The following is a 114,231-nucleotide window of genomic DNA, read 5'->3' on the forward strand; positions in this document are numbered from 1 at the left end:
GCCCGGAGCAAGGTTCCCGGGCGAGCTCCGGGTGCCCTTCTTTGGGTCCTTTCTTGGGCAAGCAAGAAAGGACCTCGCGGCGCGCTCGCGAGAGAGCGCAACACCCCCGGCGGCAGCCGAAAACCGCCGACTCCGCAGCGTCAGCTCAAGGCCTGGCGGCAGCGGTCAAGCACGGGCACCAGCAGCCCGATCGCTTGCAAGCAAGCTCCTGCAGCCGCATCCGGGCGCCGGCGCGGATGGCGCCTACGCGCCGTGCCCGGTGCGTTCGCGCAGGGCCGCCACCAGCCCGTCCATCGGCAGGTGTTCGGCCTCGCTGGCGGTGCGGGCCTGGTATTCGAGTTCGCCGGCGTCCAGGCCGCGTTCGCCGATCACGATGCGGTGCGGGATGCCGATCAGCTCCATGTCGGCGAACATCACGCCGGGGCGCTGTTCGCGGTCGTCCAGCAGGACCTGGAAGCCGGCGGCCTCGAGCTCGTCGTGCAGCTGTTCGGCGGCCTCGCGCACGCGCTGCGACTTCTTCGCGCCGATCGGGCACAGGGCGATGTCGAACGGGGCGATGGCGGTGGGCCAGCAGATGCCGCGCTCGTCGGAGTTCTGTTCGATCGCGGCGGCGACCACGCGCGAGACGCCGATGCCGTAGCAGCCCATGGTGACGATCTGTTCGCGCCCGTCCTCGTCCAGCACCCGGGCGCCCAGGGCCTCGGAGTACTTGTCGCCGAGCTGGAAGATATGGCCGACCTCGATGCCGCGGCGGATCTCGATGGGGCCGGAGCCGTCGGGCGCGGGTTCGCCCTCGGTGATGTTGCGCAGGTCGGCACCCTCCGGGCGCGGCAGATCCCGTTCCCAGTTGACGCCGGTCAGGTGGTGGCCGTCCTCGTTGGCGCCGACCACCATGTCGGCCATGCCGAGCACGGCGTCGTCGGCCAGCACCGGGATCGGGCTGTCCACCGGGCCCAGCGAGCCGGGGTCGGTGCCGAACACGGTACGGATCTCGCTCGCTTCTGCCATGCGCAGCGGCTCGGCGATCCAGGGGTGCTTCTCGGCCTTCACGTCGTTGAGTTCGTGGTCGCCGCGCAGCACCAGGGCGACCAGATCGGCGTCGACTGCGTCGCTGGCGGCCACCACCAGGGTCTTGACCGTGCGTTCGGTCGGCACGTCGAGGAAGGCCGCGAGATCGGCGATGGTGTGGACGTCCGGGGTGGCGACCTTCTGCAGCGTCTCGGCGGGGGCGGCCGGCGCGGCGGGGCCGGGGCATGGCGCGAGTTCGACGTTGGCGGCGAAGCCGCCCGGGGAGAAGGCGATCGCGTCCTCGCCGGAGGCGGCCAGCACGTGGAACTCGTGCGAGGCGTTGCCGCCGATCGCGCCGGTGTCGGCCTCCACCGCACGGAAATCCAGGCCGCAGCGCTGGAAGATGCGGCAGTAGGCGTCGTGCATCTGCTGGTAGGTCTGCCCCAGCGAGTCGGCATCCAGATGGAAGGAGTAGGCGTCCTTCATCAGGAATTCGCGCGCACGCATCACGCCGAAGCGCGGGCGGCGCTCGTCGCGGAACTTGGTCTGGATCTGGTAATAGTTCACCGGCAGCTGACGGTAGCTGCGGATCTCGCGGCGCACCAGATCGGTGATGACCTCTTCGTGGGTCGGGCCATAGCAGAAATCGCGTTCGTGGCGGTCCTTGATGCGCAGCAGCTCGGCCCCGTAGAAGTCCCAGCGCCCGGATTCCTGCCACAGCTCGGCCGGCTGGATGGCCGGCATCAGCACCTCCAGGGCCCCGGCGCGGTCCATCTCCTCGCGCACGATGTTCTCCACCCGGCGCAGCACACGCAGCCCCAGCGGCAGCCAGGTGTACAGCCCGGAGGCGAGCCGGCGGATGTAGCCGGCGCGCAGCATCAGCTGGTGGGAGACGATCTCGGCGTCGGCCGGGGTTTCCTTCAGGGTGTTCAGCGGGAATTGCGAGACGCGCATGGGACTCGGGCCTTGTGGTCGGTGGTCGTTGAGCGGACGGGGTTCGGGATCAGAACGTGGTGCCGTTGGTGCCCCAGAAATGGCGCGGGGCATCGGCGAACTCGATGTAGACGCGCGCCGGCTCCACGCCCAGTTCGGCCTGCACGGCGTCGCACAGCTTGCGTGACAGCTCGCGGGTCAGGCCCTCGGGCAGACCGATGCTCTTGAGTTCGCAGTAGGCGAGGGGATCGGTGCTGCCGCCGAAACGCATGTGGGCGTTGTGGCCAAGGGCGATCATCACGTAGCCCTCGGGCTTGTTCAGCCATTCGGCAACCGCGGTCGACAGGCGGGCGGTGACGGCATCCGGATCGGCGGGCAGGGCAACGTTGGTCTCGATACGCAGCAGTGGCATGGCGGTCTCCCGGGAATGAAACGGCGGTCGGGGAACGTCCCCGTGCGGGTGCCGACATGATACGGACAGACGCGGCGCGCTGCAGGGGGTTGCAGGGCTCTGCTGCAAAACCGACGGGGAAAGCTATACTCCGGGCAGTTACCGGGGTTGCGGTCGGGGATTTGCCCGCCCGTGGCCGGCTCCGTTAAATTAGGGAAAACTAATATATTAAAGAACGGCCCCGTGACGGCTGATCGCCCCGCAAGAAGGGTGGCAGGAGAGGGCCGAATATCCGGAAGGGACCACACCATGACACGACTCCCGATCATCGGGGCCGCGCTGCTTGCGCTGGCTCTGCCGCTGGCGACTCAGGCCGATGACCTGCCCTTCGAGACGGTCGAGGCCGAGCGTCTGACCCTGCCGCAGGAGCGTCTGCTGGATGGCCGCGTCGAAGCGGTCCAGCGCTCCACCATCTCGGCCCAGACCTCGGGCCGCATCCGCGAGATCTACGTGGACGTGGATGACTTCGTCGAAGAGGACGAACTTCTGCTGCGCATCAGCGACGTCCAGCAGCAGGCGCGCCTGAGTCAGGCCGAGGGTGACCTCGCCGATGCGCGGGCACGTTTCCGCGAGGCGCGCTCCGAGTTCGAACGCATCCGCGAGGTGTTCGAACAGGACGTGGTGTCGCGCTCCGAGTTCGAGCGCGCCGAGGCGCAGCTGGAATCCGCCCGTGCGCGCCTGCGCTCGGCCGAGGGGCGGGTGGACGAGGCCCGCGAACAGCTCGGCTACACCGAGGTCTACGCGCCGTACTCCGGGATCGTGACCGAGCGCATGGTCGAGGTCGGGGAATCGGTCTCGCCGGGTTCGCCGCTGCTGGCCGGGCTGAGCCTGGATCGCCTGCGGGTCGAGGTCGACGTGCCCCAGCGTCTGATGCCCGGGGTGCGGGATCGGCGCGAGGCCGAGGTCCTGCTGGATTCCGGCGAACGGATCGCTGCCGAGAGCCTGACCCTGTTCCCCTATGCACATCCGCAGACCGCCACCTTTCGTGTGCGCGTGAACCTGCCCGAGGACGAGAACAACCGCGGTCTGTTTCCCGGCATGTTCGTGAAAACGAGCTTCGTGCTGGACGAGGTCGAGCGCCTGATGGTGCCGCAGGAGGCCGTGGCCTATCGCTCCGAGGTGATCGCGGTGTACGTGATCGACGACGAGGGCCGGGTGCGCTTCCGTCAGGTCCGCACCGGGCGCGAGCACGACGGCATGATCGAGATCCTTGGTGGCCTGCGCGAGGGTGAACGCGTGGCGCTGGATCCGGTGCATGCCGCGATCTATCTCAAGGAACACCAGCAGGTGACGCGATGAGCGGCGGCGGCACGGACGCGGCCCCGGAGCGCATGGGGATCTCCGGGCGCATTGCGAAGGCCTTCCTGACCACCCAGATCACCCCTTTGCTGGCCCTGGTGGGGCTGCTGCTGGGGCTGTTCGCCATCCTGGTGACTCCGCGCGAGGAAGAGCCGCAGATCAACGTCACCATGGCGGACGTGTTCATCCCGTTCCCCGGGGCCAGCGCCGAGGAGGTCGCCCATCTGGTGTCGACCCCCGCGGAGCAGGTGCTGTCCGAGATCGAGGGGGTGGACGACATCTATTCCACCTCGCGCCCGGACATGGCGCATATAACCATCCAGTTCGAGGTAGGCGAGGACCGCACCGCGGCGCTGGTGCGGCTGTACAACCAGGTCTTCTCCAACGATGACTGGATGCCGCGGAATCTGGGGGTCGGCGAGCCGATGGTGCGGCCGATGGGCATCGATGACGTGCCCATCGTCAACGTGACCCTGTGGACCGAGGACGAAGAACGTGGCGGACACGACCTGCTGCGCGTGGCCCACGGGCTGGAATCGGAACTCAAGCGGGTGCCCGGCACGCGCGACATCTACACCGTCGGCGGGCCCGACCACGTGGTCCACGTGCGCTTCCAGCCGGAGATGCTGGCGGCGCACAACCTCGCGGTGGACGACCTGCGCGAGGCCCTGGCGGTGTCGAATTTCTCGCGCGATGCCGGGCATCTGTATCAGGACGACGAGGAGATCCTGATCCAGGCCGGCGACTTCATCACCGAGCCCGAGGCGTTCGCGCGGCTGGTGGTGGGGATGCATGACGGACGTCCGGTGCATCTGGAAGACGTGGCCGAGGTCGAACAGGGCCCCGGCTATCCGAGCGAGCACGTACGCTTCGCCCATGGGGCCGCGGCCGAGGGCGGCGGGCACATTGGCCAGAGTCACCCGGCGGTGACCGTCGCGGTGGCCAAGCAGCCGGGCACCAACGCCCCCGATATCGCCGACCAGGTCATCGAGCGCCTGGACCAGCTGCAGGGCACCTACATCCCCGAGGGGGTCGAGGTCTCGATCACCCGCAACTACGGCGAGACGGCCGAGGACAAGGCCTCCACGCTGATCCAGAAGCTGATGCTGGCAACCGCGTCGGTGATCATCCTGGTGTGGATCGCGCTGGGCTGGCGCGAGGCGTTCATCGTCGGCGTGGCGGTCATCATTACCCTCGCGCTGACGCTGTTCGCGTCCTGGGCCTGGGGTTTCACCCTCAACCGGGTGTCGCTGTTCGCGCTGATCTTCGCCATCGGCATCCTGGTGGACGACGCGATCGTGGTGGTGGAGAACATCCACCGACACATGGTCCAGGGCGGGCGCAAGTTCCTCGAATCCATCCCGCTGGCGGTGGACGAGGTGGGCGGCCCGACCATCCTCGCGACCTTTACCGTCATCGCGGCGCTGCTGCCCATGGCCTTCGTGACCGGGCTCATGGGGCCGTACATGAGCCCCATCCCGATCAACGCCTCCATGGGGATGGTCCTGTCGCTGGCGGTGGCCTACGTGGTGACTCCGTGGCTGACCTACAAGGTGCTGCGGCGTCAGGCCGAACAGCACGAGGCCGGGGGCGGACACGGCGGACACGAGGCCGGCGAGGCGGCCTCCGATGGCCTGATGCGCCTGTTCAACTTCCTGCTGCGCCCCTTCCTCGGGACCGGCGGGCGCAAGAAGATCAACCGCATGGCGCTGTGGATCGGCACGCTGGTGCTGATCCTCGGCTCGGTGTCGCTGGCCTATTACCAGCTGGTGGTGCTGAAGATGCTGCCGTTCGACGACAAGTCGGAGTTCCAGGTGGTGCTGGACATGCCCGAGGGCACCAGTCTGGAACGCACCGGCCAGGTGCTGGGCGAGATGGCCGACTACCTCAAGACGGTGCCCGAGGTGCACGACGTGCAGACCTACGCGGGCACGGCCACGCCCATCAACTTCAACGGCCTGGTGCGGCAGTACTACCTGCGCGAGGGGAGCCATGTCGGCGACATCCAGGTGAACCTGACGCATGCCTCCGAGCGCGACCGGCGCAGCCACGACATCGCGCTGTCGGTGCGCGACGAGATCAATGCCATCGCCGGGCGCTATGACGGCGCAGCGGTGAAGGTGGTCGAGGTGCCGCCGGGACCGCCGGTGATGTCGCCGATCGTCGCCGAGATCTACGGGCCGGACTACGACGGCCAGATCGAGGTTGCGAAACAGGTGCGCGAGGTGTTCGAGAACACCGAGGGCCTCACCGACATCGATGACTCGGTGGAACACCCGGGGCCGAAGAAGATCCTGCAGGTGGACCGCGAGCGCGCCGCGCATCTGGGCGTGCCCCAGCGGGCGGTGGTCGAGGCGATCGAGACCGCCCTGTCCGGCGAGGACGTAACCTATCTGTACGGCTCCAATATCAAGTATGCGGTGCCGGTGCGTCTGGAGTTCGATCGCGCGGAGAAGGGCAGCCTGGATCCGGTGCTCGGGCTGCGGGTCCGCTCGCAGAGCGGCGAACTGGTCCCGCTGGCCGAGGTCGTGAACGTGGTGGATTCGAGCCGCGAACACTCCATCCATCACAAGAACCTGTTGCCGGTGGTCTACGTGCAGGGCGATCTGGCGGGCGGTGTGGACAGCCCGCTGTACGGCATGTTCGACATGTTCTTCGGCCTGCGCGACCAGCCCATGGTCCATGGCGAGCCGCTGGAGCAGCGGTTCATCAGCCAGCCGGACAACCCGTACAACTTCAGCCTGAAGTGGGACGGCGAGTGGCAGGTGACCTACGAGACCTTCCGCGACATGGGCATCGCCTACTCGGTGGGACTGATCCTGATCTACCTGCTGGTGGTCGCGCAGTTCCGCTCGTACATGGTGCCGCTGATCATCATGGCGCCGATCCCGTTGACGGTGATCGGGGTGATGCCGGGGCACGCGTTCGTGGACGCGTTCTTCATGGATGCCAAGTTCACGGCGACCTCCATGATCGGGATGATCGCGCTGGCGGGGATCATCGTGCGCAACTCGATCCTGCTGGTGGATTTCATCAACGAGGAGCTGCGCCGCGGGGTGGACACCATCGAGGCGGTGGTGCATGCCGGTGCGGTACGGGCCAAGCCGATCGTGCTGACGGGGCTGGCGGCGATGGTCGGGGCCGGGTTCATCCTCGATGACCCGATCTTCTCCGGGCTGGCGATCTCGCTGATCTTCGGGGTGTTCGTGTCCACGGTGCTGACCCTGGTGATCATCCCGGTGCTGTACTACCTGTACGTACGCAACCGGGTGGACCAGATCCGCGAGCAGGCGGCATAAGCCGGCCCCGTCATTGCGAGGAGCGTAGTGACGAAGCAATCGCCATGGCGGCCCCCGGCCCCGGTGCACTGCGGGCAGCAACCGATTGCCACGTCGCCTTCGGCTCCTCGCAATGACACAGGCGGGGGCGAGTAGCGGCCCCGGCACGTTGTCGCATGGCAATGGCACGACCGGAGTCCGGCGTTTTCGCCGGGCGACGGTACCGGCATACAATCGGGGGACCGAACGAACCGGAGTGGCTCGATGAATGTGGACATGGGAGACGAGGGCCTGGATGTCACCGGGATCAGTCGTGAACAGTGCGCGACCCTGGTGGAGGCCCTGAAGGCCAGCAGCGATCAGAGTTTCATGGAGGATCCGGAGCTGCGCAAGCTGTTCAAGCTGCTCGCCGTGCTGCAAAGCGATCTGTGGGACGAGATGACCGCGGGTCAGTTCGATTTCAGTCAGTACAAGAAGCAGTAAGCCACTGCAGGAGACTGTCATGTCCGATCCGTCCGGCGGCCGCCCCTCGAATTTCGTCATCGGCAATATCCTGCTGGGGCTGGCGGCCCTGATGCTGTTCTTCTTCGTTCCGCTGTGGGAGCGGATCGGCGTGGTGGCCCTGTTCCTGTGGATGGTCCTCGCTGCGGCGGGGGTCTACTTCATCGTGAAGGACAAGGACATAACGCCCGGTGGACCGCCGAACTGATGCCCCCCGGACGGGGGAGCAGGCTGCCGGTATCGGGGGTTCGGACACCGTATCCGACGGGACTTCGCGGTCCGCTTTTCCGGCCTTTCTGAGCGCGCGCCTCGCACGCCTGCGCGACGCCGCGGGCGAGCTCGATCAGGGTGAATGCTCCGGGGACTGCGTGGATCGGCTGTATCGCGAGGTCAGCGCCCTGGCCCGCGTGGCCCGGACTCACGGGGTGCAGGAGATCCTGCGCCTGGCCGAGTCACTACAGGCCACCCTGGCCGGGCTGCGGGCCCGTCCGAATACCGCCGATCGCGAACTGCTGCGTCTGGGCCTTGCGCGCCTGGAGGCCGCCGCGGAGGCCTGGGCGCGTCAGGAACAGGGGGTGCCGGAGACCCGGCTCCAGCCGCAGGTGTCGGCGGATGCGGGTGGCGGCCGGGTGCAGGTGGTCGCGGAGGACCCGGAAGTCGGCGAGGCGGTGGCGGGCATGCTGCGTGATCACGGTTTCGCGGTCGTGCTGAGCGGCGCCGAACCGGACGCGGCGGGCGCCGGCGGGGTCACCGCGCGGGTGGTCTGCGTCGGCGAGGTGGCCCCGGAGTCCGCGGTGCTCGCGCGACTGCAGGATCCGGGGCGCGGGTTTCTGCCGACCCTGGTGGTGGCGCGCTCCTGGAGCCCCGGGGCGCGCCTGCAGGCCGTGCGCGAGGGCGCGGCCCGCTGCCTCGATTACCCGCTGGCGGACGATACCCTGCTGGAACAGCTGGTGCAGATCGGCGGGGTCGTCGCGGAGACGGGGTATCGGGTGCTCCTGGCAAGTGCCCGCCCCGAGGCCGCCGACGACACCCTGGCGGCGGGCCTGCGGGAGGCCGGACTGACGGTGGAGGTCCAGCCGGACCCCGATGCCGCGCTGGTCCGCCTCCACGGCGGCGAGGTCGAGGTCCTGGTGCTGGATCTGGACGAAGGGGGGTGCAGTGCCGAGGAGTTCGCGGCCCTGCTGCGCACCCGCGACAACGGTTCCTCCATCCCCATGCTGGTCCTGACCGCCGACCCCGGGCGGGTGAACGAGCTGATGGCCCTGCACCCCGGGGCGAGCGGGGTGTTCCTCAAACCGGTGGAACCGCGCCGCCTGGCGGATACGGTGGTGGCGCGTGCCCGCCAGCAGCGGCAGATGGACGGGGTGACGCGTGCTTATCGCCAGGCGCTGTACGAGCGCGAGCGGGAACACCTGGCGGTCGACGAGCACGCGCTGGTGAGCATCACCGACGTGGCTGGCGACATCATCTATGCCAACGAGCGGTTCGCGCGGGTCAGCGGCTATAACGTATCCGATCTGCTGGGGCGCAACCATCGCCTGCTGAAATCCGGAATGCACGCCCCGGCTTTCTACGAGGAGCTCTGGGAGACCATTGCCGCGGGTCGCGTCTGGCAGGGCGAACTCTGCAACCGCGCGCGGGACGGCTCGCTGTACTGGGTCGAGACCACCATCGTTCCCTATCTGGACGGCGACGGCCTGCCGTATCAGTACGTGTCGATCCGCACCGACATCACCACGGTGAAGCGCCAGGAGCATCGCCTGCGCAGCAGCCAGCGCTTCGCCAACATGGGGACCTGGGAATGGACCCCGGGGCGCGAGGAACTGCAGTGGTCCGAGCGTATCGCGCCCCTGCTGGGCCACTCTCACGGAGACCTCGAGCCCACGGTGGAGAATTTCCTCGGTGCCGTGCACCCGGAGGATCGCGAGCGGGTGGAAAACGCCATCCGCAGTTCCCTGCGTCGCGGGTCCTATCTCGAACTGGAGCACCGGGTGGTCTGGCCGGATGGCACGGTCCGCTGGCTGCTGCAGCGCGGTGACGTCGAGCGCGACGCCAGTGGCGGCGTGCTGCACATGCTGGGTGTGTCGCAGGACATCACCAAGCGCAAGCAGTCCGAGCTGGCCCTGACCCGACAGACCACGCGACTGCGCGAAGCCCAGCGCCTGGCGCGCGTGGGGCACTGGGAACACGATCCGGTGACCGGAGCGCTGTGGTGGTCCGACGTGGTCTACGAGATCTTCGCCCTGTCCCCGGGCGACGCCCCGGTAAGCATGGAGGGCTTTCGTGCGTTCGTGCACCCCGAAGATCGCGAGCGGCTCGACCGCGAATATGCCGGGGTGCTCACCGAGGGGCGGGGCGAGGTGTTTCTGCGCATCCGGCGCGATGACGGCGAACTGCGGCACCTGCATCTGATTGCTCATGGCGAAAGCACCGGCGGCCGGGAACAGAACGGCCGGCTGACCGGGACCGTTCAGGATGTCACCGAGCTGCAGCAGGCCCAGGAAGAACTGTCGCTATTCCGGCGCATCTTCGAGGCCTCCGAACAGGCGATCTCGGTCGCCGACCGGGAAGGCCGCATGGTGTACAACAACCCTGCGGTGCTGGAGATGACCGGCTTCGAGGAGGCCGAGCTGGCGGGCCGGTCCTATCGCGACCTGATCCCGGAGGAGGCGGAACAGTCGGCGCGCGAGATCGACGAAATCCGCGAGGCCGGCGGGGCCTGGACCGGTCAGCTGCCGATCCGCTGCCGTAACGGCGCGGTATTCATGTCCAGCAGTACGATCGGCGTGGTGCGTGACCGCCGCGGCGAGCCGCAGTACATCTTCAACATCTTCGGGGATTTCACCGCGGAGCTGCAGCGGCGCACCGAGCTGCAGCGGGCCCGCGAGGAGGCCGAGCAGGCGAGCCGGGCGAAGTCCGACTTCCTGTCCAACATGAGCCACGAGCTGCGCACGCCGATGAACGCCATCCTGGGCTTTGCCCAGCTGTTGCAGCGCGACACGTCGCTGGGCGAGCGCCAGCAGAGTCAGCTGGACGAGATCGCCCGCGCCGGCCGGCACCTGCTGGAGCTGATCAACGAGATCCTGGACCTCGCGCGCATCGAATCGGGGCGGCTGCAGGTGACGCCGGAACCGGTGGACGTGGCGGACGTGGTGGACGAGTGCCTGTCGCTGCTGCGGCCGCTGGCACAGGAGCGCGAAGTTCGCCTGGAAGGCGCGCGGGCGGCCACCGCGGATGCCCCCCGCGTGCAGGCCGACCGTACCCGGCTGAAACAGGTCCTGCTGAATCTCTTGTCCAATGCCATCAAGTACAACCGCGAAGGCGGGCGGGTGACGCTGCTGGGCGCCCCGGGGCAACAGGGGCTGCAGCTGGAGGTGCACGACACCGGCCCCGGACTGACTGCCGAGCAGCAGGAACGGCTGTTCCAGCCCTTCGACCGACTGGAGGCGGACGCCAGCGGGGTGGAGGGCAGCGGCGTGGGACTCACCATCACCCGGCACCTGGTGGAGATGATGGACGGTCGGCTGGGCGTGACGAGTACGCCGGGCGAGGGTTCCTGCTTCTGGTTCGAACTGCCGCTGGCCGCGGACAGCGATCCCGGGGCAGCACCCGCGGGCGGGCCCGGTCACCCGGCCGCGACCGGCGCATCGGAACTGCCGGCGTCCGGCACGCCGCGCACGGTGCTGTGCATCGATGATCAGCCGGCCAACCTGCGCCTGATGGAAGAGGTCCTGGGGCCGGAGCCGGACCTGGAAACGGTGGTGGCCGAGACCCCCCTGAAGGGCCTGGAGGAGGCGGCACGGCTGGCGCCGGACCTGATTCTGCTGGATCTGGCGATGCCCGGCATGGACGGTTATCAGGTGCTGCGCGCGTTGCGGGCCGACGATCTGCTGGCCGCCGTCCCGGTGCTGGCGGTGACCGCGGATGCCACCGACCCGACGCGCGAGCGGGCGCTGGCGGCCGGTTTCGCCGAGGTCATCACCAAGCCGGTGGATCCGGCAGGGCTGCGGGAGCGGGTGCGCGCGTTCGCCCGCGACGCGGGTCAGAGGTAGAGCCAGGCGACGATCGCGACCGCGGCGACCACCGCCACCGCGTCGGCGCTCAGCGCGGCCGCCAGGGTGTGGCGGACCCGTTTGACCCCGATCGCGCCGAAATAGACCGCGAGCACGTAGAAGGTGGTCTCGGTGGAACCCTGCAGGGTGGACACCAGCATGCCGACGTGGGTATCCGGCCCGGTGGCGGGGTCCTGCATGATCCCGGCCATGATCCCGTAGGCCCCGGACCCGGACAGTGGCCGCAGCAGCGCCATCGGCAGGGCCTCGGCGGGCAGCCCGAAGGGCGTGGTCCACGGCCCGACCAGCCCGACGAACATCCCCAGCGCGCCGCTCTCGCGCAGCATGCCCACCGCGACCAGGATCGCCACCAGATAGGGGATGATCCGCAGGGCCACGTTGAAGCCCTCCTTTGCCCCCTCGACGAAGACCTCGTATACCGGTACGCCGCGCAGCACGCCATAGGTGAGGAAGCCCACCACCAGTCCCGGGATGATCCACGGGGCGATGGCCTGGCCGTAGATGATGGTCAGCGGGATGATCGCCAGTACCCCCAGCAGGACCAGGATCGAGACCCAGGCGGGATAGCCCTCGGCAGGGACCTCGATGTTCATCGGCTGGGGCTGCTCGGCCGGCTCCGTGTCCCGGTCGGCATTGGAGGGCCGGTCCCCGGCGGGGTTGGCTTCAGCATCGGGGTCGTCAAGACCGCCGGGCGGGATCTCGCGGGTGGCCGCCGGGGGGTGGAACCAGCGTTGCAGGACCAGCGCGCTGGTGATCCCGGCGACCGTGGCGAACAGTGTCGCGAACAGTGTGGTCGGCAGGATGGCGGCCGGATCCTCCGAGCCCAGCGAGGCGCGCAGCGCGATCACCCCGGTGGGCAGCAGGGTGATGCTGGAGGTGTTGATCGCCAGGAACAGCGCCATCGCGTTGGTGGCGGTGCCCGGGTGGGGGTTGAGCTTCTCCAGCTCCTGCATCGCGCGGATGCCGAACGGCGTGGCGGCATTGCCCAGCCCGAGGATGTTGGCGGAGAAGTTCAGGATCATCGCGCCCATCGCCGGGTGTTCCGGCGGGACGTCGGGGAACAGGCGCACCATCAGCGGCCGCAGCAGGCGGGCGAGCACGGTCAGCAGGCCGCCGGCCTCGGCGATCTTCATCAGGCCGAGGAACAGGGCCATCACCCCGACCAGTCCCAGTGCCAGCTCGACCGCGGCCCCGGCTGCCTCCACCGCGCCCTCCGAGAGTTCGGCCATCGGACGCTCGTCGGGATCGGTGGAGCGCAGCTCGCGCAGCGCCGCGGTGGCGAAGGCGATGACGACCAGCGCAAGAAAGATCGCGTTCATGCGCCGGGGACCGCGACGGTCAGCGGTTCTCGCCGCGCGAGACCAGGCGCAGGAAGGCGTCCATCCAGCGCGCCGGCAGGATCGCCTTGAGGAAGGCGAACAGATGCGTGGGGAAGGTCACGCGGTAGCGCAGCTTCGGTCGCCGCGCCTCCAGGGCATGGATCACGCAGCGCGTGACCGCCTCGGGCCCGAGGGTGAACGGGGCGTCGGCCTCGGCGTTGGCCATGCGCGCCTCGGCCGCCTCGTAGGTGCGGGCCCAGGGGCTGTGGGCGCGGTGGATGTGGTGGCGGAAGGCCTTCAGCGCGTTGGCGCGGAATTCCGAGCGGATCGGCCCGGGCTGGATCAGGACCACGCGGATGCCGCTGCCGTGGAGTTCCTGGCGCAGGGTGTCGGACATCCCTTCCAGCGCGAACTTGGAGGTGACGTAGGCCCCGCGCAGGCGCAGCGGGGCGAACCCCAGCACCGAGGAGTTCTGGATGATGCGCCCCTCGCCGGCGCGGCGCATCGCCGGGATGACCAGATTGGTGAGCTCCAGCCAGCCCAGCACGTTGGTCTCCAGCTGGGCGCGCAGGGCGGCGCGCGAGAGGTCTTCCACCGCCCCCGGCTGGCCGTAGGCGCCATTGTTGAACAGGCCGTAGAGCTTCCCGCCGGTGCGGTGCAGCACCTCGTGCGCCGCACTGCGGATGCTGGCGGAGTCGTTGAGGTCCAGCTGCAGGGCCTCGAAGCCCTCCTTCTTCAGGCGCGAGACGTCTTCGGCGGCGCGCGCCGTGGCGAATACCCGGTAGCCGCGGTCGCGCAGGGCGCGGGCGGCGTGGGCCCCGATCCCGGAGGAGCAGCCGGTGATCAGGACGGCGCGGGCATCGTCTTCGGCGGAACTCACGCGGACCTCCGGGGGCCGGTCAGTAGGTCAGGGTGGCGACGCCGTCCTCGACGACCTCGCCGATGAAGGCCCCGCCGCCGCGCATGCCGTCGAGTTCGGGCACCGCGTTGTCCAGCGTCAGGCCGTTTTCGTCCATCGCGCCGGCGCAGGCGTAGAAACGTGCGCCGGCCTCGTGGGCATCCTGCATGAAACTGTAGACCGACTTCTCCTGGCCGTCGCCCGGGTACATGGCTTCGGCGACTCCCTGGCGCAGCAGGCGGGTGGTCTGCGCGGCGAAATAGATCTCGACCTCCAGATCCATTGCGCCGGCGACCGTGGCCTGGAAGAACGGGGCCCCCAGGGTGCCGGGGCGTTCGAGGTCCAGATTCAGCAGCATGATCACGATCTTGTCGGCCATCTCGTCTCTCGTTGTTCGGGGGTGGGTCGGGGAGTTTTCGGGAACGCCGCATGATCGGATCTCGCGGCGCGCGAAGCAATTGCCGCCAGTCCTTTTATTCCGGGCCGGCGGCCGCATAATACGGTCATTCGCTTCGCAACGAGTCACAGTCTTCGGGAGAACACCCTCATGCCGATCTATGAATACGCCTGCCAGCAATGTCACCAGATCTCCGAGATCCTGCAGAAGATCTCGGATCCGCCCGCTACCACCTGCCCGCAGTGCGGTGCCGAAGCGCTGACCAAGCAGGTCTCGGCCGCCGGCTTCCGCCTGGCCGGGGGTGGCTGGTACGAGACCGATTTCAAGCAGGGCGGCCAGCGCAACCTGAAGGAGGGCGGCGGGTCCGCCGGTGACAGTGGCGGCTCCGGGGGTTCCGGCAGTTCCGGCGGCGGTGATGGCGGGGGCAGCGCCGCCACGACCGGAGGCTGAGTCCGATGCTGGCCGCGCTCCGGCGTTACGTGATCGCGGGGCTGCTGGTCTGGCTGCCACTGGTGGTGACCGGCTACATCATCAAGCTGCTGGTGGACCTCCTGGACTACAGCCTTCTGATCCTTCCGGAGGAGTGGCGCCCGGAGGCCTGGCTGGGCTTCGACCTGCCGGGGGCCGGGGTGGTGATCGCGGTGGCGATCGTGCTGCTGACCGGCATGATCGTGGCCAACATCCTCGGGCGGCGACTGGTCCAGCTGGGCGAGGCGGTCGTGCGGCGCATCCCCCTGGTCAGCACCATCTACGGGGCGGTGAAACAGGTCACCGAGACGGTGTTCTCCGACGGTGGGGATTCCTTCCGCAAGGTGGTGCTGGTCGAGTATCCGCGCAGCGACGCATGGTCGGTGGCCTTCCTCACCGGTACCGGCACCCGCGAGACCCGTGAACGCACCGGCGAGGACATGCTGACGGTGTTCGTGCCCACCGCGCCCAATCCCACCTCCGGGTTCGTGCTGCTGGTCCCGCGCGAAGACGTGATCGAACTGGAGATGTCGGTGGAGGACGGGCTCAAGTTCGTGATGTCGCTGGGGGTGGTCACGCCCGCCGCGGACAGCCCCGGCAACGCGCCGCTTCCGGTTGCGCGGGACGGGGGCAGGCCGTAACATTTCCGGCCCTTTGACGGGCGTGACGCGCCCGTTTTCCCCGATCAACCCGCGCGGCCGCCATCACCGGCATGCCGCGCCCGGCAGCTGGAACGGCGCAATGCGAACGCATCTCTGTGGGCAGGTCACCGAACGCGACCTCGATTCCGAAGTGACCCTGTGTGGCTGGGTCAACCGCCGCCGTGACCACGGCGGCGTGATCTTCGTCGATCTGCGTGATCACGCGGGACTGGTGCAGGTGGTGTTCGATCCCGACCGTGCCGAGGTCTTTGCGCGCGCCGAGCAGCTGCGCAGTGAATACGTGATCCGCATGACCGGACGCGTGCGCCGGCGCCCGGAAGGCACCGAAAACCCCGAGCTGACCACCGGCGCGGTGGAGATCCTCGGGCTGGAGCTGGAGGTGCTGAACGCGGCGAAGACGCCGCCGTTCCCGCTGGACGACGAGGACGTGGGCGAGGATACCCGCCTGCGCTATCGCTACATGGATCTGCGCCGGCCGGTGATGCAGGAGCGCCTGCGCCTGCGCGGGCAGGTCACCGCGGCGATGCGCCGGTTCCTCGAGGAGCGCGACTTTCTCGACATCGAGACCCCGATGCTGACCCGCGCGACCCCCGAGGGCGCGCGCGACTATCTGGTGCCGTCGCGCACCCACGCGGGCAGCTTCTTCGCCCTGCCGCAGTCGCCGCAGCTGTTCAAGCAGCTGCTGATGATGTCCGGCATGGACCGCTACTACCAGATCACCCGCTGCTTCCGCGACGAGGACCTGCGTGCCGACCGCCAGCCGGAGTTCACCCAGCTGGACATGGAGATGGCGTTCGTCGACGAGGCCGACGTGATGGGCGTGACCGAGGAGCTGATGCGCCATCTGTACCGCGAGGTCATGGGCATCGAGCTGGACGACCCGTTCCCGCGCATGAGCCACGCCGAGGCGATGACCCGCTTCGGCTCCGACAAGCCGGATCTGCGCATCCCGCTGGAGTTCACCGAGCTGACCGAGGTGATGCAGGCGGTGGAATTCAAGGTCTTCAACGCGCCGGCGAACGACCCCGAAGGGCGGGTGGCCGCCCTGCGCGTGCCGGGCGGCGCGGAGCTGACCCGCAAGGAGATCGACGGCTACACCGAGTTCGTCGGGCGCTACGGGGCGAAGGGTCTTGCGTACATCAAGGTCAACGACCCCGCCGATCCTGCGAACGGGCTGCAGTCGCCGATCCTCAAGTTCCTGCCCGAGGACGTGATCCGCGAGATCCTCGCGCGCACCGACGCGGCCGCCGGCGACCTGATCTTCTTCGGCGCGGACCGCGCCGACGTGGTGAACGAGGCGCTGGGTGCGCTGCGCGTGCAGGTCGGCCATGATCGCGGCCTGGTCGAGCCCGGCTGGCGCCCGCTGTGGGTGGTGGATTTCCCGATGTTCGAGTGGGACCCGGACGACAAGCGCCTGTACGCCCTGCATCACCCGTTCACCGCCCCGGCCACCGACAGCCCCGACGCCCTGCGCGAGAACCCGCGCGAGGCCATGTCGCGGGCCTACGACATGGTGCTCAACGGCACCGAGGTCGGCGGCGGGTCCATCCGTATCCACAACCCGGAGATGCAGCAGGCCGCGTTCGAGGCGCTGGGCATCGGCGAGGAAGAGGCACGCGAGAAGTTCGGCTTCCTGCTGGATGCGCTGAACTTCGGCGCCCCGCCGCATGGCGGCCTGGCCTTCGGTCTGGATCGCCTGGTGATGCTGATGAGCGGCGCCCACTCCATCCGCGACGTGATGGCGTTCCCCAAGACCCAGACCGCGGCCTGTCTGCTGACCGACGCCCCGGCGCCGGTGGGCGAGAAGCCGCTGCGCGAGCTGGGCATCCGCCTGCGGGCCGGGGTTGCCGGCGACGGCGCGCAATAGAGCCGGGGCAGCGCGGCGATGACGGCCATGCGGACCACGGTGGTGACCCTGCATGGCTGGCACATGACCGGGGCGGAGATGGTGCTGCTGCGGCGGCGTCTGCATGCGGCGGGTTACCGGGTGCGGGCGTTTCGCTATCCGTCGCGCAGGGCCAGCCCCGAGGAAGTCGCGCGCGCCCTGGCGGCCTGGCTGGAGACCCTGCCGGACGACATGGTGCACCTGGTCGGCCACAGTCTTGGCGGGGTGATCCTGCGGCATCTGTTCGCGGTGGCGCCGGTGCAACGGCCGGGGCGCGTGGTGATGCTGGGCTCCCCGCTCGCCGGCAGTCGGGTGGCCGCGCGCCTGGCCGCCAACCGGGCCGGGCGCTGGTGGCTGGGGCGCGCGCTGGATCGCGGTCTGCTGGGCGGCAGCCCGGTGCTGCGCGGGCGCCAGGTGGGGATGATCGCCGGGACCCGCGGGCGTTTTCCGGGACCGCTGCTGACCGAACTGCCCGAACCGCATGATGGCCTGGTCGCGGTGGAGGAGACTCGGGGCCCGGAAGTGTCCCGGCATCTCCAGGCACCGGTCACCCACATGGGCCTGATCTTCAGCGATCCGGTCGCGCGGGCCGTCGCGCATTTCCTGGAGCACGGGGAATTCGACCTCTGAACCCCGTTACACTGAGCAGCGTTTCCCTGAGCACAGGCAACGAGGAGGCGGAACACCATGGCCGGTCACAGCAAGTGGGCGAACATCAAGCACCGCAAGAGCGCGCAGGACGCGAAGCGCGGCAAGCTGTTCACCAAGCTGATCCGCGAGATCACCGTGGCCGCGCGTCACGGCGGGCCGGACCCGGAGACCAATCCGCGTCTGCGTCTGGCGTTCGACAATGCCCTGAAGAACAACATGACCCGCGACACCATCGAGCGCGCGGCGAAGCGGGGTGCCGGGGAGACCGAGGGCGAGGCCTACGAGGAGCTGCGCTACGAGGGCTACGGCCCCGGGGGGGCGGCGATCATGGTCGACTGCATGACCGACAACCGCAATCGTACGGTGTCGGAGGTGCGCCATGCCTTCAACAAGATGGGCGGCAATCTCGGCACCGACGGTTCGGTGGCCTATCTGTTCGAGAAGAAGGGCGTGATCAGCTTTGCTCCGGGGCTGGACGAGGAGACGGTGATGGAGCCGGCGCTGGAGGGCGGTGCCGAGGACGTGCTGGTGGACGATGACGGTTCCATCGAGGTCCTCACCGACCCGGACGCCTATCAGGACGTGCGTCAGGCCCTGCTGGATCACGGTCTGGAGCCGGAAAATTCGGAGGTCACCATGCGTCCGGAGACCCTTTCCCCGCTGGACGAGGAAACCGCCGAGACGGTGCTGAAGCTCCTGAACATGCTGGACGATCTGGACGATGTGCAGAACGTCTACACCAACGCCAACTTCCCCGAAGGGGTGGGCGGCGATGGTTGAGCTCCGGATTCGGCGGCGGGGCTGAAGCGGTGCGCATCCTCGGCATTGATCCCGGTTCGCGCCTGACCGGTTTCGCGGTGATCGAAACCGGGTCGCGGCAGTCGCGCTCGCTGGGGCACGGCGTGGTGCGCCCGCGGGCGAAGGCGTTCCCCGAGCGCCTCGGCGAGATCTTTGCGGGGATCGAGGAGGTGATCGCCGAGCTGGCCCCCGACGTGCTCGCGATCGAGAGCGTGTTCGTCGCACGCAATGCGCAGTCCGCGATCAAGCTCGGGCAGGCGCGCGGGGCGGCCATCTGTGCCGCTACCCGGGCGGGGTTGCCCGTCCACGAATACACCCCGCGCGCGATCAAGCTGGCCGTGGTCGGGGTTGGCGGTGCCGGCAAGGAGCAGGTACAGCACATGACGCAGCAGATCCTTTCTCTCGGCGAACCGGCGTCCAGCGACGCCGCCGACGCCCTGGCCGTGGCGCTGTGCCATGCGCATACCGATGCCAGCCAGGCGCGGTTGCAGCCGGCCGCCGCCATCGGCGGGGGGCGCCCATGATCGCGCGTCTGGAGGGAACCCTGATCAGCCGCGAGCCCGGCGGCGTGCTGCTGGACGTCGGCGGGGTCGGCTACGAGGTGGACGTGCCGGTGTCCACGCTGGCCCTGTTGCCGGACCCGGGCGAGACCGTGGTGCTGGCCACCCATCTGGTGGTGCGCGAGGACGCGCATCAGCTGTACGGGTTCCATCATCGCCGCGACCGTGACCTGTTCCGGCGCCTGATCCGGGTCAACGGCATCGGGGCGCGTCTGGCGCTGGCGATGCTGTCGACCTACGCCGGCGACGAACTGGCGGGGCTGATCCGTTCGGGCGACACCACTGGACTGGCGAAGGTCCCGGGCATCGGCAAGCGCACAGCCGAACGCGTGGCCCTGGAGCTGGGCGAGCGTCTGGGCGAACTCGGCTTTGGCGGCGCGGCGCCGGAGAAGGGGGGCGATGCGGCGCCGGCCCCGGCCGGCCCGTCGATGGAGGACGAGGCCCTGGCGGCGCTGGAGGCCCTGGGCTATGCGCGTGCCAGTGCCGAGAAGATGGTGGCCGCGGTGCGCGAACAGGCGGATTCGGTGGAGACCCTGGTGCGCCTCGCCCTGCGTGCCACCGTGCGTTCCTGAGGCTGCAGGCCGGGCCGGCGTGATCCGGCCCGGATTCCGCGAAAACCACAGTCCCGGGCCCCTGTAAATGGTTCCCGGCAGGATGCATACTGCAGCGCATGGAATCCCGCCTGGTTGACATGCAGCATCAGTCCGAGGACGCCGGCGCCGAGGTGAGCCTGCGGCCGAAACGGCTGACGGACTACACCGGCCAGCCGCAGGTCGTGGAACAGCTGGGTCTGTTCATCGATGCCGCCCGCGGCCGGGGCGAGGCCCTGGATCACACCCTGGTGGCCGGTCCGCCGGGGCTGGGCAAGACGACCCTGGCGCACATCGTCGCCCACGAACTGGGGGTGGGGCTGCGCCAGACCTCCGGCCCGGTGCTGGAACGCGCCGGGGATCTGGCCGCGATCCTCACCGCGCTGGAACCGCGCGATGTGCTGTTCGTCGACGAAATCCACCGCCTGCCCACGGTGGTGGAAGAGGTGCTGTACCCCGCGCTGGAGGACTCGCAGCTGGACATCGTGATCGGCGAAGGGCCGGCCGCGCGCTCCATCAAGGTCGATCTGCCCCCATTCACCCTGGTCGGGGCCACCACCCGCGCGGGGCTGCTGTCGGCGCCGCTGCGTGACCGTTTCGGCATCGTGCAACGCCTCAATCATTATTCCGTCACCGACCTGGCGCATATTGTCGAGCGGGCCGCCGGGCTGCTGGGCGTGGGCATCGATGCCGCCGGGGCCGAGGCCATCGCGCGGCGCGGGCGTGGCACCCCGCGGCTGGCCAATCGCCTGCTGCGGCGGGTGCGCGATTATGCCGAGGTGCGCGCCAGCGGGGTGATCACCGCCGAGGTTGCGGAGCACGGTCTGGATCTGCTGGCGATCGACGCCGGCGGCCTGGACGCCCAGGACCGGCGCCTGCTGGAGGTGCTGGTGGACAAGTTCGACGGCGGGCCGGTGGGCGTGGAGAGCCTGGCCACCGCGCTCAACGAGGATCGCGGGACCCTGGAGGACGTGGTCGAGCCGTTCCTGATCCAGCAGGGTTACCTGCAGCGCACCCCGCGCGGCCGCCAGGCGACCCGGCGCACGCTGGCGATGTTCGACCTGCCCGGCGGGGACGGGGACCTGCTGGCCGGCGGAGGGCGTGCATGACCGCAGCCACGGATTTTCACTGGCCGGTGCGCGTCTATTACGAGGATACCGATGCCGGGGGCGTGGTCTATCACGCCAATTATCTGAAATTCATGGAACGTGCGCGCACCGAGTGGCTGCGGGAACTCGGCTTCGAACAGGACCGTCTGAGGGCCGACTGCGGCGTGGTGTTCGCGGTTCGCCGCGCCAGCCTGGACATGCGCCGGCCGGCGCGTTTCAACGAGGCACTGGAAGTGACCTGCGAACCGCGTCGCCTGCGCCGCGCCAGTGTGGAGTTCGACCAGGTCGTGCGCCGCGACGGCGAGGCGCTGGTTGTCGGCGAGATCATGATTGCCTGCGTGGATCCCGAGCGCGGCGTGCCGGCTGCCGTGCCGGAATCCGTCCACCGCGCGATGCACGCGGCGATCGCAACCGATACCGAAGCAACAGGCTGAGGGAGAAGATCCGTGGAAGTCGATTTTTCGATGTACCAGCTCATCATGGAGGCCAGCCTGGTGGTCCAGCTGGTGATGATCATCCTGGTCCTGGCCTCGGTGTTCTCGTGGCTGGCCATCATCGTGAAGGCGCGCACGCTGCGCGGTGTGGACCGGGCGGCCGACGACTTCGAGGAACGTTTCTGGTCGGGCGCGGATCTGTCCCATCTCTACGAGGGATTGCGGCGCAAGACCGTGCTGAACCCGATGGAGCATGTGTTCTCCTCCGGGTTCAAGGAGTTCCTGCGTGCGCGCCAGCACGGCATGCCGCCCGCCGAGCCGGCCCAGGGCGCGATGCGGGTGGCGATCTCGCGCGAGCTGGACGGCATGGAACGCTATCTGCAGTTCCTGGCCACGGTCGGGTCGACCAGCCCGTACATCGGCCTGTTCGGCACCGTCTGGGGCATCATGCACGCGTTTCTCGGGCTTTCCGGGGTGCAGCAGGCGACCCTGGCAATGGTCGCCCCGGGCATTGCCGAAGCCCTGATCGCCACCGCGCTGGGGCTGTTCGCGGCGATCCCGGCGGTGATCGCCTATAACCGTTTCTCCGGGGACGTGGATCGTATTGCCGGGCGGCTGGAGAACTTCAGCGAGGAGTTCGCGGGCCTGCTCAACCGCCAGTCCCATCCGCGCGCAAGCGAGGCGTCGGTCGCCACGACCGGCGAATAAACCATGGCGAAGACCTCGCTCCGCAGTCAGCGTCGCAGCCGGCGGCCGATGTCGCAGATCAACGTCGTGCCGTTCATCGACGTGATGCTGGTGCTGCTGATCATCTTCATGATCACCGCGCCCATGCTGCAGCAGGGGGTGGAAGTGGATCTGCCCGAGGCTCAGGCCGAGGCGCTGGATGACGGGACCGAGGCGGCCGAACCGCTGGTCGTCACGGTGGACGCCGCGGGCGCGCTGAGCCTCAACCAGGGGCCGCGGGTGAATGAACCGCTGGCGCCCGAGGAGATGACCGGGATCGTTATCCAGTTCCTCGAGGACCACCCGGGCACGCAGACCTACGTGCGCGGCGACCGCAACGTGGACTACGGACGGGTGATCGACGCGATGATCGCGCTGCAGCGGGCAGGGGGCGGCCGCGTGGGCCTGATCACCGAACCGCCGCGCGACGACTGAACCGGCCGCCGTGTTCGAACTGCTGCGACAACATCCGTTTGCCCTGCTGCTGGTGCTGGCGCTGCATGGCGTGCTGTTCGCGGCGCTGTTGCTGAACGTCAACCTTGCGCCGGACAGCCGTTCCGGGGAACCCCTGGAGATTACGACCGGCGACGAGGTGGAAGTGGTTCAGGCCGAGGCGGTGGACGCCGAGACCTTCGACCGCATCCAGCATGAACGCGAAGTCGCGGAGCAGGAGGCGATCGCCGAGGCCCTGCGCGAGGAAGAGGAACGCCGCCGCGCCGAGGAACAGCGCAGGCTGGAAGAACAGCGCCGGCGCGAGGCCGAGGAGCAGGCCCGGCGCGAGGCACTGGAAGAGGCGGAGCGGGCACGCCGGCAGGCACAGGAAGAAGCCGAACGTCTGGAGCGTGAGCGCGAGGCCGCCGAGCAGGCGCGGCGCGAGGCGGAAGCGGAACGCGAGCGCGCGGAACAGGAACGGCGCGAACGCGAGGAAGCGGAGCGTCGGGCACGGGAAGAGCAGGAGCGCCGCGAGCAGGAGGAGGCCGAACGCAGGGCACGCGAGGAAGCCGAGCGGCGCGCCGAAGCCGAGCGGGAACTCGAGGAGCAGCGCCGGCGCGAACGCATGGAAGAGGACATGCAGCGCATGGCCGAGGCCGCGGAACGCCGCGAGGCGGCGCAGGCGGCCGCTGAACGCCGCGAGGCGATCGAGGAGTGGCAGGCACAGGCCAGCGCGGTGGTCCAGCGCCGCTGGCGCGAACCCGCGGACGTCAGCGCGTCGGACCGGGCGACGGTGCACGTGCGGGTCAACGAGACCGGGCGTATCATCAGTTTCGAGGTGGAGCGCTGCGCCGGGGGGCCGGCCTTCTGCGCGTCCGTGGAGGAGGCGATCGAGCGCCTGCGTGCCCTGCCGGAGCCGCCGGATGCCGACGCCGCGGCGCGCGGGGTCCGGATCCAGTTCGAACCGCAGTGACGGTGAGGTTTCAATGGCATTGCAGGCACCAATGATGAAAAAGATGTTGCGGCCCCTGACAGGCCTGCTCGGGATTGCCCTGATGCTGGGGGCCTCCCAGGCGCACGCGGTGCTGGAGGTCACGGTGACCGAGGGCGTGTCGGGGGCGATCCCGGTAGCCGTGGCGCCGTTCGAGTGGCGCGGCGAAGGTGAGCCGGAGACCCGCATGAGCGGGATCCTGGGGGACAATCTGCACCGCAGCGGGTTGTTCGAGGTACTGCGCGAAGACCTGCCTTCGGGGGCCACCGGGCCTGCGGATTTCATTCCGGAGCCCTGGGGTGCGGCCGGGGCCGAGTACGTGGTGGTCGGCAGCAAGCGCCCGGACGGCGATCGCGTGGTGGTGGATTTCCATGTATTCGACGTGCTTGCCGAGGAACGCCTCGGCGGCTGGCGCATCCCGGTGCCGGCCGACATGCTGCGGCGCGGCGGGCACCGGGTGTCGGATCTCGTGTTCGAGGCCATCACCGGCGATCCGGGGGCGTTCAGTGCGCGCATCGCCTTCGTCCAGGTGCAGCGCGACGGCGACGGCCGCGAGTTCCGCCTGCAGGTCGCCGACTCCGACGGCGCGAATCCGCGCACCCTGTACCGCTCGTCGGATCCGGTGATGTCGCCGGCCTGGTCGCCGGATGGCAACGAACTGGTGTATGTGTCGTTCGAGAACCGCCAGTCCGAGGTCTTCCGCCACGACGTGCGCAGCGGCGAACGGGTGAGCCTGGCCCGGTTCCGGGGAATCAACAGTGCGCCGGCCTGGTCGCCGGACGGAAGCTACCTGGCGCTGAGCCTGTCGCGCGACGGCAGTCCCAATATCTATCGGCTGGATCTGCAGAGCGGGGACCTGGAGCAGCTGACGCGGTCCTCCGCGATCGAGACCGAGCCGGCGTGGTCGCCGGACGGCGGGACCATCTATTTCACCTCCGACCGTGCCGGGGCACCGCAGATCTACCGCATGGACGCCGACGGCGGGGATGTCCGGCGCCTGACCTTCGAGAGCGGATATGCGGCGGGTGTCACGGTGTCCCCGGATGGTGATTCGGTAGTGTATGTGGAGGGGGGCGATGGCGGCTTCCGTCTGGCCCGCCTGGATCTCGGCGACCGTCGTGTCACGCGACTGACCGATTCCGGTAATGCCGAATCCCCAAGCTTTGCTCCCAACGGCAGCATGATTCTGTACGCCATCAGCGAAGGCACTCGTGGCGTCCTGGGTTCGGTGAGCCGGGATGGCCGGGTACACCAGCGGCTGGAGGGCCGGGATGGCGAGGTGCGTGAACCGGCCTGGTCGCCACTCGGCGAATGAGGGTCTGCGCGGATTCTTTGATGATTGACAACACCCTGAGGAAACAAACGATGAACCACCTGATTCGCTGGGGCGTTCTCGCCCTTGTCGTGGGCTCGCTGGCGGCCTGCGCCCAGCCGGTGCGCGATGCCGAGGATCCGGCCGAGCGCGAGGCACGTGAGGCGGCACAAGCCGAAGCCGAGGCCGAGCGTGAGGCCCGCGAGCGGCGCGAGCGCGAGGCACGCGGGCTGGGCGAGGACCGGCGTCTGGACGCCGCGGCACTGGATGACCCGGACAGCCTGCTGGCCGAGCGCCTGGTGTATTTCGAATTCGACCGTGACGAGGTGAAGCGCGAGTACGAGGAGATGCTGGAGGCGCATGCCGAGTATCTCGCGGCCAACCCCGGTGCGCGGCTGCGTCTGGAAGGGCATACCGACGAACGGGGTACCCGTGAATACAACCTGGGGCTGGGCGAGCGTCGCGCGCAGTCCGTGCGTCGGGTGCTGAACCTCAACGGGGCCGCGGACGAGCAGATCGAGGTCGTCAGCTACGGCGAGGAAATGCCGGTGGCCTTCGAACAGACCGAAGAGGCCTGGGCGCAGAACCGGCGCGTGGAACTGGTCTACGACCGTCGGCAGTGATGATGGTGATGGATGCGCGTCCCATGCAGGCGATTCGGCGGCGGGCCGGGCAGCGTTTCCCGCAGGGTGCCCTTCGGGGCGCCCTGCTGGCCGGGATGCTTCCGGTCCTGCTGCTGGCCGGGCCCCCGGTGCTGGCGCAGGAAGACGGCATCGTGGCGACGCAGTCGCAGGTGCGGGAGCTGGACCGCCGGCTGGATCGCATCGAACGCAGGCTGGATTCCAGTGCGCTGGCGGACATGCTGCGCGGCGTCGAGGAAATCCAGCGGGATCTGCGCAATCTGCGCGGAGAAGTCGATACCCTGAATCACCGCCTTGACCGCCTGGAAGAGCGCCAGCGGGACCAGTTTGCTCATCTCGACGAGCGGCTGGCGACGCTGGAGGCCGGCGGTGTCGCCAGCGAAGGCGAGGCGCCGCAAGAAGAAGTGGTGGATTTCGATCTGCCGGACGCGGGCGAGCAGGAGGCCTACCAGGAGGCCTTCTCGGTCCTGATGGACGGGGATTATGCCGGGGCGATCCGGCAGCTGGAGGCGTTCATCGAGCGGTTCCCGGACGGGGATTTTGCCGCCAACGCCTGGTACTGGCTGGCCGAAGCCAAATATGCCAGTGGCGATTTCGAGGCCGCGCTGGAAGACTTCCAGCGGTTGCGTGAGCAGTTCCCGGAGAGTGACAAGCAGGGCGATGCCCTGCTGAAGATCGGTTACTCGCATTACGAGCTCGAGGATTTCGAGGCCGCAAGCGAGGCGCTGGAACAGGTGCGCGAGGAATACGGCGGCACCACGCTGGATCGCCTCGCGCGCGAACGCCTGCAGCGGATGGACGGCTCGTGAGCGTGGAAGCACCGCTGCGCCGCACCACGGCACCGGCCTCCGCGTCCGGGGGCGCACCCCGGCTGCGTCTGAGCGAGATGTTCGTTTCGCTGCAGGGCGAGGCGGCGCAGGTGGGCTGGCCCACGGTGTTCGTGCGCCTGACCGGCTGCCCGCTGCGCTGTCGCTGGTGTGACACCGAATACGCCTTCGAGGGCGGCGAGACCACCGACGTGGACACGGTGCTGCAGCGGGTGGCGGGCGAGGGGGTGCGCCACGTGTGCGTCACCGGGGGCGAGCCGCTGGCCCAGCCGGGCAGCCGTGCCCTGATCACGGGCCTGTGCGATGCCGGCCTGGCGGTCACCATCGAGACCTCCGGTGCCATGGACGTGAGCGACGTGGATCCGCGCGCCGGGCTGGTCATGGACTGGAAGGCACCCGCGTCCTGCGAGTCCGGGCGTAACCGGACGGAAAACCTCGCGTATCTGGGGGAGGGCGACCAGCTGAAGTTCGTGCTCGCCAACCGGGCGGATTTCGAATGGGCCCTTGAAGCCCTCCCCGGGATGGGACTGGATCCGGCGGTGGAAGTCCTGTTTTCCCCGGTGCATGGCGAGCTGGAGCCGCGGCTGCTGGCCGACTGGATCGTGGCCGAACGCCTGCCGGTACGTTTTCAGGTGCAGCTGCACAAGTGGCTGTGGGGCGACGAGCCGGGGCGTTGATGGCCACGGGGGTGAATGAACGCGCCGTGGTCCTGCTGTCGGGCGGACTGGACTCGGCCACCTGCCTGGCGCTGGCGCAGGAGCAGGGGCTGGAATGCCACGCCCTGTCGGTGGACTACGGGCAGCGCCACGCCACCGAGCTGCAGGCGGCGCGGCGTGTGGCCGCGGCCGCCGGGGTGGCCGACCATCGCGTGGTGCATGTCGACCTGACTGCCATTGGTGGCTCCGCGCTGACCGACTCGGCCATCGAGGTGCCCGAGGCCGGCGGTGAGGGTATCCCGGTGACCTACGTGCCGGCGCGCAACACCGTGTTTCTGTCGCTGGCACTGGGGTTTGCCGAGACCCTGGGCGCCCACCGTCTGGTGGTGGGCGCCAACGCGGTCGACTACTCCGGCTATCCCGACTGCCGCCCCGCGTTCATCGAGGCCTTTCAGTCGCTGGCGCGCGTCGCGACGGCCACCGGTGTGGAGGGCGCGCCATGGTCGGTGGAGGCCCCGCTGATGCATCTGAGCAAGGCGCAGATCATCCGCGAAGGGGCGCGTCTGGGGGTGGACTATTCGCTGACGGTGTCGTGTTACCGGGCCGATGCGGACGGGCGGGCCTGTGGCACCTGTGATTCCTGTCGCCTGCGTGCCGACGGTTTCGCCGCGGCCGGGATCCCCGATCCCACCCGTTACGCGGGATGAGCCCCGGCTCCGGGCCCGGAAGGCTCGCCCGGGGAAGCACGGAATGAAACCTCTCTCGATCTCGTCTGGTGGTCGATGTATGCTGCGCGGCCCTGAACGGCGAAACCGGATGCCCTGCTCCGGTCGGTCGTGCAGCCCGAGTGACAACTGATCAAGAGGGTTTGACGCATGGAATTCTCCAGCTTTTCCGCAGCCGCCACGGCGGTGCTGGTCGGGACGTTCATCCTCGCCTTCATCATGGGGGCGGTCGCCAACAAGACCAACTTCTGCACCATGGGGGCGGTGTCCGACTGGGTGAACATGGGTGACACCGGGCGCATGCGCTCCTGGCTGCTGGCCATCGCCGTGGCCATGCTGGGCGTGAGCACCCTGGAATTCTTTGGCGTGCTGAGCGCCGAAGGTTCGTTTCCTCCCTACCGCATGGATAACCTGAACTGGCTCGGGCACGTGCTGGGCGGTTTCCTGTTCGGGATCGGCATGACCTACGGCTCGGGCTGCGGTAACAAGACCCTGGTGCGCGTGGGCGGCGGCAACATCAAGTCGGTGATGGTGATGATCCTGATCGGCATCGTCGCCTACTTCCTGCTGAGCACGCAGTCCGTGTTCGGCACCGGCGAGACCCTCAACCAGCTGCTCTTCGGCTGGATGGACGCCACCGCGATCACGCTGTCCGGCGGCCAGGATCTCGGCTCGATCGTTGCGGGCGATGCCGACGGCACCGCGCGTCTGGTGCTGGGCCTGGTCATCGGCGTGCTGCTGCTGGCGCTGATCTTCAAGGCGGCGGACTTCCGCAAGAGCTTCGACAACATCCTGGGCGGGCTGGTGATCGGCCTGGTGGTGGTCGGTGCCTGGTGGCTGACCAGCAACGTGCAGATCGCCGACGAGATGGGCGACACCTACACCCCGACGGCCTATCTGGCCGACTGGGACTTCCTGGGCGAGCCCGGTGAAGAGCGCCCGGCCGACCAGCTGCGTTTCTGGAACAACCAGTCCTTCACCTTCATCGCGCCGATGGGCCAGAGCGCGGCCTACGTGAAGGAAGGCTTCGACAGCCGCTTCCTGTATTTCGGCGTGATGGCGCTGGCGGGCGTGATTCTGGGCTCGTTCTTCTGGTCGCTGGTGTCGCGCAGCTTCCGCATTGAGTGGTTCTCGTCCCTGCGCGATTTCTGGAACCACTTCGCCGGGGGCATCCTGATGGGCGTGGGTGGCATCCTCGCGATGGGCTGTACCGTGGGGCAGGCCATCACCGGGGTCTCCACGCTGGCGATCGGCGGGTTCCTGACCTTTGTCTTCATCGTGTTCGGCGCGGCCCTGACCATGAAGATCCAGTACTACAAGATGGTCTACGAAGACGAAGCCAGCTTCGGCAAGGCGCTGGTCACCTCGCTGGTGGACATGAAGCTCCTGCCGTCGAAGCTGCGCAGCCTCGAAGCGATCTGATCGCCGACGGGGCGGGAACCTTCCTGCCCGGGCGGGCCGCGATCGCGGCCCGCCTTGCGTTTTGGCGACGGGGCCGTACACTACGCCCCCGTTGCAGATCACACGGGTCGTTAGCTCAGTTGGTAGAGCAGTGGACTTTTAATCCATTGGTCGTAGGTTCGAATCCTACACGACCCACCATCTCCCCGGTCCCGGACCGGCACAAGGCCCGTTCAGCGGGCCTTTTGTGTTTCCGGCATGCATACACGCTACAATGTCGGGTTACGAAACCAACGGCGAAAGTGGCGGAACTGGTAGACGCGCTGGGTTTAGGTCCCAGTGGGGTAACACCCGTGAGAGTTCGAGTCTCTCCTTTCGCACCAGGAACCCCGTCCGGCCGCGAGACGACGGCCCCGCGCCCGGACACGACGATTTCCGAACCATTTGACGAGGCCCTCCATGCAAGTTTCCGTTGAAGCCACTGGCAACCTGGACCGCAAGATGACCGTCCAGGTCCCCTCCGAACGCGTCGACACCGAGGTCGACAACCGCCTGAAGAACCTCGCCAAGCGGGTCCGGCTCGACGGCTTCCGCCCGGGCAAGGTGCCGCTCAAGGTGGTGCGTCAGCGCTACGGGGCCGGGGTATACCAGGAGGTCCTCAGCGAAGTCCTGCAGGAGAGTTACCGCGAGGCGGTGCAGCAGGAGGGGCTGGAACCGGCCGGCAGCCCGAGCATCGAGCCGAAATCGGTGGAAAACGGTCAGCCGATCGAGTTCGAGGCGTCCTTTCAGGTCTTCCCGGAGATCGAGGTCGCCGACCTGTCCGGGGTCGAGATCGAACGCCCGGTGGCCGAAATCGGTGACGAGGACATCGATCGCGTGATCGATACCCTGCGCGAACAGCACAAGGAATGGCAGGCGGTCGAGCGTGCAGCGGCCTCGGGCGACCGCATCACCCTGGACTTCGTCGGCAAGCTCGACGGCGAGGCCTTCGAGGGCGGACAGGCCGAGGACTTTCAGGTGGAGATCGGCAGCGGGCGCCTGCTGGCGGAGTTCGAGAACCAGCTCGAAGGCGTGAAAACGGGCGAGGAAAAGACCATCGAGGTCACCTTCCCCGAGGATTACCCGGCGGAGGTCCTCAAGGGCCGGACCGCGACCTTCGATATCACGGTCAAGGCAGTGGAAGAGGCCCGGCTGCCCGCGGTCGACGCGGCCTTCGCGGAGAAATTCGGCATCGAGGACGGCTCGGTGGAGAAACTTCGCGAGGATGTGCGGTCCAACATGGAGCGGGAGCTGAATCAGGCGCTGAAGAGCAAGATCAAGCAGCAGGTCATGGATGCGCTGGTGGAACGCCACGGCTTCGACCTGCCGGATGCCCTGGTGAAGTCCGAAATCAATCGCCTGCGCGAAGACGCCGAGAAGCGCTTCGGCGGGGCGGAGCAGACGCAGCCGCTGCCGGACAGCCTGTTCGAGGAAGAGGCGAAACGGCGGGTGCGCCTGGGCCTGGTGCTGCGGCATCTGATCGACGACAAGGGTTTCGAAGTGGATCGCGAGCGGGTCGAGCAGGAGCTCGACAACATGGCCGCGACCTACGAAGACCCCGAAGAGGTCAAGCAGTACTACCGCACGCAGCCGCAGGCCATGCAGAACCTGGAGTCCATCGTCCTGGAAGACCAGGTGGTGGACTGGGTGGTGGAACAGGGCAATGTTACCGACAAGCCCACCACCTTCCAGGACGTAATGAATCCGAACAAGGAGTCGAGCGAATGACGCACGACATGGGCGATCAGGGTGCGCAGCATACCCAGGGCCTGAACCTGGTGCCGATGGTGGTCGAGCAGACCGCCCGCGGCGAGCGCGCCTATGACATCTACTCCCGGCTGCTGAAGGACCGGGTGATCTTCTGCGTGGGGCCGGTCGAGGACTACATGGCCAACGTGATCGTCGCGCAGATGCTGTTCCTGGAATCCGAGAATCCGGACAAGGAAATCAGCCTCTACATCAATTCGCCGGGTGGTGCGGTCACCGCCGGCATGGCGATCTACGACACCATGCAGTTCATCAAGCCGCAGGTGTCCACGCTTTGCGTGGGCCAGGCGGCGAGCATGGGGGCCGTGCTGCTGGCCGGCGGCGCCGAGGGCAAGCGCTACGCCCTGCCGCATTCGCGCGTGATGATCCACCAGCCGCTTGGCGGCTTCCAGGGTCAGGCGACGGACATCGACATCCATGCCCGCGAGATCCTCAAGATCAAGGAAGAACTCAACCGCGTGCTGGCGAAGCACACCGGTCAGACGGTGGAACAGATCGAGCAGGACACCGACCGTGACCGGTTCATGACGGCCTCCGAGGCGCAGGAATACGGCCTGGTCGACAACGTGCTGGCCGACCGCGCGGAAGCCGGCGAGAAATCCGGATCCTGATGCCTAGACCGCACGAACACTTGGCTCGTTTGCACCGGCCGGTGAAACGGGGCATGTTCGAAAGGAATTGCAATCCAATCGAGGGCAACGGATGAGCGACGACAAGAACCCTCCCGCGGACGGCAAGCTGCTGTACTGCTCCTTCTGCGGGAAAAGCCAGCACGAGGTGCGCAAGCTGATCGCGGGGCCTTCCGTGTTCATCTGCGACGAGTGCGTTGAGCTGTGCAACGACATCATCCGCGAGGAGATGCAGGAGGCCGGCCAGACCGAGCATGCCTCGCTGCCGCGGCCCCGTGAAATCCGGGACACCCTGGATGATTACGTGATCGGCCAGAACGACGCGAAGAAGATCCTCTCCGTCGCCGTCTACAACCATTACAAGCGCATGGAGGCGCGGGCCGGCAAGGATGAAGTGGAGCTGTCAAAGTCCAACATCCTGCTGATCGGTCCGACCGGATCCGGCAAGACCCTGCTGGCGGAGACCCTGGCCCGGGTGCTCAACGTCCCGTTCACCATCGCCGACGCGACCACCCTGACGGAGGCGGGCTACGTTGGCGAGGACGTCGAAAACATCATCCAGAAGCTGCTGCAGAAGTGTGATTACGACGTCGAGAAGGCGGAGAGCGGGATCGTCTACATCGACGAGATCGACAAGGTATCGCGCAAGGCCGACAACCCCTCGATCACCCGTGACGTCTCGGGCGAGGGCGTGCAGCAGGCCCTGCTCAAGCTGATCGAGGGCACGACCGCCTCGATCCCGCCGCAGGGCGGACGCAAGCATCCGCAGCAGGAATTCCTGAACGTCGACACCAGCAACATCCTGTTCATCTGCGGTGGTGCCTTCTCCGGGCTGGACAAGGTGATCCAGCAGCGGGCGGAGAAAGGGACCGGCATCGGCTTTTCCGCGGCGCTGGCGAGCAAGGACGAGGACGCCTCCTCGGATCACTGGCTGAAGCAGCTGGAGGCCGACGATCTGGTGCGTTACGGCCTGATCCCGGAATTCGTCGGGCGTCTGCCGGTGCAGGCGACCCTGGACGAACTCGACGAGGATGCGCTGATCACGATCCTCACGCAGCCGAAGAACGCGCTGATCAAGCAGTATGCACGGCTGTTCGAGATGGAGGGTGTCGAGCTGGAGTTCCGCGACGATGCACTGCACGCGATCGCCGCGAAGGCGCTGGAGCGCAAGACCGGTGCCCGCGGCCTGCGGACCATCCTGGAGAACATCCTGCTGGACACGATGTACGAACTGCCGTCCATGGAGGGGGTCACCAAGGTCGTGATCGACGAGGCGGTGATCCGCGGGGACGCCGAGCCCTATCTGATTTACGACAACACCTCGTACACCCGGCAGGCCGCCGCGGACTCCTGAGCGGGAAACATCGGCCGGGCGACCCTTGAAACGCGCGCGGGTCGCCCCCATTTCCCCCCTACATTCGCCCAGCCCTGAGGGGGCCACATGACCGACGACCGTCCTTCCCAGAACGAGGTGGAATCGCCCGTCAAGCGCGTTGCGGTGCTGCCGCTGCGCGACGTCGTGGTGTATCCGCACATGGTCATTCCGCTGTTCGTCGGGCGCGAGAAATCGATTCGCGCGCTGGATTCGGCGATGGCAGAGAACAAGCAGGTCCTCCTGGTCGCGCAGAAGAGCGCCGAGGTGGACGAGCCCGACGCCGGGGATCTCCACGAGATCGGGACCCTCGGCAACATCCTCCAGCTCCTGCGCCTGCCCGACGGCACCATCAAGGTGCTGGTGGAAGGCGCGCAGCGTGCCCGCGTGATGGATGTCTCTACCACCGGGGATCCGGAGCAGGAAGAAGACTACTTCGTCTCCGACATCAAGCTGATCGACGAGGAGTTCGATACCGAGGACAAGGAACTCGAGGTCCTCGGTCGCTCCGCGCTGAATCAGTTCGAGCAGTACATCAAGCTGAACAAGAAGGTCCCGCCGGAGATCCTGACCTCGCTGGCCGGGATCGACGACACCTCGCGCCTGGCCGACACCATCGCCGCGCACATGTCGCTGAAACTCGAGGAGAAGCAGCAGGTCCTCGAGATCGCCAACGTGCGCGAGCGCCTGGAGCATCTGGTCGCCAAGATCGAGGGCGAGATGGACGTGCTGCAGATCGAGAAGAAGATCCGCGGCCGCGTGAAGCAGCAGATGGAGAAGTCCCAGCGCGAGTACTACCTGAATGAGCAGATGAAGGCCATTCAGAAGGAGCTGGGCGACCTCGAAGACGCACCCAACGAGCAGGAGGACCTGGCGGAGAAGATCGAAAACGCCGGGATGTCCGAAGAGGCGAAGAAGAAGGCGACCGCCGAGCTCAACAAGCTCAAGATGATGTCGCCGATGTCCGCCGAGGCCACGGTCGTGCGCAGCTACATCGACTGGCTGGTGTCGCTGCCGTGGAAGAAGAAGACCCGCGTCTCCAAGGATCTCAAGCGTGCCGAGAAGATCCTCAACGAGGATCACTACGGGCTGGAAGAGGTCAAGCAGCGCATCCTGGAATACCTCGCCGTGCAGTCGCGCGTGCGCAAGCTGAAGGGCCCGATCCTGTGTCTGGTGGGGCCGCCCGGCGTCGGCAAGACCTCGCTGGGGCAGTCCATCGCGCGGGCCACCAACCGCAAGTTCATGCGCATGGCGCTGGGCGGGGTGCGTGACGAGGCCGAGATTCGCGGTCACCGGCGCACCTATATCGGGTCGCTCCCGGGCAAGATCATCCAGAACCTGTCCAAGGTCGGGGTGCGCAACCCGCTGTTCCTGCTCGACGAGATCGACAAGATGGCCATGGATTTCCGTGGGGATCCGGCCTCCGCGATGCTCGAGGTGCTGGATCCGGAACAGAACCACACCTTCAGCGACCACTACCTGGAGGTCGACTTCGATCTCTCGGACGTGATGTTCGTGGCCACGGCCAACAGCATGCACATCCCCGGGCCGCTGCTGGATCGCATGGAAGTGATCCGTCTGTCCGGCTATACCGAGGACGAGAAGGTCAACATCGCGCACACCTACCTGATCCCCAAGCAGATCAAGACCAACGGTCTGAAGAAGGGCGAGATCAACATCTCCGATGCGGCGGTGCGCGACGTGGTCCGCTACTACACTCGCGAGGCCGGGGTGCGTGCGCTGGAGCGCGAGATCGCCAAGATCTGCCGCAAGGTGGTCAAGCAGCGCACCCTGTCGAAGGGCAAGGACGCCGACCGCATGACTTCGGTCACGCCCAAGACCCTGGACAAGTACCTGGGCGTGCGGCGCTACCGCTTCGGCCAGGCCGACGAGGCCGACCGGGTCGGCCAGGTCACCGGTCTGGCGTGGACCGAGGTCGGCGGTGAACTGCTGACCATCGAGTCCTCGGTGGTGCCCGGCAAGGGCAAGACCCAGCAGACCGGCAAGCTCGGTGACGTGATGCAGGAGTCGGTCCACGCCGCGCTCACGGTGGTCCGGTCCCGCGCTGCTGCCCTCGGCCTGGAAGAGAATTTCCACGAGAACAAGGACCTCCACATCCACGTCCCCGAGGGCGCCACACCCAAGGACGGTCCTTCGGCCGGGATCGGCATGTGCACGGCCATCGTTTCGGCGCTGACGAACATCCCGGTCCGTGCGGATGTGGCCATGACCGGGGAGATCACCCTGCGCGGGCAGGTGCTGCCGATCGGCGGGCTCAAGGAGAAACTGCTGGCGGCGCATCGCGGGGGTATCCGTACGGTCCTGATCCCGGAGGAAAACGAAAAGGATCTGGTGGATATCCCGAAGAACATCAAGCAGAAGCTGGATATTCGCCCGGTGCGCTGGATCGACGAGGTTCTGGAAGTCGCCCTGGCCGAGATGCCGGAAGCCCGTACCGGCGAGTCGCCGGAGGGCGAGGCGCCCGCCGAGGAAGTCGTTTCCGGCAAGAAGAAACCCTCGCGGGGTCGTGGCCGGGTCCGGCATCACTGATCCGTCCACACACCCGGGGGAGAGGGCCCGGGGCGAGGACTTTTGTCGAGCCGGTCGCAGGGAGCGGCGACCGGCGTTTGACACCATTTTCGCAGCCTTGCTATAACCCTGATCGCATTGTCCGGATCCGGTTGTCGAACCCATTCCCGTTCCCTGCACAGGCCGTGGCGGCATCGGCCCGGATTGTTGTAAGCTTGGCCCTGCCGGCTGCACGCCCGAGTCACCAAAACGATAAGGAACTGTTTCATGAATAAATCCGAATTGATCGACGCGATCGCCGCGGAAGCCGATGTTCCCAAGGCTCAGGCCGGCAAGGTGGTCGATGCCATGGTCAGCGTAATCGGGGATTCCCTTGCCAAGGGTGATCAGGTATCATTGGTTGGCTTCGGGACGTTCCTCGTCCGCGAACGTGAGGCGCGCACGGGGCGCAACCCGCGCACCGGCGAGACGATCCAGATCGCCGCGTCGAAAACGCCCGGTTTCAAGGCTGGCAAAGCGTTGAAGGATCGGGTAAACTAAAGAGCTTTACCGGGTGCTTAGCTCAGTTGGTAGAGCGTCGCCCTTACAAGGCGAATGTCGGCGGTTCGAATCCGTCAGCACCCACCAGGCGCAGACCTGCTCGATGCGGCTGCGCTGAAAAGAATACGGAGCGGTAGTTCAGTTGGTTAGAATACCGGCCTGTCACGCCGGGGGTCGCGGGTTCGAGTCCCGTCCGCTCCGCCATATTTCGAAAGGCGCCCTCCGGGGCGCCTTTTTTGTTGGTGTGTCCGACAGACGGCGGAGGACGCGCCTGCTACCATTGATCTGTTTTTCCTGCTGAACCCGAACGGACAAAACCAGCATGCTGCAAGCAATTCGAGATCGGGCGACCGGCTGGCTCGCCTACGTAATCATCGGCCTGATCGCGGTCCCCTTCGCCCTGTGGGGCGTGGGCGAATACTTCGGCGGAGCCGGCGACATCGTGGCTGCCGAGGTCAACGGCGTGGACATCGATACCCGGTCCGTGCATCAGGAGGCGCGTGCCCAGCGGGATGAACTCCGTCGCATGTTCGGCGGCGAGATCCCGGACGAATTCGACGACGAGGGGATTCGGCTGCAGGCGCTGGAAAGCCTGATTCGCGAGACCCTGTTGCGTCAGGCGGCCGGTGATCTCGGGTTTACCGCCGCCAGCGAATCGGTGCGCCGCGAGATCCGCGCGATGCCGGTGTTTCAGGAGGGCGGACAGTTCAGTCCCGAGCGCTATTCCCAGCTGTTGTCGGCCCAGCGCATCAGTCCCGCGGATTTCGAGGATGACATCGGTCGCTCGCTGGTGATGTCGCAGATCCAGACGGGCATCCGCGAGTCGGGTCGCTTCGACGAAGGCCTGGTGGACGAGTACGCCGCGCTGCGCAATCAGGTGCGGACGGTGAGCTGGCGGGTGTTCGCGGCGGAGGATTTCGATCGCCCCGGCGTGGTGGACGAGGACGCCGTTCAGGCCTACTACGAAGCGAATCCGGAGGAGTTCACGACCGCAGAGCGTCTGCGGGTGGAGTACCTTCAGCTCGACCCGGCATCGCTGGAAGAGGCCGTCGAGCTGAGCGAGGAAGACATCGTGGAGCACTACCGCGCCAACCGGTCGCGTTACGAGGAACCGGAACTGCGCGATGTCCGGGTCATCCGCCTGGCGGACGAGGACGACGCCGAGGCACGGATTGGCGAGCTGCATCAGCGGATCGAGGACGGCGAAGATTTTGCGGAGCTGGCCGAGGAATACTCCGAGGATTCCCTGAGCGCGCCGCGGGGCGGGCGCATGGGTGAGCTGGCCCGCGGGGATCTGGGATCGTCGACCCTGGAGACGGTGATCTTCAGTCTGCCCGAGGGGATGGTGAGCCAGCCGGTGCGGACCGATCAGGGCTGGTACATCATCCAGGTGACTGCGATCGAGGATGCCCGCGCACAGCCGCTGGAGCAGGTGCGTGACGACGTGGAATCCGACCTGCGTGACCGGCGTGCCGAGCAGATGCAGATCGATGCGCTGGACGACCTGATGTCGCTGAGCGTCGAGTTCCCGGAAAGTCTGGAGCCCGCGGCCGAGGCGACCGGGCTGGAGATCCGCACGACCGACTGGTTCACCCGCGACTCGGGCAGCGGCATCGCGGACTCGCGTTCCGTGCGCGATGCGGCCTTTGGCGAGCGGGTGCGCGAGCGCGGAGAGAACAGCGATGCCCTGGATCTTGATGATGGCTCGACGATCGTGCTGCGCGTGGCCGAACGGGAAGAGGCGGAGCTGCGTCCGCTGGCCGAGGTCGAGGACGAGATTCGGGCCCGGCTGCAGGCCGAAGCGGCCGCCGAGGCGGCGCGCGAAGCCGGCGAGGCCCTGCTGGAAGACCTGCGCGAGGCGGACGACTGGGCGGCTGCCATCGAAGACGAGGGCAGCTGGACGCGCTCGCGCGAGCTGCGCCGGGATACCCGCGACGGTGACGTGCCGGACGGCCTGGTGGCACCGGTGTTCCGTCTGGCCGCACCCGGAGAGGACGGGCCGCGGCTGTCGGGCCTGACGCTGTCCGGCGGTGACTTTGCCGTGGTGGCCCTGGAGGCGGTGCAGGCCGGGGGCATGCAGGAGGATCCGGCTCTGCGCCAGCAGGCCCGCGACCAGCTGCGCAACGCCTACGGCGGTGCCGAGATGCGTGCCTATCTGGCGTGGCTGGAGTCCGAGGCCGATATTCAGCGTTTTCCGGAGAACCTGGAGTAGAGGGAAGAGGGAGTAGAGAAAGAGCCGGGCGGTATCAGGCCGCCCGGCCGCGCACAAAAAAAGGCCCGGCCAGATGACTGGCCGGGCCTTTCTCGGTTCAGAGACCCGGCGGCCGGCAGGCCGCCGCTTGTGGCCTAGCTGTCGAGGCCGATCTCGTGCTGGCCGAGGCCGACGGTGTTGTAACCGGAGTCGACGTACATCACCTCGCCGGTGATTCCGGAGGCCAGGTCGGAGCACAGGAACGCCCCGGCATTGCCAACCTGATCAATGGTGACGTTGCGCCGCAGCGGGGCGTTGCTCTCGACATGGTCGAGGATGCGCTTGAAATCCCCGATCCCGGATGCCGCGAGGGTGCGGATGGGGCCGGCGGAGACGGCGTTCACGCGGGTGCCCTCCGGACCGAGGGTGTAGGCCAGATAGCGGACATTCGCTTCGAGGCTCGCCTTCGCCAGACCCATCACGTTGTAGTTGGGCATGGATCGCTGGGCGCCCAGGTAGCTGAGCGTCAGGATGGAGGCATCGCGATCCTTCATCATCGCGCGTCCGGCCTTGGCGAAGGCCGCCAGCGAGTAGGAGCTGACATCATGCGCGGTGCGAAAGCCGTCGCGCGTCATGTTGTCGAGGAAATCGCCGTCCAGTTCCTCCTTGGGCGCATAGGCCACGGAGTGAACCAGAATGTCGACGCCGTCCCAGTAGTCGTCCAGGTGTTCGAAGACCTGTTCGATCTCTTCGTCGCTCTCGACGTTGCAGGGAATCAGGATGTCCGAGTCGAAATCGGCGACCAGTTTTTCCACGCGGTCGCGCATCCGTTCGTTCTGATAGGTGAAGGCCAGCTCCGCGCCCTCCCGGTGCAGCGCCGCGGCGATGCCATAGGCGATGGAACGGTTGCTGGCGACCCCGACGACCAGGGCGCGCTTGCCGGTGAGAAAGCCCATGAAACTCTCCTTGCTGGTTTGATGCGATTGGCGTCGCGGACGCGTGTTCCCGGGATCATACCGATGTGCCCCGGGTCGGGCCAGCGCGTCAGGTGTCCGCGCGGGCGACGGTCGCGTCGTCGTGATCGATGTGCAGGACCAGGGTCTCGCCGGCGCGGATGCGGTCGCCGTTAAGGCCGTTCCAGCGCCGCACGTCTTCCACCGAGACCTCGAAGCGCCGGGCGATGCCGGACAGCGAATCCCCCGGGCGGACCTCGTAGTGCACCGTGCCTTCATCGCCGTGTGCCGCCGCGACCTGCAGTACATCCCCGGGCTGCAGGGTGGTGTCGCGCCCGAGGTCGTTGACCCGCCGCAGTTCGCTCAGGCTCATGCCGGTGGACTGGCTGATGGTCCAGAGGCTGTCGCCGCGGCGGACTTCGTATTCCGTCAGTGAATCCGCATCGCCGGCCTCGGCGACGGCCGTGGCGGCCCCGGCGTCGTCCCCGCCCACCGGCAGGCGCAGGGTCTGGCCTGCGCGAATCAGGTCGCCATTGAGATCGTTCATCTGCCGCACGACCGCGACCTCGGTGCCGGCGTCGCGCGCGATACGGCCGAGGTTGTCGCCCGCGCGCACGGTGTATTCGCGGAAACGCAGTAGCGGATCGTCGCCGTGTTCCGCCAGCGCGGTTTCCAGGCGGTCCGCGGCTTCGGCCGGCACGAACAGGTGCCGCGCATGTTCGGGATGCGTGGCATGCCGGTGGTAGCCGGGGTTCAGGCGTTCCAGCTCGGCCGGGTCCAGCTCGGCCATGTCCGCGACCAGGGCCAGATCCGCCTGGCGCTCCGGGCGGACGATCTCGAGCGCCGGTTCGTTGGCCACCGGGGTCAGGGTCACGCCGTGTTCATCCGGCGCGCGGAACAGCTCGCGCAGGGCCAGCAGGCGGGGCACGTAGGCATGCGGTTCGGCCGGCAGGTCGAGGCTCCAGTAGTCGGTGTCGCGGCCCTGCGCGGCATTGGCGTCCATCGCCCGGCGGACATTGCCCTGGCCCCAGTTGTAGGCGGCCAGGGCGAGGTACCAGTCGTCGAAGCGCGAATGCAGGTATTCGAGATAGTCGAGTGCCGCCAGGGTCGACTGGTAGACGTCGCGCCGGCCGTCGTACCAGTCGTCGCGGTGCAGGTCGAAATGATCCCCGGTGGACGGTATGAACTGCCAGATCCCGGCGGCACGTCCGCTGGAGGTGGCTTCCGGGGCATAGCCGCTCTCCACGATGGGGAGCAGCAGGAGTTCCGCCGGCATGTCGCGAGCCTCGAGCTCCGACAGGATAAAATAGGCGAAGGGTTCGGCCCGCCGCGTGGAGAGTTCGATGATCCGCGGCTGATCGCGATAATGGTCGAGATAACGCTGGACGCGATCGTGGTCGAGTTCGTCGCTGAAACCGTAGTTCAGCCGGGCACGTTCCCACAGGTCGTCGGTTTCGGCGGCACGCTTTTCCGCCTTCTCGGCCTGGCGCTGCATGGCGGATTCGACGTCTTCGGTGTCGTAGGTGCGCGCCTGTGGCGTACGCGCCTCGGCCGGACTCCCGGTACCGGTGTCGGCGGTATCCAGTGACCGCTCGCGGTCGTGTAGGCTACAACCGGAGAACAGGGCCACGGTAACGGCGAGGGCCAGCGGGCGAACGGGGACAGCGGGGCATCGAAGTTTCATGGGGACGAAGGATAAACCAGCCAACCCGGAGCACCAAGCACGCGCACGCGATTGCCTCGCCCGGTGGTATGCCCAGCCTCAGGGCCAGCGGGTGCGCGCGCGCCTGCTGGACCGCATGCGCCGCCACGCGACCGGGAGCCCGCTGAACGTCGCGGTGGAGCTGGCGCCGGCGCCGTTGATGGATCCCGACGCCCCGGATCAGGCACGGGTGCTGCGCGTGGCGGATCCGGGGGCGCAGGTCCGGATCGATCCGGAGGCCTGGGCGCTGGAATCCGCCGGGGCACGGATCATCGTGCTGGGCCATCCCTGCAGCTGGAGTCCGGAGCCGCAGGTGGTGGTCAACGAGGCCGCCCGGGTGCTGGAGCCCGAGGGGCATCTGTTCATGCTGGAGGCCAACCGGCTGCACGGTGATCCGGAAGCCGGGCTGCGCCCGTCCCCGCTGCCCGAGGGACTGCGCAGCGTACGCTATCGGGGGATGCTGGCGGCCGCCGGCCTGGAAGTGCTGGAGCAATGGAACCTCAGCGTGCTGCCGCCCGGCCTGCCGGTGGCCTGGCAGCGCCGGCTGGCACGCCTGGACCGCTGGGCTCTGCGTGGACTTCCCCCGCTGGCCGGGGTCATTCTGACCATCGCGCACAAGCGGGTGGAGGAGCCCCTGCGGCCGGCACGTGCGCTGCGCTTCGCGCCGCCGACGGGTGCTCCCGGCGCGGCCGTTTCGCGCGTATCATGCGCCGGCGAACGCGGCCGAACGAGGGACGGCAATGAATGATGACGACGAGCGGGTGTACATCTATACCGACGGCGCCTGCCGCGGCAACCCCGGTCCCGGCGGCTGGGGGGCGGTGCTGCGCTACCGCGGGCACGAGCGCGAGCTGTACGGCAGCGAGGCCGAGACCACCAACAACCGCATGGAGCTGACCGCGGCCATCCGCGCGCTGGAGACCCTGCAGCGGCCCTGTCGGGTGGAGCTGGTCACCGATTCCAGGTACGTGAAGCAGGGCGTGACCGAATGGCTGCCCGGCTGGAAACGGCGCAACTGGCGCTCGGCCAGCGGCCAGCCGGTGAAAAACCGGGACCTGTGGGAAGCGCTGGATGCCCAGGCGGCGCGCCATTCCATCGAGTGGTACTGGGTCCGCGGCCACAGCGGGCACCCGGAGAACGAGCGCGCCGACGAGCTGGCGAATGCCGGCATCGACGAACTCGTGAGCGGGGCGGCCAGCTGAGCCATCCGCGGGACGACCGAATCGAAGAGGACGCAACATGCGCCAGATCGTGCTGGACACCGAGACCACCGGCCTGGAACCGGCGGACGGGCACCGCATCATCGAGATCGGCTGTCTGGAGGTGGACAATCGCCGGCCGACCGGCCGGGTGTGGCATCACTACATCCAGCCGGACCGGGAGATCGATGCCGGTGCGGTGGCGGTGCACGGGATCGACAACGAGTTTCTCGCGGACAAGCCGCGTTTCGCCGACCTGGCAGGGGAATTCGTGGAATTCGTGCGCGGGGCGGAACTGGTGATTCACAACGCCCCGTTCGACATCGGCTTTCTCGATCACGAGCTGGCGCTGCTGGGCGACCAGGCGCCGGCGGGCTCCATCGGCGAGATCTGCGGGGTGCTGGATTCGCTGGTGCTGGCGCGGCGCATGCATCCGGGCAGCCGCAATTCGCTGGACGCGCTGTGCAAGCGCTACGGGGTGGATGCCTCGGACCGGACGCTGCACGGCGCGCTGCTGGACGCGGAGCTGCTGGCCGATGTCTATCTGGCGATGACCGGCGGGCAGGTGAGCCTGACCCTGGACAGCGACAGCGAGCAGGATACGGGGGATCAGGCGCCGGCGCGGGCACGGCGTTCGGGGCAGCCCCTGCCGGTCGTGGAGCCGTCGGCGGAAGAGGCGGCCGCCCATGCCGAGCTGCTGGCGGTGCTGGACGAGGCGGCCGGGGGTGCCTGTCGCTGGCGCGCGGCCCGCGAGTGAGCCCGCATCAGCCGTTCTTCATGATGCGCGCGCGTTCGCGCTGCCAGTCCTTTTCCTTCTTGTCGGCGCGCTTGTCGTAGGCCTTCTTGCCCTTGGCCAGGCCGATCTCCACTTTGGCCCGGCCGCGTTTCCAGTACAGGGCCAGCGGGACCAGGGTGAAGCCGCGGCGTTCCACCGCACCAATCAGTCGGTTGATCTCGGAGCGGTGCAGCAGGAGCTTGCGCGTGCGGCTCGGATCCGGATTGATGTGCGTGGAGGCGGTGGGCAACGGAGTGAAATGGGCGCCGAACAGGTATGCCTCGCCGTTGCGCAGCAGGACATAGGCTTCGCTGATCTGTGCGCGGCCGGCCCGCAGCGACTTGACCTCCCAGCCCTCGAGGGCCAGCCCGGCTTCCAGCCGGTCCTCGATGTGGTAGTCGTGACGCGCGCGGCGGTTGAGCGCGATGGTACTGGAGCCGTCTCCGGCGGTTTTCTTCTTCTTGCCCATGGGGGCGGAGTGTACTCCAGGCGTCAACGGCGGGCATCCATGGACCGGCACTCAGTTGAGTGCCGGCCGGCCTTGGCTCACAATCCACGGGCAAAAACACGGAGATCCGCATGCCACCCACCGCATCGATCCATGGTCAATGGACCACCCGCCTGGCCTTCATCCTCGCGGCGACGGGCTCGGCCGTCGGGCTCGGGAACATCTGGCGTTTTCCCTACATCGCCGGCGAGAACGGCGGTGGCGCCTTCGTGCTGGTGTATCTGGGCTGCATATTGCTCATCGGCCTGCCGGTGATGATCGCCGAGATCATGCTCGGCCGGCGCGGGCGCCAGTCACCGATCAACACCATGACCAGCCTGTCGCGCGAGGAAGGGGTCTCGGTCGGCTGGGTCTCGATCGGCTGGATCGGCGTGGTGACCGGCTTCCTGATCCTGTCGTTCTATTCGGTGGTCGCGGGCTGGGCCCTGTCGTATATCTTTAAGAGCGGGGCCGGCGGCTTTGTCGGCCTGGACGCCGGGGGGTCCGAGGCGATGTTCGACGGCATGCTGGCCTCCCCCGAGGCGCTGCTGGCCTGGCACACCATCTTCATGGTGATGGTGGGCATCGTGGTTGCGCGCGGGGTGCAGTCGGGGCTGGAGAAGGCCGTGACCATCCTGATGCCGCTGCTGTTCGTGATGCTGCTGGTGATGGTCGGCTATGCGGTGGTGCAGGGCAACTTCGCCGAGGGTCTGGCGTTCATGCTGGCGCCGGACTTCTCCGAGTTGTCCGCTAACGCGGTGCTGCTGGCCATGGGGCAGGCCTTCTTTACCCTGAGCCTGGGCATGGGCGCAATCATGATCTACGGCAGCTATCTGCAGAGCGACGCCTCCATCCCGCGCACCGCCGGGGTGGTCGTGGGGGCGGATACCCTGGTCGCGATCGTGGCCGGGCTGGCGATCTTCCCGATCGTGCTGGGCGCCGGGCTGTCGCCGGGCGAGGGGCCGGGGCTGATCTTCGTGACCCTGCCGCTGGCCTTCGGCGAGATGCCCGGCGGGCTGATCTTCGGCACGGTGTTCTTCATCCTGTTGAGCTTCGCGGCCTGGACCTCGGCGATCTCGATCGCCGAGCCGGCGGTGGCCTGGCTGGTGGAAACCGTGGGCATGACGCGGGTGGCTGCGACCACGGTGCTGGCGATCGCGGCCTGGACCCTGGGGATCGCGGCGCTGCTGTCGCTCAACGTCTGGTCGGACTACACCCTGTTCGACATGGGCGTGCTCGATTTCCTCGACTACCTGACCGCGAACATCCTGCTGCCGCTGGGCGGATTCCTGATCGCGCTGTTCGCCGGCTGGCGCATGACCCGCGGGTCGGTGAGTGCGGAGCTGGCGATGCGCTCGCCGGTCCTGTTCGGGCTGTGGTACTTCCTGGTGCGCTTCGTCGCGCCGGTCGCGATCCTGCTGGTGTTCCTGCGTGCGGTGGAGCTGATCTGATGGGCTCGAAGATCCAGCGTTCGGCCGACGTGCCGTATTCGCGCGAGCAGATGTTCGACCTGGTGGACGACATCGACTCTTACCCGGAATTCCTGCCGGGCTGTCGCAGCGCGTCCGCACGCAACCGCAGCGAGAACCAGGTGGAGGGCACGATCGAGCTCGCCAAGGGGGCGCTGCACAAGTCGTTCACCACCCGCAACACCCTGCGGCGGCCGGAGTCCATCGACATCCGTCTGGTGAAGGGGCCGTTCCAGCGCCTGCACGGCACCTGGCGCTTCACCGAGCTGGAGGGCGGCGGCACGCGCATCTCGCTGGAGCTGGAATTCGAGTTCGCCAGCCGGCTGATGTCGTTTGCGATCGGTCCGGTGTTCCACCAGATCGCCAATTCCCTGGTGGACGCCTTCGTCCGCCGCGCGCAGGAGGTGCACGGGAATGGCTGAGGCAGACGATGGTGGCGAGGGGCCGATGACGGTCGAGGTCGCCTATGCGCGGCCCGACCGCCAGGTGATCCTGTCGCTGGAGGTCCCGCCCGGCACGACCGTGGAGCAGGCGCTGCGCCAGTCCGAGATCGACCGGCAGTTTCCGGAGATCGATCTGGACAACGCGAAGGTCGGTATCTTCGGCAAGATTACCCGCCGCGATACCGTGCTGCGGCCGCGCGACCGGGTGGAGATTTACCGCCCGCTGATCGCCGACCCGAAAGAGGTGCGGCGCCAGCGTGCCGGCAAGGGCAAGACGAAAGAAAAGGGCGGGGAGGCGTGACCCCGGTGACGCGGCCCGCCCGTCTCCCTCAGTCGTCCATGTCCACCGGGTGGTCCTCCAGGGCGACCGGCTGCGGCACGTCGGAGTCGATGTAGGCGACCACGCCGTCCTGGAAATACACGCTCACGCGCTGGCGTTCGGTGGGGCCGATCCCCGGACGCCGGTAATAGACATAGTCCCAGCGGTCCTCGCTCTTGAAGGCCGCGTCCAGTTGCGGCGTCCCCAGCAGGAAACGCACCTGGCCGGGCGTCATGCCGGGCTGGACTCGCGCCACGTCGGTGGCGTCGATCACGTTGCCCTGCTGCACGTCGAGACGGAACTGGTTAAAGCCACTGCACGCGGTAAGCGTGCTTGCGGCGACCGCGATAGTAATGAGAATCTTGTACATCGAGCGCGCGGGACCTTGAACGAGTCTGGAAACGCGCATGGTACACCAAAGCATCCGGTGGCTCTCAATGCCCGGAGCCCGACGCGATGCAGGGATCGTGCATGGAAACGAGCAATCTCAAGAAGGCCGGTCTGAAAGTCACGCTGCCGCGGATGAAGATCCTGGAGATCCTGGATCAGTCGGAGACGCGGCATCTCACGGCCGAGGCGATCTACCGCGAGCTGCTGGATTCCGGCGAGGAGATCGGCCTGGCCACGGTGTATCGCGTGCTTACGCAGTTCGAGGCCGCCGGCCTGGTCTGCCGGCTCCATCTGGAGGGCAACCAGGCGGTGTTCGAGCTGGAGCGCGGCGGCCACCACGACCACATCGTCTGCAACCAGTGCGGGCGGGTCGAGGAGTTCTACGACGAGACCATCGAACAGCGTCAGCAGCAGATCGCCTCGGACTACGGGTTTTCGATCCGGGATCATGCCCTGGTGCTGTACGGCGACTGCAACGACGAGGCCTGCCCCCGCCGCCCCGCCTGAACCCTCTCCCCACCGGACTTCGCCGGGGGAGTCGTCTCAGTCCCCGGGCGTTTCCAGCAGCTCCCGTGCGTGGGCGCGGCTGCTCTCGGTGAGGGCACTGCCGCCGATCAGGCGGGCCAGGGCGTCTACCCGGTCTTCGTGATCGAGACGCCGGATGCCGGTGCGGGTGTGATCCTCGGCCGTGGTCTTGGCCACTTCCAGCTGATGATGGGCCTGTGCGGCGACCTGCGCGAGATGGGTGACGCACAGCACCTGGTGGCGTTCCCCCAGCCGCCGCAGCTTGCGCCCGACGACCTCGGCCACCGCGCCGCTGATGCCCGAATCGACCTCGTCGAAGATCAGGGTGGGCACGGTCTGTTGCTGGCTCGCGAGCACCTGCAGGGCCAGGCCGATACGCGACAGTTCGCCGCCCGATGCCACCCGGGCCAGCGGCTGCGGGGTCTGGCCGGGGTTGGCGGCGACGCGGAATTCCACCCGGTCGGCGCCATGGGCGCGCAGTTCGTCGTCGGGTTCCACGGCGATCTCGAAACGTCCGCCGGCCATGCCCAGTTCCTGCATGGTCTCGGTGACAGCGGTCTCGATGCGCCGCGCGGCCTGCTCGCGTGCGCGGGTGAGTTCCGCCGCGGCGTCTTCCAGCGCGGAACGCGCCTGCGTGGCTCGGGTTTCCAGTTCTTCCACCGTGCGGTCCCCGGATTCCAGATGCTCCAGTTCGTCCATCAGGCGCCGGTGCAGGCCGGGCAGTTCCTCCGGTTCGACCCGGTGCTTGCGCGCCAGACGCAGGTACTCCCCCAGTCGCGCATCCAGCTCCGCCAGGCGCTGCGGGTCGGGGTCGATGTCCTCGGCCAGCCGGCGCAGGGTGTCCCCGGCCTCGTCGATCTGGATGCGGGCCGACTCCAGCAGCTCGATCCCGGGCTGCAGGCGGTCGTCATGGCGGGCCGCCTCCTGCAGCCGGTGCAGCATCTGGCCGAGCAGGGCATCCAGCCCGTTGTCCTCGCCGATGGTGGCGTCGGCGGCCTGGAGGGCCTGCAGGACCTCGGTGCCGTGCGCCAGCCGGCTCTGTTCGGTGGAGAGCTCGGGGTATTCGTCGGGTTCCGGCGCCAGTTCGGCCAGTTCGCCGGTCTGAAAGCGCAGCAGGTCCAGCCGGTCACCGGCTTCGGCCAGCTCCGCACGGGCCTTTTCCAGGGCGCTGCGGGCCTCGCGCCATTGCTGGAAGGCGGTAGACACCGCATGGCACAGGGGCGCCTCGACAAAGCCGTCCAGCCAGGCCCGCTGGGTATCGCGCCCGAGCAGCTGCTGATGGGCATGCTGCCCGTGGATGTCGACCAGCCACTGGCCCAGTTCCCGCAGCTGGGTAACGGTTGCGGGGCGCCCGTTGATCCAGGCGCGGCTCTTGCCCTGGCGCGTCAGCACGCGGCGCAGCAGGAGCGGGTCGCCGTCCTCGCCGGCCAGACCGGCCTCGGTTAGCCAGGCATGCGCCGGGCTGTTGTCCGGCAGTTCGCATTCGGCGCCCAGCTCGGCCTGTTCGGCACCCTCGCGCACCATGGAGGCGTCGGCGCGGTCGCCCAGCAGCAGGCCGACCACGTCAACCAGGATGGACTTGCCGGCGCCGGTCTCGCCGGTCAGCGCGTTGAGGCCGTCGTCGAGCTCGAGTTCGAGTTCGTCGACGATGGCGAAATCGCGGATGTGGATCAGGCGCAGCATGTCAGGGCTGTTCTCCCCAGCGCAGCTTGGAACGCAGCATGCGCAGGAACTGGTGATTGTGCGGGTGGATCAGGGTCATGCCGTATTCGCGGCGGCGGATGCGCAGGCGGTCGCCGGGCCCGAAGTCGACGTTCTCCTGACCGTCCAGCGCGACCTGTGCCGGCGAGCGGCTGTCGGGGGACAGCTGGATCTCGATGACCGAATCACCGCCCACCACCAGCGGGCGGTGGTTCAGGCTGTGCGGCGCGACCGGGACGATCACCATGCCGTCCATCTGCGGGGTGAGGATGGGGCCGCCGGCCGACAGGGCGTAGGCGGTGGAGCCGGTGGGCGTGGCAACCACCAGTCCGTCGGCACGCAGGCGCCCGACGTCCACGCCATCGATGGTGGTGTCGAACTCGATGATGCGCACCACGCTGAGTACGTGCAGCACGGCGTCGTTGACCGCGACCCCGGTGTGCACGGTCACGCCGTCGCGCACCACTTCGGCCTCCAGCATGGAGCGCGGTTCCAGCACGTAGGCGCCGTCCAGGACCTCCCCCAGTTCCTCCGGCGCGGTATCGGGGGATACGTCGACCAGGAAGCCCAGGCGGCCGAGATTGATCCCCAGCAGCGGCGTGCCGATCCCGGCGGTGACCCGGGCGGTCGCCAGCAGGGTGCCGTCGCCGCCGATCACGATCAGCAGGTCGGCTTCGCGCGCCAGCTCGCCGACCGGCCGGATCGGTACGTCGGCCGGGCGCTGGAAGCCCTCGATGTCGGCCTCCATCAGTATGTGTCGCTCGCGCTCGCACAGCAGCTGTACCAGCCGCTCCACCAGCGGAGCGGTGCGCGGGTCGTTGGCCTTGCCGATCAGGCCGACGGTCTTGAACTCTGGCATCATGCCGGCATTATCCGGAAAACGGGGCGGTCCTGCACGCGGCCGCTTGACGGCGGGGCGCGGTCCCCGAACACTTGGACGGTTGTGGCACTCGTCCGGAAGGAGCGCTGACAGAAACATGAACGACTCGTCGATTCAGCTGGATGCCCGCGAGCGGACCCTGCTGCGGACGCTGATCGAGAGCTATATCAGCGATGGTCAGCCGGTGGGGTCCCGCAACCTCGCGCGCGCCTCGGGCCTCAAGGTGAGCGCCGCGACGGTGCGCAACGTGATGGCCGATCTCGAGGATCGTGGCCTGATCCAGGCGCCGCACACCTCGGCCGGGCGGGTTCCGACCACCGCCGGCTACCGGCTGTTCGTCGACAGCCTGCTGGAGGTGCGCAAGCCCAGTCGCGAGCAGATCGATGCGATCGAATCGCGCTTCGATCCCGGCGCCTCCACCCAGGACCTGCTGGACAGCGCCAGCAGCGTGCTGTCCCAGGTAACGCGCATGGCCGGGATGGTGCGGCTGCCGCGGCATCGCAACGTCGCGTTGTCGCAGATCGAGTTCCTGCGGCTGGGCGAGGGCCGGGTGCTGGCGATCCTGGTGATCGACGGCCGCGAGGTGCAGAATCGCGTCCTCGAACTGGAGCGGGACTTCAGTCAGGACGACCTGCAGCGCATGGCCAATTATCTCAACGCGCATCTCGCGGGGAAGAGCCTGCATACGGTGCGCGCCGAACTCCTGCGGGAAATGCGCGAGGTGCGCGACGACCTGGACGCGCAGATGCTGGCCGCCATCGACCTGGGCGAACAGGCGCTGGGCGACGAGGACCCCGACGATGTCGTCGTGGCCGGCCAGACCCAGCTGCTGGGCTACGAGGAGCTTTCCGACATGGAGCGCCTGCGGCAGCTGCTGGAAGCGTTCAACGAGAAGCGCGAGATCCTCGGCATCCTCGACCAGTGCATCCGCGGCGACCGGGTGCAGATCTTCATCGGCCGCGAGTCGGGTCTCGACTGGTTCGAGAACTGCTCGGTGGTGACCGCGCCCTACAGCGTGGAAGGCGAGGTGGTGGGTGTGCTGGGTGTGATCGGCCCGACGCGCATGTCCTACGACCGGGTCGTGCCCATCGTGGACGTCACCGCACGATTGCTGGGCTCGGCCTTGAATGTGCGCGGGGAATCCCCAGACTCCCAGTAAACACCGCGAAGGCGGGGCCGCGAGCCCCGCCTTCCTGCTTGTGCGCCGGCGACAGGCGGCGCCCGTCCGAACAACACTCGATACGAACGCGAGGGAAGCATGTCCGAACAGCCGGAATCCCGGGAAACCCCCGAAAACGAAGCGCAGGAGTCGCCCTCCCCCGAGGAACAGGAAGCGGCCGCGGCGGCCGGCGAGGCCGATCGCATCCAGGAGCTGGAGGCGCTGGCCGAGGAGCGGCGCGACCAGGCCCTGCGCGCGCAGGCCGAGCTGGAGAACCAGCGCCGGCGCTTCGAACGCGAGCTGGAGAACGCGCACAAGTATGCGATGGAGAAATTCGCCTCCGAGATGCTGGAGGTCTGTGATTCCCTGGAGATGGGGCTGCAGGCCGCGCGCGAGTCGCAGGACGTGGACCGCGTCATCGAGGGCGTGGACCTGACCCTCAAGAACCTGCACAAGGTCTTCGACAAGTTCGGCATCCAGGCCGAGGAGCCCACCGGCGAGCGTTTCGATCCGGAGCGCCATCAGGCGATGTCGATGCAGGAGGATCCCGAGCAGCCGCCGAACACCGTGGTCGCGACCATGCAGAAGGGTTACATGCTGCAGGACCGGGTCCTGCGTCCGGCGATGGTCATGGTCTCGAAGGCGCCCAGTTCCCCGGGCATCGACGAGAACGCCTGACCACTCGCCGGTCACGAATTCCGGCCGGGGCGGTTGAAAAGGCCGCCACGGCCCCCAGATCACCGTACAAACGGGCAGGGGCGTCCCCTGTGCCGCGAACTTTCAATTTCAGGAGAATTCAGCCATGGGCAAGATGATCGGAATCGACCTCGGGACCACCAACTCCTGCGTCGCCGTGATGGAAGGCGACCAGGCCAAGGTCATCGAGAACGCCGAGGGCGCGCGCACCACGCCATCCATCGTCGCGTTCAGTGAAGATGGCGAGGTGCTGGTCGGCCAGGCCGCCAAACGCCAGGCGGTGACCAACCCGCACAACACCATCTTTGCGGCCAAGCGCCTGATCGGCCGCAAGTTTGACGAGGGCGAAGTGCAGAAGGACATCGACCTCGTCTCCTACAGCATCGTCAAGGCCGACAACGGTGACGCCTGGGTCGAGGTGCAGGGCAAGAAGATGGCCCCGCCGGAGATCTCCGCGCGCGTGCTGCAGAAGATGAAGAAGACCGCCGAGGATTACCTCGGGGAAGAGGTGACCGAAGCGGTCATCACCGTGCCGGCCTACTTCAACGACTCGCAGCGCCAGGCGACCAAGGACGCCGGCAAGATCGCCGGGCTGGAGGTCAAGCGCATCATCAACGAGCCGACGGCCGCCTCGCTGGCCTACGGCATGGACAAGCAGCGCGGTGACCGCAAGATCGCGGTGTACGACCTGGGCGGTGGTACCTTCGACATCTCGATCATCGAGATCGCCGAGGTGGACGGCGAGCACCAGTTCGAGGTGCTGGCGACCAACGGCGATACCTTCCTCGGTGGCGAGGACTTCGACAATCGCCTGATCGACTACCTGGCCGACGAGTTCAAGAAGGACCAGGGCATCGACATCAAGGGCGATCCGCTGGCCATGCAGCGCGTGAAGGAGGCCGCCGAAAAGGCGAAGATCGAGCTGTCCTCCGCGCAGCAGACCGAGGTCAACCTGCCGTACATCACGGCCGACAATACCGGGCCCAAGCACCTGGCGATCAAGGTCACCCGGGCCAAACTGGAGAGCCTGGTCGAGGACCTGATCCAGCGCTCCATCGAGCCCTGCAAGGTCGCGCTGAAGGACGCCGGCCTGTCCGCCTCCGAGGTGGACGACGTGATCCTGGTCGGCGGTCAGACCCGCATGCCCAAGGTGCAGGAAGCGGTCTCCGGCTTCTTCGGCAAGGATGCGCGCAAGGACGTGAACCCGGACGAGGCGGTTGCGGTCGGCGCCGCGGTGCAGGCCGGCGTGCTGGGCGGCGACGTCAAGGACGTGCTGCTGCTGGACGTGACCCCGCTGTCGCTGGGCATCGAGACCATGGGCGGCGTGATGACCAAGCTGATCGAGAAGAACACCACCATCCCGACCCGGGCGCAGCAGGTGTTCTCCACCGCCGAAGACAACCAGACCGCGGTGACCGTGCACGTGCTGCAGGGCGAGCGCGACATGGCCAGCGCCAACAAGTCGCTGGGCCGCTTCGACCTGCAGGACATCCCGGCGGCGCCGCGCGGCGTGCCGCAGATCGAGGTCACCTTCGACATCGACTCCAACGGCATCCTGAACGTCTCGGCCAAGGACAAGGCGACCGGCAAGGAGAACAAGATCGTCATCAAGGCCTCCTCCGGCCTGTCCGAGGACGAAGTCGAGCAGATGGTCAAGGACGCCGAGGCCCATGCCGAAGAGGACAAGAAGTTCCAGCAGCTGGTGCAGGCGCGCAACCAGGCCGATGCCATGGTGCACTCCGCCGAGAAGTCGCTCAGTGATCTGGGCGATCAGGTCTCCGACGAGGAACGCTCCGAGATCGAGTCGGCGGTGAGCGAGGTCAAGACCGCGATGGAAGGCGACGACGCCGAGGCCATCGAGCAGGCCACGCAGAAGCTGACCGAAGCCTCCGGCAAGATCGCCGAGAAGGCCTACGCGCAGCAGGGCGGTGACGCCGGGGCGGCCGATGCCTCCGGGGAAGCCGGTGGCCAGCAGCAGGGCGACGACGTGGTCGACGCCGAGTTCGAGGAAGTCGACGACAACGACAAGAAGGACGGCTGATCGGCCGTGGCCGGCCGGCCACGCGCCGGCCGGTTTCCCTTGCCAGCCACCACGCCCGGGCCCGCGCATGCGCGAACCCGGGCGCTTTCGTTCCCGGCAACGGCTGAACGCCCCGGACCATCCGCAGGAAAACGATCATGGCAAAACGCGATTACTACGAGGTGCTGGGGGTGTCGAAGGACGCCTCCGCCGCCGACATCAAGAAGGCCTTTCGCCGTCTGGCGATGAAGTATCACCCCGACCGCAACCCCGGGGATGAAGATGCCGAGGCCCGTTTCAAGGAGGCCCGCGAGGCCCACGACGTCCTCAGCGACGACCAGAAACGGGCGGCCTACGACCGCTACGGCCACGCCGGCGTGGACGGTTCGGCCGCCGGCGGCTTCGGCGGCGGTGCCGGAGGGTCCAACTTCAGCGACATCTTCGAGGACATCTTCGGCGACATCTTTGGTGGCGGCGGCGGTCGCGGCGGGCAGCGTGCCTACCGCGGCTCCGATCTGCAGTACAACCTCGAGCTGACGCTGGAGGAAGCCGTGTTCGGCACGGAGGTGCAGATCCGCATTCCCACGACCAGCAGCTGCGAGGCCTGTGACGGCTCGGGCGCGGAACCGGGCACCTCCACCGAAACCTGCCCGACCTGTAATGGCATGGGGCAGGTGCGCATCCAGCAGGGATTCTTCTCGGTGCAGCAGACCTGCCCGCGCTGCCACGGCAGCGGACGTATCATCCCTACGCCCTGCAAGGCCTGCGGCGGTCAGGGCCGGGTGCAGGAGCAGAGCACCCTGGACGTCAAGGTCCCTGCCGGAGTGGACACCGGCGACCGCATCCGCCTGTCCGGACAGGGCGAGGCGGGCCTCAACGGCGGCCCGCCGGGGGACCTCTACGTGCAGGTGCGGGTCAAGCCGCACCAGCTGTTCCGCCGCGATGGCAACGACCTGCACTGCGAGGTCCCGATTTCCTTCGCCACCGCCGCGCTGGGCGGCGAGCTGGAGGTGCCGGCGCTGGACGGCCGGGTGAACCTCAAGATCCCGCCGGAGACCCAGAGCGGCAAGCAGTTCCGGGTCAGCGGCAAGGGCGTGAAATCGGTGCACGGCGGCGGCGTGGGTGACCTGATCTGTCGCGTGGTGGTGGAGACGCCGGTCAACCTGACCAAACGGCAGAAGGAACTGCTGCAGGAATTCGAAGAAGAGACCCGGGCCGGCGGCACCAAGCACAGCCCCAAGGAACACTCCTTCTTCGACGGGGTCCGCTCGTTCTTCGACGACTTGAAGTTCTGGTCGAAATAGGGCCGGGAGCCGGCCCCGAGCGCGTCAGACGGACTCGAAGTCGAAGTCCGGCTCGGGCATCGGGGCCTGCAGGAAGAAGCCCTGCACCAGGTTGACGTTCAGGCCGTACAGCACGGCCAGCGCCGAGGCGTCCTCGATGTGGGGGACGATGACCTGCTTGCCCTTGGCGTGGGCGGCCTCGGTATATTCGCGGATCGTCTCCTGGTTTTCCTCGCTTTCGGCGAGGTTCTTGACGAACGAGGCGTCCAGCTTGATGTGGTCGGCATCCAGGTGCTGCAGCAGCTGGAACGGCTTGAGGCCGTTGCCGAAATCGTCCACGCACAGGTGACCGTGCATTTCCTTCAGCCCGCGGCCCACGTTCATCGCCGGCTTGAGATGGGTGACGATGGTCGGTTCCTTGAGTTCCACCACCACGTTGTCCGCGGGGATGCGCAGGGCGTGCAGATCGCCGTTCAGCCAGGTCAGGACGGACGGGTCGCCCAGCGAACCGTTGGTCAGCTTGAGGAAGAACTGCGTGCGCGAGTCCTTCTTCAGCTGCCGGGCCAGCACCGCCAGGGCGTGGCGCAGGATCCAGCGGTCGATCCGGGTCGCCACTTCGGTGCGTTCGGCACTGGGCAGGAATTCCACCGGCTCGTGTACCGTGCCGTCGGCGTCCAGCAGGCGTACGAACACGCTGTAGCGCGGCCGGTCGGCGCCGTGCAGGTTGACCACCGGCTGATAGCGCAGCTCCAGACGGTTCTCTTCCAACGCCTCGAGGATGCGGTTCTTCCATTGCTGATCCAGCTGCGCCTGGGTCAGCTCGCCCTCGGCGGGACGGTAGAATCGATGGGTGCCGCCACCGGCCTTCACCGCGTCTTCCAGTGCACGGTCGGTCTGCGCCAGCAGTTCCTCGGTATCCGGCGCGGTCTCGTCGGCGATGACCCCGCCGGCCGAAACGCTGCCATGGGTGGACAGCGTGCCCACCTCGAACACCCGCGAGGCGATGGCCTCCTGCAGTGCATCCAGGCGTTCTTCCGCGGCGGCCTGCTGGGCTTCGGGCAGCAGCACACCGAAGCGTTCGGCCTCCAGTCGTGCGACCACCGCGGTTTCCGGGAAATGGCTCTCGATGATCTGGCCGACGTCGGCCAGCATCAGGTCGGCCCCGGACATCCCGGCGTTGGCGCGGATTTCGGGGAAATGGTCCACCGCCACGGTCAGCAGGGCGAAGGGCTTTTCGGTTTCCGCGGCCCGCGTGCGCGTGGTTTCGATGGCGTCCTGGAAGTACTGCCGGTTGTACAGGCCGGTGACCAGGTCGCGCTGTGACAGATAGTCGATCTTCTGCGCCAGCTCCTTGTCTTCGCCGGAGCTGAGCTGGACCTGGGTCGCGGCCTCGCCTTCCACGGTCGTGGAGGACAGGTGCAGCTCCGCCTCGAAGGCCTCGCCGTCCATCGTGCGCAACTGGAAACGTTGCGCCATGGCCTCCTCGCTGCCCTCCTGGTAGCTGCGCAGGAAGCGCTTGAGGTCGTCGCGGCTGTCCGGCGCGACCAGATCCATCAGCGGCAGGCCCTCGATGTCGTCGGGATCGTCAACGCCGAAGCGTTCGCGCCAGGAGGCGTTGGCGTACACATGCATGCCGTCATGGATGTAGGCGATGGCGTCGCGCGAGTTGTCCAGCAGCAGCTGGCTGCGCCGCTCGGACTCCTGCAGCGAGTTTTCCAGGCGCTTGATCTTCTGGCGCAGATGCAGCGAGTCGGCCGCACGCAGGGTCAGGATCGCGGTGAGCTCCACCAGCTGATGGTCCACCACGGCGAATACACCGGCCTCGTAGTCGGGCAGGCGTTCCTCCTCCGGGCGTTCCGTCATCAGGACCAGGGGAGTGCGCCGGCCGCTGGACTGCAGGGCCGCATCCACGTCGCTGCGCGCCAGATTCAGCCCGGGTTCGGTGAAGACGACGACCTCGAAGCGGGTTTCCCGCAGCGCCGCGGTCAGGCCCTCGCCGTCATCGACCTGCTCCGGGCGAACCGCGCAGCCACGCGACCGGATGCTGCTGATGACCTGCTCCGCCAGGTTGGGATTGGCGGTCACGAAGAGGACGCGAATGGATTCGATCATGGAAGTGGGGGCACTCGGTTAATGCGGGTCCAGGGAGAGCGCGTCTCCCGCATCCGGGGTTCCCGGCTCGTCCGTCGGGGCTTCATCCAGCTCGATATCGGTCATGCGGCAGCCGACTTCGGTGAACAGTGTAGTGCCCGTGCGCTCTGCGTCCAGCGCCAGTACGCGTGCGCGGCCGTTGAGCCAGACGACCAGGCGATTTTCGTGATCGAATTCCTGTGCCGGCAGGAACAGCGCCGCTCCGTCCTGGCCCACGCGCACCGGCGTGAACAGGCCCGGTCGGGCCTCACGGATCGCACGACCGGCGCGGAAGAGCTGGATCAGTACCGGCATGCAGCGCTGTGCCAGGTACTCCACGCCAATGCTGATCTCGTCGTCGGTTTCGAAACGGATCCAGCGCAGCACGCCGACGGTCCAGCCGATCTGTTCCGGGTCCTGTTCCCGCAGTCCGACCAGGTCGCCGATCAACAGGGTCTGTTGCGGGTTCTGCAGGCGCAGACGAACCCCGCCCGCGCCAATGTCCTCGACCTGCCAGTGCTCGGGCTGCTGACGCTTGACGATGGGGGCCTGCGGCTCTTCGTGGTCGGCGATCTCGAGACCACGACCGACATCTTCCCATGCGTGTCCGGCGCGGTCGGTGCCACGGTCGGCCAGCGGACGGGGGTCATCGTCGGGCTCGGTCGCATGCGGTTCGTCGGACAGGCTGAGGCCGCTGTCGGCACGCGCGGCCTCCGACATCCGGATGACGTTCACGGTGGCCGGCCGCCCGTCCGGGTGAACGTCGTCGTCACCGGTGTCGGGGACCGCGGCGTCGGTCGGGGCAGGGCGTGCGGGGCCCTTGCGGCTGTCCAGCGCGGCCTGCATGTAGGCCTGGATGCGGGTCAGGCCGAACAGGCAGTAACGCTGTTCGTCGGCCGTCTCGCGCGAGTGGCGACGGGTCGGCAGCCGCGACCACAGGCGCAGCATGCGTTCGGCCAGCGTGCGACCGTCAGCCCGGCGTGCGGGGTCCAGCGATTCGGGCTGGTTGCGCAGGGCTTCGAGCAGGGGGCCGAGTTCGACATGCGTGCTGTTTTCTCCGGCCGGCAGGCTGCGCAGGGCCAGGCCGGGCGGGTGGTCGGTGTCCAGATCCGCGCGCAGGACCGGGAGGTCAGGGTGTTCTTCGGGGCTCGGGGCCTCGCTGCAGGCGACCGGGAGGTCGGCGATCCAGCGGGCCAGGAGGTCGATGTCGCCGATTTCCAGGGCATTGACGCCGGTGCTGCCGAGCACGAACAGGCGTGCCGTGGTGGCATCGATCGAATCCGGGCCGAGCGGGCTGATTGCGGTCTGGCGCAGGGCCTTTTGCCGATCCACCCCCAGCTCGCGGGCGAACCACAGCAGACCGTAGATCTGTCGCCACAGGCCCCGCGGAAGTGGCTGGTACAGCCGCCAGTGATGGATGGCCAGCGCGGTCAGGGCGTCCACCGCCGCCTGCAGGTGCGGGGTGGCCTTCTCGCGTGAGGCCTTGTTGCCGGGCACGCTGACCGGGGTCAGCAGCAGATGCATGTTCGCCAGTTCGCGCAGCGCGTCACCGAAGATCCGGGCACGGTGCAGGCTGCGTTCGGCCAGTGGCAGTGGCCGCCGACGCAGGCCTCGTTCCACCTCCGGGATCAGGGGCAGCAGGTGTTCCTCGATGATGTCCGCGAGTTCGTCCCGCACGCCGGGCTTGAGCGCGACCCGGTTGAGGGAGCCGAGAACGGCGCAGAGCTTTTCGATGGCCGCCTCGCGGTCGGCGCGGGGCAGATCTTCGCACCACGTACGCAGGGCCCTGACCGTGTGCGGCGGGAAACCCTCCGGCTCGGGTTCGGTCTCGGGCAGGGGTGGAAAGACGGCATCCGAATCGATCATGGTCTGTTCCGGAAAGTGGGAAGATCCCCTGAAGGTACCCGATCAAAAGTCAGGGTAAAAGTCGGGGAATGACGTTTCGCCGTCAGCCGGTATTCCGGGGCTCGGGGTTTTGCCCGGTTCGCCGGCGATTTCGCGCACTCGGCGCGGCAGCAGGTAGCCCGGGAGTCGGCGGTGCATTTCCCGGTAAATGGCGGCGGCGCGGTCCGGAGGTACCTCGAAGTGCGCGGTGCCGCGGGTGCGGTCCAGGCAGTGCAGGTAATACGGCAGTACGCCGTGGCGAAAACCGCTCTCCTGCAGTTCGACCAGGGTGTCGGCGTCGTCGTTGACGCCGGCGAGCAGCACGGCCTGATTGAGCAGGGTGATGCCGATCGCCCGCAGGCGTTCCAGCGCGCGATCGGCCGGGGCCGCGAATTCGCGCGGGTGGTTGGCATGCAGCACCACCACGTGCTGCAGGCGCCCCTGCCCCAGCCAGCCCAGCAGGGCGTCGTCCACCCGCTCCGGCAGCACCACCGGCAGGCGGGTGTGGATGCGCAGGCGTTCGAGGTGGGGAATGGCTTCCAGACGCGCCACCAGCCGCGCCAGCCGGGTGTCGGACTGGCTCAGGGGGTCGCCGCCGCTGAGGATGACCTCGTGGATGTCGGGGTGCGCCGCGAGATAGTCCAGTGCCGGGCCCCAGTCGTCGCGCGCCGGGTTGTGGTCGGCGTAGTCGAACTCGCGCCGGAAGCAGTAGCGACAGTGGATGGCGCAGGCCCCGGTGGTCAGCAGCAGGGCGCGTCCGGCGTACTTGTGCACCACGCCCGGAGCCGCCAGCGCGTCATGGTCGCCGACCGGGTCGGCGACGAAGCCGGGCACCTCGTCGGTCTCTTCCGCCAGCGGAAGCACCTGGCGCAGCAGTGGATCCTTCGGTTCGCCGGGCACGATGCGGGCGAGCCAGCTCTCCGGTACCCGGATCGGGAAGCTGGCGTGTCCGGCCTGCATCCCGGGCAGGTGCTCCGGGGCGAGGGACAGGCGCCGGGCGAGGGTGGCCGGGTCGCGGATTGCGGTGGCCAGCGCGCGCTGCCAGGGGGGCGTATGGGTTGCCGGCGGCGTACGCGTTATCATGATCGGATTTTTGGGCATGGTCGGTTCCCGGCGGGACGGCCGGCCCGCGTCGTTTGAACGGCTGGAAGAACTGGCTGGAAACCTTCGAGGACTACGCGCAATGGCAACCTACAGTACCAACGAATTCAAGGGCGGTCTCAAACTCCTGCTGGACGGCGACCCGATGTCCATCGTCGAGAACGAGTTCGTCAAGCCGGGCAAGGGGCAGGCCTTCAACCGCGTGAAGCTGCGCAACCTGCGCACCGGGCGCGTGGTGGAGAAGACCTTCAAGTCGGGCGAGTCGGTGGAAGCCGCCGACGTGCTCGAGACCGAGATGCAGTATCTCTACAACGACGGCGAGTTCTGGCACTTCATGACCCCGGAGAGCTTCGAGCAGTATGCGGTGAGCAAGGCCGCACTCAATGGCTCCGACCAGTGGCTGAAGGAACAGGACATGTGCACCGTGACCCTGTGGAACGGCGAGCCGCTGTCGGTGGAGGCCCCGGCCTTCGTCGAGCTGCAGATCACCCAGTGCGACCCGGGCATCCGCGGCGACACCGCCCAGGGCGGGACCAAGCCGGCCACGCTGGAGACCGGCGCGGTGGTCAAGGTGCCGCTGTTCGTCGAGGAGGGTGAAACCATCAAGGTGGACACCCGCAAGGGTGAATACGTCTCGCGCGTCTGAACCGGCGTTCGTGTCGGACTGGCGGCCGCGGGCCGCCGGGGCCCGCGTGGCCCGGGCCCGCCTGCTGGCCGAACTGCGGGGCTTCTTTACGCGCCGCGGCGTGCTGGAGGTGGAGACCCCGATCCTCGGTCGGGGCACGGTCCTCGACCCCGCCATGGAGAGCTGGCACGCGCAGGCCGGCGATGGCGCCGGCGGGCGCATGGAGGGCTGGCTGCAGACCTCGCCGGAATACCCGATGAAGCGCCTGCTGGCGGACGGGGCGGGCGACATCTACCAGTTCGCCCGGGTGTTCCGTGGCGGCGAAAGCGGTGCCCGCCACAACCCCGAGTTCAGCCTGCTGGAATGGTATCGCCTCGGGCTCGACGACCGGGCGCTGGCCGACGAGGTGGTGACCCTGCTGCAGGAGGTCGCTGCGGCGGACCCGGCCTGGCACGCGCCCGACCCGGAGCCGCGGGTGGTGGCCTATCCGGATCTGCTGCACGAGGCGCTGGGCGTCGACGCGCTGAACGACGACGCGGCGCGCCTGCAGGCCGTGGCCGCGGAGCGCGGCCTGACCGTCCACGGCGAACTGGACCGCGACGCCTGGCTGGATGCTTTGGTGTCCCTGTGCGTGGTGCCCGGGTTTCCGCCGGGGCGCATCACCATCCTGCACGACTACCCCGAGAGCCAGGCGATCCTCGCCCGGCGCAGTCGCCAGCGTCCCGGCTGCGCCGCGCGCTTCGAGGTCTACTGGGGCGATCTGGAACTGGCCAACGGCTATTTCGAGCTGACCGACCCGGTGGAATTCCGCCGGCGCCGCGAGCAGGACCGGGCGCGGCGGCGCGCGCGCGGCCAGCCGGAACCCGCGGCCGATCCGTTCCTGGAGGCTGCGCTGGAGGCGGGACTGCCCGACTGCGCCGGGGTGGCGCTGGGGGTGGACCGCCTGCTGATGCGCCTGCTGGGCGAGGACGATATCCGGCGGGTGATCGATTTCCCCTGGGGATGCGCCTGAAGCGCCCGCGGCGGCGGCTCAGTCCCGGTCGGTGTAACGCCCCAGGGCGCTGCGCACCCGCACCTCGGTTTCGGGCGTCAGCGCCGGGTCCAGTTCCAGCGGCCCGGGGGGCAGCAGCAGGACCACCGACGAACCCAGGTTGAAGCGGCCCATCTCCGCGCCGCGCTCCAGTGCGATGTCGCGCTCCGGCCAGGTCACGCAGCTGGCCTCGCGGGCCGCGGGCGGCGTGATCTCCCCGGCCCATACGGTCTCGATCGAGCCCACGTTCTGGGCGCCGATCAGGGCCGTCGCCATAGGGCCGAAGCGGGTGTCGAACAGCGCCACCACGCGCTCGTTGCGGGCGTAGATGCGCGGCACGTGGCGCACGATGCGCGGGGCCACCGAAAACAGCCGACCGGGGACATGGATCGCGTGGGTCAGGGTGCCGTCCAGCGGCATGTGCAGGCGGTGGTAGTGGCGCGGGGACAGATACAGCGTGACGAAATGCCCGTCGCGAAACGGCACCGCGAGGTCGTTCTCGCCGCCCAGCAGTTCTTCCACCGAATAGTCGTGCCCCTTGGCCTGGAAGATGCGCCCGGCCTCGATGCGCCCGCTGGCGCTGACCCGGGCATCCGCCGGGCTGACCACGGTCGCGGCGTCGCCCTCCAGCGGGCGTACCCCGTCGCGCAGGGCGCGGGTGAACAAGGCGTTGAAGCTGGGGTAGGCGGCGATGTCCGGCTCCGCGGCCTCGCTCATGTCGAGCTCGAAGCGGCGGACGAAGGCACGCAGCAGCGGCTGGACGCGCGGGGATTCGATGCGGGCCAGCCGGTGCACCAGCCGCGACAGGGCGTGATGGGGCAGGGCGCGGGACAGGCGGGCAAGCCAGGGATCGACGGCGCTCATGGGGTTCTCGTGGCGTGGGATCGGGTGCATGATGCCGCTCCCGGTTTATCATGACGACCCTTCAACCCTTCCCGGAGTGTGAAAATGGAACCCGGTACCGGTCTGCTCACCCTGCGCGACTTCATTCGCTACGGCGCGTCGCAGTTCCGCGCGGCGGGACTGGCCTTCGGGCACGGCACCGACAATGCCTTCGACGAGGCGGCCTGGCTGACCCTGCACGCGCTGCATCTGCCGCTGGACCTGGAGGCCCACTGGTGGGACAGCCGGCTGACCGAGGCGGAGCGCGAACGGGTCGAGGGCCTGCTGCGCGAGCGCATCCAGTCGCGCAAGCCGGCGGCCTATCTCACGCGCGAGGCGTGGTTCGCCGGGCTGCCCTTCCATGTCGACGAGCGGGTGCTGGTGCCGCGCTCGCCGTTCGCCGAGCTGATCGAGTCGGGGTTCGAGCCGTGGGTGGACCCGGACGGGGTGGAGCGCGTTCTGGATCTGGGCACCGGGGCGGGCTGCATCGGCATCGCCACCGCGCTGGTCTTCCCGCAGGCGCAGGTGGATCTGGCCGACATCTCGCCGGATGCCCTGGCGGTAGCGCGCGACAACGTGGCGCGCTTCGAGCTGGAGGGCCGCGTCCGGCTGGTGCAGAGCGACGTGTTCGAGGGGCTGGGTCCGGAGGATCGCTATGATCTGATCGTGACCAACCCGCCCTACGTGGACGCCCGCGACATGGCCGATCTGCCGGACGAATACCGCCACGAGCCGGAACTGGGCCTGGCGGCCGGGGACGACGGCCTCGACATCGTGCGCCGCATCCTCGCCGGGGCGCGTCGCCACCTGACCGACGACGGCGTGCTGATGGTGGAGGTGGGCAACAGTCAGGAGGCGGTGGAGGATGCCTTCCATGACATCCCGATGGTCTGGCTGGATTTCGAGGCCGGTGGCCACGGGGTGTTCGTGGTGCGGGCGCAGGACCTGCCCCCCGCCTGAGGTCCGCCTTCAGCACTGCTCCCAGGGCAGGCCGTGATAGCGCCAGCCGCCTACGGTGGAGCGGTGGTGCTGCTCGTCCAGCGGGCCTTCGAAGCCCTCCTCGACCGAATACACGTTGTGCATCCCGGCCTGCAGCAGGGCCTCGGCGGCCGCCAGGGTACGCTTGCCGCTGCGGCAGATCAGGTACACCGACGGGGCGTCCTCGGCGGTGTCCATGGCCCCGCCCAGCAGCAGCTTGCGCACCTGCGGCACGAAGTCCGGGTTCACCGTCCAGTCCGGTTCGTCGATCCACGGGATGTGGATCGCCCCGGCAGGGTGCCCCACGAACAGGAATTCCATGGTCGAGCGAACATCGACCAGCAGATCCCGGGGCCGTTCGCGCAGGCGCTCCCAGGCCTCCACCGGGTGGATGCGCGGGACGCCGGCGCCGGTGTCCGGCGAGTGTCCGTGCGGGTCGGAATGTTCGTTCATGTGATGGTCTCCGGTTGCAGGGTTACATGGCGAAGTCCAGCTCTTCCCGGATCGCCTCCATGCCTTCTTCCGCGCAGGCCCGGTCCAGATCGCCGCCCGGGGCGCCGGAGACCCCCACCGCACCGAGGACACGGCCGGCGGCCTCGATGATGATCGCGCCGTCCAGCATCAGGATGCCGTCAACGTTGTTCATTTCGTCACGGATATCCTCGCGGTTGGCCACGAAGTCACCGGAGTCCAGGCCGGACATGACCGAGGCGCGGGCCTTGTCACCGGCGATCGAGATGGTCTGCGGTGCGGCCCGGTCGTCGCGCATGACGACGCGATCGTTGCCGCTGCGGTCCACCACCACGGCGCTGACCTGGTGTCCGTCGTCGCGGCAGGACTGCACGGTGGCCATCGCCAGCTCCTGGGCCAGGTCCAGGTTCAGGCTGGGCAGCTCGGTGTAGACGTCGGCCGCGGCCGAGCCGCCGAAGCCCAGCATCCCGCTCAGGACGGTGGCCAGGGCGGTGCGGCGGAGCGATTGCAGACGGGTCATGGAGGACTCCTTGCGGTTGAGTGACAGGAGCATAGACGAAAGGACGGCGACGCGGATTCCGGTGGTGGTACCCGGGTCGCTTCCATGGGCGGGCGACATCCCCGGCGGCTGGCGGTAAACTGGCGCCATGTCAGGAAACAGCTTTGGACGACTGTTCGTCGTCACCACATTCGGCGAGAGTCACGGACCGGCCCTGGGCGGGGTCGTGGACGGCTGCCCACCCGGGATCCCGCTCACCGAGGCCGATCTGCAGAAGGACCTGGACCGGCGGCGTCCGGGTCAGTCGCGTCATACCACCCAGCGGCGCGAGCCGGACCAGGTGCGCATCCTGTCCGGGGTGTTCGAGGGCGTGACCACCGGCACCCCCATCGGGTTGCTGATCGAGAATACCGATCAGCGCTCGAAGGACTACGGCGAGATCAAGGACCAGTTCCGGCCGGGACACGCGGACTACACCTATCACCGCAAGTACGGCATCCGCGACTATCGCGGGGGCGGGCGCAGTTCCGCGCGCGAGACCGCGCTGCGGGTGGCGGCCGGCTCGGTGGCGCGGCGCTTTCTCGAGGAGCGCTACGGCATCGCGATTCAGGGCTGGCTGTCGCAGCTGGGGCCGCTGGAGCTGGCGGAGAAGGACCTTGCCCGCACCGAGGAGAACCCGTTCTTCTGCCCGGATCCCGACCGGGTCCCGGAGCTGGAGGAGTTCATGGACCAGCTGCGCAAGTCGGGGGATTCCATCGGGGCGCAGGTGACGGTCGAGGCCCGCGGGGTCCCGGCCGGCTGGGGCGAACCGGTGTTCGACCGCCTGGATGCCGAGCTGGCGCACGCCCTGATGAGCATCAATGCGGTGAAGGGCGTGGAGATCGGCGACGGCTTCGCGAGCGTCGCTCAGCGCGGCACCGAGCACCGTGACGAGATCACCCCGGAGGACGGTTTCCTGTCCAATCATGCCGGGGGCGTGCTGGGCGGGATCTCCACCGGCCAGGCGCTGCGCGCCAACCTGGCGCTCAAGCCGACCTCGTCGATCCGCCTGCCGGGGCGCAGCATCGACACCGCGGGCAAGCCGGTGGAGGTGGTGACCAAGGGGCGTCACGACCCCTGCGTGGGTATCCGTGCCGCCCCCATCGCCGAGGCGATGACGGCGCTGGTGCTGGCCGATCATGCCCTGCGTCACCGCGGGCAGAACGCCGACGTGCCCGATCGCGGGCCGTATCCCGGGGGCTCCTCCGGCACCTGAGCTCGCTGGCCCCGTCGGGGCGCCCGGGGTCGCTGGATGGCCCCTTTCGTCCGTTTTCCCGGCCGCCCCGGGTCCGTCAAGCGCGGGTCCGGGGCGGCCCGTAACCCGTGGTTCCGGTCGTGACGCCCAACCTGCGCCTGTCCAGCTTCTATTTCTTCTACTTCGCCACCATCGGGGCGTTCATGCCCTACTGGGGGCCGTATCTGTCCGAGCTGGGGTTCTCCGGTTCGCAGATCGGCGAGCTGATGGCGATCGTGCTGGCGACCAAGATCATCGCGCCCAACGTCTGGGGCTGGCTGGCGGATCGTACCGGGACCCACATGCCGCTGGTGCGCTCGGGGGCGCTGGCGGGGCTGATTGCCTTCACCGGGGTGCTGCTGTATTCCGGCTACTGGTGGCTGGCGGCGGTGATGGCGGTGTTCAGTTTCTTCTGGAACGCGATCCTGCCGCAGTTCGAGGCCACCACCCTGCGCACCCTGGGACGCGACAGCCACCGCTATGCGCTGGTGCGGCTGTGGGGGTCGGTGGGCTTCATCGTGGCGGTGGCCTCGCTGGGCTGGCTGTTCGACTACATCGACGTGGCCTGGCTGCCGTGGCTGGTGCTGCTGCTGTTCGTCGGCCTGTATGTCAGCACGCTGCAGGTCCCGGAGCCGCCGCGTGACGAGGTGGCCGAGAACAACGTACCGTCGATCGGGAGCGTGCTGCGGCGGCCCGAGGTCATCGGGCTGTTCCTGGCGTGTTTCTTCATGCAGGCGAGTCACGGGCCGTACTATGCGTTCTTCACCCTGTACGTGGAGGAGGCCGGATTCTCCCGCTCCATGGCCGGGCAGCTGTGGGCCCTGGGCGTGCTGGCCGAGGTGTTCCTGTTCCTGATCACGCCGCGGCTGATCCTGCGCTTCGGCGCGTGGTTCCTGGTGACGCTCGCGCTGGTGCTGACCACCCTGCGCTGGTCGCTGCTGGCGGCGGTGCCGGAGTCGCTGCCGATGCTGCTGTTCATCCAGACCCTGCATGCCTTCAGCTACGGGGTGTATCACGCGGCGGCGATCTCGCTGATCCATTATTTCTTCCCCGGCCGGCTGCAGGGGCGCGGGCAGGCGCTTTATTCATCGCTGGCCTTCGGCATCGGGGGTGCGCTGGGCAGTCTGGCCGCCGGCTATCTGTGGGACGGCGTGGGCTCGGCCTCGGTCTACGTGCTGGCCGCGGGGCTGGCGGCAGCCGGGGTGGTGGCCTCGCTGTTCGGTCACTGGCGCCACCGGCGGGTGGCCGCCGGGACCCGGGCGGGCTGACGCATCGCCGGGGCTCGCGTAGGCTTTGTGCAACTGACAGGAGGACGCAACGATCATGATCCGAGTAGCAGTCGCGGGCGCCGCCGGGCGCATGGGGCAGAACCTGGTGCGCGCGGTGGAGGAACACCCGCAGGCGGAACTGGGTGCGGCCAGCGAACGTCCGGGCAGCGAGGCCATCGGCCAGCCGGTGGATGCGGCCGGCCGCGTGCACCTGGTGGAGGATCTGGGCACGGTGACCGGAGATTTCGACGTGCTGATCGATTTCACCCGCCCCGAGGCCACCATGGAGCACCTGGAGATCTGCCGCCGGGCGGGGCGCACCCTGGTGGTCGGCACCACCGGCCTGGATGCCGATCAGGAGGCGGCGCTGCGCGCGGCGGCCGCGGAGCATACGGTCGTGTATGCCCCCAACATGAGCGTGGGCGTCAACCTGACCTTCAAGCTGGTGGAACTGGCGGCACGCGCGCTGGGCGACAGCACCGACGTGGAGATCCTGGAGGCGCATCACCGGCACAAGGTGGATGCCCCGTCGGGCACCGCACTGCGTCTGGGGCGCATCGTGGCCGACACCCTGGGGCGCGACCTGGAGCAGGACGCGGTGTACGGCCGCGAGGGACACACCGGTGCGCGCGAGCGCAGCACCATCGGCTTTGCCACGGTGCGCGGCGGCGACATCGTCGGCGAGCATACCGCGCTGTTCGCCGGCGAGGGCGAACGGGTGGAGATTACCCACAAGGCCTCGGATCGCGGGATCTTCGCCGCCGGCGCGGTGCGTGCGGCGGTGTGGGCCAGCGAACGCGGGCCCGGGCTGTTCGACATGCAGGACGTGCTTGGGCTGCGTGAGCTGTAGCCCCGTCCGCGCGGTCCGTGTTGGACGGGGGTTCGGGCCCTCGCGTACACTGATTCCATCCCTTTCGTAGATGCCCTGCCGGAGGTTCGCCCGTGCCCGCGCCCGCCCTGCTCGTCCTTGAAGATGGCACCGTGTTCCATGGCCAGGCGATCGGCGCCCTTGGCCAGACCGTCGGCGAGGTGGTGTTCAACACGGCCATGACCGGCTATCAGGAGATCCTGACGGACCCCTCCTATGCCCGGCAGATGGTGACCCTGACCTATCCGCATATCGGCAACACCGGCACCACCCCGGAAGACGACGAGTCGTCCCGCGCGCAGGCCGCCGGGCTGATCGTGCGCGACGTGCCGCCGCTGGTGTCGAACTTCCGCTCGCGCGAGTCGCTGCCGGATTACCTGCTGCGCCACGGGATCGTCGCCATTGCCGGCATCGACACCCGGCGGCTGACCCGTCTGCTGCGCGAGAAGGGCGCGCAGAACGGCTGCATCCAGGCCGGCGAGGTGGACGAGTCGGCGGCTCTGGCCGCGGCCCGCGAGTTTCCCGGCATCAAGGGCATGGATCTGGCCCGCGAGGTCACCACGCGCAAGCGCTACGAGTGGCTGGAGGGCACCTGGCAGCTGGGCGGGGAGCCGCGGCAGCTGAGCCCGGAGGCGGCCGAGTATCACGTGGTGGCCTATGACTTCGGCATGAAGCAGAACATCCTGCGGATGATGGTGGATCGCGGCTGCCGGGTGACCGTGGTGCCGGCGGAGACCCCGGCCGCCGAGGTGCTGGAGCTGGCGCCCGACGGGGTCTTCCTGTCCAACGGGCCGGGCGATCCGGAACCCTGTGGCTACGCGATCGAGGCGATCCGTGAATTCTGCGAGCGGCGCCTGCCGCTGTTCGGTATCTGCCTCGGCCATCAGCTGCTGGGCCTGGCCAGCGGCGCGCAGAGCGTGAAGATGAAATTCGGCCACCACGGCGCCAACCACCCGATTCGTCACGAAGCCAGCGGGCGCGTGATGATCTCGTCGCAGAACCACGGGTTCGCGATCGACGAGGACCGGCTCCCGGAGACCCTGACGCCGACCCACCGCTCGCTGTTCGACGGCACCCTGCAGGGCGTCGCGCGGACGGACTGCCCGGCGTTCAGCCTGCAGGGACACCCGGAGGCGAGCCCGGGGCCGCATGACGTGTCCGCGGCGTTCGACGATTTCGTCGAGATGATGCGCGCCGCCCGCGCCTGAGAACCCCGGCGGCGCGCCCGCGTGCCGTCCGCCGAACCCGAATCCTGACCCGACAGCCAGCGAGAGCGGCCTCATGCCCAAGCGTACCGATATCCAGAGCGTCCTGATCCTCGGGGCCGGCCCGATCGTGATCGGCCAGGCCTGCGAGTTCGACTACTCCGGCGCCCAGGCCTGCAAGGCCCTGCGCGAGGAGGGCTACCGGGTGATCCTGGTGAACTCCAACCCGGCGACCATCATGACCGATCCGGAGATGGCCGATGCGGTCTACATCGAGCCGGTGGAATGGAAGACCGTGGAAAAGATCATCGCCGCCGAGCAGCCGGATGCGCTGCTGCCCACGATGGGCGGGCAGACCGCGCTGAACTGCGCGCTGGATCTCTCGCGCGAAGGGGTGCTGGACAAGCACGGGGTGGAGATGATCGGCGCCAACGAGGCGGCGATCGACATGGCCGAGGACCGCGACCATTTCAAGGCGGCGATGGCCGATATCGGCCTGGACACCCCCACCGCCGAGCTGGCGCATTCCTGGGAAGAGGCGCAGCAGATCCAGCCGCGCATCGGCTTTCCGGTGATCGTCCGGCCCTCGTTCACCCTCGGCGGCTCGGGCGGCGGCATCGCCTACAACCGCGAGGAGTTCGAGTACATCGTCAAGAACGGGCTCGACCTCTCGCCAGTCAACCAGGTGCTGCTGGAGGAGTCCGCGCTGGGCTGGAAGGAGTTCGAGATGGAGGTGGTCCGCGATCAGGCGGACAACGCCATCATCATCTGCTCCATCGAGAACGTCGATCCGATGGGGATCCACACCGGGGACTCGATCACCGTGGCCCCGGCGCAGACCCTGACCGACAAGGAATACCAGATCATGCGCGACGCCTCGCTGGCGGTGCTGCGCAAGATCGGGGTGGAGACCGGCGGCTCCAACGTGCAGTTCGCGATCAACCCTGACAACGGGCGCATGATCGTGATCGAGATGAACCCGCGGGTGTCGCGTTCCTCCGCGCTGGCCTCCAAGGCGACCGGCTTCCCGATCGCCAAGGTCGCGGCCAAGCTGGCGGTGGGCTATACCCTGGACGAGCTGAAGAACGAGATCACCGGCGGCCTGACCCCGGCCTCGTTCGAGCCGTCCATCGACTACGTGGTGACCAAGATCCCGCGTTTCACCTTCGAGAAGTTCCCGCAGGCCGAGGCCAGCCTGACCACGCAGATGAAAGCGGTCGGCGAGGCGATGGCCATCGGCCGGACCTTCCAGGAATCCCTGCAGAAGGCGCTGCGCTCGATGGAGACCGGGATGGACGGCCTGGACGAGCGCATCGATCTCGACGCGCCGGATGTGGTGGAGCGCCTGCGCACCGCACTGGCCAACCCGACGCCCGACCAGCTGCTGTACGTGGCGGATGCCTTCCGTCACGGCTTCAGCGTGCAGGACATCTTCGAGCTGACCGCCATCGATCCCTGGTTCCTGGCGCAGATCCAGGAGCTGGTGGATCTGGAAAAGGCGGTGCGCGACCGCATCCTCGGCGAGATCGATGCCGAGGAGATGTACCGGCTGAAGCAGCGTGGTTTTTCCGACCTGCGGCTGGCCCGGCTGCTGAACGAGACCGAGAAGGCCGTGCGCAAGCACCGTCATCGTCTTGGCGTGCGCCCGGTGTACAAGCGGGTGGATACCTGTGCGGCCGAGTTCGCCACCACCACCGCCTACATGTATTCCTCCTACGAGGAGGAGAACGAGGCGGAGCCGAGCGACCGGCAGAAGATCATGGTCCTGGGCGGCGGGCCCAACCGCATCGGCCAGGGGATCGAGTTCGACTACTGCTGCGTGCATGCCGCCCTCGCGATGCGCGAGGACCAGTACGAGACCATCATGGTCAACTGCAACCCGGAGACGGTCTCCACCGACTATGACACCTCGGATCGGCTGTACTTCGAGCCGCTCACGCTGGAGGATGTGCTGGAGGTCGTGGAGACCGAGCGGCCCGCCGGCGTGATCGTGCAGTACGGCGGTCAGACCCCGTTGAAGCTGGCGCGGGACCTGGAGGATGCCGGGGTGCCGATCATCGGCACCAGCCCCGACTCGATCGACCTGGCCGAGGACCGCGAGCGCTTCCAGGCCCTGCTGAACAAGCTGGGGCTCAAGCAGCCGCCGAACCGCACCGCGCGCAGCGAGGAAGAGGCCGAGAAGCTGGCCGACGAGATCGGTTACCCGCTGGTGGTGCGCCCGTCCTACGTGCTCGGAGGCCGCGCGATGGAGATCGTGCGCGACCGCGAGGACCTGCGCGGCTACATGCACAGCGCGGTGTCGGTCTCCAACGAGGCGCCGGTGCTGCTGGACCGTTTCCTCGACGATGCGATCGAGGTCGACATCGACGCCGTCTGCGACGGCCAGGACGTGTTCATCGGCGGGGTGATGGAACACATCGAGCAGGCCGGTGTCCATTCCGGGGACTCCGCCTGCTCGCTGCCGCCGTTCTCGCTGTCGCTGGAGCTGCAGGAGCGCATGGTGGATCAGGTACGCAAGATGGCCGTGGGCCTGCGCGTGGTCGGGCTGATGAATACCCAGTTCGCGATCAAGGGCGACGACATCTACGTGCTGGAGGTCAATCCGCGTGCCTCGCGCACCGTGCCCTACGTGTCCAAGAGCGTCGGCCTGCCGCTGGCCAAGATCGCGGCGCGCTGCATGGCCGGGACCTCGCTGGCCGACCAGGGCGTGGGTGGTGCGGTGTTCCCCGACTACTACTCGGTCAAGGAAGCGGTGTTCCCGTTCGCCAAGTTCCCCGGCGTGGATCCGATCCTCGGGCCGGAGATGAAGTCCACCGGCGAGGTGATGGGGGTGGGCCGCAGCTTCGCCGAGGCCTTCGCCAAGAGTCAGCTGGGCGCGGGCGTGCGGCTCCCCTCCACCGGCAAGGCCTTCGTGTCGGTGCGCGACATCGACAAGCCGGAGGTCATCGGGATCGCGCGTCGGCTGGTGGAGCTGGGTTTCGAGGTGCTGGCGACCCGCGGCACCGCCGGATTGCTGGAAGAGCAGGGCATCGCCGTGACCCGCGTGAACAAGGTCACCGAAGGGCGCCCGCACATCGTCGACATGATCAAGAACGACGAGGTCAGCTTTATCATCAATACCGTGGAAGGCAAGCAGTCGACCGCCGACTCCTACACCATCCGGCGCGAGGCCCTGATGCACAAGGTGGGCTATACCACCACCATCGCCGGGGCCCGGGCCACGGTCCAGGCCCTGGACCATCTGGAGGGCAGCGACGTGTTCCGGCTGCAGTCGCTCCACGAGGAGAACCGAGCAGGAGGGTTGGGTTCATGAAGAAGACACCGCTTACCTTGAATGGCGCCGAGAAGATGAAGGAAGAGCTGCGGCGCCTGAAGGCCGAAGACCGGCCGAAGGTGGTCAACGCGATCGCCGAGGCGCGCGAGCACGGCGATCTGAAGGAAAACGCCGAGTATCATGCGGCGCGCGAGCAGCAGAGCTTCATCGAGGGGCGTATCCGCGAGCTGGAGGCGACCCTGTCGAATGCGGAGATCATCGACGTGACCGCGCTGCCGCAGACCGGCAAGGTGGTGTTCGGCACCACGGTGGTGCTGGAGGCCACCGAGGACGGGCGCGAGGTCACCTACAAGATCGTCGGCGACGACGAGGCCGACATCAAGCAGAACATGATCTCGGTATCCTCGCCGATCGCCCGGGCGCTGATCGGCAAGGAAGAGGGCGACATCGTGACCGTTCAGGCACCCGGAGGCGAGACGGAATACGAGATCCTCGAGGTGCGCTACGTCAACTGACGGGGTCGAGACTGACCTTCGGCGCTTCGGGGTTGCGCCGGAACAGGGTGGCCACATGCCCGATGCGCTGAACCAGCTCCGCGCCGGTGCGCTCGCACATGTCGTGGACGACCTCGGCGCGGGTGTCGCGGTCGCCGATCCCGACCTTCACCTTGACCAGTTCGTGGTGGGCCAGCGCCTGTTCCAGCTCGGCCAGTACGGCCTCGGACAGGCCATGACGGCCAAGGGTCACGACGGGCTTGCGCGGGTGGGCCAGGCTGCGCAGATGGCGGCGTTGCGCGTCAGTCAGATTCACGGGAGGCTTGCTTCGTTTTGAAACGTTACGAGTGTAGCACGCCGCCGCCGGCACGAAACCGGGGGACGGGGGATGCCTAAGCGCAGTCGCTCCAGTCAGCGCTGGCTGAAGGAGCATTTCGATGACCCGTACGTGCAGCGCGCGCAGCAGGAAGGGTATCGCGGTCGCGCGGTCTTCAAGCTGGAAGAGCTGGACCAGCGCGACCGTCTCCTGCGGCCCGGGATGCGCGTGGTGGATCTGGGGGCGGCTCCCGGCGGCTGGACCCAGTACGCGGCCGGTCGCATCGGGCGCAAGGGCGTGCTGGTCGCCTCCGACATCCTGCCGATGGACCCGGTCCCCGGCGCGGAGGTCGTGACCGGGGATTTCCGCGAGGACGAAGTGCTGGACCGCATCCTCGAGACCCTGGGCGGCGAGGGTGCGGATCTTGTGCTTTCCGACATGGCCCCCAATCTTACCGGTACGGATGCCGTTGACCAGCCGCGTTCGATCCATCTGTGCGAGCTGGCGCTGGATCTGGCGCTGCGCGTGCTGAAACCGAATGGCGCGTTTCTGGTCAAGCTGTTCCAGGGGGAAGGCTCGGATGCCTACCTTGCGGAGCTGCGCCGGTGTTTCGCACAGGTGAAGGTGCGCAAGCCGAAGGCGTCGCGGCCCCGCTCACGCGAAGTGTATGTATTGGCGCGGAACCCACGGGATGTGTAACGATCCATTAGTATTCACGGATACGCGTTCGGCCCAGCACAGCTTTTGAGGTGTCGTTTTGAATGGCCTGGTAAAGAATCTGATCATCTGGGCGGTGATTGCCGTCGTCCTGATGTCCATCTTCAACAATTTCGCGCCCGATCCCGAGCAGCAGGCGACGCGCAGCATCACCTACTCGGAGTTCATCCAGCAGGTGCAGAGCGGTCGCGTGGACAGCGTCACCATCGAAGGTGACAAGATCACCGGGCAGATGGCCGACGGGGAGCGCTTCTCCACCGTCAACCCGAACGATTCGGGGCTGATCGGCGATCTCCTCAACCATAACGTGGAGATCAACGCCGAGGAGGAGGCCGAGCGCGGCCTGTTGATGAGCATCCTCATCAGCTGGTTCCCGATCCTGCTGCTGATCGCCGTGTGGATCTACTTCATGCGGCAGATGCAGGGCGGCGGTGCCGGCGGCAAGGGGGCGATGTCGTTCGGCAAGTCCAAGGCCAAGCTGATGTCCGAGGACCAGGTGAAGGTGACCTTCTCCGACGTGGCCGGCTGTGACGAGGCCAAGGACGAGGTCGTGGAGCTGGTCGATTTCCTCAAGGATCCGGGCAAGTTCCAGAAGCTCGGCGGGCAGATCCCGCGCGGCGTGCTGATGGTGGGCTCTCCGGGTACCGGGAAGACCCTGCTGGCGAAGGCCATCGCGGGCGAGGCCAAGGTGCCGTTCTACAGCATCTCCGGCTCCGACTTCGTCGAGATGTTCGTGGGGGTCGGCGCCTCGCGCGTGCGCGACATGTTCGCCGAGGCCAAGAAAAACGCCCCGTGCATCATCTTCATCGACGAGCTGGACGCCGTCGGTCGTCAGCGCGGTGGCGGCATGGGCGGCGGCGGTCACGACGAGCGCGAGCAGACCCTCAACCAGCTGCTGGTCGAGATGGATGGCTTCGAGGGCACCGAGGGCGTGATCGTGATCGCCGCGACCAACCGTCCCGACGTGCTGGACCAGGCGCTGCTGCGTCCGGGCCGCTTCGACCGTCAGGTGGTGGTGCCGCCGCCGGACGTGCGCGGTCGCGAGCAGATCCTCAACGTGCACATGAAGAAGACGCCGATCGCGGAAGACGTGAACCCGCACAAGATCGCGCGCGGTACGCCGGGCTTCTCCGGTGCGGACCTGGCCAACCTGGTCAACGAGGCGGCGCTGTTCGCTGCCCGCGCCGGCAAGCGCCTGGTGGACATGAGCGACTTCGAGCGCGCCAAGGACAAGATCATGATGGGCGCCGAACGCCGCTCCATGGTGATGTCCGAGGACGAGAAGAAGCTGACCGCCTATCACGAGGCCGGGCATGCGATCGTGGGCCTGACCGTCCCCGAGCACGACCCGGTGTACAAGGTCAGCATCATCCCGCGCGGCCGCGCGCTGGGCGTGACCATGTTCCTGCCCGAGGAGGACCGCTACAGCCATTCGCGGACCAAGCTGGAGAGTCAGATCGCCAGCCTGTTCGGCGGGCGCCTGGCCGAGGTGATCATCTTCGGCGAGAAATCGGTCACCACGGGGGCATCCAACGACATCGAGAAGGCCTCGCAGATCGCCCGCAACATGGTGACCAAGTGGGGGCTGTCGGAGAAGCTGGGGCCGCTGGACTACGGCGAGGACGAGCAGCAGTCGTTCCTCGGCCCGCAGATGGGCAAGCCCAAGCAGATGTCCGACGAGACCGCCAATGCGATCGACGAGGAGGTGCGCAAGATCATCGATACCCATTACGATCATGCGCGTCAGATCCTGCTCGACAACCTCGACAAGCTGCATGCGATGGCCGGCGCACTGATGAAGTACGAGACCATCGACGACAAGCAGATCGAGGACATCATGGCCGGTCGCGAGCCGCGTGAACCCGCCGACTGGAACGACGGCACCTCCGGCGGGGGCGATGCCGGCAGCCCGGCGGGTGACGGCGAGGGTGAGGAAGGCGCCGACGACTCGCGGGACAGTGACCGCGGCGTGGTCGGAGGGCCGGCACCTCAGTCCTGACCCGCCCGAGGGCCCGTCGTCGCGTGGCGGCGGGCATGACCGTTGCGCACCCCGGCCGCCGTGACCCCGTCGCGGCGGCCTTTCTGTTGGTGTCTTCCGCCATTCCAGGGACGACTGATGACCGCTACAAATGCAAGCCCCGTGCTGCTGCAGGGACCGGCCGGTCCGCTGCCTCTCGATCGCCCGCGGGTGATGGGCATCCTCAACGTGACGCCGGATTCCTTCTCGGACGGTGGCGCCCATGATCGCGTGGATCGGGCGGTGGCCCGTGCGCGGCAGATGCAGGACGAGGGCGCGGATCTGATCGACGTGGGCGGGGAATCCACCCGCCCGGGGGCCGAACCGGTTTCGCTGGCGGAAGAACGGCGCCGCGTGCTGCCGGTGCTGGAGGCGCTGGGGGCGGAGGTTTCCCTGCCGGTCTCGGTCGATACCATGAAGCCGGAGATCATGCGCGACGCGGTGGCCGCGGGCGCGGCCATGCTCAACGACGTGAATGCCTTCCGCCGTCCGGGCGCCGAGAAGGAGGCGGTGGTGGCCGCCCGGGAGCGCGGCGTGGCCCTGTGCGTGATGCACATGCAGGGTGAGCCGCAGTCGATGCAGCATGCACCGCACTACGAGGACGTCACCGCCGAGGTGCGGGCGTTCCTCGACGCACGCTGCAGTGCACTGCAGGACGCGGGGGTACCGCCGGACCGCCTGGTGGTGGATCCGGGCTTCGGTTTCGGCAAGACGCTGGAACACAATCTCGAGCTGTTCCGCCATCTCCCGGACCTGGTCGGTGATGGTCGGCCGGTGCTGGTCGGGGTCTCGCGCAAGTCGATGATCGGGGCCCTGCTGGGACAGCGGCCGGTGACGGAGCGTGGCAGCGGGAGCGTGGCCGCGGCGCTGCTCGCCGCGCAGCAGGGGGCGCGCATCCTGCGTGTGCACGACGTCGCGGCCACGGCGGACGCCCTCGCGATATACTCCGCGCTGGATCCCCGCGGTACTGACGGGGTCATGTCTTAGGGAGGAACCGCATGGGACGTTATTTCGGGACCGACGGCATCCGCGGGCGAACCGGCGAATGGCCGATGACGCCGGAGTTTGCCCTGCGCCTGGGCTACGCCGTGGGCGAGATCCTGGGCGAGAACGGACATGCCCAGGGGCCGGTGCTGGTCGGCAAGGATACCCGGGTCTCCGGCTACATGTTCGAATCGGCGCTGGAGGCGGGCCTGTCGGCGGCCGGGCTCGACGTGGCCCTGCTGGGCCCGATGCCCACGCCGGCCATCGCCTATCTGACCCGGACCTTCCGTGCGACTGCGGGGGTGGTGATCAGCGCCTCGCACAACCCGTTCAATGACAACGGGTTCAAGTTTTTCACCCCGGAGGGCGACAAGCTGCCCGACGCGGTGGAGGCCGCGATCGAGGCGCGCCTCGACGAACCCGCGCAGGCCATCGACGGCCGGCGTCTGGGCAAGGCCGTACGCATCTCCGACGCGGCCGGGCGCTACGTCGAATTCTGCAAGAGCGCCATCCCCGCGCGATCCGAACTGCGCGGCATGCGCATCGTGCTCGACTGCGCGCACGGGGCGACCTACAACGTCGCGCCGCATGTGTTCGAGGAGCTCGGGGCGGAGGTCGAACTGACCGGTGCCGCGCCCGATGGCTACAACATCAATGAGGGCGTAGGGGCGCTGCACCCCGAGCGCCTGGCCGAACGCGTGCGGGCCGCGGGCGCCGATCTGGGCATCGCCCTGGATGGTGACGGCGATCGCGTGATCCTGGTCGACGCTGCGGGGCAGATCGTGGACGGGGACCGCATCCTCGGGATCCTCGCCCTGGAACGCCTGCGCCAGGGCACGCTGGGCGGGGGTGTCGTCGGTACCCAGATGACCAACCTCGGCCTGGAGAACGCGCTGGCCGAAGCCGGCATCCCCTTCGTACGCGCGCGGGTCGGGGACCGTTATGTCCTCGAAGAGCTGCGTCGCCACCGATGGCTGCTGGGCGGGGAGGGATCCGGACACATCGTCTGTCTGGACCACACGACCACCGGCGACGGTACCGTAGCCGGCCTGCAGATCGCCCATTTGATGCATCGGACCGGGCGCTCCCTGGCGGACCTGGCCGCGGCGATCCCGCAGTTCCCGCAGGCACTCGTCAACGTGCGTCTGGATGCGGGGGCAGGCGAGCGTCTGGAAGCGCCGCCGGTACGCGCTGCCGTGGCCGAAGTGGAATCGGAGCTGGGGCGCCGCGGGCGTGTGCTGCTGCGACCGTCGGGCACGGAACCCCTGATCCGCGTGATGGTCGAGGCGGAAGACGCGGGCGCCACGCAGGCCGCCGCGGAACGGATTGCGGACGCCATCCGCGCGGTCGCCTGACGCACGCCACCCGGTGCGCATCACGCGGCGCCCGGGTGGTCGGTTGATTTGCCGGGAACGCGCCGGTAACATCCCGCCGCTCAATCATGGAACCCGGGTCACCGCAGGAGGAACCACCGCATGCGCAAGCCGCTGGTCGCCGGAAACTGGAAAATGAACGGCTCCCGCGACGCCAATCGCGAGCTGCTGTCCGCGCTCCGTTCGGAGCTGGACGGACTGACCGGCGTCGAGCTGGCCGTGTGCCCGCCTGCGGTCTACCTGCCCGAAGTCGTCGAGGCCCTGGCCGACAGCCCGATTGAGGTCGGGGGGCAGGACTGCTCCGATCAGGCTTCCGGCGCATACACCGGCGAGGTCGCCGCGTCCATGCTCAAGGATGTGGGCTGCCGTTACGTGATCGTGGGGCACTCCGAACGTCGCGAACGCCAGGCCGAGGACAGCGCCTGGGTCGCGGCCAAGTATCAGGCGGCCCTGGCCGCCGGCGTGACCCCGATCCTGTGCGTGGGCGAGCAGAAGGAAGAGCGCGAAGCCGGCCGCACCGAAGCGGTGGTGGGCGAGCAGCTCGATGCCGTGCTGGACGCCGCCGGGGTCGAATCGCTGGACCGCGCCGTGATCGCCTACGAGCCGGTCTGGGCGATCGGCACCGGCCTGACGGCCACCCCGGAGCAGGCGGCCGAGGTGCATGCGTTCATCCGTAACCGGGTCGCGGGCCGCGATCCGCGCGTGGCTGCCGACCTGCGCATCCTGTATGGCGGGTCGATGAAGGCCGACAACGCCGCCGGGCTGCTGGCGCACGATGACATCGATGGCGGCCTGGTGGGCGGAGCCTCGCTGGATGCCGCGAATTTCGCCGGGATTGCACGGGCCGCGACCGGGGCGGGCGAATGATCTACGGGATCCTCCTGGTCGTTCAGGTGGTGGTGTCGATCTCCATCATCGCGCTGGTGTTGATGCAGCACGGCAAGGGCGCCGATGCCGGGGCTGCATTTGGCAGCGGGGCCTCGGCCACCGTGTTCGGTGCCCAGGGGTCGGCCAACTTCCTGAGCCGCGCCACGGCCTTTCTGGCCGCGGTGTTTTTCATCAACGGGCTGGCGCTGGCCTATATCGCCGCGTCGGAACCCGAGGCGCGCAGCCTTATGGATGAACCGACGCCCGAAGAGGCGGTCGAGGACGATATCCCGATCGGGGATGTCCCGGGCATGGCGCCGGATGATTCCCCTGCCGACGAGCCGGCCGATCCGCCCTCGCGGCCACAGGACGTGCCACAATAGAGCTTCAGTCAGGAATACGCAGATGTGGTGGAATTGGTAGACACGCTATCTTGAGGGGGTAGTGGCGCAAGCCGTGTGGGTTCGAGTCCCACCATCTGCACCATTTTTCAGGGAAGGTTCCGTCCGGAGCACCGGGCGGAACCTTTTTATTGTAAAGCCTTTATAAACAGTAACTTGGCTTTCTATGTGAGCTTGACACCGTTTTCCGGCTTCACCTAGACTGCCTCACCGGTGAGCGCACCGGCCCGATCGCCCGAGGGCCGCGGCCCCGGCGCATTCACCCAGCAACGCTGAACCGCCCATGGTCCGGCCCTCCTGTTCGGCCGACCCGTGGACCTGCCCGCCCGAGGCGGCGTACGGGAGAGAGACATGCTGGAAGGATATCTGCCCATCCTGCTGTTCATTGCAGTAGGCATCGTGATCGGCATCGTGCCGCTGGTGATCGGCATGGCCGTGGGGCCCCGCAAGGCGGATGCCGCCAAGGATTCGCCGTATGAATGCGGCTTCGAGGCGTTCGAGGATTCGCGCCTCAAGTTCGACGTTCGGTTCTATCTGGTCGCCATCCTTTTCATCATCTTCGATCTCGAGATCGCCTTTCTGTTTCCCTGGGCCGTCTCCCTCGATGCCGTAGGCCTGTTCGGGCTTCTTGCGATGGCGCTGTTTCTGCTGATTCTGGTAGTCGGCTTTGTCTACGAATGGAAGAAGGGGGCGCTGGAATGGGAATAGAAGGCGTTCTGGAAAAGGGCTACGTCACCACCTCGGCTGACAAGCTCATCAACTGGGCCCGCACCGGCTCCCTGTGGCCGATGACCTTCGGTCTGGCCTGCTGTGCGGTGGAGATGATGCACACGGGCGCCGCGCGCTACGACATGGACCGGTTCGGGGTGGTGTTCCGCCCGAGTCCGCGCCAGTCCGACGTGATGATCGTGGCGGGGACGCTGGTCAACAAGATGGCACCGGCGCTGCGCAAGGTGTACGACCAGATGTCCGAACCGCGCTGGGTGATCTCCATGGGCTCCTGTGCCAACGGCGGTGGCTACTACCACTATTCGTATGCCGTGGTTCGGGGTTGCGACCGCATCGTGCCGGTGGATATCTACGTGCCCGGCTGTCCGCCGACGGCCGAGGCACTGCTTTACGGCATCATTCAGCTTCAGAACAAGATCCGGCGCACGAACACGATCGCGCGCTGAGCGACCCGGGGTGGCAGATGGCTGAACAACAGACCTGGATTGACGTACTGCGCGCGAAGCTGGGCGAACGCCTGGACGGAGTGCGGGTGGTCAACGGCGAGGCAACCATTGAAGTACCGGTGGACGCCTGGCGCGAGATCGCCGGGACCCTGCGCGACGACGAGGATTTCGGATTCGAAATCCTGATCGACCTGTGCGGCGTGGACTATCTCGAGTACGGCCAGACCGAATGGGCTACCGATGATGCCTCCAGTGAGGGCTTCAGTCGCGGCGTCCAGCCCGCCACCTCCGGCCGGTTCACGTTCGATGATGCGCCCGGTGAGTCGCGCTGGGACGGCCCGCGTTTCGCCGTGGTGGTCCATCTGCTGTCGGTGCAGAACAATCGTCGCCTGCGCATGCGTGCCTGGCTGCCGGATGACGAATTCCCGGAGCTGGAGTCGCTGGTGGACGTCTGGGCGTCGGCCAACTGGTTCGAACGCGAGGCCTTCGATCTGTTCGGGATCCTGTTCTCGGGGCATCCGGACCTGCGTCGTATCCTGACCGACTACGGTTTTGTCGGCCATCCGTTCCGCAAGGACTTCCCTCTGATCGGGCACGTAGAGATGCGCTACGACACCGAGCAGGCTCGCGTGGTGTACCAGCCGGTGACTATCGAGCCGCGCGTGCTGGTGCCGAAGGTGATCCGCGACGACCATCGCTACACCGATGGCGACGCGCCGGCGGAAGGAGCCGATCATGCCTGAGATTCGCAATTTCACCCTGAACTTCGGCCCCCAGCATCCGTCCGCGCACGGGGTGCTGCGACTGGTGCTGGAGATGGACGGCGAGGTGGTGCAGCGCGCCGATCCGCATATCGGTCTGCTGCATCGGGGGACCGAGAAGCTCGCCGAGAGCAAGCCGTACAACCAGTCGATCGGCTACATGGATCGTCTGGACTACGTGTCCATGATGTGCAACGAGCACGGTTACGTGCTCGCCATGGAGCGTCTGCTCGGTATCGAGGCGCCGCTGCGGGCGCAGTACATCCGGGTGATGTTCGACGAGATCACCCGCATCCTGAATCACCTGATGTGGCTGGGCGCGCACGCCCTGGACATCGGCGCGATGACGGTGTTCCTGTACGCGTTCCGCGAGCGCGAGGACCTGATGGACTGCTACGAGGCGGTCTCCGGCGCGCGCATGCACGCCACTTACTACCGGCCCGGCGGGGTCGCCCGCGACCTGCCCGGCACGATGCCGAAATACCAGCCCTCGGCCTGGAAGTCGCAGGAAACGGTCGACGAGCTGAATGCCAATCGGCAGGGCTCGCTGCTGGACTTCATCGAGTCGTTCACCGAACGGTTCCCCGGGTGCGTGGACGAATACGAGACCCTGCTGACCGACAACCGTATCTGGAAACAGCGTACGGTCGGTATCGGCGTGGTGGATGCCGACCGGGCGAAGCAGCTCGGATTCACCGGGCCGATGCTGCGCGGATCCGGGGTGGAATGGGATCTGCGCAAGAAGCAGCCCTACGAGGTCTATGACCAGCTGGATTTCGACATCCCGATCGGCGTCAACGGCGACTGCTATGACCGTTACCTGGTACGCATGGAAGAAATGCGCCAGTCCAACCGCATCATTCGGCAGTGCGTCGACTGGTTGCGCAGGAACCCCGGTCCGGTGCTGCTGGAGGATCACAAGATCACGCCGCCGAAGCGCGAAGAGATGAAGGCGGACATGGAGTCGCTGATCCATCACTTCAAGCTGTTTACCGAAGGGATGTGCCTGCCGGAGGGCGAAGCCTACGCCGGCATCGAGCATCCCAAGGGCGAGTTCGGCTGCTATCTGGTGTCGGATGGCGCCAACAAACCGTATCGCCTCAAGGTGCGCCCGCCGGGCTTTGTCCACCTTTCCGCCCTGGACGAGATGGCGCGCGGCCACATGCTGGCCGACGTCGTGGCCATTATCGGAACCCAGGATATCGTCTTCGGGGAGATTGATCGCTGATGGCTGCCGAACCCAAACCCGTTGCCTTTCACAAGCCGGCCGCGCACAAGGTCGACCTGAGCGACCACGAGCGCGAGGAGATCGATCACTGGCTGGCCCGCTATCCCGAGGACCAGAAGCGCTCGGCGGTACTCGCCGCACTGCGGGTGGTCCAGCATGAGGACGGCTATGTCTCCACCGCGAAGATGGACGCGGTTGCCGACTACCTCGGGCTGCCGGCCATCGCCGTTTACGAGGTGGGTTCGTTCTATTCCATGTTCGAGCTCGAGCCGGTGGGCAAGCACACCATTGCGGTGTGCAACAACATCTCCTGCAGTCTGCGCGGCTCGGCCGGGATTATCGAACATCTGGAGAACCGGCTCGGCATCACCCTGGGCGAAACCACGCCCGACGGGAAGTTCTACCTGAAGAAGGAAGAAGAATGCCTCGCCGCCTGTTGCGGGGCTCCGATGATGCAGGTGAACCATGTCTATTACGAGAATCTGACGCCGGAGCGCGTGGACGAGATTCTCGACGGCCTGGAGTCCTGAAGCGATGGCCAACCAGATCTGTTTTGCGACCCGCTACCTGGACAACCCGTCGTCGCTCGAGACCTATCGCAGCGTCGGCGGCTACCAGGCGCTGGAAAAGGTGTTCGGCGGCAAGATGGCCGCGGAAGACGTGATCGAGGAGGTCAAGACCTCCAACCTCCGCGGCCGCGGTGGCGCGGGGTTCCCGACCGGGATGAAATGGTCGTTCATGCCGCGCAATTCCCCGGGCCAGAAATACATTGTCTGCAACTCGGACGAATCCGAGCCCGGTACCTGCAAGGATCGCGAGATCCTGATGTACAACCCGCATGCGCTGATCGAAGGAATGGCGATCGCCGGTTACGCGATCGGCGCAACCGTGGGATACAACTACATGCGCGGCGAGTTCATGGACGAGGTCAATACGCGCTTCGAGGCCGCCCTGAAGGAGGCCTACGAGGCCGGCTACCTCGGGCGTGACATCCTTGGCTCGGGTGTGGACTTCGATCTGTATCCGACGCTGGGCGCGGGCGCCTATATCTGCGGCGAGGAAACCGCGCTGCTGGAGTCGCTCGAGGGCAAGAAGGGGCAGCCGCGCTTCAAACCGCCATTCCCCGCGAATTTCGGGGTCTACGGGAAGCCGACGACGGTCAACAATACCGAGTCGCTCGCCTCCATCCCGTCGATCATTCGTAATGGCGGCCAGTGGTTCGCGGACCTGGGCGTGCCCAAATCGGGCGGCGAGAAACTGTTCTCGGTGTCCGGACACGTCAACAAACCCGGCAACTTCGAAGTGCCCCTGGGCATGCCGTTTCGCGAGCTGCTGGAGATGGCCGGTGGCGTGCTCGATGGCCGCCAGCTCAAGGCGGTGATCCCGGGCGGCTCGTCCGTGCCGGTGGTGCCGGGCGACACGATGCTGCAGACCAACATGGACTACGACTCCATTACCCAGGCCGGATCCATGCTCGGCTCCGGTGCGGTGATCGTGATGGACGAGACCACCGACATGGTGAAGGCGCTGCAGACCATCGCGCGCTTCTACTATTCCGAATCCTGCGGTCAGTGCACGCCGTGCCGCGAAGGCACCGGCTGGCTGTACCGCATGCTGACCCGCATCGTCGAAGGGAAGGGTCGTCCCGAGGACCTGGAACGCCTGGACGACGTCGCGAGCAAGATCGAAGGGCACACCATCTGCGCCCTCGGGGATGCCGCCGCGATGCCGGTGCGCAGTTTCGTGAAGCATTTCCGTCACGAATTCGAACACTACATCCAGCACGGCCGGAGCCCGGTGGCCAGCGCCGCCTGATCGCCCCGTCGCGCACACGCAGCAGGAATCGAACATGAGTCAGGATCAGCCACAGGATCTGGTCACCGTCGAGATCGACGGGCAGACCTTGCAGGCGCCCAAGGGCACCATGCTCATCGAGGTTGCGGACGAGGCCGATATCCGGATTCCGCGCTTCTGCTATCACAAGAAACTGTCCGTGGCCGCCAATTGCCGGATGTGCCTGGTGGAGGTCGAGCGAGCGCCCAAGCCGCTGCCGGCCTGTGCCACGCCGGTGATGGACGGCATGAAGGTGTACACGCAGTCGCCCCTCGCGATTTCCGCGCAGAAGGGCACGATGGAATTCCTGCTGATCAATCACCCGCTGGATTGCCCGATCTGTGATCAGGGCGGCGAGTGTGAACTGCAGGACGTGGCCATGGGGTATGGCGAGTCCGTTTCGCAATACACCGAAGCCAAGCGGGTCGTGCACGACAAGGATATCGGTCCGCTGATCGAGACCGAGATGACCCGCTGCATTCACTGCACCCGCTGCGTGCGCTTTGGCGAGGAGATCGCGGGCGTACGCGAACTGGGGGCGACGGGGCGCGGCGAAGACATGCGGATCGGTACCTATGTCGAGAAGACCGTCGCGCACGAGCTCTCCGGGAACGTGATCGATCTGTGTCCGGTGGGCGCGCTCACCGCCAAGCCGTCGCGCTACGGCGCACGCGCCTGGGAATACGCCCAGGCCCCCAGTATCGCCCCGCACGACGCGGTGGGTTCCAACATTGCCGCCCATACCTATGACGGGCGCGTGATGCGGGTGGTCCCGCGCGACAACGAAGCAGTCAACGAGACCTGGATCTCGGATCGGGATCGTTTCTCCTACGCGGGGCTGTATGCCGAGGACCGCGTGACCACTCCGCGCATCAAGCGCGCCGGACAGTGGCAGGACGTGGACTGGGAGACCGCCCTGCAGCATGCGGTTGAAGGCCTGCGCAAGGTGGCCCCGGAGCGGATCGGCGGGCTGTTTTCCCCGTCGCTGTCGCTGGAGGAACACTACCTCGGCCAGAAACTGCTGCGCGGGCTGGGCGTGCGTGACATCGACCACCGCATGAGCCAGCAGGATTTCCGCGACGACGACGCCGCGCCCCTGTTCCCCTGGCTGGGCAGTCCGATCGCCGATCTGGACCGCGCTGATGCGATCCTGCTGGTCGGCACCAATCCGCGGCGCGAGCAGCCGCTGCTGGCGCATCGCCTGCGCAAGGCGGCGCTCAACAACGATGCCCGGGTCACGCTGGTGCATAACCAGCTGCTGGACCTGACCTACCCGGTGGCGGCCCAGCTGGTCGGCAACGAGCACGACCAGGTCATGGCCCTGGCCGGGATCGCCGGCCGCATCGCGGCCGCCGGCGAGGGCCTGCCCCCGCGCCTCGAGAAGATTGTGAAGGCCGCCGAGAGCGACGATCCGGACACCCGCGAAGCGTTCGAGCGGGCGGCGCGCTCGCTGCTGGACGGCGAACAGGGCCACGTGCTGCTGGGTGCCGACGCGATGGCCAGCCCGGCGTTTGCGACCCTGCGGGCCCTGGCCGGCTGGATCGCCCGCCATACCGGCGCCCGTCTCGGGTACATGTCCGAGGGCGCGAATGCTGCCGGTGCCTGGCTGGCCGGGGTGCTGCCGCATCGCGGCGTGGCCGGTCAGGAGCCGGAGGTCGGCGGATGCCCGGCGCCGCAGATGCTGACCGAAGGCCGCGACGCGTTCGTCGTTGCCGGGCTCGAACCCGGCCGTGACGGGCATGATCCGGTCGCTTTCCAGCAGGCACTGCGCGACGCGGGTTTCGTGGTCGCACTGACCGCGTTTGCCGACCCCGAATTGCAGGCATCGGCCGATGTTCTGCTGCCGGTCGCGACCAGCTTCGAATCTTCCGGGACCTTCGTGAATGCGGAAGGACGCTGGCAGAGCTTCCGCGCGGCGAGCCGCGCCCCGGGCGAGGCCCGTCCCGGCTGGAAGGTCTGGCGCGTCCTGGGCAACCTGTTCGGGCAGAAGGGCTTCGATTACCTCGATTCGCCCGCGGTGCGCGACGAGCTGAAGGGCCTGCTCGCGGATGTCAGCTTCGACAACACGGTCAACCTGAACCGGGTGCACGTCGAGGAGCCGGAAATCGCTGACCCGGGCAAACGGGGCTTGCGGCGCATGGCCTCGCGTTCGCTGTACGCCGGCGATGCGCTCGTGCGTCGCGCCGAACCGCTGCAGCGCAGCCCCGAAGGTCAGCTCGCGAACGCGGTGCAGGTTCACCCCGACTCGGCCGGCGGGATCCCCGACGGCAGTCGCGTCCGCGTGCAGCAGGGCCGGGCCGAGGCCGAACTGACGCTTGTGCTTGACGATTCCGTACCGCCGGGCCTGGCCATCACCCTCACCGGTGGTGCCGCCGCCCCGCTTGGTGCCCCGGGCGAGCCGGTGACGCTCGCACGCGCCTGACAAGGGACTGAACCATGTTCGACTGGATTCTCAACCTGTTCCATTCGCTGCCGACGGTGATGCAGATCCTGATCGCCATCCAGCTGATCATCATCCCGTTGATGCTGGGGGTCGCCTATCTGACCTTTGCCGAGCGCAAGATCATCGGCTATATCCAGGTGCGCGTCGGGCCCAATCGCGTGGGGCCGCGCGGTTGGCTGCAGCCGATCGCGGACGGGCTCAAGCTCCTGCTGAAGGAGGTGATCGTCCCGTCGAATGCCAATCGCTTCCTGTTTCTCAGCGCCCCGGTGCTGACCATCGCACCGGCGCTGGCGGCCTGGGCCGTGATTCCTTTCTTCGAGGGCGGGGCGCTGGCCGACGTGAACGCGGGTCTTCTGTACCTGCTGGCGCTGACCTCGCTGGGCGCCTACGGGATCATCATCGCCGGCTGGGCCTCCAACTCGAAGTATGCGCTGATGGGCTCGCTGCGGTCGGCCGCCCAGCTGGTGTCCTACGAGATCGCGATGGGTTTCGCGCTGGTGGGCGTGCTGATGGCGGCGGGCTCGATGAACGTCGGCGAGATCGTCCAGGCCCAGTCGGGCAGCATCTACCACTGGTTCCTGCTGCCGTTGCTGCCGTTGTTCTTCGTGTTCTTCATTTCCGGGGTCGCCGAGACCAACCGTGCGCCTTTCGACGTGGCCGAAGGGGAATCCGAGATTGTTGCCGGCTTCCACGTGGAGTACTCCGGGATGGCCTTCGCGGTGTTCTTCCTTGCCGAATACGCGAACATGATCCTGGTATCCGCACTGACGGCCGTCCTGTTCCTGGGGGGCTGGCTGTCGCCGTTCCAGGGCATCCTGCCGGCAGCAATGTTTGACTGGCCGGTGCTGGGCACCCTGCTGGGTGACGGTCTGCACTGGTTCCTGATCAAGACGGCGCTGTTCCTGTTCATCTTCCTGTGGCTACGTGCCACCTTCCCGCGCTATCGCTATGACCAGATCATGCGCCTGGGCTGGAAGGTGCTGATCCCGGTCACCATCGTATGGCTGTTCGTGCTGGGCGCGTTCGTCGCGTTCGACGTCGGCCCGTGGTTCGCGTAAGGAGTTCGCCATGAAATCCGTGCGTCATTTCTTCAAGAGCTTCCTGTTCTTCGAGCTGCTTCTCGGCATGCGGCTGACCGGTCGGTACCTGTTCCGGCGCAAATTCACCGTGCAGTACCCGGACGAGAAGACCCCGATGTCGCCGCGTTTCCGCGGATTGCACGCGCTGCGCCGCTACCCCAACGGGGAAGAACGCTGCATCGCCTGCAAGCTGTGCGAGGCGGTGTGCCCGGCGCTGGCGATCACCATCCATTCGGAGGAGCGCGAGGACGGGACGCGGCGCACTTCGCGCTACGACATCGACCTGTTCAAGTGCATCTTCTGCGGATTCTGTGAAGAGGCCTGCCCGGTCGATTCCATCGTCGAGACGCACATCTTCGAATACCACTTCGAGAATCGGGGCGAGCAGATCATGACCAAGGACAAGCTCCTGGCGATCGGCGATCGCTTCGAGAAGGAGATCGCCGAAGCGCGCGCGATCGACGCCCCGTACCGGTAATCAGGGACGCAACGATGACCTTCGAGCTCTTATTGTTCTATGTTTTTGGCGCGATCCTGCTGGGCGCGGCGCTGGCGATGATCAGCGTGCGCAACCCGGTGCATGCCGCGCTGTTTCTGGTGGTCTGTTTCGTGTCCGCAGCGGCACTCTGGCTGATGGCGGAGGCCGAGTTCCTCGGTCTGGTGCTGGTGCTGGTTTACGTGGGAGCGGTGATGGTGCTGTTCCTGTTCGTGGTGATGATGCTCGACATCAACATGGCGAAACTGCGCGAGGGTTTCAGTGAATACCTGCCGGTGGGCCTGGTGGTCGCCGCGGCCATGGCCACCGTGCTGGTCCTGGTGATCACGCGTTACATCACCATGGAAGCCCCCGAGCGGGCCGGGCCCGAATATGCGAACACCGAGGCATTGGGCGCGATCCTGTACACCGAATACGTGTACTCGTTCGAGGTTGCCGCCGTGATCCTGCTGGTGGCGATCATCGCGGCGATCTCCCTGACCATGCGGCGGCGGCCGGACAACAAGCGGATCGATCCGGCGCGCCAGATCGAGGTCTCGCGCGAGGGACGCGTGCGCATGGTGTCAATGAAGTCCGAAGACAAGGCGCGTGACAGCCGCGGGGCGGAACGCGACGACGACCCGAACCAGGAATGACGCCGGCGCGCGCCGGTGCCTAACCACCGCGGGGCGGGCTTGTCCGTCCCCCAAAGGAATTCAGGGCCAGACAATGATTACGCTAGAGCACTACCTGGTGCTGGCCGCGCTGCTGTTTTCGATCAGCGTGGCCGGGATCTTCCTGAACCGAAAGAACGTGATCGTGCTGCTGATGTGCATCGAGCTGATGCTGCTGGCGGTGAACATCAACTTCATTGCCTTCTCGTTCTTCCTGCAGGATCTGGCCGGGCAGGTCTTCGTGTTCTTCATCCTCACCGTCGCCGCGGCCGAGGCCGCGATCGGGCTGGCCATCCTGGTGTTGCTGTTCCGTAACCGCGGAACGATCAACGTCCAGGATCTGGACGAAATGAAAGGATAACGGGCCATGGATACGATCTATCTCCTTATTGTCCTGGCGCCACTGGCGGGCGCGATCGTCGCTGGCCTGTTCGGGCGTCAGATCGGCCGGGTGGGCGCGCACAGCGTGACCATCGCCGGGGTGGCCATCTCGTTCCTCCTTTCCGTGGTGGTGTTCTATCAGCACGTGTTTGGCGGAGCGGGGGTGTACAACGAGTCGGTGTACACCTGGCTGGTTTCGGACGGCATCCGTTTCGAGGTCGGATTCCTGGTCGATAACCTGACCGCGATGATGATGCTGGTCGTGACCTTCGTGTCGCTGATGGTGCACATCTACACCATTGGCTACATGCAGGACGACCCGGGCTACCAGCGCTTCTTCGCGTATATCTCGCTGTTCACCTTTTCCATGCTGATGCTGGTGATGGCGAACAACTTCATGCAGCTGTTCTTCGGCTGGGAGGCCGTGGGGCTGGTCTCCTACCTCCTGATCGGCTTCTGGTACAAGCGCCCGACCGCGACCTACGCGAACATGAAGGCGTTCATCGTCAACCGCGTGGGCGACTTCGGTTTCCTGATCGGGATTGCGGCGCTGGTGTTCTACACCGGCAGCCTTAACTACACCGAGGTCTTTGCGGAAGGCCAGGCGATGAGTGAGGCGACCATCACCATCTGGCCGGGGTGGACCTTCGGCCTGCTGGATCTGGCGCTGATCTTCCTGTTCATCGGCGCGATGGGCAAGTCCGCGCAGGTGCCACTGCACGTGTGGCTGCCGGATTCGATGGAAGGCCCGACCCCGATCTCGGCGCTGATCCACGCCGCGACCATGGTCACCGCGGGCATCTTCATGGTGGCGCGCATGTCGCCGCTGTACGAGTTCTCGGTGCCGGCCCTGTCGTTCATCCTGATCATCGGCGCGATCACGGCCTTCTTCATGGGTCTGATCGGCCTGGTGCAGAACGACATCAAGCGCGTAGTCGCGTATTCCACGCTGTCGCAGCTCGGATACATGACCGTGGCCCTGGGGGCCTCGGCCTACGCCGCCGGCGTGTTCCATCTGATGACCCACGCGTTCTTCAAGGCGCTGCTGTTCCTGGCCGCCGGCTCGGTGATCATCGCGATGCACCACCTGCAGGATATGCGCGCGATGGGCGGGTTGCGCCGGCATATGCCGATCACCTACGTGACCGCGCTCATCGGTTCCCTGGCGCTGATCGGGTTCCCGTTCTTCTCCGGGTTCTTCTCCAAGGACGCGATCATCGAGGCGGTCGGGTATTCGGAGATCCCGGGGGCGACCTTTGCCTACTGGATGGTGCTGCTGGGCGTGTTCGTGACCGCGCTGTACACCTTCCGCATGTTCTTCATGGTGTTCCACGGGGAGGAACGCTACGACCAGGCGCATCACTACATGCCCGACCACGGGGATGGCGAGGACCACCATCACCATGGCACGCCGCATCCGCACGAGACCCCGTGGGTGGTCACCCTGCCGCTGATCCTGCTGGCGATCCCGTCGGTGGTGGCCGGCTACTTCATCGGCCCGATGCTGGTTGGCGATTTCTTCGCCAATTCGATCTTCGTCAGCGAGGCGAAGGACGTGCTGGCGCAGAAGGGCGAGAGCTATACCGGGGTGTTCGGGTTCGTGCTGCACGGGCTCGTGGCGCCGGCGTTCTGGTTCGCGATGGCCGGACTGGCGACCGCCTGGTACCTCTACATCAAACGGCCGGATCTGCCGGCCGTGATCGCAGACCGTCTGCGGCCGGGCGTGCGCATCCTCGAGGACAAGTACGGGTTTGACCGCTTCAACGACTGGTTCTTCGCCGGTGGTACGCGGCGCCTCGGGCGCTGGCTGTGGCGCTATGGCGACGCGATGATCATTGACGGCTGGCTGGTCAACGGCGCCGCGCGTTCGGTGGGCTGGGTGTCGGCCCGGGTGCGCCATGTGCAGTCCGGCTTCCTCTATCACTATGCATTCGTGATGATCATCGGGCTGCTGGTCCTGATGTTCGCCTACGTGATCTGAGGGGTTTCGACGATGACCGCTGCGAAGCCCACCGCTGTTTCAAGGAACGACCATGTTTGCTGACTGGCCCATTCTGAGTCTGTTGATCTGGCTGCCGATCCTCGGTGGCTTCCTGACGCTTGCCGCCGGGCGTGACGCGCCGGTGGTGGCCCGGCGCCTGGGCCTCAGCGTGGCCGTGGCCACTTTCGTGGCAAGCCTGCCGCTGTGGTTCATGTTCGAGCGCGGCACCGCGGAGATGCAGTTCCAGGAGGTGGCCTCCTGGATCCCGGCGTTCAACGTGAACTATCACCTCGGGGTCGACGGCATCTCCATGCCCCTGATCCTCCTGACCACGCTGATCACGGTGGTCGTGGTCATCGCCGCATGGGAGTCGGTGAAGGATCGTATCGCCTACTACCTCGCCGCGATGCTGGTCATGGAAGGACTGATGATCGGCATGTTCGCGGCGATGGACGCGGTGCTGTTCTACGTGTTCTTCGAGGCGATGCTGATCCCCATGTTCCTTGTCATCGGGATCTGGGGCGGGCCGCGCCGCGTGTACGCGACGATCAAGTTCTTCCTCTACACCTTCCTCGGGTCGGTGTTCATGCTGGTCGCACTGATCTGGATGTACATCCAGTCCGGCAGCTTCCTGATCCAGGACTTCCATGCGCTGCAGATCGGGATGACCGCGCAGATACTGATCTTCCTCGCGTTCTTCCTGGCGTTTGCGGTCAAGATCCCGATGTTCCCGGTGCATACCTGGCTGCCGGATGCGCACGTCGAGGCGCCGACGGGGGGTTCGGTGATCCTGGCGGCCATCATGCTGAAGATCGGCGGCTACGGCTTCCTGCGTTTCTCGCTGCCGATCACGCCGGATGCGTCCGCGGTGCTGGACACGCTGATGATCGTGCTGTCGCTGATCGCGGTGGTGTACATCGGGGTGGTGGCACTGATCCAGAGCGACATGAAGAAGCTGATCGCGTACTCGTCGATCGCCCACATGGGCTTCGTGACTCTGGGCTTCTTCCTGGCGTTCTACATCTACTCGAATACCGGCGACTGGCAGGGCGCGTCGCTGGGTATCGCCGGCGGCATGGTGCAGATGATCTCGCACGGCTTCATCTCTGCGGCGATGTTCCTCGCGGTGGGCGTGCTTTACGACCGGCTGCACAGTCGGCAGATCGCGGATTATGGCGGCGTCGTCAACACCATGCCGTGGTTCGCCGCGTTCTTTGTGCTGTTCGCGATGGCCAATACCGGTCTGCCGGGCACCTCGGGCTTCGTGGGTGAATTCATGGTGATCCTGGCTGCCTTCAAGGCTGATTTCTGGATTGCCTTCCTCGCCGCGACCACGCTGATCCTGGCGGCGGGGTACACCCTGTGGCTGGTCAAGCGCGTGATCTTTGGCACCGTGGCCAACGAGAACGTGGCCGGCCTGTCCGATATGAACCGGCGCGAATTCTTCCTGATGGGGCTGCTGGCGTTTTTCACGCTGCTGCTGGGCGTGTGGCCGGCACCGCTGCTGGAAGTGATGAACGCGACCATCGACAACCTCGTGGCGCATATCGCGCACTCGAAGCTCTGAACGGACGCCTGACATGAATTTCGAGATTCCTGCCTTTCTGCCCGCCGTTCCCGAGATGTTCGTCCTCGGGATGGCGTGCTTCATCCTGATACTGGATGCGTTCCTGCCGGATTCGCGCCGCGACATCACCTACGGCCTGGTGCAGGCGACGCTCGCGGGAGCCGCGGTGCTGACGCTGTGGCTGGCCGGTCCGGAAGTGGTGCTGACCTTCAGCGACAGCTTCATCAAGGACCCGATGAGCGACGTGCTGAAACTGGCGGTGTACGTTACGAGCTTCTTCGTCTTCCTCTACTCGCGGCCGTATCTGATGGCGCGCGACATCCACAAGGGGGAGTTCTACATCCTCGGGCTGTTCGCGGTCCTGGGGATGATGATCATGATCTCGGGGCATAATCTGCTGACCCTGTACCTGGGCCTGGAACTGCTGTCGCTGTCCTCGTATGCGCTGGTGGCGTTCTGGCGCGACAACACCCGGGCCAGCGAAGCCGCGATGAAGTACTTCGTGCTGGGGGCGCTGGCGTCCGGGCTGCTGTTGTACGGCATGTCCATGATCTACGGCATGACCGGCTCGCTGGATATCGCGGTGATCGCCTCCGAACTGACGACGGCCGACGAGGCTCTGAACGTCCCGCTGGTGTTCGGTCTGGTGTTCCTGGTGGTGGCGATCGCGTTCAAGCTGGGGGCGGTGCCGTTCCACATGTGGGTGCCCGACGTCTATGACGGGGCGCCGACGGCGGTGACGCTGTTCATCGCGACCGCTCCGAAGATCGCGGCCTTCGCGTTCCTGATGCGGCTGCTGGTCGAGGGCATGGGACCGATGCATGCCGACTGGCAGGGCATGCTCATCATCCTGACCGTGCTGTCGCTGGCGGTGGGCAACGTGATTGCGATCGCGCAGACCAGCATCAAGCGCATGTTCGCGTATTCGACCATCGCGCATGTCGGGTTCCTGTTCATGGGGATCCTCGCGGGGACCGATTCGGGCTACGCCTCGGCGATGTTCTACGTGATCGTGTATGCACTCACGGCGGCCGGCGGGTTCGGCATGATCGTGTTCCTGTCGCGCCGGGGTTACGAGGCCGATCGCCTGGACGACTTCGCCGGGCTGGCGAAACGCAACCCGTGGTTCGCGTTCATCATGCTCCTGCTGCTGTTCTCCATGGCCGGGGTTCCGCCGACCGTCGGTTTCTATGCCAAGCTGGCCGTGATTCAGGCGGCCGTGGGTGCGGGCCTGGTCTGGCTGGGTGTGCTGGCGGTGATCTTCAGCATCATCGGGGCGTTCTATTACCTGCGGGTGGTGAAGATCATGTTCTTCGACGAACCGAAGGAGGAAGCCAGCGAACCGGTGCAGCCGTCGGGCGCGCTGGCCACGGCGCTGAGCATCAACGGACTGGCGGTGCTGTTGCTGGGAATTTTTCCGGGCCTTCTGCTGTCCGTTACCCACTACGCCATCGCTGGCTGATCCGACCCGGAGGATGTCTTGAATCAACTGGTCCCGTTTGAAGTCCTGGTCTGGGGGTTTGTGGCGTTTGCCTTCGTGGCCGCCAACCTTCCGTGGCTGACCGATCGCATCGCACTGATGTTTCTGCCGGCGAGCGGGAGCAAGGGAGGCTGGACCCGGGTGTTCGAATGGCTGGTGCTGTTCCTGCTGGTGGGGCTGATCGGCAAGGGTCTCGAGCATCAGGCGACGGGCAGTGTTCATGCCCAGGGCTGGGAGTTCTACGTGATCGGGCTGTCGATGTTTGCGGTGTTCGCGATCCCCGGGTTCATCTGGCGGCATGATCTTCGCCCGCATCTGCGGCAGCGGGCGCGCCGTTCGCGGTGATTTCGATCGGGGCTTGCAAGCCGGCCCACGGCTTGGTAGAGTACGTTTTCTCGGATGCGGGGTGGAGCAGTCTGGCAGCTCGTCGGGCTCATAACCCGAAGGTCGCAGGTTCAAATCCTGCCCCCGCTACCAGTTTTCGAAAAGGCCCCTTCGCGGGGCCTTTTTCTTGGGGCCGCGCTCCCGCGCGCCGACAGGCTTCGAGCTGCAGCCTGTTTCCATGACGGAAGGTGTAAAGGGGCGTTCAACGCCCTTTTTTTGTTTCCGGGCTCCGTGCACCGGTGCAGTGGAATCGAGGTCGACAGACATTTGTCCGAGCAGGTTGAACAACTGAAGGCGCTACTGGGACCCGTGGTCGAAGGCCAGGGTTGTGAACTCTGGGGTATCGAACACCATGCGGGTTCGAAGCCGCAGATGCTGCGCATCTATATTGATCGTTCGACCGGCGTGTCCGTGGATGACTGTGCGCGCGTCAGCGAGCAGGTCAGCGCGGTCCTCGATGTGGAAGAGCCGATCCGCGCGGACTACACGCTCGAGGTGTCCAGTCCGGGCATCGAACGTCCCCTGTTTACTCCCGATCAGTTCCGCGATTACGTCGGTCGTGCGGTCAAGGTACGTCTGACCTGGCCGGAACACGGGCGGCGGAACTACCGCGGGCAGCTGTTGTCCGCGGACGACACCATGATCGAGGTGGCGGTCGATGGCACGGCCTACGAGCTGCCGCTGGCCGCGATTCACAATGCGCGCGTGCTGGAAGAAGACCCGGGGACGCAATCATGAACAACCTGATGTCGACAGGCGACTGTCGAGGCTGCGAAGAGGCATGACATGAACAAGGAGATCCTGCTGGTCGTCGACGCCGTTTCCAACGAGAAGGGCGTCGAGAAGGGCGTTATCTTCGAGGCCCTGGAATCGGCCCTGGCGATGGCCACGCGCAAGTATCACGGTGGGCGCATGGATGTGCGCGTGAGCATCGACCGCGAAAGCGGCGATTACGAGGCCTATCGCCGCTGGACGGTGGTGGACGACGAGGATCCCGAGTTCGAGTCTCCCGACTATCAGATGCTGCTGTCCTACGCGCAGCAGAAATACCCGGAGATTCAGGTCGGCGAGGTGATCGAGGAACCGGTCGAGGCCGTTGACTTCGGGCGTATCGCCGCGCAGACCGCCAAGCAGGTGATCGTGCAGAAGGTGCGCGATGCCGAGCGGCAGAAGGTCGTCGAGGAGTACGAGGACCGGGTCGGTTCGCTGGTGATGGGGATCGTCAAGCGTACCGACCGCAACGGGACCTACGTGGACCTGGGCAACAACGCCGAGGCCCTGGTCCCGCGCGAGCACATGATTCCGCGCGAGACGGTACGCACCAATGATCGCCTGCGCGGCTATCTCAAGGAGATCCGGCCGGACGCGCGCGGTCCTCAGCTGATCCTCAGCCGCACCGCGCCGGAGTTTCTCATCGAGCTGTTCAAGCTCGAGGTCCCGGAGGTGGGACAGGGGATCATCGACATCCTCGGGGCGGCCCGCGATCCGGGCATGCGGGCGAAGATCGCGGTGCGCTCGAATGACCCGCGGCTGGATCCGGTGGGGGCCTGCGTGGGCATGCGCGGTTCGCGCGTGCAGTCGGTCTCCAACGAGCTCGCGGGCGAACGCATCGATATCATTGTATGGGACGAGAATCCGGCCCAGTTCGTGATCAATGCAATGTCGCCGGCGGAAGTCCTCTCCATTGTGGTCGACGAAGAGAAGCAGTCGATGGACATCGCGGTGGCCGAGGACAAGCTTTCGCTGGCGATCGGCCGCGGGGGGCAGAATATCCGCCTGGCCTCGCAGCTGACCGGCTGGGAGCTCAACGTGATGACCGAGGAGCAGGCCGAGGAGAAGAGCGAGGCCGAGGCCCGGCAGCTGGTGACCTACTTCATGGAGGCGCTGGACGTCGACGAGGAGGTGGCCGGGATCCTGGTGCAGGAAGGCTTCAGTACCCTGGACGAGGTCGCCTACGTCGAAGAAGCGGAGCTTCTGTCGATCGAGGAATTCGACGAAGACGTGGTCGCGGAACTGCGCAACCGGGCGAGCGATGCACTGCTGACGCGGGCGATCGCGGCGCAGGACGGCGGCGGTGGCGAGCCGGCCGAGGATCTGCTGAACATGGACGGCATGACCGTGGCTCTGGCCAATCGGCTGGCGGCGAGCGGCGTGTGCACCATGGAGGATCTCGCCGAGCAGGCGGCCGATGATGTGGTGGAAATGCTGGGCATCTCCGAGCAGGAGGCGTCCGAGTTGATCATGACCGCGCGCGCTCCCTGGTTCGAAACCGGGGAATGACCGCGACGCAGCGGCGGTGGTCGGGCAGCGGCACGCCGGAACAGAATCTGGAATGGAGGTAGCGCCATGGCGCAAATGACAGTGCAGCAATTCGCGGAATCGGTGGGCAAGCCCGTCGATCGTCTCCTGGAGCAGCTCAAGGAGGCGGGCGTCGAGGTGGCCGGGCCCGAGGCGCCCATCACTGATGCCGAGAAGCGCCAGCTGCTGGACCATCTGCGCCAGAGTTCCGCGGGCGGGTCGAGCGACCGTGTGACGCTGCGTCGGCGTTCCCAGGCGCAGACGCTGAAGGTCAGCTCGGGCCAGGGCAAGACCAAGACGGTTAACGTGGAGGTGCGCAAGAAGCGCACCCTCAAGCGCAAGCCGGCGGATGCAACACCGGCGCCGGAGGATCGCCCCGAGGCGGCCGAGGGTGTGGAATCCGAAGCCGCTGCGGCACCGGAAGAGACCCGTCCCGATGCAGAATCGCCGGTGACTCCGGAAGCCGAGGAGGCCGCGGCCGGCGATGCGCCGGGCGCGGAGCCGGAGGCGGAAGCGCCGGCGGATGAACCGGTGGCGGCCGAGGCGCCGGAGCCGGAACCTGAACCGGCGGTCGACGAGGCCGCGGCGGAGGAACCGGCGGACGTCGAAGAAGAGCCCGAAGCGGCGGAGTCGGCCGCAGCCGAGGCACCGGAGTCATCCGAGGCGGAAGAGGCGGACGAGGAACCGGCCGCCGCCGCGGAGGATTCGCCGGCCGCCCCGAAGAAGCCGCTGAGCCGCACGCAGCAACTGGCGATGCAGCTGGAAGCCGAGCGGGAGGCTCAACGCAAGGCCGTCGAGGCCCGCAAGCAGGAAGAGGTCGAACGCGAGGAGCGCCAGAAGCGCAAGCAGGAAGAGCAGGAGAAGCAGGAGGCGAAGCGCGAGAAGGAAGAACAGGCGCGCCTGGAACGCGAGGCCGCGCAGCAGCGTCAGGCACCGGCTCCCGCCGCGGCACCGGCGGAACCCGCCAAGTCCGGCAAGGGCCGCAAGGGTGGCCGCAAGGACGACCGCAAGGAACTGCATGTCGCCGGCGACCGTCGCGGTCGGCGCAAGAAGGGTGACAAGGGCAAGGGTGCCGGGCAGTCGCAGGCGGCCCAGGCCGTGGCCGGCAAGCACGGCTTCGCCAAGCCGACCGCACCGGTGGTGCGCGAGGTGGAAGTGCCGGAGACCATCACCGTGGCCGATCTGGCGCAGGCGATGGCGATCAAGGCACCGCAACTGATCAAGACCCTGATGGGCATGGGCGTGATGGCCACCATCAACCAGTCCATCGATCAGGAAACGGCGATGCTGGTGGTCGAGGAGATGGGCCATACCGCGGTGCCGGCCAGGGAAGAGACGATCGAGGACCAGATCGAGGTGGCCCAGGAGCAGACCGGCGAACCCAAGGCGCGTCCGCCGGTGGTGACCGTGATGGGCCACGTCGACCACGGCAAGACCTCGCTGCTGGACCATATTCGCAAGACGCGCGTGGCCTCCGGCGAAGCCGGCGGGATCACCCAGCACATCGGTGCCTACCACGTCGAGAACGGGCATGACGGGGTGACCTTCCTGGATACCCCGGGGCATGCGGCGTTTACGGCGATGCGGGCGCGCGGTGCGCAGTCCACGGACATCGTGATCCTGGTGGTGGCGGCGGATGACGGCGTGATGCCGCAGACCCTCGAAGCCATCAACCACGCCAAGGCGGCCGGTGTGCCGATGGTCGTGGCGGTCAACAAGATCGACAAGCCCGAGGCGGATGCCGACCGGGTGATCAACGATCTCGCGCAGCACGAGGTGATCCCCGAGGAATGGGGTGGCGACACCCAGTTCATCCGGGTCTCGGCGCATTCCGGGGAGGGCATCGACGAGCTGCTGGAAGGCCTGGGTCTGCAGGCGGAGCTGATGGAGCTGATGGCCCCGGACGAGGGGCCGGCGCGCGGTGTGGTAATCGAATCGCGGCTGGACAAGGGCCGCGGCCCAGTGGCCACGGTGCTGGTGCAGTCCGGCAGCCTGAACCACGGCGACATCGTGCTGACCGGCAAGGAATACGGCCGCGTGCGGGCGATGTTCGACGATACCGGCACGGCGGTGAAGGAAGTCGGGCCGTCGATGCCGGTCGAGATCCTCGGTCTGTCGGGCGTGCCCGAGGCCGGCGACGAGATGCTGGTGGTCGCGGACGAGAAGACCGCCCGCGAAGCGGCCGAATATCGGGATGCGAAGCAGCGCGAGCGCAAGCTGGCGGCGCAGCAGGCGGCCAAGCTGGAAAACATCTTCAACCAGATGCAGGAAGGCGATGTCGGCACGGTCAACATCCTGATCAAGGCCGACGTGCAGGGATCCGCCGAGGCGTTGCGCGAATCGCTGGTCAAGCTGTCCAACGAAGAGGTCCGGGTCAAGGTGATCTCCACCGGGGTCGGCGGGATTTCCGAGTCGGACATCAACCTGGCGACGGCGTCGGACGCCATTGTCATCGCGTTCAACGTGCGTGCCGACGCCGGCGCCAAGCGGGTGGCGCAGGAGAACGGGATCGACGTCCGCTACTACTCGGTCATCTACGAGGCCATCGAGGACGTGAAGCAGGCCCTGTCCGGGCTGCTGGCGCCCGAGACCCGCGAGGAAATCGTGGGCCTGGCCGAGGTGCGCGAGGTGTTCAAGGCCTCGAGCTTCGGCCAGGTGGCCGGCTGCCTGGTGGTCGAGGGTTCGGTCAAGCGGGGCAACCCGATCCGCGTGCTGCGTGACAACGTGGTGGTGTACGAGGGCGAGCTGGAAAGCCTGCGCCGCTTCAAGGACGACGTGAACGAGGTCCGGGCCGGTACCGAATGCGGTATCGCGGTGAAGAACTACAACGACGTGAAGGCCGGGGACCAGATCGAGGTCTTCCAGCGCGTCGAGGTCCAGCGGTCGCTGTAATGCCCGGACCCCGCGACTTCCAGCGCAGTGACCGGGTCGGCGAGCAGATCCAGCGCGAGCTCGCCGAGCTGGTGCGCGTCGAGGTGAAGGACCCGCGGGTCGGCATGGTGACCATCTCGGGGGTGGAGGTCTCGAAGGATCTGGCCCACGCCCGGGTGTATTTCACCCGGCTGGGCGGCGAGGAGGGCGGTCGCGAGGCGCAGCAGGGCCTCAACAGCGCGGCCGGCTTCCTGCGTCGGGCGCTGGGCAGCCGGATTCGCATGCGCAGCATCCCGCAACTGCGGTTCATCTACGATGACACGCCCGAACGCGGCGCGCGCATGTCTTCGCTGATCAGTCAGGCCCTGGCGGAGGACCGCGAGCGGCACGGCGACAGTGATGCGGAGGCCGGAGCGGAAGGCGGCGGGGACCCGGATGCCTCCGGTGATCCGGACGTGCCGCAGGACCGGTAAACCGATTCCCCGTGGCGCGCAGGAAGGGGCGCAACGTCGACGGCATCCTGCTGCTCGACAAGCCGCAGGGGCTCAGTTCGAACCAGGCGCTGGGTCGGGTGAAATACCTCCTCGGGGCGCGCAAGGCGGGCCATACCGGCGCCCTGGATCCACGGGCGACCGGGCTTCTTCCACTGTGTTTCGGGCAGGCGACCAAGGTGTCCGGCTGGCTGCTGGACGCGGACAAGCGGTACGTCGCCGTCGCGCGACTGGGCGTGGAGACCGACTCGGCGGACATGGATGGAGAAATCCTTGCCGAGTCCCCGGTTCCCGCGATCACGGACGAGGATCTGGCGCGGCTGGATCGCGGTTTCACCGGCGATCTGGAGCAGGTTCCCCCGATGGTCTCGGCCCTGAAGAAGGACGGCCGGCGGCTGTACGAGCTGGCGCGCGAAGGGGTGGAAGTGGACCGTCCGCCGCGGCCGGTGCGGATCCATTCGCTGAATATCGAACGGCGGGCGGATGATCGCCTGCGGCTGGAGGTGCATTGCAGCAAGGGCACCTATATCCGGTCGCTGGTGACCGATATCGGGGAAGCCCTCGGCTGCGGTGCGGCGGTTGAAGAGCTGCGGCGCACCGGCCACGGGGCCTTCGCGGCCGACGCCATGTGGACCCTGGAAGCCCTGGAGCAGCGTTTCGAGGAGGGCGGTGCAGCGGCGATCGAGGCCGGTCTTCTGCCGTCGGAGGCCGCCCTGTCCGGCTGGCCGCAGCTCCACCTGGGGGCCGCCGGAGCGGCGGCACTGCGCCACGGGAATCCGGCGGGAGCGGAAGCGGTGAGCGAGCGCATCGCGGGTGTCTCGCCGGCTGCGGACGAACCGGAAGCGGGCGGGGTCCTGGTACGCCTGCACGGGCCCGCAGGCGAATTTCTCGGCGTGGGGCTGGAGGCCGGGGACGGCACGATTCGCCCGCGGCGTCTGTTCGTCACCGGCTGAGGCCCGCTGCAACCGACCTCATTCGCGGCGATACGCGGGCACCGGGTCCGCGATCAGCGCGGCCAGCTTCTCCGCCGACATCGGCCGCGCGAGGAGATACCCCTGGGCCTCGTTGCAGCCCTCCCGAATGATCAGGTCGCGCTGGGTGGCGGTCTCGACGCCCTCGGCGATGACCGTCAGCCCCAGCTTGTGACCCATGGCGATGATGGACGCGGTGAGGGCGGCATCGGCGGGGTCGCGGTCGGCCCCCTGCACGAACGAGGCATCCACCTTCAGCCGTTGCACCGGCAGGCGCTTGAGATAGCTGAGCGACGAATAGCCGGTACCGAAGTCGTCGATCGCCAGCTGTACGCCCATTGACCGCAGTTCCTCCAGGGTGGCGATGCCGCGCTCGGCGTGGTCCATGACGAAGCCCTCGGTGATCTCCAGCTCGAGCCTGTGGGGTTCCAGCCCGGTCTCGGCGAGCACCGACCGCACGTCCGTGACGATATCCCCGAACAGCACCTGGTGGCCGGAAACATTGACCCCGATCCGGCCCAGACGCTCCGGTCCCCATTCGCGCGCCCGGCGTACCGCTTCGCGCAGCACCCAGCGGCCAAGCAGACCGATGGTGCCGTTTTCTTCCGCCACCGGGATGAATTCCGCCGGGCTGATCATGCCGAACTCCGGATGGCGCCAGCGGACCAGGGCTTCGGCACCGGCCAGGCTCTCGCCGGGCAGGTCCCACTGCGGCTGGAACACGACCTCCAGCTCGTCGCCCTCGATGGCTCGTCGCAGCCCGGCCTCGATCGCCAGCCGGCGCTGGCTGGCGTCGGTGAGGTCGGCGGTGTAGAGCTGCACGTTGTTGCGCCCGCGTGCCTTGGCGCGGTACATCGCCGAGTCCGCGTTGCGGATCAGCATGTCCGGGGTTGCGGCGTCGTCGGGGAACAGGCTGATGCCGATGCTGGCGCCGATGAACAGCTCCTGACCGGCGACGTGGAACGGCGACTCCAGTGCACGCAGCAGCTCGTCGGCGACGCTGGCGGCGTCCTCCGCGGTGGCGATGTGTTCGGTCAGCACCACGAATTCGTCGCCGCCATGGCGCGCAATGGTGGAGTGCCGGTCGATGGCGCCCAGCAGGCGCCGGGCGACCGCTTCCAGGAGCTCGTCTCCGCGATGATGGCCCAGACTGTCGTTCACGTACTTGAAGCCGTCCAGGTCGACGAACAGTACCGCCAGGCGCTCGTCGTGGAGTCGGCAGCGTTCAATCGCGCGCGCCAGGCGCTGGTCGAGCTGGGTGCGGTTGGGCAGGTCGGTGAGCGGATCGTAGTTGGCCAGATGACTGACCCGGCGCCGGGCTTCTTCGCGGCTGGTCACGTCGCGGGCGACGCCGAAGATGTCGACCACCCGCTCGCCGTCATAGCGGACCCGCGCGTTGAGCTCCAGGACCACCCGTTCGCCGGAAACGTCGGTGACCTCGGCGCGTGCCGGAGGCAGGTCGGCGTCGCTGCCGCCGTCGATCGGCACCGCGGTGCCCTCGAGATAGGGCAGGAAGGGTTCGACCAGCGCGCGCAGGGTGGTCTCCGGCAGGCGGTCCATGCTGCGGCCGAGGACCCGCTCCACGCCGGGCGAGATGTAGCGCGCCCGACCCGAGCGGTCGAAGCGATAGACGAAGCCGCTGGCGTACTCCAGCAGATCCTCCTGCTCCTCGGACGCGCGCTCCAGGGCCTCGGACTGCGCCACCACCTGGCGTGACAGCGGCCGGATCACGCCGATCAGCCCCAGTCCCGACAGCAATGCCATGCCCAGTACCAGTCCGACCGGCAGCGCCAGGTGGGCCATCATGCCGGCGTAGAGTTCCTCCTCCGGTACGGCCATCGCCAGCCCCCAGCCCGGGCGTACCGGCACCGCAAAGACCACCTCGCCGTCCGTGCGCTGCAGGGCCTGCGATCCTCCGCGGGCCTGCTGCAGTGCCGGGGCCACCGGGTTCCCGGCGCCGGTCGGCATCAGGCTCCAGGTGATGTCGTCCACCCGCAGCACCACTCCCTGCGGGCCCTCCAGCCAGGCGGCCTTGCCGCCCTCGGCGGCGGACTCCAGCACGCCGACCATGGCCTCGGCGGGGAACACCAGGATGTCGGCGCCCAGCCATTCGTCCTCGCGCGAGAGGATCGGCACCGCGATCATGATCCAGGCCCGGCCCTCCCAGGCCAGATGGTCCCCCATGCGGGTTTCGCGCATTGCCGGGTCGATGTCCGGCCAGTAGATCGGGTCCGGGTTGGCGTCGCCCACCGCCAGTACCTGGCGGCCTTCCGCATCCAGGCGGATGATGCCGGCCGCGCCGGAGGGGCGCAGGGCATCTTCCAGCTTGTCGTGACTGAAGTCCTGCAGGTCTTCGAGATCGGTCTCGCCACGATTGTAGGCGGCCAGTTCGTCGCGGATGCGGCTGCGGCTGGCGACCTGCCACGCGATGTCCTCCAGGCGGTCGAAATACTGCGCCACCGCCTGGCCGTGATGCTGCAGCGCGGCCTGCTGCGCCAGATCCGCGCGGTCGCGCGCCTGCTGATAATAGGCATGGGCGGTAAGGCTGGCCGCGATCAGGCCCAGCAGCACCAGCACCGCCAGTGCCAGCAGCAGGATGCGGGTCTGGAGTCGGCGGGTTTCCTGCGTGGTCATGACCGTCCCTGTCGGGGAGTGATGAAGTTCACAATATAACAGAACCCTCCGTGCGGCGGCCGTCGGTCCGTTCGCTGTTCACGCTGCTTGAGCGCGTGCTAACATACGCGCCTGTTCGCCAGCGCCACTGGCCACTCAGACAGACGGTTCAGGAATCAGGAGTCAGCCTTACATGTCGCTCACTACCGAAGAGAAGTCGGCCATCGTCGAGAAGCACAAGCGCGATGCCAACGATACCGGATCGCCCGAGGTGCAGATTGCACTCCTGACGGCGCGCATCCAGCATCTGATGGGCCATTTCGACAAGCACAAGCAGGATCACCACTCCCGGCGTGGCCTGCTGAAGATGGTCAGCCAGCGTCGCAAGCTGCTGTCCTATCTCAAGCGCAAGGACGTCGAACGCTATCAGTCGATCGTGAAGGAACTGGGCCTGCGCCGCTAGGCCCCGCCCCTCGGGCCCGCGCCTCCGGTGCGGGCCCGTTTGTTTGGGCCCCTGTTCGGGGCATCGATTGCGGCAAGAACTTTACGGGGCCCGCCGTCCGCTGCAGCAAGGCGGCCGGTCGGCGGGCCGCATCGGGATTCAAAGGGAAACGGGAAAAAACGTGTCATACAAGAAGTCGTTCCAGTACGGAAATCACACCGTAACGCTCGAAACCGGAGATATTGCCCGCCAGGCCAGCGGCGCGGTGCTGGTCAACATGGCCGAGACCGTGGTCCTGGTCACCGTGGTCGCCCGCAAGGAGGCCGACCCGGGGCGCGACTTCTTCCCCCTGACCGTCAACTACCAGGAACGGACCTATGCTGCGGGCAAGATCCCGGGCGGGTTCTTCAAGCGTGAAGGGCGCCCGAGCGAGAAGGAAACCCTGACCTCGCGCCTGATCGACCGTCCCATCCGGCCGCTGTTTCCCGAAGGCTTCAAGAACGAAACCCAGGTCATCGCGACGGTGGTCTCGATCAACCCCGAGGTGGATCCCGACATCCCCGCGATGATCGGTGCTTCCGCGGCGCTGGCACTCTCGGGTGTGCCGTTCGGCGGGCCCATCGGGGCCGCCCGCGTGGGGTACCGCGCCGGCGAGTACCAGTTGAATCCGAGCTTCAGCGCGCTGGAGGAATCCGAGCTGAACCTGGTCGTGGCGGGGACCGAAAACGCGGTCCTGATGGTGGAGTCGGAGGCCAGCGAGCTGTCCGAGGAAACCATGCTGGGCGCGGTGATGTACGGTCACGAACAGATGCAGGCTGCGATCCGCGCGATCAACGAACTGGCGGCCGAGGCGGGGGAACCCGCCTGGGACTGGCAGGCGCCGGAGAGCGAGGCCTCGGTGGAAGAGCGCGTGGCCGCCGCCGCGCGCGACGAGCTGACCGAGATCTACCAGATCGCCGACAAGCAGACCCGCAGCCAGCGCCTGAGCGAACTGCGCAGCCGCCTGGTCGAATCCCTGGCCAGTGACGACGAATCCGGCCCCGATGCCGATGCGGTCAAGACGGCCCTGCACGATCTGGAATACCGCCTCGTGCGTGACCGTATCCTGGACGGCCACCCGCGCATCGACGGCCGCGACACGAAGACCGTGCGCCCGATCGATGTGCAGACCGGCATCCTGCCGCGGGCCCATGGCTCCGCGCTGTTCACCCGGGGCGAGACCCAGGCGATGGTGGTGGCCACCCTGGGCACGGACCGCGACGCCCAGGTGATCGACGCGATCGAGGGCGAGCGTCGCGACCGTTTCATGCTGCATTACAACTTCCCGCCGTACTGCACCGGGGAGACCGGTTTCGTCGGCTCGCCCAAGCGTCGCGAGATCGGCCACGGCCGGCTGGCCAAGCGCGGCGTGGCCGCAGTGATGCCGAGCGACGAGGACTTCCCCTACGTGGTGCGCGTGGTCTCCGAGATCACCGAGTCGAACGGCTCCAGTTCCATGGCCTCGGTGTGCGGTACCTCGCTGGCGCTGATGGACGCCGGCGTGCCGCTGAAGGCCCCGGTCGCGGGCATCGCGATGGGGCTGATCAAGGAAGACGACCGCTTCGCCGTGCTCTCCGATATCCTCGGCGATGAGGACCACCTGGGCGACATGGACTTCAAGGTCGCCGGGACCTCGGGCGGCGTAACCGCGCTGCAGATGGACATCAAGATCGACGGGATCACCCGCGAGATCATGGAACAGGCGCTGGAGCAGGCGCGCGAAGGCCGGCTGCACATCCTCGGCTGCATGAACGCGGAACTGGACACCCATCGCCAGGAGATGTCCGAGCATGCGCCGCGCTTCATCACCCTGAAGATCAACCCGGACAAGATCCGCGACGTGATCGGCAAGGGCGGCGCGACCATCCGTACCCTGACCGAGGAGACCGGTACCACCATCGACATCGGCGATGATGGCACGGTCAAGATCGCCTCCACCGATGCCGCCGCCGGCAACGAGGCGAAGCGCCGCATCGAGGAGTTGACCGCCGACATCGAGGTGGGGCGTCAGTACACCGGCAAGGTCGCCAAGATCATGGACTTCGGCGCCTTCGTGTCGATCCTTCCGGGCCGCGACGGTCTGGTGCATATCTCGCAGATCTCCGACGAGCGCGTGGAGAACGTCAGCGACTTCCTGTCCGAGGGCGACTCGGTCACCGTGCGGGTGCTGGAGGTCGACAAGCAGGGCCGCATCCGTCTGAGCATGAAGGCGGTCGAAGAAGACGCCTGAGGACGGGGCGGCGGGTTCGGCCCCCGGCCGGGCCCGGTTTCCTTCGGGGACGACAGGCATGGATCTGGTCAGCATACGCAAGAGCTACCGGCGTTACGCACGGCACTACGACGCGACCTTCGGGCGGGTGTTCGCCACCGGGCGGCACAGCGCGCAGAAGACCCTGGCGCCGCTGGAAGGCAAACGGGTCCTCGAGGTCGGGGTCGGGACCGGTATTTCGTTTCCGGAATACCCCGACGGCGTGGATCTGGTCGGCATCGACGTGTCGCGCGAGATGCTGCAGGTCGCGCAGGAACGCATCAACGGCGGTCTGCCGGGGGTGCGCGGCGTGGCCGAGATGGACGCCGAAGCACTCGGTTTCCGCGATGACAGCTTCGACGCGGTGGTCGGGATGTACGTGGCGTCCGTGGTCCCCAATCCCGACCGCATGTTCGCCGAGATGTGGCGGGTGTGCCGCCCGGGCGGACAGATCCTTCTGGTCAACCATTTCGCGTCCCGGCAATGGCTGCTGCGCGGGGTGGAACGCAGCCTGCGGCCTCTTTCGCGGGCGGTGGGCTTTCGTCCGGACATGGAGCTGGACCACTTCGTGCACCTGACCGGCTGCGAGCCCGAGGCGGTGGAACCCGCCAGCCTGTTCGGTTACTGGAAGCAGGTGGCGTTCCGCAAACCGGCCGGATAACCCGACCCCTCCGGCGCGCTTGCGCCCACAGGCCTGAACCCCTTAGGGTCTTGCGGGAATCATCCCGTGCCCGCATGCGTGGCATGCCTACTCCGGGAAACCGCCGATGACTCAGCGTGACCAGGCCTCCTTCCAGTCCTTCCACTACCGGCTTTTGCTGCTCGTGCTGGCCGCCATCGTGCTGCTGGGCGCAGTGCTGGCGACCGTGGCGTATCAGATGCTGGAGGGCGAGACGCGCGAAGCGGTGCGCTCGGAAGTGACTTCTACTTCCGAGTCCACTGCACTCTACGTGTCCCAGTGGTTTTCCTCCAATGCGCGTCTGATCGAGGGGCTGGCCGGAGAGGTGCCGGTCGGCCGCGATCCGCGTCCGGTGCTGCAGCAGTTCGAGCGCATGGGCGAGGTCGATCTGACCTATGTCGGTGACGCGCAGGGCGGCATGATCATGTCGGATCCCGAGGCTTCACTGCCGGGTGATTTCGACCCGCGTACGCGACCCTGGTACGAGGGCGCGCTGCTGAACGATGGTCTGTATATCACCACGCCGTTCGAGGATGCCGCGCAGGACCGGCTGATCATCTCCATGGGCGCGCCGGTCTACCGCGACACCGGCGAGCTGCACGGGGTGGCGGCCGGGGACATCGGCCTGCAGGAGGTGGCTGCCAGCGTGGCCGGTCTGGATCTGCGCTGGGACGGCCATATGGTGCTGGTCGACGAGGACGGCATGGTGGTTGCCCACCCGGATTCCTCGCGGGTGCTGCAGCCGCTGGTGGATGCCATCGAGGAAGGCGGCGGTTTCGACCCGCTGGACCCGTCGTACGAGGGTGAGTTGCGCGAGGTGGTGATGGATGGCGAGGAACGCCTGCTTCACGCCACACCCATTCCCGGTACGGACTGGTACCAGGTCCTGAGCCTGGATCGCTCGGCCGTGACCGAACCGCTGCGCGATCTGCTCTGGCAGTTCGCCCTGTGGACCGTGGTGGCCGTGGTCCTGGTGGGAAGCGGCACGGCGCTGATCCTCAACCGGCTGGTGCGGGTGCGCCGGGAACTGGAGAGCGAGATGAAGCTCGCACGCGAGCAGGCGGAGAGCGCCACCCGCGCGAAGAGCGAGTTCCTGGCCAACATGAGCCACGAGATCCGCACGCCGATGAACGCGATCATCGGCATGAGTCACCTCGCCCGGCGGACCGAACTGACCCCCCGTCAGCGGGGGTACATGGACAAGATCGACAATGCGGCCCAGCGCCTGCTCGGCCTGATCAACGACATCCTCGATTTCTCCAAGATCGAGGCCGGCAAGCTCGAACTGGAAGATGCCCCGTTCCACCTCGATTCCGTGCTCAACGGGGTGACCGACGTGGTCGGTCACCGGGCCGAGGAGAAGGGCCTGGAACTGGTGCATCACGTCGCCCCGGGGACCCCGCGGGACCTCCGCGGGGATGCCCTGCGTCTGGGGCAGGTGCTGACCAACCTGGTGGGCAACGCGGTCAAGTTCACCGAGCAGGGCGAGGTGGTGGTGAAGGTCTCCGCGGAGGCGGTGGATGACGGCTATGCCACGCTGCGGTTCTCCGTGCGCGATACCGGTCCGGGCATGAACGAAGAAGAGGCGCGCCGGCTGTTCCGTTCCTTTACCCAGCTGGATGCCTCGATCACCCGGCGCCAGGAGGGGACCGGACTGGGGCTGGCGATCAGCCGCCAGCTGGTCGAGATGATGGGCGGCGAGATCGGCGTGGAAAGCACGCCCGGTCAGGGATCGACCTTCAGCTTCACCGTGCGTCTGGCGGTCGAGACCGAGCCGGCTCAACCGGCACGTGCTTCCTTCTCACGCTCGCTGCGCGGCCACCGCGTACTGGTGGTGGACGATTCCGCCGCGGCGCGCGAAACCCTGGCCGCCATGCTGCGCGACCTCGGTATCGACGCGGATACCGCCGCCTCCGGCCCCGAGGCGCTGCAGGTACTGGAGCGGGCGCCGGCGCAGGGCCTGGCATACGACATGGTCCTGACCGACTGGCGCATGCCGGGCATGGACGGCCTTGAGGTCGCCCGCCATATCAATTCCGGCCGCAAGCGGCAGGTGCCATCGGTGCTGATGGTGACCGGCTTCAGTCGCGACGAGGTTCTGCAGCAGGCGGAGGAGACCGTGGACGGGATCCTGCTGAAACCGGTGACCGAGTCCACGCTGCACGACACCATGGTCGAGCTTCTGCGGGTGGATGACGCCGAGCAGGCCCCGCGCGAGGCGGCACCCGAGCCGGACGACGAAGTGCCACGGCTGGACGGGGTCCGCGTCCTGCTGGCGGAAGACAACGCCATCAACCGGGATCTCGCCGTGGAACTCCTGGAGGACATGGGCTGCGAGGTCACCACGGTGGAGAACGGCCGCGAGGCAGTGGATGTCGCGCGGGCCGACGCGTTCGACGCGGTACTGATGGACATCCAGATGCCGGAGATGGATGGCCTGACCGCGACCCGCCGGCTGCGGGAGGACCCCGCGCTCGCCCGGCTCCCGGTGATTGCGATGACCGCGCACGCGATGGCGGGGGATCGCGAGAAGAGCCTGGATGCGGGGATGAACGACCACGTGACCAAGCCGATCGACCCGGAGGCACTGGCTCGGACCCTGGCGACCTGGGTGGCGCGTCATGCGGCCTCCGGCGGGACGGCCCCCGGGATGGACCGCGCACCCACGGAGGGCCGCGAGCCGGCGGCATCCGAGGCGGCGCCGGTCACGGATGGCGCCGCCGGGGAAACCGCGGCCCCCGCGCCGAGTGCCGGTGGCGGAGTGGACGGATTGCCCGACGAGCTGCCTCCGTTCGACCTGTCGGCGGCACTGGCGCGCTGCAACGGCAAGGCGTCGCTGCTGCGGCGCATGATCCTCGGCCTCGAGGAGCGCTACCGTGATGTGGTGACGGAGCTGCGGGGCCTGCTGGATCGGGATGAGCTCGAGGACGCCCATCGCCTGGCGCATTCGCTGAAGGGCGTGGCCGGGTCGCTGGAGCTGCATGCCGTGCGGGAGGCGGCCGAGGCGATCGAAATCGAGCTGGCCGGCGGCGACACGCAGTCCGCCCGCGCGCGGCTGCCCGATCTGGAGTCGCATCTGGACCCCGCCATCGAGGCCGCCCGCAGCCTGAACGGTGCCGACGGGGCCACGCGTGGTGCGCCGGAGGACGCTTCCGCCGGGCCGGGGGCCCCGACGGGCGGAGCCCTGCCCGTCCCGGCCCTGCAGGAGTTGCGGGCCCTGATCGAGAGCAACAATCTCCGCGCCCGGTCCGAGTTCCGGGCCCTGCAGGAGGGGCTGCTCGGTCGGGGGCAGGACGCCAAGGTGCGGGAACTGGAGGCCCGGATCGAGGAACTCGATTTCGAGCAGGCCCTGGCCGCCCTGGATCGGCTGCTGGAGCAGGCCGGGGAGGAATCATGAACAGCGCGCATCGGGCACGCATCCTGGTAGTGGATGACGAACCGGCGAACATCGAACTGCTGGCCGGCATCTTCGAGGACGAGCATGAGGTGCTGTTCGCCACCAACGGACACAAGGCCCTGGACCTGGCGGCCTCGGCACGGCCCGACGTGATCCTGCTGGACGTGATGATGCCCGGAACCGACGGGTTTCAGGTCTGCGAGTGGCTGAAATCGGAGCGTGCCACGGCGAGCATTCCCGTTATCTTCATCACCGGCGTGGGGGACACCGAGGGCGAGGCGCGCGGGCTGGAATTGGGCGCGGTTGACTATGTGAACAAGCCGATCAATCCCCCCGTGGTGAAGCTGCGGGTGCAGCATCAGATCGAACTGAAACGGGCCCGCGACCAGCTGACCCGCATGGCGGTCACCGATGGCCTGACGGGACTCGCCAACCGGCGTCAGTTCGAGGAGACCCTGGAGGGGGAGAACGCCCGGCTGGCCCGTTCCGGAGGGGAACTCTCGATCATCCTGCTGGACATCGACTATTTCAAGCCGTTCAACGACACCCTCGGTCATGTGCGCGGCGATGACTGCCTGCGCGAGGTGGCGCGGGTACTGGACGCGAGCGTCTCGCGCTCGGCCGATCTGGCGGCGCGGTACGGCGGCGAGGAATTCGCCTGCATCCTGCCGGATACGGCGCTGGCGGAGGCAGTCACCGTGGCGGAACGGGTGCGCGTCGCCATCACCGAGCTTGCCATCCCGCACCCGGGGTCCGAAGTGGCGGATCACGTGACCGCCAGCCTCGGGGTGGCGAGTCTGCAGTGCCAGCCGCGCCGCTCCGCGCTGCGGGTGGTGGCGCGCGCCGACGAGCAGCTCTACCGGGCCAAGGCCGAAGGCCGCAACCGGGTCTGCGCTGCGGACGGACCGGAGGAGTAAGCGGGGCTCAGGCGCGGGTGAACAGCGGCAGTTCGTGGCGCCGGGCGTTGGCGGCCAGGAAGCGGCCGCGCCCGGGCCAATCGGCCTCGAGGGCGTCGAGACACTGCGAGGCCTCGCCCGCCACCGTCGCCAGGAACACCTCCAGTTCGCGCGGGTCCACCCGCGGCGGACCGAAGGCACCGCCGCTTTCCGTCGGGTGCCAGAACAGCCGCGGCTGCCAGTTGCAGCCCTGAATGCGCGGATCCTCGAACAGGGCCTGCACGCGTCGCAGTAGTTGCGGGTCGTGGTCGGCGCTCACGCTCATCCGGCCTGTCCGTAGCGGCGTTCGATGTAGGCCTCGACGCGGGCCTGGAAGTCCTCGGCGATATGCTCGCCCTTGAGGGTCACGGTCTTCTCGCCGTCTTCGTAGACCGGCGCGACCGGCTGCTCCCCGGTGCCGGGCAGGGAGATGCCGATGTCGGCATGCTTGCTCTCGCCGGGACCGTTGACCACGCAACCCATCACCGCGACGGTCATCTCCTCGACCCCGGGGTAGTGCTGGCGCCAGGTCGGCATCTGCTGGCGGATGTAGCTCTGGATGTCCTGTGCCAGGTGCTGGAAATATTCGCTGGAGGTGCGGCCGCAGCCGGGGCAGGCCACCACCGAGGGCAGGAAGCTGCGCAGGCCCATGCTCTGCAGGATCTCCTGCGCGATGCTGACCTCCTGCGTGCGGTCCCCGCCGGGCTCCGGGGTCAGCGAGATACGGATGGTGTCGCCGATGCCCTGCTGCAGCAGGACGGACAGCGCGGCGGTGGAGGCGACGATCCCCTTGGCCCCCATGCCGGCTTCGGTCAGGCCCAGGTGCAGGGGGTAGTCGCAGCGCGCGGCCAGATCCTGGTAAACCCGGATCAGTGGCTGCACGCCACTGACCTTGGCCGACAGGATGATGCGGTCATGCGGCAGGCCGATGCGTTCGGCCTCGGCGGCGCTCTCCAGCGCCGAGGTGATCAGGGCCTGCTCCATCACCGCCTGGGGTTCCAGCGGCTCCGGGCGCTGCGCGTTCTCGTCCATCATGCGCGCCAGCAGTTCCTGATCGAGGCTGCCCCAGTTCACGCCGATGCGGACCGGACGGTCGAAGCGGATGGCGGTCTCGATCATCGCCTGGTATTGCGTGTCGCGCTTCGAGCCGCGACCGACGTTGCCCGGATTGATGCGCAGCTTGGCCAAGGCCTCGGCGCATTCGGGGTATTCGGTCAGCAGCTTGTGGCCGTTGAAGTGGAAGTCCCCCACCAGCGGCACGTCCAGGCCCATCGCGTCGAGCCGCTCGCGGATCTCCGGCACCGCCTTCGCGGCATCGGCCGAGTTGACCGTGATGCGCACGATCTCCGAGCCGGCGCGCGCCAGTTCGGCCACCTGGACCGCGGTGCGCAGGGCGTCGGCGGTGTCGGTGTTGGTCATCGACTGGACCACCACGGGATGCTCGCCGCCCACGGTCACGGGACCAACGCGGACGGGGACGGTGCGGTGCCGGACGGGAGGCGTGCTCATGGTCGTGTACTCGCGTGCTGGGTCGGGCCGGATCGGGTGCCGAGTCTAACGCAGTCGCGCGGGCCTGCCGAGCCGCCGCAGGCCGCGCGGGTGCTTGTGCGGCGGTGATGCCCGTTACAGGCCCAGCACCGCCACGGCCACGCCGAAATAGATCAGGATGCCCCCGATGTCGACCACCGAGGTGATCAGCGGCGCGCTGGCCACCGCCGGGTCGAGCCGCAGGGCGGTCAGGCCGAACGGCAGGAGCATGCCGAACATCGCGCCGAACACCACCACCAGGAACATGCCCAGGGCGATGGCGTTGGCGACCTCCAGCGAGCCCAGCCAGTTGCCGGAGAGCCAGATGGCGGCCGCCAGGGTCACGCCCAGCGCGGTCGAGACCACCAGTTCCTTGCCCCCCAGGCGCCAGGCGTCGCGCAATCGGACATCGTTGACCGCCAGCGAGCGCACCACCAGGGTTGCGGCCTGCGAACCGGTGTTGCCGCCGGTAGCGATCACCATCGGCAGGAAGAAGACCAGGGCGACCACCGCCTCGATGGCCGCCTCGTAGCGGGCGATCGCCAGCCCGGCGAAGATGTTGACCACCACCAGGATCAGCAGCCAGCCGATGCGCTTGCGGTACAGCAGGCCCATGCTGGCGTCACGCAGCGACAGCACCACGTCGCCCACCGCGGCCATGCGGTGGAAGTCCTCGGTGGTTTCCGCGCGCAGCACGTCCATGACGTCGTCGACGGTGATGATGCCCAGCATGTGGCCCTGGTCGTCGACCACCGGCAGCACGTTGAGGTCGTAGTGGCTGATGCGGTGGGCCGCCTCCTCGCGGTCCTCCTCGGCGGTGATGCTGGCCACGTCGGTGTGCATCAGTTCCGATACCCGGTTCCACGGCCGTGCCAGAAGCAGCTCCTTCAGCCGCACCCAGGCCAGCAGCTCGCCGGCCGCGGTGGTCACGAACACCGTGTTCACGGTCTCCGCGACCTCGTGGTTGGCGCGCAGATGCTCCATGGCTTCGTTCACCGTCCATTCGGGCTGCACGGTGACGTACTCCGGGGTCATCACGCGGCCGGCGCTCTCCTCCGGATAGGCGAGCAGTGATCCGACCGCCTCCTGGCTCTCCGCCGGGAGGGTTTCCATCAGTGAGTCGGCATGCTCGTCGCCCAGGCCGTCGATCACCGCCACGGCGTCGTCCAGCGAAAGGGCGGCGACCAGGTCCGCGGCCTGCTGCTCGTCCAGCGCGGCCAGTACCCGGGACTGATGATCGGGCTCCAGGTGCGCGTACACCGGCGCGGCGCAGGCCGGCTCCAGACGCTGGAAGAAGGCGACTGCCTGATCCTCGGGCAGGGTCTCCAGCGCGTCCGACAGGTCGGGTGCCGCATGCGCGTTGCAGATCGCGTTCAGCGGGCCGTCGGAGCCCTGCTCCAGGGCGGTGCGCAGGGTGTCGGGGAGGTTGTCGATGTCGTGATCGGTCGGACTCATGCGGATTCCCCTCAGGCCGGCGTGGCAAGTCCGAGCATGGCCACGGCCAGCGAG

The 114,231-nt window shown here is 67.5% G+C and carries 103 protein-coding genes and 6 tRNA genes (1 of these 109 only partly in view); 86 read left to right on the forward strand and 23 right to left on the reverse strand.

Features of this window, described 5'->3' with window-relative positions; translation table 11 throughout:
* Nucleotides 1-243 precede the first annotated feature (243 nt).
* Both F787_RS0103405 and F787_RS0103410 read right to left on the reverse strand, forming a co-directional pair.
* The gene (locus tag F787_RS0103405; protein WP_028491318.1) at nt 244-1,962 is read right to left on the reverse strand and encodes a proline--tRNA ligase; all 1,719 of its coding nucleotides are present in this window, start codon (nt 1,960-1,962) and stop codon (nt 244-246) included.
* 49 nt (nt 1,963-2,011) lie between these two features.
* A complete protein-coding gene (locus tag F787_RS0103410) occupies nt 2,012-2,353 on the reverse strand; it encodes a phenylpyruvate tautomerase MIF-related protein (protein WP_028491319.1) in 342 nt (113 codons plus the stop codon).
* A gap of 288 nt (nt 2,354-2,641) precedes the next feature.
* Between F787_RS0103410 and F787_RS0103415 the strand changes: the two genes are divergently transcribed.
* The 5 genes from F787_RS0103415 (at nt 2,642) to F787_RS0103435 (ending at nt 11,522) form a co-directional block, all read left to right on the forward strand.
* Complete coding sequence (locus tag F787_RS0103415) at nt 2,642-3,691, forward strand: efflux RND transporter periplasmic adaptor subunit (RefSeq protein WP_019569126.1); 1,050 nt, start codon at nt 2,642-2,644, stop codon at nt 3,689-3,691.
* Nucleotides 3,688-6,990 (forward strand): efflux RND transporter permease subunit, encoded by a 3,303-nt coding sequence (locus F787_RS0103420; protein ID WP_028491320.1) that lies wholly within the window; start codon nt 3,688-3,690, stop codon nt 6,988-6,990. Before F787_RS0103415 ends, F787_RS0103420 begins: the two co-directional genes overlap by 4 nt.
* Nucleotides 6,991-7,233: 243 nt before the next feature.
* The gene (locus F787_RS0103425; protein ID WP_018870032.1) at nt 7,234-7,452 is read left to right on the forward strand and encodes a hypothetical protein; all 219 of its coding nucleotides are present in this window, start codon (nt 7,234-7,236) and stop codon (nt 7,450-7,452) included.
* A gap of 19 nt (nt 7,453-7,471) precedes the next feature.
* Nucleotides 7,472-7,678, forward strand: coding sequence for a hypothetical protein (locus tag F787_RS0103430; protein WP_018870031.1), 207 nt, complete (start codon nt 7,472-7,474; stop codon nt 7,676-7,678).
* Complete coding sequence (locus tag F787_RS0103435) at nt 7,662-11,522, forward strand: PAS domain-containing protein (RefSeq protein WP_028491321.1); 3,861 nt, start codon at nt 7,662-7,664, stop codon at nt 11,520-11,522. The genes F787_RS0103430 and F787_RS0103435 overlap by 17 nt, the downstream gene beginning before the upstream one ends.
* On the opposite strand, the gene F787_RS0103440 is transcribed toward F787_RS0103435, so the two are convergent.
* From F787_RS0103440 to F787_RS0103450, 3 genes are read right to left on the reverse strand one after another with little or no spacing between them, the layout of a single operon-like run.
* Nucleotides 11,513-12,862, reverse strand: coding sequence for a nucleoside recognition domain-containing protein (locus tag F787_RS0103440; RefSeq protein WP_028491322.1), 1,350 nt, complete (start codon nt 12,860-12,862; stop codon nt 11,513-11,515). The genes F787_RS0103435 and F787_RS0103440 overlap by 10 nt on opposite strands.
* A 19-nt stretch (nt 12,863-12,881) precedes the next feature.
* A complete protein-coding gene (locus F787_RS0103445; RefSeq protein WP_019021244.1) occupies nt 12,882-13,742 on the reverse strand; it encodes an SDR family oxidoreductase in 861 nt (286 codons plus the stop codon).
* Nucleotides 13,743-13,761: 19 nt separating this feature from the next.
* Nucleotides 13,762-14,139 carry a DsrE family protein gene (locus tag F787_RS0103450; protein WP_028491323.1) on the reverse strand — a complete coding sequence of 126 codons (378 nt, stop codon included), beginning with the start codon at nt 14,137-14,139 and terminating at the stop codon, nt 13,762-13,764.
* 168 nt (nt 14,140-14,307) lie between these two features.
* Here F787_RS0103450 and F787_RS0103455 point away from each other — a divergent pair, with 168 nt between their 5' ends.
* The 28 genes from F787_RS0103455 (at nt 14,308) to F787_RS0103590 (ending at nt 38,113) form a co-directional block, all read left to right on the forward strand.
* Entirely contained in the window at nt 14,308-14,607 is a 300-nt protein-coding gene (locus F787_RS0103455) for an FmdB family zinc ribbon protein (protein WP_028491324.1), read from the forward strand.
* A gap of 5 nt (nt 14,608-14,612) precedes the next feature.
* Nucleotides 14,613-15,266, forward strand: a complete 654-nt coding sequence (locus F787_RS0103460; protein WP_019590715.1) for a DUF502 domain-containing protein — start codon at nt 14,613-14,615, stop codon at nt 15,264-15,266.
* Nucleotides 15,267-15,366: 100 nt separating this feature from the next.
* Nucleotides 15,367-17,154 carry an aspartate--tRNA ligase gene (aspS, locus tag F787_RS0103465; protein WP_028491325.1) on the forward strand — a complete coding sequence of 596 codons (1,788 nt, stop codon included), beginning with the start codon at nt 15,367-15,369 and terminating at the stop codon, nt 17,152-17,154.
* Between the two features lie 18 nt (nt 17,155-17,172).
* A complete protein-coding gene (locus tag F787_RS0103470) occupies nt 17,173-17,802 on the forward strand; it encodes a triacylglycerol lipase (RefSeq protein ID WP_018870023.1) in 630 nt (209 codons plus the stop codon).
* Between the two features lie 57 nt (nt 17,803-17,859).
* Nucleotides 17,860-18,603, forward strand: coding sequence for a YebC/PmpR family DNA-binding transcriptional regulator (locus F787_RS0103475; protein ID WP_018870022.1), 744 nt, complete (start codon nt 17,860-17,862; stop codon nt 18,601-18,603).
* Nucleotides 18,604-18,632: 29 nt separating this feature from the next.
* Complete coding sequence (ruvC, locus tag F787_RS0103480) at nt 18,633-19,145, forward strand: crossover junction endodeoxyribonuclease RuvC (protein ID WP_028491326.1); 513 nt, start codon at nt 18,633-18,635, stop codon at nt 19,143-19,145.
* Entirely contained in the window at nt 19,142-19,753 is a 612-nt protein-coding gene (ruvA, locus tag F787_RS0103485; protein ID WP_019021238.1) for a Holliday junction branch migration protein RuvA, read from the forward strand. Before ruvC ends, ruvA begins: the two co-directional genes overlap by 4 nt.
* 98 nt (nt 19,754-19,851) lie before the next feature.
* A complete protein-coding gene (ruvB, locus tag F787_RS0103490) occupies nt 19,852-20,880 on the forward strand; it encodes a Holliday junction branch migration DNA helicase RuvB (RefSeq protein WP_018946409.1) in 1,029 nt (342 codons plus the stop codon).
* Nucleotides 20,877-21,314 carry a tol-pal system-associated acyl-CoA thioesterase gene (ybgC, locus tag F787_RS0103495; protein WP_028491327.1) on the forward strand — a complete coding sequence of 146 codons (438 nt, stop codon included), beginning with the start codon at nt 20,877-20,879 and terminating at the stop codon, nt 21,312-21,314. The genes ruvB and ybgC overlap by 4 nt, the downstream gene beginning before the upstream one ends.
* Nucleotides 21,315-21,344: 30 nt before the next feature.
* Complete coding sequence (gene tolQ / locus F787_RS0103500; RefSeq protein ID WP_026300757.1) at nt 21,345-22,022, forward strand: protein TolQ; 678 nt, start codon at nt 21,345-21,347, stop codon at nt 22,020-22,022.
* A gap of 3 nt (nt 22,023-22,025) precedes the next feature.
* The gene (gene tolR / locus F787_RS0103505; RefSeq protein WP_028491328.1) at nt 22,026-22,475 is read left to right on the forward strand and encodes a protein TolR; all 450 of its coding nucleotides are present in this window, start codon (nt 22,026-22,028) and stop codon (nt 22,473-22,475) included.
* A gap of 10 nt (nt 22,476-22,485) precedes the next feature.
* Complete coding sequence (gene tolA, locus F787_RS0103510) at nt 22,486-23,445, forward strand: cell envelope integrity protein TolA (RefSeq protein WP_028491329.1); 960 nt, start codon at nt 22,486-22,488, stop codon at nt 23,443-23,445.
* Between the two features lie 43 nt (nt 23,446-23,488).
* Nucleotides 23,489-24,778 (forward strand): Tol-Pal system beta propeller repeat protein TolB, encoded by a 1,290-nt coding sequence (gene tolB, locus F787_RS0103515; protein WP_028491330.1) that lies wholly within the window; start codon nt 23,489-23,491, stop codon nt 24,776-24,778.
* Between the two features lie 50 nt (nt 24,779-24,828).
* Nucleotides 24,829-25,398: a peptidoglycan-associated lipoprotein Pal gene (pal, locus tag F787_RS0103520; RefSeq protein WP_028491331.1), complete on the forward strand. Its 570-nt coding sequence runs from the start codon at nt 24,829-24,831 to the stop codon at nt 25,396-25,398.
* Nucleotides 25,398-26,225, forward strand: coding sequence for a tol-pal system protein YbgF (ybgF, locus tag F787_RS0103525; RefSeq protein ID WP_028491332.1), 828 nt, complete (start codon nt 25,398-25,400; stop codon nt 26,223-26,225). The genes pal and ybgF overlap by 1 nt, the downstream gene beginning before the upstream one ends.
* Nucleotides 26,222-26,920 (forward strand): 7-carboxy-7-deazaguanine synthase QueE, encoded by a 699-nt coding sequence (gene queE, locus F787_RS0103530; RefSeq protein WP_019569111.1) that lies wholly within the window; start codon nt 26,222-26,224, stop codon nt 26,918-26,920. The genes ybgF and queE overlap by 4 nt, the downstream gene beginning before the upstream one ends.
* Nucleotides 26,920-27,606: a 7-cyano-7-deazaguanine synthase QueC gene (gene queC / locus F787_RS0103535; RefSeq protein ID WP_019569110.1), complete on the forward strand. Its 687-nt coding sequence runs from the start codon at nt 26,920-26,922 to the stop codon at nt 27,604-27,606. The genes queE and queC overlap by 1 nt, the downstream gene beginning before the upstream one ends.
* A gap of 168 nt (nt 27,607-27,774) precedes the next feature.
* A complete protein-coding gene (locus tag F787_RS0103540; protein WP_018870009.1) occupies nt 27,775-29,046 on the forward strand; it encodes a YeeE/YedE family protein in 1,272 nt (423 codons plus the stop codon).
* 104 nt (nt 29,047-29,150) lie between these two features.
* Nucleotides 29,151-29,226: transfer RNA gene (locus tag F787_RS0103545), tRNA-Lys, on the forward strand.
* A 95-nt stretch (nt 29,227-29,321) separates the two neighbouring features.
* Nucleotides 29,322-29,408: transfer RNA gene (locus F787_RS0103550), tRNA-Leu, on the forward strand.
* Between the two features lie 76 nt (nt 29,409-29,484).
* Nucleotides 29,485-30,792 (forward strand): trigger factor, encoded by a 1,308-nt coding sequence (gene tig, locus F787_RS0103555; protein ID WP_028491333.1) that lies wholly within the window; start codon nt 29,485-29,487, stop codon nt 30,790-30,792.
* Complete coding sequence (gene clpP / locus F787_RS0103560) at nt 30,789-31,442, forward strand: ATP-dependent Clp endopeptidase proteolytic subunit ClpP (RefSeq protein ID WP_018870007.1); 654 nt, start codon at nt 30,789-30,791, stop codon at nt 31,440-31,442. The genes tig and clpP overlap by 4 nt, the downstream gene beginning before the upstream one ends.
* A gap of 91 nt (nt 31,443-31,533) precedes the next feature.
* Complete coding sequence (gene clpX, locus F787_RS0103565; RefSeq protein ID WP_018870006.1) at nt 31,534-32,814, forward strand: ATP-dependent Clp protease ATP-binding subunit ClpX; 1,281 nt, start codon at nt 31,534-31,536, stop codon at nt 32,812-32,814.
* Between the two features lie 87 nt (nt 32,815-32,901).
* Entirely contained in the window at nt 32,902-35,382 is a 2,481-nt protein-coding gene (gene lon, locus F787_RS0103570) for an endopeptidase La (RefSeq protein ID WP_019589301.1), read from the forward strand.
* A gap of 231 nt (nt 35,383-35,613) precedes the next feature.
* Nucleotides 35,614-35,901, forward strand: coding sequence for an HU family DNA-binding protein (locus F787_RS0103575; RefSeq protein WP_255325677.1), 288 nt, complete (start codon nt 35,614-35,616; stop codon nt 35,899-35,901).
* 11 nt (nt 35,902-35,912) lie between these two features.
* Nucleotides 35,913-35,988 (forward strand) — tRNA-Val (locus F787_RS0103580).
* A 40-nt stretch (nt 35,989-36,028) separates the two neighbouring features.
* Nucleotides 36,029-36,105 (forward strand) — tRNA-Asp (locus tag F787_RS0103585).
* A gap of 118 nt (nt 36,106-36,223) precedes the next feature.
* Complete coding sequence (locus F787_RS0103590) at nt 36,224-38,113, forward strand: SurA N-terminal domain-containing protein (protein WP_028491334.1); 1,890 nt, start codon at nt 36,224-36,226, stop codon at nt 38,111-38,113.
* A gap of 134 nt (nt 38,114-38,247) precedes the next feature.
* Here the strand turns inward: F787_RS0103590 and F787_RS0103595 are convergent, their stop codons facing one another.
* A complete protein-coding gene (locus tag F787_RS0103595) occupies nt 38,248-39,048 on the reverse strand; it encodes an enoyl-ACP reductase (RefSeq protein WP_018870002.1) in 801 nt (266 codons plus the stop codon).
* 88 nt (nt 39,049-39,136) lie between these two features.
* On the reverse strand, nt 39,137-40,729 hold the full coding sequence (locus F787_RS0103600) for a LysM peptidoglycan-binding domain-containing protein (RefSeq protein ID WP_051245989.1): 1,593 nt from the start codon (nt 40,727-40,729) through the stop codon (nt 39,137-39,139).
* Nucleotides 40,730-40,820: 91 nt separating this feature from the next.
* Between F787_RS0103600 and F787_RS0103605 the strand changes: the two genes are divergently transcribed.
* The 3 genes from F787_RS0103605 to dnaQ are packed head-to-tail and all read left to right on the forward strand — an operon-like array spanning nt 40,821 to nt 42,703.
* Nucleotides 40,821-41,495: a hypothetical protein gene (locus F787_RS0103605; protein WP_028491336.1), complete on the forward strand. Its 675-nt coding sequence runs from the start codon at nt 40,821-40,823 to the stop codon at nt 41,493-41,495.
* Nucleotides 41,488-41,949: a ribonuclease HI gene (gene rnhA, locus F787_RS0103610; protein ID WP_028491337.1), complete on the forward strand. Its 462-nt coding sequence runs from the start codon at nt 41,488-41,490 to the stop codon at nt 41,947-41,949. The genes F787_RS0103605 and rnhA overlap by 8 nt, the downstream gene beginning before the upstream one ends.
* A 37-nt stretch (nt 41,950-41,986) precedes the next feature.
* Nucleotides 41,987-42,703, forward strand: a complete 717-nt coding sequence (gene dnaQ, locus F787_RS0103615; protein WP_018869998.1) for a DNA polymerase III subunit epsilon — start codon at nt 41,987-41,989, stop codon at nt 42,701-42,703.
* Between the two features lie 7 nt (nt 42,704-42,710).
* Here dnaQ and smpB read toward each other — a convergent pair whose 3' ends face one another.
* Entirely contained in the window at nt 42,711-43,190 is a 480-nt protein-coding gene (gene smpB, locus F787_RS0103620) for an SsrA-binding protein SmpB (protein ID WP_018869997.1), read from the reverse strand.
* 110 nt (nt 43,191-43,300) lie between these two features.
* Between smpB and F787_RS0103625 the strand changes: the two genes are divergently transcribed.
* From F787_RS0103625 to F787_RS0103635, 3 genes are read left to right on the forward strand one after another with little or no spacing between them, the layout of a single operon-like run.
* The gene (locus tag F787_RS0103625) at nt 43,301-44,659 is read left to right on the forward strand and encodes a sodium-dependent transporter (RefSeq protein WP_028491338.1); all 1,359 of its coding nucleotides are present in this window, start codon (nt 43,301-43,303) and stop codon (nt 44,657-44,659) included.
* Nucleotides 44,659-45,099, forward strand: a complete 441-nt coding sequence (locus F787_RS0103630; RefSeq protein WP_018869995.1) for a type II toxin-antitoxin system RatA family toxin — start codon at nt 44,659-44,661, stop codon at nt 45,097-45,099. The genes F787_RS0103625 and F787_RS0103630 overlap by 1 nt, the downstream gene beginning before the upstream one ends.
* On the forward strand, nt 45,092-45,421 hold the full coding sequence (locus F787_RS0103635) for an RnfH family protein (RefSeq protein ID WP_018869994.1): 330 nt from the start codon (nt 45,092-45,094) through the stop codon (nt 45,419-45,421). Before F787_RS0103630 ends, F787_RS0103635 begins: the two co-directional genes overlap by 8 nt.
* Before the next feature lie 28 nt (nt 45,422-45,449).
* Here the strand turns inward: F787_RS0103635 and F787_RS0103640 are convergent, their stop codons facing one another.
* Nucleotides 45,450-45,809 (reverse strand): outer membrane protein assembly factor BamE, encoded by a 360-nt coding sequence (locus F787_RS0103640; protein WP_018869993.1) that lies wholly within the window; start codon nt 45,807-45,809, stop codon nt 45,450-45,452.
* Nucleotides 45,810-45,910: 101 nt separating this feature from the next.
* Here F787_RS0103640 and fur point away from each other — a divergent pair, with 101 nt between their 5' ends.
* On the forward strand, nt 45,911-46,336 hold the full coding sequence (gene fur, locus F787_RS0103645) for a ferric iron uptake transcriptional regulator (protein WP_018869992.1): 426 nt from the start codon (nt 45,911-45,913) through the stop codon (nt 46,334-46,336).
* Between the two features lie 36 nt (nt 46,337-46,372).
* Here the strand turns inward: fur and recN are convergent, their stop codons facing one another.
* The gene (gene recN, locus F787_RS0103650) at nt 46,373-48,037 is read right to left on the reverse strand and encodes a DNA repair protein RecN (protein WP_028491339.1); all 1,665 of its coding nucleotides are present in this window, start codon (nt 48,035-48,037) and stop codon (nt 46,373-46,375) included.
* A gap of 1 nt (nt 48,038) precedes the next feature.
* Nucleotides 48,039-48,917 (reverse strand): NAD(+) kinase, encoded by an 879-nt coding sequence (locus tag F787_RS0103655; RefSeq protein ID WP_028491340.1) that lies wholly within the window; start codon nt 48,915-48,917, stop codon nt 48,039-48,041.
* A gap of 115 nt (nt 48,918-49,032) precedes the next feature.
* On the opposite strand from F787_RS0103655, the gene hrcA reads away from it, so the two are divergent.
* From hrcA to dnaJ, 4 genes are all read left to right on the forward strand, one after another.
* Nucleotides 49,033-50,094 carry a heat-inducible transcriptional repressor HrcA gene (gene hrcA / locus F787_RS0103660; RefSeq protein ID WP_018869989.1) on the forward strand — a complete coding sequence of 354 codons (1,062 nt, stop codon included), beginning with the start codon at nt 49,033-49,035 and terminating at the stop codon, nt 50,092-50,094.
* Nucleotides 50,095-50,193: 99 nt separating this feature from the next.
* Nucleotides 50,194-50,772, forward strand: coding sequence for a nucleotide exchange factor GrpE (gene grpE / locus F787_RS0103665; RefSeq protein ID WP_018869988.1), 579 nt, complete (start codon nt 50,194-50,196; stop codon nt 50,770-50,772).
* 124 nt (nt 50,773-50,896) lie between these two features.
* Nucleotides 50,897-52,831, forward strand: coding sequence for a molecular chaperone DnaK (gene dnaK, locus F787_RS0103670; RefSeq protein ID WP_028491341.1), 1,935 nt, complete (start codon nt 50,897-50,899; stop codon nt 52,829-52,831).
* A 137-nt stretch (nt 52,832-52,968) separates the two neighbouring features.
* Nucleotides 52,969-54,114 carry a molecular chaperone DnaJ gene (dnaJ, locus tag F787_RS0103675; protein WP_028491342.1) on the forward strand — a complete coding sequence of 382 codons (1,146 nt, stop codon included), beginning with the start codon at nt 52,969-52,971 and terminating at the stop codon, nt 54,112-54,114.
* Nucleotides 54,115-54,138: 24 nt separating this feature from the next.
* Here dnaJ and F787_RS0103680 read toward each other — a convergent pair whose 3' ends face one another.
* Genes F787_RS0103680 through epmB form a run of 3 tightly spaced genes read right to left on the reverse strand, consistent with a single transcriptional unit; the run spans nt 54,139 to nt 59,190 of the window.
* Nucleotides 54,139-56,205 (reverse strand): EAL domain-containing protein, encoded by a 2,067-nt coding sequence (locus tag F787_RS0103680; RefSeq protein WP_028491343.1) that lies wholly within the window; start codon nt 56,203-56,205, stop codon nt 54,139-54,141.
* A gap of 18 nt (nt 56,206-56,223) precedes the next feature.
* The gene (locus F787_RS0103685; RefSeq protein WP_028491344.1) at nt 56,224-58,089 is read right to left on the reverse strand and encodes a hypothetical protein; all 1,866 of its coding nucleotides are present in this window, start codon (nt 58,087-58,089) and stop codon (nt 56,224-56,226) included.
* 42 nt (nt 58,090-58,131) lie between these two features.
* Complete coding sequence (gene epmB / locus F787_RS0103690) at nt 58,132-59,190, reverse strand: EF-P beta-lysylation protein EpmB (RefSeq protein WP_051245995.1); 1,059 nt, start codon at nt 59,188-59,190, stop codon at nt 58,132-58,134.
* A 100-nt stretch (nt 59,191-59,290) separates the two neighbouring features.
* Here epmB and efp point away from each other — a divergent pair, with 100 nt between their 5' ends.
* Nucleotides 59,291-59,854, forward strand: coding sequence for an elongation factor P (gene efp, locus F787_RS0103695; protein WP_018869982.1), 564 nt, complete (start codon nt 59,291-59,293; stop codon nt 59,852-59,854).
* A gap of 10 nt (nt 59,855-59,864) precedes the next feature.
* Nucleotides 59,865-60,845, forward strand: a complete 981-nt coding sequence (gene epmA / locus F787_RS0103700; RefSeq protein WP_028491346.1) for an EF-P lysine aminoacylase EpmA — start codon at nt 59,865-59,867, stop codon at nt 60,843-60,845.
* An 18-nt stretch (nt 60,846-60,863) separates the two neighbouring features.
* On the opposite strand, the gene asd is transcribed toward epmA, so the two are convergent.
* Nucleotides 60,864-61,727, reverse strand: a complete 864-nt coding sequence (gene asd, locus F787_RS0103705) for an archaetidylserine decarboxylase (protein WP_028491347.1) — start codon at nt 61,725-61,727, stop codon at nt 60,864-60,866.
* An 84-nt stretch (nt 61,728-61,811) separates the two neighbouring features.
* On the opposite strand from asd, the gene prmB reads away from it, so the two are divergent.
* Nucleotides 61,812-62,705, forward strand: coding sequence for a 50S ribosomal protein L3 N(5)-glutamine methyltransferase (gene prmB, locus F787_RS0103710; RefSeq protein ID WP_018869979.1), 894 nt, complete (start codon nt 61,812-61,814; stop codon nt 62,703-62,705).
* 9 nt (nt 62,706-62,714) lie between these two features.
* On the opposite strand, the gene F787_RS0103715 is transcribed toward prmB, so the two are convergent.
* Complete coding sequence (locus F787_RS0103715; RefSeq protein ID WP_028491348.1) at nt 62,715-63,176, reverse strand: rhodanese-like domain-containing protein; 462 nt, start codon at nt 63,174-63,176, stop codon at nt 62,715-62,717.
* A 22-nt stretch (nt 63,177-63,198) separates the two neighbouring features.
* On the reverse strand, nt 63,199-63,747 hold the full coding sequence (locus F787_RS0103720; RefSeq protein WP_081694076.1) for a heme-binding protein: 549 nt from the start codon (nt 63,745-63,747) through the stop codon (nt 63,199-63,201).
* Between the two features lie 94 nt (nt 63,748-63,841).
* Here F787_RS0103720 and aroC point away from each other — a divergent pair, with 94 nt between their 5' ends.
* From aroC to greA, 6 genes are all read left to right on the forward strand, one after another.
* Nucleotides 63,842-64,948, forward strand: a complete 1,107-nt coding sequence (aroC, locus tag F787_RS0103725) for a chorismate synthase (RefSeq protein WP_028491350.1) — start codon at nt 63,842-63,844, stop codon at nt 64,946-64,948.
* Between the two features lie 119 nt (nt 64,949-65,067).
* Nucleotides 65,068-66,234, forward strand: coding sequence for an MFS transporter (locus F787_RS0103730; RefSeq protein ID WP_028491351.1), 1,167 nt, complete (start codon nt 65,068-65,070; stop codon nt 66,232-66,234).
* A gap of 55 nt (nt 66,235-66,289) precedes the next feature.
* On the forward strand, nt 66,290-67,084 hold the full coding sequence (gene dapB, locus F787_RS0103735) for a 4-hydroxy-tetrahydrodipicolinate reductase (protein ID WP_026300755.1): 795 nt from the start codon (nt 66,290-66,292) through the stop codon (nt 67,082-67,084).
* A 92-nt stretch (nt 67,085-67,176) separates the two neighbouring features.
* Nucleotides 67,177-68,310, forward strand: a complete 1,134-nt coding sequence (gene carA / locus F787_RS0103740; RefSeq protein ID WP_018869973.1) for a glutamine-hydrolyzing carbamoyl-phosphate synthase small subunit — start codon at nt 67,177-67,179, stop codon at nt 68,308-68,310.
* Between the two features lie 73 nt (nt 68,311-68,383).
* The gene (gene carB, locus F787_RS0103745; RefSeq protein ID WP_028491352.1) at nt 68,384-71,620 is read left to right on the forward strand and encodes a carbamoyl-phosphate synthase large subunit; all 3,237 of its coding nucleotides are present in this window, start codon (nt 68,384-68,386) and stop codon (nt 71,618-71,620) included.
* Nucleotides 71,617-72,096, forward strand: a complete 480-nt coding sequence (gene greA, locus F787_RS0103750) for a transcription elongation factor GreA (RefSeq protein ID WP_018869971.1) — start codon at nt 71,617-71,619, stop codon at nt 72,094-72,096. The genes carB and greA overlap by 4 nt, the downstream gene beginning before the upstream one ends.
* Here the strand turns inward: greA and yhbY are convergent.
* Nucleotides 72,089-72,391, reverse strand: coding sequence for a ribosome assembly RNA-binding protein YhbY (gene yhbY, locus F787_RS0103755; RefSeq protein WP_019589319.1), 303 nt, complete (start codon nt 72,389-72,391; stop codon nt 72,089-72,091). The two genes, greA and yhbY, sit on opposite strands and share 8 nt — an antisense overlap.
* Nucleotides 72,392-72,463: 72 nt before the next feature.
* Here yhbY and rlmE point away from each other — a divergent pair, with 72 nt between their 5' ends.
* The 28 genes from rlmE to truB all read left to right on the forward strand — a co-directional run bounded on the left by rlmE (nt 72,464) and on the right by truB (nt 100,824).
* The gene (gene rlmE, locus F787_RS0103760) at nt 72,464-73,090 is read left to right on the forward strand and encodes a 23S rRNA (uridine(2552)-2'-O)-methyltransferase RlmE (RefSeq protein ID WP_018869969.1); all 627 of its coding nucleotides are present in this window, start codon (nt 72,464-72,466) and stop codon (nt 73,088-73,090) included.
* A gap of 58 nt (nt 73,091-73,148) precedes the next feature.
* Nucleotides 73,149-75,107 (forward strand): ATP-dependent zinc metalloprotease FtsH, encoded by a 1,959-nt coding sequence (gene ftsH / locus F787_RS0103765; protein WP_028491353.1) that lies wholly within the window; start codon nt 73,149-73,151, stop codon nt 75,105-75,107.
* Between the two features lie 117 nt (nt 75,108-75,224).
* Nucleotides 75,225-76,112 (forward strand): dihydropteroate synthase, encoded by an 888-nt coding sequence (gene folP / locus F787_RS0103770; RefSeq protein ID WP_028491354.1) that lies wholly within the window; start codon nt 75,225-75,227, stop codon nt 76,110-76,112.
* 11 nt (nt 76,113-76,123) lie between these two features.
* Nucleotides 76,124-77,464, forward strand: coding sequence for a phosphoglucosamine mutase (gene glmM, locus F787_RS0103775; RefSeq protein WP_018869966.1), 1,341 nt, complete (start codon nt 76,124-76,126; stop codon nt 77,462-77,464).
* Between the two features lie 120 nt (nt 77,465-77,584).
* Nucleotides 77,585-78,349, forward strand: a complete 765-nt coding sequence (tpiA, locus tag F787_RS0103780) for a triose-phosphate isomerase (protein ID WP_028491355.1) — start codon at nt 77,585-77,587, stop codon at nt 78,347-78,349.
* Nucleotides 78,346-78,732, forward strand: coding sequence for a preprotein translocase subunit SecG (secG, locus tag F787_RS0103785; RefSeq protein WP_018946359.1), 387 nt, complete (start codon nt 78,346-78,348; stop codon nt 78,730-78,732). Before tpiA ends, secG begins: the two co-directional genes overlap by 4 nt.
* A gap of 18 nt (nt 78,733-78,750) precedes the next feature.
* Nucleotides 78,751-78,835 (forward strand) — tRNA-Leu (locus tag F787_RS0103790).
* A 266-nt stretch (nt 78,836-79,101) separates the two neighbouring features.
* Nucleotides 79,102-79,458: an NADH-quinone oxidoreductase subunit A gene (locus F787_RS0103795; RefSeq protein WP_018869963.1), complete on the forward strand. Its 357-nt coding sequence runs from the start codon at nt 79,102-79,104 to the stop codon at nt 79,456-79,458.
* Nucleotides 79,449-79,925: an NADH-quinone oxidoreductase subunit B family protein gene (locus F787_RS0103800; protein ID WP_018869962.1), complete on the forward strand. Its 477-nt coding sequence runs from the start codon at nt 79,449-79,451 to the stop codon at nt 79,923-79,925. Before F787_RS0103795 ends, F787_RS0103800 begins: the two co-directional genes overlap by 10 nt.
* A gap of 17 nt (nt 79,926-79,942) precedes the next feature.
* Nucleotides 79,943-80,668, forward strand: coding sequence for an NADH-quinone oxidoreductase subunit C (locus F787_RS0103805; RefSeq protein WP_028491356.1), 726 nt, complete (start codon nt 79,943-79,945; stop codon nt 80,666-80,668).
* Nucleotides 80,661-81,914, forward strand: coding sequence for an NADH-quinone oxidoreductase subunit D (locus F787_RS0103810; protein ID WP_019021195.1), 1,254 nt, complete (start codon nt 80,661-80,663; stop codon nt 81,912-81,914). Before F787_RS0103805 ends, F787_RS0103810 begins: the two co-directional genes overlap by 8 nt.
* On the forward strand, nt 81,914-82,444 hold the full coding sequence (gene nuoE, locus F787_RS0103815) for an NAD(P)H-dependent oxidoreductase subunit E (RefSeq protein ID WP_019569082.1): 531 nt from the start codon (nt 81,914-81,916) through the stop codon (nt 82,442-82,444). Before F787_RS0103810 ends, nuoE begins: the two co-directional genes overlap by 1 nt.
* Before the next feature lie 4 nt (nt 82,445-82,448).
* Complete coding sequence (gene nuoF / locus F787_RS0103820) at nt 82,449-83,729, forward strand: NADH-quinone oxidoreductase subunit NuoF (RefSeq protein WP_019021193.1); 1,281 nt, start codon at nt 82,449-82,451, stop codon at nt 83,727-83,729.
* Between the two features lie 34 nt (nt 83,730-83,763).
* Entirely contained in the window at nt 83,764-86,169 is a 2,406-nt protein-coding gene (gene nuoG / locus F787_RS0103825; RefSeq protein ID WP_028491357.1) for an NADH-quinone oxidoreductase subunit NuoG, read from the forward strand.
* A gap of 14 nt (nt 86,170-86,183) precedes the next feature.
* Entirely contained in the window at nt 86,184-87,248 is a 1,065-nt protein-coding gene (gene nuoH, locus F787_RS0103830; protein WP_019021191.1) for an NADH-quinone oxidoreductase subunit NuoH, read from the forward strand.
* A 10-nt stretch (nt 87,249-87,258) separates the two neighbouring features.
* On the forward strand, nt 87,259-87,747 hold the full coding sequence (gene nuoI, locus F787_RS0103835) for an NADH-quinone oxidoreductase subunit NuoI (protein WP_018869955.1): 489 nt from the start codon (nt 87,259-87,261) through the stop codon (nt 87,745-87,747).
* A 14-nt stretch (nt 87,748-87,761) separates the two neighbouring features.
* Complete coding sequence (locus F787_RS0103840) at nt 87,762-88,400, forward strand: NADH-quinone oxidoreductase subunit J (RefSeq protein ID WP_028491358.1); 639 nt, start codon at nt 87,762-87,764, stop codon at nt 88,398-88,400.
* 73 nt (nt 88,401-88,473) lie between these two features.
* Nucleotides 88,474-88,779: an NADH-quinone oxidoreductase subunit NuoK gene (gene nuoK / locus F787_RS0103845; RefSeq protein WP_018869953.1), complete on the forward strand. Its 306-nt coding sequence runs from the start codon at nt 88,474-88,476 to the stop codon at nt 88,777-88,779.
* A gap of 6 nt (nt 88,780-88,785) precedes the next feature.
* Complete coding sequence (gene nuoL, locus F787_RS0103850) at nt 88,786-90,780, forward strand: NADH-quinone oxidoreductase subunit L (RefSeq protein WP_028491359.1); 1,995 nt, start codon at nt 88,786-88,788, stop codon at nt 90,778-90,780.
* Nucleotides 90,781-90,832: 52 nt separating this feature from the next.
* Nucleotides 90,833-92,347, forward strand: a complete 1,515-nt coding sequence (locus F787_RS0103855; protein ID WP_018869951.1) for an NADH-quinone oxidoreductase subunit M — start codon at nt 90,833-90,835, stop codon at nt 92,345-92,347.
* 13 nt (nt 92,348-92,360) lie between these two features.
* Entirely contained in the window at nt 92,361-93,809 is a 1,449-nt protein-coding gene (gene nuoN / locus F787_RS0103860) for an NADH-quinone oxidoreductase subunit NuoN (protein ID WP_019569077.1), read from the forward strand.
* Nucleotides 93,810-93,827: 18 nt separating this feature from the next.
* Nucleotides 93,828-94,172: a DUF2818 family protein gene (locus F787_RS0103865; RefSeq protein ID WP_018869949.1), complete on the forward strand. Its 345-nt coding sequence runs from the start codon at nt 93,828-93,830 to the stop codon at nt 94,170-94,172.
* A 55-nt stretch (nt 94,173-94,227) separates the two neighbouring features.
* A tRNA-Met gene (locus tag F787_RS0103870) sits at nt 94,228-94,304 on the forward strand.
* 174 nt (nt 94,305-94,478) lie between these two features.
* Nucleotides 94,479-94,949 carry a ribosome maturation factor RimP gene (rimP, locus tag F787_RS0103875; protein WP_018869948.1) on the forward strand — a complete coding sequence of 157 codons (471 nt, stop codon included), beginning with the start codon at nt 94,479-94,481 and terminating at the stop codon, nt 94,947-94,949.
* A gap of 48 nt (nt 94,950-94,997) precedes the next feature.
* A complete protein-coding gene (gene nusA / locus F787_RS0103880) occupies nt 94,998-96,491 on the forward strand; it encodes a transcription termination factor NusA (RefSeq protein ID WP_028491360.1) in 1,494 nt (497 codons plus the stop codon).
* 66 nt (nt 96,492-96,557) lie between these two features.
* Nucleotides 96,558-99,401: a translation initiation factor IF-2 gene (gene infB, locus F787_RS0103885; RefSeq protein WP_028491361.1), complete on the forward strand. Its 2,844-nt coding sequence runs from the start codon at nt 96,558-96,560 to the stop codon at nt 99,399-99,401.
* The gene (gene rbfA, locus F787_RS0103890) at nt 99,401-99,853 is read left to right on the forward strand and encodes a 30S ribosome-binding factor RbfA (RefSeq protein ID WP_019569074.1); all 453 of its coding nucleotides are present in this window, start codon (nt 99,401-99,403) and stop codon (nt 99,851-99,853) included. The genes infB and rbfA overlap by 1 nt, the downstream gene beginning before the upstream one ends.
* Before the next feature lie 11 nt (nt 99,854-99,864).
* A complete protein-coding gene (truB, locus tag F787_RS0103895) occupies nt 99,865-100,824 on the forward strand; it encodes a tRNA pseudouridine(55) synthase TruB (protein ID WP_028491362.1) in 960 nt (319 codons plus the stop codon).
* Nucleotides 100,825-100,842: 18 nt separating this feature from the next.
* Here the strand turns inward: truB and F787_RS0103900 are convergent, their stop codons facing one another.
* A complete protein-coding gene (locus F787_RS0103900; protein ID WP_028491363.1) occupies nt 100,843-103,476 on the reverse strand; it encodes an EAL domain-containing protein in 2,634 nt (877 codons plus the stop codon).
* 172 nt (nt 103,477-103,648) lie between these two features.
* Here F787_RS0103900 and rpsO point away from each other — a divergent pair, with 172 nt between their 5' ends.
* From rpsO to F787_RS0103925, 5 genes are all read left to right on the forward strand, one after another.
* Complete coding sequence (rpsO, locus tag F787_RS0103905; protein WP_018869942.1) at nt 103,649-103,918, forward strand: 30S ribosomal protein S15; 270 nt, start codon at nt 103,649-103,651, stop codon at nt 103,916-103,918.
* 160 nt (nt 103,919-104,078) lie between these two features.
* Nucleotides 104,079-106,166: a polyribonucleotide nucleotidyltransferase gene (gene pnp / locus F787_RS0103910; RefSeq protein ID WP_028491364.1), complete on the forward strand. Its 2,088-nt coding sequence runs from the start codon at nt 104,079-104,081 to the stop codon at nt 106,164-106,166.
* 58 nt (nt 106,167-106,224) lie between these two features.
* Nucleotides 106,225-106,845: a class I SAM-dependent methyltransferase gene (locus F787_RS0103915; protein ID WP_019021183.1), complete on the forward strand. Its 621-nt coding sequence runs from the start codon at nt 106,225-106,227 to the stop codon at nt 106,843-106,845.
* A gap of 106 nt (nt 106,846-106,951) precedes the next feature.
* Nucleotides 106,952-110,260: a response regulator gene (locus F787_RS0103920; protein WP_028491365.1), complete on the forward strand. Its 3,309-nt coding sequence runs from the start codon at nt 106,952-106,954 to the stop codon at nt 110,258-110,260.
* Nucleotides 110,257-111,177, forward strand: a complete 921-nt coding sequence (locus tag F787_RS0103925; protein WP_028491366.1) for a diguanylate cyclase — start codon at nt 110,257-110,259, stop codon at nt 111,175-111,177. Before F787_RS0103920 ends, F787_RS0103925 begins: the two co-directional genes overlap by 4 nt.
* A gap of 7 nt (nt 111,178-111,184) precedes the next feature.
* On the opposite strand, the gene F787_RS0103930 is transcribed toward F787_RS0103925, so the two are convergent.
* From F787_RS0103930 to mgtE (F787_RS0103945), 4 genes are all read right to left on the reverse strand, one after another.
* Nucleotides 111,185-111,481: a hypothetical protein gene (locus F787_RS0103930; protein ID WP_028491367.1), complete on the reverse strand. Its 297-nt coding sequence runs from the start codon at nt 111,479-111,481 to the stop codon at nt 111,185-111,187.
* Nucleotides 111,478-112,704 (reverse strand): flavodoxin-dependent (E)-4-hydroxy-3-methylbut-2-enyl-diphosphate synthase, encoded by a 1,227-nt coding sequence (gene ispG / locus F787_RS0103935; RefSeq protein WP_026331263.1) that lies wholly within the window; start codon nt 112,702-112,704, stop codon nt 111,478-111,480. Before ispG ends, F787_RS0103930 begins: the two co-directional genes overlap by 4 nt.
* A gap of 114 nt (nt 112,705-112,818) precedes the next feature.
* The gene (gene mgtE / locus F787_RS0103940; protein WP_028491368.1) at nt 112,819-114,177 is read right to left on the reverse strand and encodes a magnesium transporter; all 1,359 of its coding nucleotides are present in this window, start codon (nt 114,175-114,177) and stop codon (nt 112,819-112,821) included.
* Nucleotides 114,178-114,188: 11 nt separating this feature from the next.
* A protein-coding gene (gene mgtE / locus F787_RS0103945) for a magnesium transporter (RefSeq protein ID WP_018869934.1) crosses the window boundary here: on the reverse strand, nt 114,189-114,231 show its final stretch. It continues 1,319 nt past the right edge of the window; only the last 43 of its 1,362 coding nucleotides appear in the window; the start codon falls outside the window, past its right edge — the gene reads right to left on this strand; it ends in the stop codon at nt 114,189-114,191.

It is taken from the genome of Thioalkalivibrio sp. ALE19 (assembly GCF_000428605.1).
GTDB lineage: Bacteria > Pseudomonadota > Gammaproteobacteria > Ectothiorhodospirales > Ectothiorhodospiraceae > Thioalkalivibrio.

Coding starts and splice junctions, on each gene's coding strand:
- F787_RS0103405 (WP_028491318.1), bottom strand. CDS start 1,962: ATGCGCGTCTCGCAATTCCCGCTGAACACCCTGAAGGAAACCCCGGCC.
- F787_RS0103410 (WP_028491319.1), bottom strand. CDS start 2,353: ATGCCACTGCTGCGTATCGAGACCAACGTTGCCCTGCCCGCCGATCCG.
- F787_RS0103415 (WP_019569126.1), top strand. CDS start 2,642: ATGACACGACTCCCGATCATCGGGGCCGCGCTGCTTGCGCTGGCTCTG.
- F787_RS0103420 (WP_028491320.1), top strand. CDS start 3,688: ATGAGCGGCGGCGGCACGGACGCGGCCCCGGAGCGCATGGGGATCTCC.
- F787_RS0103425 (WP_018870032.1), top strand. CDS start 7,234: ATGAATGTGGACATGGGAGACGAGGGCCTGGATGTCACCGGGATCAGT.
- F787_RS0103430 (WP_018870031.1), top strand. CDS start 7,472: ATGTCCGATCCGTCCGGCGGCCGCCCCTCGAATTTCGTCATCGGCAAT.
- F787_RS0103440 (WP_028491322.1), bottom strand. CDS start 12,862: ATGAACGCGATCTTTCTTGCGCTGGTCGTCATCGCCTTCGCCACCGCG.
- F787_RS0103450 (WP_028491323.1), bottom strand. CDS start 14,139: ATGGCCGACAAGATCGTGATCATGCTGCTGAATCTGGACCTCGAACGC.
- F787_RS0103455 (WP_028491324.1), top strand. CDS start 14,308: ATGCCGATCTATGAATACGCCTGCCAGCAATGTCACCAGATCTCCGAG.
- F787_RS0103460 (WP_019590715.1), top strand. CDS start 14,613: ATGCTGGCCGCGCTCCGGCGTTACGTGATCGCGGGGCTGCTGGTCTGG.
- aspS (WP_028491325.1), top strand. CDS start 15,367: ATGCGAACGCATCTCTGTGGGCAGGTCACCGAACGCGACCTCGATTCC.
- F787_RS0103470 (WP_018870023.1), top strand. CDS start 17,173: ATGACGGCCATGCGGACCACGGTGGTGACCCTGCATGGCTGGCACATG.
- F787_RS0103475 (WP_018870022.1), top strand. CDS start 17,860: ATGGCCGGTCACAGCAAGTGGGCGAACATCAAGCACCGCAAGAGCGCG.
- ruvA (WP_019021238.1), top strand. CDS start 19,142: ATGATCGCGCGTCTGGAGGGAACCCTGATCAGCCGCGAGCCCGGCGGC.
- ruvB (WP_018946409.1), top strand. CDS start 19,852: ATGGAATCCCGCCTGGTTGACATGCAGCATCAGTCCGAGGACGCCGGC.
- ybgC (WP_028491327.1), top strand. CDS start 20,877: ATGACCGCAGCCACGGATTTTCACTGGCCGGTGCGCGTCTATTACGAG.
- tolQ (WP_026300757.1), top strand. CDS start 21,345: ATGTACCAGCTCATCATGGAGGCCAGCCTGGTGGTCCAGCTGGTGATG.
- tolR (WP_028491328.1), top strand. CDS start 22,026: ATGGCGAAGACCTCGCTCCGCAGTCAGCGTCGCAGCCGGCGGCCGATG.
- tolB (WP_028491330.1), top strand. CDS start 23,489: ATGTTGCGGCCCCTGACAGGCCTGCTCGGGATTGCCCTGATGCTGGGG.
- pal (WP_028491331.1), top strand. CDS start 24,829: ATGAACCACCTGATTCGCTGGGGCGTTCTCGCCCTTGTCGTGGGCTCG.
- ybgF (WP_028491332.1), top strand. CDS start 25,398: ATGATGGTGATGGATGCGCGTCCCATGCAGGCGATTCGGCGGCGGGCC.
- queC (WP_019569110.1), top strand. CDS start 26,920: ATGGCCACGGGGGTGAATGAACGCGCCGTGGTCCTGCTGTCGGGCGGA.
- F787_RS0103540 (WP_018870009.1), top strand. CDS start 27,775: ATGGAATTCTCCAGCTTTTCCGCAGCCGCCACGGCGGTGCTGGTCGGG.
- tig (WP_028491333.1), top strand. CDS start 29,485: ATGCAAGTTTCCGTTGAAGCCACTGGCAACCTGGACCGCAAGATGACC.
- clpP (WP_018870007.1), top strand. CDS start 30,789: ATGACGCACGACATGGGCGATCAGGGTGCGCAGCATACCCAGGGCCTG.
- clpX (WP_018870006.1), top strand. CDS start 31,534: ATGAGCGACGACAAGAACCCTCCCGCGGACGGCAAGCTGCTGTACTGC.
- lon (WP_019589301.1), top strand. CDS start 32,902: ATGACCGACGACCGTCCTTCCCAGAACGAGGTGGAATCGCCCGTCAAG.
- F787_RS0103590 (WP_028491334.1), top strand. CDS start 36,224: ATGCTGCAAGCAATTCGAGATCGGGCGACCGGCTGGCTCGCCTACGTA.
- F787_RS0103595 (WP_018870002.1), bottom strand. CDS start 39,048: ATGGGCTTTCTCACCGGCAAGCGCGCCCTGGTCGTCGGGGTCGCCAGC.
- F787_RS0103600 (WP_051245989.1), bottom strand. CDS start 40,729: ATGAAACTTCGATGCCCCGCTGTCCCCGTTCGCCCGCTGGCCCTCGCC.
- rnhA (WP_028491337.1), top strand. CDS start 41,488: ATGAATGATGACGACGAGCGGGTGTACATCTATACCGACGGCGCCTGC.
- dnaQ (WP_018869998.1), top strand. CDS start 41,987: ATGCGCCAGATCGTGCTGGACACCGAGACCACCGGCCTGGAACCGGCG.
- smpB (WP_018869997.1), bottom strand. CDS start 43,190: ATGGGCAAGAAGAAGAAAACCGCCGGAGACGGCTCCAGTACCATCGCG.
- F787_RS0103625 (WP_028491338.1), top strand. CDS start 43,301: ATGCCACCCACCGCATCGATCCATGGTCAATGGACCACCCGCCTGGCC.
- F787_RS0103630 (WP_018869995.1), top strand. CDS start 44,659: ATGGGCTCGAAGATCCAGCGTTCGGCCGACGTGCCGTATTCGCGCGAG.
- F787_RS0103635 (WP_018869994.1), top strand. CDS start 45,092: ATGGCTGAGGCAGACGATGGTGGCGAGGGGCCGATGACGGTCGAGGTC.
- F787_RS0103640 (WP_018869993.1), bottom strand. CDS start 45,809: ATGTACAAGATTCTCATTACTATCGCGGTCGCCGCAAGCACGCTTACC.
- fur (WP_018869992.1), top strand. CDS start 45,911: ATGGAAACGAGCAATCTCAAGAAGGCCGGTCTGAAAGTCACGCTGCCG.
- recN (WP_028491339.1), bottom strand. CDS start 48,037: ATGCTGCGCCTGATCCACATCCGCGATTTCGCCATCGTCGACGAACTC.
- F787_RS0103655 (WP_028491340.1), bottom strand. CDS start 48,917: ATGATGCCAGAGTTCAAGACCGTCGGCCTGATCGGCAAGGCCAACGAC.
- hrcA (WP_018869989.1), top strand. CDS start 49,033: ATGAACGACTCGTCGATTCAGCTGGATGCCCGCGAGCGGACCCTGCTG.
- grpE (WP_018869988.1), top strand. CDS start 50,194: ATGTCCGAACAGCCGGAATCCCGGGAAACCCCCGAAAACGAAGCGCAG.
- dnaK (WP_028491341.1), top strand. CDS start 50,897: ATGGGCAAGATGATCGGAATCGACCTCGGGACCACCAACTCCTGCGTC.
- dnaJ (WP_028491342.1), top strand. CDS start 52,969: ATGGCAAAACGCGATTACTACGAGGTGCTGGGGGTGTCGAAGGACGCC.
- F787_RS0103680 (WP_028491343.1), bottom strand. CDS start 56,205: ATGATCGAATCCATTCGCGTCCTCTTCGTGACCGCCAATCCCAACCTG.
- F787_RS0103685 (WP_028491344.1), bottom strand. CDS start 58,089: ATGATCGATTCGGATGCCGTCTTTCCACCCCTGCCCGAGACCGAACCC.
- epmB (WP_051245995.1), bottom strand. CDS start 59,190: ATGATAACGCGTACGCCGCCGGCAACCCATACGCCCCCCTGGCAGCGC.
- efp (WP_018869982.1), top strand. CDS start 59,291: ATGGCAACCTACAGTACCAACGAATTCAAGGGCGGTCTCAAACTCCTG.
- asd (WP_028491347.1), bottom strand. CDS start 61,727: ATGAGCGCCGTCGATCCCTGGCTTGCCCGCCTGTCCCGCGCCCTGCCC.
- prmB (WP_018869979.1), top strand. CDS start 61,812: ATGGAACCCGGTACCGGTCTGCTCACCCTGCGCGACTTCATTCGCTAC.
- F787_RS0103715 (WP_028491348.1), bottom strand. CDS start 63,176: ATGAACGAACATTCCGACCCGCACGGACACTCGCCGGACACCGGCGCC.
- F787_RS0103720 (WP_081694076.1), bottom strand. CDS start 63,747: ATGCTCCTGTCACTCAACCGCAAGGAGTCCTCCATGACCCGTCTGCAA.
- aroC (WP_028491350.1), top strand. CDS start 63,842: ATGTCAGGAAACAGCTTTGGACGACTGTTCGTCGTCACCACATTCGGC.
- dapB (WP_026300755.1), top strand. CDS start 66,290: ATGATCCGAGTAGCAGTCGCGGGCGCCGCCGGGCGCATGGGGCAGAAC.
- carB (WP_028491352.1), top strand. CDS start 68,384: ATGCCCAAGCGTACCGATATCCAGAGCGTCCTGATCCTCGGGGCCGGC.
- greA (WP_018869971.1), top strand. CDS start 71,617: ATGAAGAAGACACCGCTTACCTTGAATGGCGCCGAGAAGATGAAGGAA.
- rlmE (WP_018869969.1), top strand. CDS start 72,464: ATGCCTAAGCGCAGTCGCTCCAGTCAGCGCTGGCTGAAGGAGCATTTC.
- folP (WP_028491354.1), top strand. CDS start 75,225: ATGACCGCTACAAATGCAAGCCCCGTGCTGCTGCAGGGACCGGCCGGT.
- glmM (WP_018869966.1), top strand. CDS start 76,124: ATGGGACGTTATTTCGGGACCGACGGCATCCGCGGGCGAACCGGCGAA.
- tpiA (WP_028491355.1), top strand. CDS start 77,585: ATGCGCAAGCCGCTGGTCGCCGGAAACTGGAAAATGAACGGCTCCCGC.
- secG (WP_018946359.1), top strand. CDS start 78,346: ATGATCTACGGGATCCTCCTGGTCGTTCAGGTGGTGGTGTCGATCTCC.
- F787_RS0103795 (WP_018869963.1), top strand. CDS start 79,102: ATGCTGGAAGGATATCTGCCCATCCTGCTGTTCATTGCAGTAGGCATC.
- F787_RS0103800 (WP_018869962.1), top strand. CDS start 79,449: ATGGGAATAGAAGGCGTTCTGGAAAAGGGCTACGTCACCACCTCGGCT.
- F787_RS0103805 (WP_028491356.1), top strand. CDS start 79,943: ATGGCTGAACAACAGACCTGGATTGACGTACTGCGCGCGAAGCTGGGC.
- F787_RS0103810 (WP_019021195.1), top strand. CDS start 80,661: ATGCCTGAGATTCGCAATTTCACCCTGAACTTCGGCCCCCAGCATCCG.
- nuoE (WP_019569082.1), top strand. CDS start 81,914: ATGGCTGCCGAACCCAAACCCGTTGCCTTTCACAAGCCGGCCGCGCAC.
- nuoF (WP_019021193.1), top strand. CDS start 82,449: ATGGCCAACCAGATCTGTTTTGCGACCCGCTACCTGGACAACCCGTCG.
- nuoG (WP_028491357.1), top strand. CDS start 83,764: ATGAGTCAGGATCAGCCACAGGATCTGGTCACCGTCGAGATCGACGGG.
- nuoH (WP_019021191.1), top strand. CDS start 86,184: ATGTTCGACTGGATTCTCAACCTGTTCCATTCGCTGCCGACGGTGATG.
- nuoI (WP_018869955.1), top strand. CDS start 87,259: ATGAAATCCGTGCGTCATTTCTTCAAGAGCTTCCTGTTCTTCGAGCTG.
- F787_RS0103840 (WP_028491358.1), top strand. CDS start 87,762: ATGACCTTCGAGCTCTTATTGTTCTATGTTTTTGGCGCGATCCTGCTG.
- nuoK (WP_018869953.1), top strand. CDS start 88,474: ATGATTACGCTAGAGCACTACCTGGTGCTGGCCGCGCTGCTGTTTTCG.
- nuoL (WP_028491359.1), top strand. CDS start 88,786: ATGGATACGATCTATCTCCTTATTGTCCTGGCGCCACTGGCGGGCGCG.
- F787_RS0103855 (WP_018869951.1), top strand. CDS start 90,833: ATGTTTGCTGACTGGCCCATTCTGAGTCTGTTGATCTGGCTGCCGATC.
- nuoN (WP_019569077.1), top strand. CDS start 92,361: ATGAATTTCGAGATTCCTGCCTTTCTGCCCGCCGTTCCCGAGATGTTC.
- nusA (WP_028491360.1), top strand. CDS start 94,998: ATGAACAAGGAGATCCTGCTGGTCGTCGACGCCGTTTCCAACGAGAAG.
- infB (WP_028491361.1), top strand. CDS start 96,558: ATGGCGCAAATGACAGTGCAGCAATTCGCGGAATCGGTGGGCAAGCCC.
- rbfA (WP_019569074.1), top strand. CDS start 99,401: ATGCCCGGACCCCGCGACTTCCAGCGCAGTGACCGGGTCGGCGAGCAG.
- F787_RS0103900 (WP_028491363.1), bottom strand. CDS start 103,476: ATGACCACGCAGGAAACCCGCCGACTCCAGACCCGCATCCTGCTGCTG.
- rpsO (WP_018869942.1), top strand. CDS start 103,649: ATGTCGCTCACTACCGAAGAGAAGTCGGCCATCGTCGAGAAGCACAAG.
- F787_RS0103915 (WP_019021183.1), top strand. CDS start 106,225: ATGGATCTGGTCAGCATACGCAAGAGCTACCGGCGTTACGCACGGCAC.
- F787_RS0103920 (WP_028491365.1), top strand. CDS start 106,952: ATGACTCAGCGTGACCAGGCCTCCTTCCAGTCCTTCCACTACCGGCTT.
- F787_RS0103925 (WP_028491366.1), top strand. CDS start 110,257: ATGAACAGCGCGCATCGGGCACGCATCCTGGTAGTGGATGACGAACCG.
- F787_RS0103930 (WP_028491367.1), bottom strand. CDS start 111,481: ATGAGCGTGAGCGCCGACCACGACCCGCAACTACTGCGACGCGTGCAG.
- ispG (WP_026331263.1), bottom strand. CDS start 112,704: ATGAGCACGCCTCCCGTCCGGCACCGCACCGTCCCCGTCCGCGTTGGT.
- mgtE (WP_028491368.1), bottom strand. CDS start 114,177: ATGAGTCCGACCGATCACGACATCGACAACCTCCCCGACACCCTGCGC.